This is a genomic window from Aeromicrobium sp. 9AM (assembly GCF_902506105.1).
Lineage (GTDB): Bacteria > Actinomycetota > Actinomycetes > Propionibacteriales > Nocardioidaceae > Aeromicrobium.
Map to the genome: position 1 here is coordinate 54,413 of NZ_LR733304.1, position 112,282 is coordinate 166,694.

General features: G+C 68.8%; 111 protein-coding genes and 1 tRNA gene (2 of these 112 cut by a window edge). 69 read left to right on the forward strand and 43 right to left on the reverse strand.

Annotated elements, in window-relative coordinates:
- Positions 1 to 395, forward strand: the final stretch of a protein-coding gene (gene bioB / locus BOSE46_RS06315; protein ID WP_159539434.1) for a biotin synthase BioB. The gene continues 601 nt to the left of window position 1, outside the view; 395 of the gene's 996 nt are visible here — the last part of the coding sequence; the start codon falls outside the window, past its left edge; its stop codon occupies positions 393 to 395.
- A gap of 1 nt (position 396) precedes the next feature.
- On the forward strand, positions 397 to 576 hold the full coding sequence (locus BOSE46_RS06320) for a hypothetical protein (RefSeq protein WP_159539435.1): 180 nt from the start codon (positions 397 to 399) through the stop codon (positions 574 to 576).
- Here the strand turns inward: BOSE46_RS06320 and BOSE46_RS06325 are convergent.
- From BOSE46_RS06325 to BOSE46_RS06335, 3 genes are all read right to left on the reverse strand, one after another.
- Entirely contained in the window at positions 573 to 1,181 is a 609-nt protein-coding gene (locus BOSE46_RS06325) for an energy-coupling factor transporter transmembrane protein EcfT (RefSeq protein ID WP_159539436.1), read from the reverse strand. The genes BOSE46_RS06320 and BOSE46_RS06325 overlap by 4 nt on opposite strands.
- A gap of 76 nt (positions 1,182 to 1,257) precedes the next feature.
- Entirely contained in the window at positions 1,258 to 1,947 is a 690-nt protein-coding gene (locus BOSE46_RS06330; protein WP_159539437.1) for an energy-coupling factor ABC transporter ATP-binding protein, read from the reverse strand.
- A 1-nt stretch (position 1,948) separates the two neighbouring features.
- Positions 1,949 to 2,539 (reverse strand): biotin transporter BioY, encoded by a 591-nt coding sequence (locus BOSE46_RS06335; protein ID WP_159539438.1) that lies wholly within the window; start codon positions 2,537 to 2,539, stop codon positions 1,949 to 1,951.
- 96 nt (positions 2,540 to 2,635) lie between these two features.
- On the opposite strand from BOSE46_RS06335, the gene BOSE46_RS06340 reads away from it, so the two are divergent.
- Both BOSE46_RS06340 and BOSE46_RS06345 read left to right on the forward strand, forming a co-directional pair.
- The gene (locus BOSE46_RS06340; protein WP_159539439.1) at positions 2,636 to 3,214 is read left to right on the forward strand and encodes a TetR/AcrR family transcriptional regulator C-terminal domain-containing protein; all 579 of its coding nucleotides are present in this window, start codon (positions 2,636 to 2,638) and stop codon (positions 3,212 to 3,214) included.
- 102 nt (positions 3,215 to 3,316) lie between these two features.
- On the forward strand, positions 3,317 to 4,141 hold the full coding sequence (locus BOSE46_RS06345) for an FkbM family methyltransferase (RefSeq protein ID WP_159539440.1): 825 nt from the start codon (positions 3,317 to 3,319) through the stop codon (positions 4,139 to 4,141).
- A gap of 119 nt (positions 4,142 to 4,260) precedes the next feature.
- Here BOSE46_RS06345 and BOSE46_RS06350 read toward each other — a convergent pair whose 3' ends face one another.
- Both BOSE46_RS06350 and BOSE46_RS06355 read right to left on the reverse strand, forming a co-directional pair.
- Positions 4,261 to 5,718: a GuaB1 family IMP dehydrogenase-related protein gene (locus BOSE46_RS06350; RefSeq protein ID WP_159539441.1), complete on the reverse strand. Its 1,458-nt coding sequence runs from the start codon at positions 5,716 to 5,718 to the stop codon at positions 4,261 to 4,263.
- Between the two features lie 34 nt (positions 5,719 to 5,752).
- Positions 5,753 to 5,926 carry a hypothetical protein gene (locus tag BOSE46_RS06355; protein ID WP_159539442.1) on the reverse strand — a complete coding sequence of 58 codons (174 nt, stop codon included), beginning with the start codon at positions 5,924 to 5,926 and terminating at the stop codon, positions 5,753 to 5,755.
- Between the two features lie 158 nt (positions 5,927 to 6,084).
- Here BOSE46_RS06355 and BOSE46_RS06360 point away from each other — a divergent pair, with 158 nt between their 5' ends.
- The 4 genes from BOSE46_RS06360 (at position 6,085) to BOSE46_RS06375 (ending at position 10,300) form a co-directional block, all read left to right on the forward strand.
- The gene (locus BOSE46_RS06360; protein WP_159539443.1) at positions 6,085 to 6,852 is read left to right on the forward strand and encodes a class I SAM-dependent methyltransferase; all 768 of its coding nucleotides are present in this window, start codon (positions 6,085 to 6,087) and stop codon (positions 6,850 to 6,852) included.
- Between the two features lie 4 nt (positions 6,853 to 6,856).
- Positions 6,857 to 7,951 carry a glycosyltransferase family 1 protein gene (locus BOSE46_RS06365; protein WP_159539444.1) on the forward strand — a complete coding sequence of 365 codons (1,095 nt, stop codon included), beginning with the start codon at positions 6,857 to 6,859 and terminating at the stop codon, positions 7,949 to 7,951.
- On the forward strand, positions 7,948 to 9,309 hold the full coding sequence (locus BOSE46_RS06370; RefSeq protein WP_159539445.1) for a lipopolysaccharide biosynthesis protein: 1,362 nt from the start codon (positions 7,948 to 7,950) through the stop codon (positions 9,307 to 9,309). Before BOSE46_RS06365 ends, BOSE46_RS06370 begins: the two co-directional genes overlap by 4 nt.
- A 211-nt stretch (positions 9,310 to 9,520) precedes the next feature.
- Entirely contained in the window at positions 9,521 to 10,300 is a 780-nt protein-coding gene (locus BOSE46_RS06375) for a bifunctional 2-polyprenyl-6-hydroxyphenol methylase/3-demethylubiquinol 3-O-methyltransferase UbiG (protein WP_159539446.1), read from the forward strand.
- 15 nt (positions 10,301 to 10,315) lie between these two features.
- Here the strand turns inward: BOSE46_RS06375 and BOSE46_RS06380 are convergent, their stop codons facing one another.
- Positions 10,316 to 11,284: a GDP-L-fucose synthase gene (locus BOSE46_RS06380; protein WP_159539447.1), complete on the reverse strand. Its 969-nt coding sequence runs from the start codon at positions 11,282 to 11,284 to the stop codon at positions 10,316 to 10,318.
- Positions 11,285 to 11,402: 118 nt separating this feature from the next.
- On the opposite strand from BOSE46_RS06380, the gene gmd reads away from it, so the two are divergent.
- Together gmd and BOSE46_RS06390 are read left to right on the forward strand one after the other, a co-directional pair.
- Positions 11,403 to 12,395, forward strand: a complete 993-nt coding sequence (gmd, locus tag BOSE46_RS06385; protein WP_159539448.1) for a GDP-mannose 4,6-dehydratase — start codon at positions 11,403 to 11,405, stop codon at positions 12,393 to 12,395.
- Positions 12,395 to 13,423, forward strand: a complete 1,029-nt coding sequence (locus tag BOSE46_RS06390) for a GDP-mannose 4,6-dehydratase (protein ID WP_159539449.1) — start codon at positions 12,395 to 12,397, stop codon at positions 13,421 to 13,423. Before gmd ends, BOSE46_RS06390 begins: the two co-directional genes overlap by 1 nt.
- On the opposite strand, the gene BOSE46_RS06395 is transcribed toward BOSE46_RS06390, so the two are convergent.
- The 3 genes from BOSE46_RS06395 to BOSE46_RS06405 form a co-directional block, all read right to left on the reverse strand.
- Positions 13,396 to 14,652 (reverse strand): glycosyltransferase family 4 protein, encoded by a 1,257-nt coding sequence (locus tag BOSE46_RS06395; RefSeq protein WP_159539450.1) that lies wholly within the window; start codon positions 14,650 to 14,652, stop codon positions 13,396 to 13,398. The genes BOSE46_RS06390 and BOSE46_RS06395 overlap by 28 nt on opposite strands.
- A gap of 119 nt (positions 14,653 to 14,771) precedes the next feature.
- Positions 14,772 to 15,404 (reverse strand): acyltransferase, encoded by a 633-nt coding sequence (locus tag BOSE46_RS06400; RefSeq protein WP_159539451.1) that lies wholly within the window; start codon positions 15,402 to 15,404, stop codon positions 14,772 to 14,774.
- A gap of 42 nt (positions 15,405 to 15,446) precedes the next feature.
- The gene (locus BOSE46_RS06405) at positions 15,447 to 16,127 is read right to left on the reverse strand and encodes a class I SAM-dependent methyltransferase (protein ID WP_159539452.1); all 681 of its coding nucleotides are present in this window, start codon (positions 16,125 to 16,127) and stop codon (positions 15,447 to 15,449) included.
- 50 nt (positions 16,128 to 16,177) lie between these two features.
- On the opposite strand from BOSE46_RS06405, the gene BOSE46_RS06410 reads away from it, so the two are divergent.
- Positions 16,178 to 16,894: an oxidoreductase gene (locus BOSE46_RS06410; protein ID WP_159539453.1), complete on the forward strand. Its 717-nt coding sequence runs from the start codon at positions 16,178 to 16,180 to the stop codon at positions 16,892 to 16,894.
- A gap of 6 nt (positions 16,895 to 16,900) precedes the next feature.
- Here the strand turns inward: BOSE46_RS06410 and BOSE46_RS06415 are convergent, their stop codons facing one another.
- Positions 16,901 to 17,866, reverse strand: a complete 966-nt coding sequence (locus tag BOSE46_RS06415) for an NAD-dependent epimerase/dehydratase family protein (RefSeq protein WP_159539454.1) — start codon at positions 17,864 to 17,866, stop codon at positions 16,901 to 16,903.
- Positions 17,867 to 18,059: 193 nt separating this feature from the next.
- On the opposite strand from BOSE46_RS06415, the gene BOSE46_RS06420 reads away from it, so the two are divergent.
- From BOSE46_RS06420 to BOSE46_RS06440, 5 genes are all read left to right on the forward strand, one after another.
- Positions 18,060 to 18,803, forward strand: a complete 744-nt coding sequence (locus BOSE46_RS06420; RefSeq protein WP_159539455.1) for an FkbM family methyltransferase — start codon at positions 18,060 to 18,062, stop codon at positions 18,801 to 18,803.
- Positions 18,800 to 19,573, forward strand: a complete 774-nt coding sequence (locus BOSE46_RS06425; protein ID WP_159539456.1) for a bifunctional 2-polyprenyl-6-hydroxyphenol methylase/3-demethylubiquinol 3-O-methyltransferase UbiG — start codon at positions 18,800 to 18,802, stop codon at positions 19,571 to 19,573. Before BOSE46_RS06420 ends, BOSE46_RS06425 begins: the two co-directional genes overlap by 4 nt.
- Positions 19,570 to 20,658, forward strand: coding sequence for a glycosyltransferase (locus BOSE46_RS06430; RefSeq protein ID WP_159539457.1), 1,089 nt, complete (start codon positions 19,570 to 19,572; stop codon positions 20,656 to 20,658). The genes BOSE46_RS06425 and BOSE46_RS06430 overlap by 4 nt, the downstream gene beginning before the upstream one ends.
- A 61-nt stretch (positions 20,659 to 20,719) precedes the next feature.
- Positions 20,720 to 21,559 carry a glycosyltransferase gene (locus BOSE46_RS06435; RefSeq protein ID WP_159539458.1) on the forward strand — a complete coding sequence of 280 codons (840 nt, stop codon included), beginning with the start codon at positions 20,720 to 20,722 and terminating at the stop codon, positions 21,557 to 21,559.
- Between the two features lies 1 nt (position 21,560).
- Positions 21,561 to 23,063, forward strand: a complete 1,503-nt coding sequence (locus tag BOSE46_RS06440; protein ID WP_159539459.1) for an O-antigen ligase family protein — start codon at positions 21,561 to 21,563, stop codon at positions 23,061 to 23,063.
- Here the strand turns inward: BOSE46_RS06440 and BOSE46_RS06445 are convergent.
- Positions 23,032 to 24,009 carry a hypothetical protein gene (locus BOSE46_RS06445; protein WP_159539460.1) on the reverse strand — a complete coding sequence of 326 codons (978 nt, stop codon included), beginning with the start codon at positions 24,007 to 24,009 and terminating at the stop codon, positions 23,032 to 23,034. The two genes, BOSE46_RS06440 and BOSE46_RS06445, sit on opposite strands and share 32 nt — an antisense overlap.
- A gap of 19 nt (positions 24,010 to 24,028) precedes the next feature.
- A complete protein-coding gene (locus BOSE46_RS06450) occupies positions 24,029 to 25,009 on the reverse strand; it encodes a hypothetical protein (protein WP_159539461.1) in 981 nt (326 codons plus the stop codon).
- A gap of 174 nt (positions 25,010 to 25,183) precedes the next feature.
- On the opposite strand from BOSE46_RS06450, the gene BOSE46_RS06455 reads away from it, so the two are divergent.
- The 7 genes from BOSE46_RS06455 to BOSE46_RS06485 all read left to right on the forward strand — a co-directional run bounded on the left by BOSE46_RS06455 (position 25,184) and on the right by BOSE46_RS06485 (position 31,878).
- On the forward strand, positions 25,184 to 26,629 hold the full coding sequence (locus BOSE46_RS06455; RefSeq protein WP_159539462.1) for a polysaccharide biosynthesis tyrosine autokinase: 1,446 nt from the start codon (positions 25,184 to 25,186) through the stop codon (positions 26,627 to 26,629).
- Entirely contained in the window at positions 26,626 to 27,516 is an 891-nt protein-coding gene (locus BOSE46_RS06460) for an FkbM family methyltransferase (RefSeq protein WP_159539463.1), read from the forward strand. Before BOSE46_RS06455 ends, BOSE46_RS06460 begins: the two co-directional genes overlap by 4 nt.
- 35 nt (positions 27,517 to 27,551) lie before the next feature.
- Positions 27,552 to 28,463: an SGNH/GDSL hydrolase family protein gene (locus tag BOSE46_RS06465; RefSeq protein ID WP_159539464.1), complete on the forward strand. Its 912-nt coding sequence runs from the start codon at positions 27,552 to 27,554 to the stop codon at positions 28,461 to 28,463.
- A gap of 201 nt (positions 28,464 to 28,664) precedes the next feature.
- Positions 28,665 to 29,492, forward strand: a complete 828-nt coding sequence (locus BOSE46_RS06470; RefSeq protein ID WP_159539465.1) for a cyclopropane-fatty-acyl-phospholipid synthase family protein — start codon at positions 28,665 to 28,667, stop codon at positions 29,490 to 29,492.
- A gap of 55 nt (positions 29,493 to 29,547) precedes the next feature.
- Complete coding sequence (locus BOSE46_RS06475; protein WP_159539466.1) at positions 29,548 to 29,787, forward strand: phosphopantetheine-binding protein; 240 nt, start codon at positions 29,548 to 29,550, stop codon at positions 29,785 to 29,787.
- Positions 29,784 to 31,151, forward strand: a complete 1,368-nt coding sequence (locus tag BOSE46_RS06480) for a class I adenylate-forming enzyme family protein (RefSeq protein ID WP_159539467.1) — start codon at positions 29,784 to 29,786, stop codon at positions 31,149 to 31,151. Before BOSE46_RS06475 ends, BOSE46_RS06480 begins: the two co-directional genes overlap by 4 nt.
- Positions 31,144 to 31,878, forward strand: coding sequence for an SDR family NAD(P)-dependent oxidoreductase (locus BOSE46_RS06485; RefSeq protein WP_159539468.1), 735 nt, complete (start codon positions 31,144 to 31,146; stop codon positions 31,876 to 31,878). Before BOSE46_RS06480 ends, BOSE46_RS06485 begins: the two co-directional genes overlap by 8 nt.
- A 304-nt stretch (positions 31,879 to 32,182) precedes the next feature.
- Here BOSE46_RS06485 and BOSE46_RS06490 read toward each other — a convergent pair whose 3' ends face one another.
- Positions 32,183 to 32,986: an HAD family phosphatase gene (locus BOSE46_RS06490; protein WP_236551642.1), complete on the reverse strand. Its 804-nt coding sequence runs from the start codon at positions 32,984 to 32,986 to the stop codon at positions 32,183 to 32,185.
- 104 nt (positions 32,987 to 33,090) lie between these two features.
- Here BOSE46_RS06490 and ssd point away from each other — a divergent pair, with 104 nt between their 5' ends.
- The 8 genes from ssd to BOSE46_RS06530 all read left to right on the forward strand — a co-directional run bounded on the left by ssd (position 33,091) and on the right by BOSE46_RS06530 (position 38,033).
- Positions 33,091 to 34,131: a septum site-determining protein Ssd gene (ssd, locus tag BOSE46_RS06495; protein ID WP_159539470.1), complete on the forward strand. Its 1,041-nt coding sequence runs from the start codon at positions 33,091 to 33,093 to the stop codon at positions 34,129 to 34,131.
- Positions 34,128 to 35,270, forward strand: coding sequence for a TadA family conjugal transfer-associated ATPase (locus BOSE46_RS06500; protein WP_159539471.1), 1,143 nt, complete (start codon positions 34,128 to 34,130; stop codon positions 35,268 to 35,270). Before ssd ends, BOSE46_RS06500 begins: the two co-directional genes overlap by 4 nt.
- On the forward strand, positions 35,267 to 36,067 hold the full coding sequence (locus BOSE46_RS06505; protein WP_159539472.1) for a type II secretion system F family protein: 801 nt from the start codon (positions 35,267 to 35,269) through the stop codon (positions 36,065 to 36,067). Before BOSE46_RS06500 ends, BOSE46_RS06505 begins: the two co-directional genes overlap by 4 nt.
- A complete protein-coding gene (locus BOSE46_RS06510; RefSeq protein WP_159539473.1) occupies positions 36,064 to 36,762 on the forward strand; it encodes a type II secretion system F family protein in 699 nt (232 codons plus the stop codon). Before BOSE46_RS06505 ends, BOSE46_RS06510 begins: the two co-directional genes overlap by 4 nt.
- Positions 36,763 to 36,876: 114 nt before the next feature.
- Positions 36,877 to 37,050: a DUF4244 domain-containing protein gene (locus tag BOSE46_RS06515; protein WP_159539474.1), complete on the forward strand. Its 174-nt coding sequence runs from the start codon at positions 36,877 to 36,879 to the stop codon at positions 37,048 to 37,050.
- A 61-nt stretch (positions 37,051 to 37,111) separates the two neighbouring features.
- On the forward strand, positions 37,112 to 37,330 hold the full coding sequence (locus BOSE46_RS06520) for a DUF4244 domain-containing protein (RefSeq protein WP_159539475.1): 219 nt from the start codon (positions 37,112 to 37,114) through the stop codon (positions 37,328 to 37,330).
- A gap of 14 nt (positions 37,331 to 37,344) precedes the next feature.
- Positions 37,345 to 37,677, forward strand: a complete 333-nt coding sequence (locus tag BOSE46_RS06525) for a TadE family type IV pilus minor pilin (RefSeq protein WP_159539476.1) — start codon at positions 37,345 to 37,347, stop codon at positions 37,675 to 37,677.
- Positions 37,674 to 38,033, forward strand: a complete 360-nt coding sequence (locus BOSE46_RS06530) for an Rv3654c family TadE-like protein (RefSeq protein ID WP_159539477.1) — start codon at positions 37,674 to 37,676, stop codon at positions 38,031 to 38,033. The genes BOSE46_RS06525 and BOSE46_RS06530 overlap by 4 nt, the downstream gene beginning before the upstream one ends.
- Here the strand turns inward: BOSE46_RS06530 and BOSE46_RS06535 are convergent.
- From BOSE46_RS06535 to BOSE46_RS06545, 3 genes are read right to left on the reverse strand one after another with little or no spacing between them, the layout of a single operon-like run.
- Entirely contained in the window at positions 38,030 to 39,337 is a 1,308-nt protein-coding gene (locus BOSE46_RS06535; RefSeq protein WP_159539478.1) for an MFS transporter, read from the reverse strand. The two genes, BOSE46_RS06530 and BOSE46_RS06535, sit on opposite strands and share 4 nt — an antisense overlap.
- The gene (locus BOSE46_RS06540; RefSeq protein WP_159539479.1) at positions 39,334 to 39,918 is read right to left on the reverse strand and encodes a helix-turn-helix transcriptional regulator; all 585 of its coding nucleotides are present in this window, start codon (positions 39,916 to 39,918) and stop codon (positions 39,334 to 39,336) included. Before BOSE46_RS06540 ends, BOSE46_RS06535 begins: the two co-directional genes overlap by 4 nt.
- Before the next feature lie 50 nt (positions 39,919 to 39,968).
- A complete protein-coding gene (locus BOSE46_RS06545) occupies positions 39,969 to 42,281 on the reverse strand; it encodes a DEAD/DEAH box helicase (RefSeq protein ID WP_236551643.1) in 2,313 nt (770 codons plus the stop codon).
- A gap of 91 nt (positions 42,282 to 42,372) precedes the next feature.
- On the opposite strand from BOSE46_RS06545, the gene BOSE46_RS06550 reads away from it, so the two are divergent.
- From BOSE46_RS06550 to BOSE46_RS06560, 3 genes are all read left to right on the forward strand, one after another.
- Entirely contained in the window at positions 42,373 to 42,717 is a 345-nt protein-coding gene (locus BOSE46_RS06550) for an STAS domain-containing protein (RefSeq protein WP_159539481.1), read from the forward strand.
- Between the two features lie 101 nt (positions 42,718 to 42,818).
- A complete protein-coding gene (locus tag BOSE46_RS06555; RefSeq protein ID WP_159539482.1) occupies positions 42,819 to 45,224 on the forward strand; it encodes a sodium-translocating pyrophosphatase in 2,406 nt (801 codons plus the stop codon).
- Positions 45,225 to 45,327: 103 nt separating this feature from the next.
- A complete protein-coding gene (locus BOSE46_RS06560; protein WP_159539483.1) occupies positions 45,328 to 46,794 on the forward strand; it encodes a class I SAM-dependent methyltransferase in 1,467 nt (488 codons plus the stop codon).
- Between the two features lie 6 nt (positions 46,795 to 46,800).
- On the opposite strand, the gene BOSE46_RS06565 is transcribed toward BOSE46_RS06560, so the two are convergent.
- Positions 46,801 to 47,289, reverse strand: a complete 489-nt coding sequence (locus BOSE46_RS06565; protein ID WP_159539484.1) for a GNAT family N-acetyltransferase — start codon at positions 47,287 to 47,289, stop codon at positions 46,801 to 46,803.
- 23 nt (positions 47,290 to 47,312) lie between these two features.
- Between BOSE46_RS06565 and BOSE46_RS06570 the strand changes: the two genes are divergently transcribed.
- The gene (locus BOSE46_RS06570) at positions 47,313 to 47,885 is read left to right on the forward strand and encodes a helix-turn-helix domain-containing protein (protein WP_159539485.1); all 573 of its coding nucleotides are present in this window, start codon (positions 47,313 to 47,315) and stop codon (positions 47,883 to 47,885) included.
- Here BOSE46_RS06570 and BOSE46_RS06575 read toward each other — a convergent pair.
- Positions 47,846 to 49,060, reverse strand: a complete 1,215-nt coding sequence (locus BOSE46_RS06575; protein ID WP_159539486.1) for an MFS transporter — start codon at positions 49,058 to 49,060, stop codon at positions 47,846 to 47,848. The genes BOSE46_RS06570 and BOSE46_RS06575 overlap by 40 nt on opposite strands.
- 142 nt (positions 49,061 to 49,202) lie before the next feature.
- On the opposite strand from BOSE46_RS06575, the gene topA reads away from it, so the two are divergent.
- The 7 genes from topA (at position 49,203) to BOSE46_RS06610 (ending at position 57,806) form a co-directional block, all read left to right on the forward strand.
- Positions 49,203 to 51,890 (forward strand): type I DNA topoisomerase, encoded by a 2,688-nt coding sequence (topA, locus tag BOSE46_RS06580; protein WP_159539487.1) that lies wholly within the window; start codon positions 49,203 to 49,205, stop codon positions 51,888 to 51,890.
- Positions 51,891 to 51,908: 18 nt separating this feature from the next.
- Complete coding sequence (locus BOSE46_RS06585; protein ID WP_159539488.1) at positions 51,909 to 53,078, forward strand: low temperature requirement protein A; 1,170 nt, start codon at positions 51,909 to 51,911, stop codon at positions 53,076 to 53,078.
- Positions 53,079 to 53,087: 9 nt separating this feature from the next.
- On the forward strand, positions 53,088 to 53,489 hold the full coding sequence (locus BOSE46_RS06590; RefSeq protein ID WP_159539489.1) for an MmcQ/YjbR family DNA-binding protein: 402 nt from the start codon (positions 53,088 to 53,090) through the stop codon (positions 53,487 to 53,489).
- A 39-nt stretch (positions 53,490 to 53,528) separates the two neighbouring features.
- The gene (locus BOSE46_RS06595) at positions 53,529 to 54,386 is read left to right on the forward strand and encodes a methyltransferase domain-containing protein (RefSeq protein ID WP_159539490.1); all 858 of its coding nucleotides are present in this window, start codon (positions 53,529 to 53,531) and stop codon (positions 54,384 to 54,386) included.
- A gap of 9 nt (positions 54,387 to 54,395) precedes the next feature.
- On the forward strand, positions 54,396 to 55,037 hold the full coding sequence (gene tmk / locus BOSE46_RS06600) for a dTMP kinase (protein WP_159539491.1): 642 nt from the start codon (positions 54,396 to 54,398) through the stop codon (positions 55,035 to 55,037).
- Positions 55,038 to 55,116: 79 nt separating this feature from the next.
- Positions 55,117 to 56,259 (forward strand): DNA polymerase III subunit delta', encoded by a 1,143-nt coding sequence (locus BOSE46_RS06605; protein ID WP_159539492.1) that lies wholly within the window; start codon positions 55,117 to 55,119, stop codon positions 56,257 to 56,259.
- Positions 56,256 to 57,806 (forward strand): alpha/beta hydrolase, encoded by a 1,551-nt coding sequence (locus tag BOSE46_RS06610; RefSeq protein WP_159539493.1) that lies wholly within the window; start codon positions 56,256 to 56,258, stop codon positions 57,804 to 57,806. The genes BOSE46_RS06605 and BOSE46_RS06610 overlap by 4 nt, the downstream gene beginning before the upstream one ends.
- Positions 57,807 to 57,813: 7 nt before the next feature.
- Here BOSE46_RS06610 and BOSE46_RS06615 read toward each other — a convergent pair whose 3' ends face one another.
- Positions 57,814 to 58,332, reverse strand: a complete 519-nt coding sequence (locus BOSE46_RS06615) for a DUF937 domain-containing protein (RefSeq protein WP_159539494.1) — start codon at positions 58,330 to 58,332, stop codon at positions 57,814 to 57,816.
- 33 nt (positions 58,333 to 58,365) lie between these two features.
- Positions 58,366 to 58,656 (reverse strand): chorismate mutase, encoded by a 291-nt coding sequence (locus BOSE46_RS06620; RefSeq protein WP_082582276.1) that lies wholly within the window; start codon positions 58,654 to 58,656, stop codon positions 58,366 to 58,368.
- 96 nt (positions 58,657 to 58,752) lie between these two features.
- On the opposite strand from BOSE46_RS06620, the gene BOSE46_RS06625 reads away from it, so the two are divergent.
- A tRNA-Thr gene (locus tag BOSE46_RS06625) sits at positions 58,753 to 58,825 on the forward strand.
- A 78-nt stretch (positions 58,826 to 58,903) separates the two neighbouring features.
- Here the strand turns inward: BOSE46_RS06625 and BOSE46_RS06630 are convergent.
- From BOSE46_RS06630 to BOSE46_RS06640, 3 genes are all read right to left on the reverse strand, one after another.
- A complete protein-coding gene (locus BOSE46_RS06630) occupies positions 58,904 to 59,893 on the reverse strand; it encodes a helix-turn-helix transcriptional regulator (protein ID WP_159539495.1) in 990 nt (329 codons plus the stop codon).
- Between the two features lie 74 nt (positions 59,894 to 59,967).
- On the reverse strand, positions 59,968 to 62,268 hold the full coding sequence (locus tag BOSE46_RS06635) for a N,N-dimethylformamidase beta subunit family domain-containing protein (RefSeq protein WP_159539496.1): 2,301 nt from the start codon (positions 62,266 to 62,268) through the stop codon (positions 59,968 to 59,970).
- Positions 62,258 to 62,641 (reverse strand): hypothetical protein, encoded by a 384-nt coding sequence (locus tag BOSE46_RS06640; protein WP_159539497.1) that lies wholly within the window; start codon positions 62,639 to 62,641, stop codon positions 62,258 to 62,260. Before BOSE46_RS06640 ends, BOSE46_RS06635 begins: the two co-directional genes overlap by 11 nt.
- Before the next feature lie 196 nt (positions 62,642 to 62,837).
- Between BOSE46_RS06640 and BOSE46_RS06645 the strand changes: the two genes are divergently transcribed.
- Both BOSE46_RS06645 and BOSE46_RS06650 read left to right on the forward strand, forming a co-directional pair.
- A complete protein-coding gene (locus BOSE46_RS06645) occupies positions 62,838 to 64,229 on the forward strand; it encodes an APC family permease (RefSeq protein WP_201299561.1) in 1,392 nt (463 codons plus the stop codon).
- A 282-nt stretch (positions 64,230 to 64,511) separates the two neighbouring features.
- On the forward strand, positions 64,512 to 65,057 hold the full coding sequence (locus BOSE46_RS06650; protein ID WP_159539498.1) for an LPXTG cell wall anchor domain-containing protein: 546 nt from the start codon (positions 64,512 to 64,514) through the stop codon (positions 65,055 to 65,057).
- A gap of 428 nt (positions 65,058 to 65,485) precedes the next feature.
- Here BOSE46_RS06650 and hppD read toward each other — a convergent pair whose 3' ends face one another.
- Entirely contained in the window at positions 65,486 to 66,685 is a 1,200-nt protein-coding gene (hppD, locus tag BOSE46_RS06655; RefSeq protein WP_159539499.1) for a 4-hydroxyphenylpyruvate dioxygenase, read from the reverse strand.
- A gap of 120 nt (positions 66,686 to 66,805) precedes the next feature.
- Here hppD and BOSE46_RS06660 point away from each other — a divergent pair, with 120 nt between their 5' ends.
- Positions 66,806 to 67,294, forward strand: a complete 489-nt coding sequence (locus BOSE46_RS06660; RefSeq protein ID WP_159539500.1) for an Lrp/AsnC family transcriptional regulator — start codon at positions 66,806 to 66,808, stop codon at positions 67,292 to 67,294.
- A 107-nt stretch (positions 67,295 to 67,401) separates the two neighbouring features.
- Here the strand turns inward: BOSE46_RS06660 and BOSE46_RS06665 are convergent, their stop codons facing one another.
- The 6 genes from BOSE46_RS06665 to BOSE46_RS06690 all read right to left on the reverse strand — a co-directional run bounded on the left by BOSE46_RS06665 (position 67,402) and on the right by BOSE46_RS06690 (position 75,545).
- Positions 67,402 to 68,589 carry a pyridoxal phosphate-dependent aminotransferase gene (locus BOSE46_RS06665; RefSeq protein WP_159539501.1) on the reverse strand — a complete coding sequence of 396 codons (1,188 nt, stop codon included), beginning with the start codon at positions 68,587 to 68,589 and terminating at the stop codon, positions 67,402 to 67,404.
- Between the two features lie 19 nt (positions 68,590 to 68,608).
- Entirely contained in the window at positions 68,609 to 69,892 is a 1,284-nt protein-coding gene (gene mmsB, locus BOSE46_RS06670) for a multiple monosaccharide ABC transporter permease (RefSeq protein WP_159539502.1), read from the reverse strand.
- Positions 69,889 to 71,430, reverse strand: coding sequence for a multiple monosaccharide ABC transporter ATP-binding protein (mmsA, locus tag BOSE46_RS06675; RefSeq protein WP_159539503.1), 1,542 nt, complete (start codon positions 71,428 to 71,430; stop codon positions 69,889 to 69,891). The genes mmsB and mmsA overlap by 4 nt, the downstream gene beginning before the upstream one ends.
- Positions 71,431 to 71,506: 76 nt before the next feature.
- The gene (gene chvE / locus BOSE46_RS06680; protein WP_305782101.1) at positions 71,507 to 72,589 is read right to left on the reverse strand and encodes a multiple monosaccharide ABC transporter substrate-binding protein; all 1,083 of its coding nucleotides are present in this window, start codon (positions 72,587 to 72,589) and stop codon (positions 71,507 to 71,509) included.
- 104 nt (positions 72,590 to 72,693) lie between these two features.
- Positions 72,694 to 74,373 carry a ribulokinase gene (gene araB / locus BOSE46_RS06685; RefSeq protein WP_236551644.1) on the reverse strand — a complete coding sequence of 560 codons (1,680 nt, stop codon included), beginning with the start codon at positions 74,371 to 74,373 and terminating at the stop codon, positions 72,694 to 72,696.
- 146 nt (positions 74,374 to 74,519) lie between these two features.
- A complete protein-coding gene (locus BOSE46_RS06690) occupies positions 74,520 to 75,545 on the reverse strand; it encodes a LacI family DNA-binding transcriptional regulator (RefSeq protein WP_236551645.1) in 1,026 nt (341 codons plus the stop codon).
- A 210-nt stretch (positions 75,546 to 75,755) separates the two neighbouring features.
- On the opposite strand from BOSE46_RS06690, the gene BOSE46_RS06695 reads away from it, so the two are divergent.
- Positions 75,756 to 77,207 (forward strand): DUF1800 domain-containing protein, encoded by a 1,452-nt coding sequence (locus tag BOSE46_RS06695; protein ID WP_159539505.1) that lies wholly within the window; start codon positions 75,756 to 75,758, stop codon positions 77,205 to 77,207.
- Positions 77,204 to 78,460, forward strand: a complete 1,257-nt coding sequence (locus tag BOSE46_RS06700) for a DUF1501 domain-containing protein (protein WP_159539506.1) — start codon at positions 77,204 to 77,206, stop codon at positions 78,458 to 78,460. Before BOSE46_RS06695 ends, BOSE46_RS06700 begins: the two co-directional genes overlap by 4 nt.
- Before the next feature lies 1 nt (position 78,461).
- Here BOSE46_RS06700 and BOSE46_RS06705 read toward each other — a convergent pair whose 3' ends face one another.
- Positions 78,462 to 79,154: a DUF4328 domain-containing protein gene (locus BOSE46_RS06705; RefSeq protein WP_159539507.1), complete on the reverse strand. Its 693-nt coding sequence runs from the start codon at positions 79,152 to 79,154 to the stop codon at positions 78,462 to 78,464.
- A gap of 109 nt (positions 79,155 to 79,263) precedes the next feature.
- Here BOSE46_RS06705 and BOSE46_RS06710 point away from each other — a divergent pair, with 109 nt between their 5' ends.
- Positions 79,264 to 80,430 carry an MFS transporter gene (locus BOSE46_RS06710; RefSeq protein WP_159539508.1) on the forward strand — a complete coding sequence of 389 codons (1,167 nt, stop codon included), beginning with the start codon at positions 79,264 to 79,266 and terminating at the stop codon, positions 80,428 to 80,430.
- Positions 80,431 to 80,747: 317 nt separating this feature from the next.
- On the opposite strand, the gene BOSE46_RS06715 is transcribed toward BOSE46_RS06710, so the two are convergent.
- From BOSE46_RS06715 to BOSE46_RS06740, 6 genes are all read right to left on the reverse strand, one after another.
- Positions 80,748 to 81,809 carry an SIS domain-containing protein gene (locus BOSE46_RS06715; protein ID WP_159539509.1) on the reverse strand — a complete coding sequence of 354 codons (1,062 nt, stop codon included), beginning with the start codon at positions 81,807 to 81,809 and terminating at the stop codon, positions 80,748 to 80,750.
- A 62-nt stretch (positions 81,810 to 81,871) separates the two neighbouring features.
- Positions 81,872 to 84,598, reverse strand: coding sequence for a sugar-binding protein (locus tag BOSE46_RS06720; protein WP_159539510.1), 2,727 nt, complete (start codon positions 84,596 to 84,598; stop codon positions 81,872 to 81,874).
- 68 nt (positions 84,599 to 84,666) lie between these two features.
- A complete protein-coding gene (locus BOSE46_RS06725; protein WP_159539511.1) occupies positions 84,667 to 85,476 on the reverse strand; it encodes a carbohydrate ABC transporter permease in 810 nt (269 codons plus the stop codon).
- Positions 85,473 to 86,393, reverse strand: a complete 921-nt coding sequence (locus tag BOSE46_RS06730) for a carbohydrate ABC transporter permease (RefSeq protein WP_159539512.1) — start codon at positions 86,391 to 86,393, stop codon at positions 85,473 to 85,475. The genes BOSE46_RS06725 and BOSE46_RS06730 overlap by 4 nt, the downstream gene beginning before the upstream one ends.
- The gene (locus BOSE46_RS06735; RefSeq protein WP_159539513.1) at positions 86,386 to 87,741 is read right to left on the reverse strand and encodes an ABC transporter substrate-binding protein; all 1,356 of its coding nucleotides are present in this window, start codon (positions 87,739 to 87,741) and stop codon (positions 86,386 to 86,388) included. The genes BOSE46_RS06730 and BOSE46_RS06735 overlap by 8 nt, the downstream gene beginning before the upstream one ends.
- Positions 87,738 to 88,793, reverse strand: a complete 1,056-nt coding sequence (locus BOSE46_RS06740) for a PfkB family carbohydrate kinase (protein ID WP_201299562.1) — start codon at positions 88,791 to 88,793, stop codon at positions 87,738 to 87,740. The genes BOSE46_RS06735 and BOSE46_RS06740 overlap by 4 nt, the downstream gene beginning before the upstream one ends.
- A 116-nt stretch (positions 88,794 to 88,909) precedes the next feature.
- Between BOSE46_RS06740 and BOSE46_RS06745 the strand changes: the two genes are divergently transcribed.
- From BOSE46_RS06745 to BOSE46_RS06785, 9 genes are all read left to right on the forward strand, one after another.
- Positions 88,910 to 89,680 (forward strand): DeoR/GlpR family DNA-binding transcription regulator, encoded by a 771-nt coding sequence (locus BOSE46_RS06745; protein WP_159539514.1) that lies wholly within the window; start codon positions 88,910 to 88,912, stop codon positions 89,678 to 89,680.
- A gap of 12 nt (positions 89,681 to 89,692) precedes the next feature.
- Positions 89,693 to 91,036 carry a 6-phospho-beta-glucosidase gene (locus tag BOSE46_RS06750; RefSeq protein WP_159539515.1) on the forward strand — a complete coding sequence of 448 codons (1,344 nt, stop codon included), beginning with the start codon at positions 89,693 to 89,695 and terminating at the stop codon, positions 91,034 to 91,036.
- 61 nt (positions 91,037 to 91,097) lie between these two features.
- The gene (locus tag BOSE46_RS06755; protein WP_159539516.1) at positions 91,098 to 91,775 is read left to right on the forward strand and encodes a class E sortase; all 678 of its coding nucleotides are present in this window, start codon (positions 91,098 to 91,100) and stop codon (positions 91,773 to 91,775) included.
- Between the two features lie 24 nt (positions 91,776 to 91,799).
- Positions 91,800 to 92,444, forward strand: coding sequence for an orotate phosphoribosyltransferase (pyrE, locus tag BOSE46_RS06760; protein WP_159539517.1), 645 nt, complete (start codon positions 91,800 to 91,802; stop codon positions 92,442 to 92,444).
- A complete protein-coding gene (locus tag BOSE46_RS06765; protein ID WP_159539518.1) occupies positions 92,441 to 93,088 on the forward strand; it encodes an RNA methyltransferase in 648 nt (215 codons plus the stop codon). Before pyrE ends, BOSE46_RS06765 begins: the two co-directional genes overlap by 4 nt.
- A gap of 9 nt (positions 93,089 to 93,097) precedes the next feature.
- On the forward strand, positions 93,098 to 93,976 hold the full coding sequence (locus tag BOSE46_RS06770; RefSeq protein WP_159539519.1) for a bifunctional helix-turn-helix transcriptional regulator/GNAT family N-acetyltransferase: 879 nt from the start codon (positions 93,098 to 93,100) through the stop codon (positions 93,974 to 93,976).
- Positions 93,977 to 93,986: 10 nt separating this feature from the next.
- Positions 93,987 to 95,348, forward strand: coding sequence for an FAD-dependent oxidoreductase (locus tag BOSE46_RS06775; RefSeq protein ID WP_159539520.1), 1,362 nt, complete (start codon positions 93,987 to 93,989; stop codon positions 95,346 to 95,348).
- A 53-nt stretch (positions 95,349 to 95,401) separates the two neighbouring features.
- Positions 95,402 to 96,436: a class II fructose-bisphosphate aldolase gene (gene fbaA, locus BOSE46_RS06780; protein WP_256366735.1), complete on the forward strand. Its 1,035-nt coding sequence runs from the start codon at positions 95,402 to 95,404 to the stop codon at positions 96,434 to 96,436.
- 186 nt (positions 96,437 to 96,622) lie between these two features.
- On the forward strand, positions 96,623 to 97,615 hold the full coding sequence (locus BOSE46_RS06785; protein ID WP_159539522.1) for a type IV toxin-antitoxin system AbiEi family antitoxin domain-containing protein: 993 nt from the start codon (positions 96,623 to 96,625) through the stop codon (positions 97,613 to 97,615).
- A gap of 92 nt (positions 97,616 to 97,707) precedes the next feature.
- Here BOSE46_RS06785 and BOSE46_RS06790 read toward each other — a convergent pair whose 3' ends face one another.
- Complete coding sequence (locus BOSE46_RS06790) at positions 97,708 to 98,127, reverse strand: MarR family winged helix-turn-helix transcriptional regulator (protein WP_201299563.1); 420 nt, start codon at positions 98,125 to 98,127, stop codon at positions 97,708 to 97,710.
- Positions 98,128 to 98,212: 85 nt separating this feature from the next.
- Here BOSE46_RS06790 and BOSE46_RS06795 point away from each other — a divergent pair, with 85 nt between their 5' ends.
- Positions 98,213 to 99,709, forward strand: coding sequence for an MFS transporter (locus BOSE46_RS06795; protein WP_159539523.1), 1,497 nt, complete (start codon positions 98,213 to 98,215; stop codon positions 99,707 to 99,709).
- A gap of 22 nt (positions 99,710 to 99,731) precedes the next feature.
- Positions 99,732 to 100,145: a DUF3151 domain-containing protein gene (locus tag BOSE46_RS06800; RefSeq protein WP_159539524.1), complete on the forward strand. Its 414-nt coding sequence runs from the start codon at positions 99,732 to 99,734 to the stop codon at positions 100,143 to 100,145.
- Between the two features lie 28 nt (positions 100,146 to 100,173).
- Here BOSE46_RS06800 and BOSE46_RS06805 read toward each other — a convergent pair whose 3' ends face one another.
- Together BOSE46_RS06805 and BOSE46_RS06810 are read right to left on the reverse strand one after the other, a co-directional pair.
- Positions 100,174 to 101,061: a diacylglycerol kinase family protein gene (locus BOSE46_RS06805; protein WP_159539525.1), complete on the reverse strand. Its 888-nt coding sequence runs from the start codon at positions 101,059 to 101,061 to the stop codon at positions 100,174 to 100,176.
- A 12-nt stretch (positions 101,062 to 101,073) separates the two neighbouring features.
- Entirely contained in the window at positions 101,074 to 102,051 is a 978-nt protein-coding gene (locus BOSE46_RS06810) for a DMT family transporter (RefSeq protein ID WP_159539526.1), read from the reverse strand.
- Positions 102,052 to 102,089: 38 nt separating this feature from the next.
- On the opposite strand from BOSE46_RS06810, the gene BOSE46_RS06815 reads away from it, so the two are divergent.
- The 5 genes from BOSE46_RS06815 (at position 102,090) to yidC (ending at position 107,497) form a co-directional block, all read left to right on the forward strand.
- Entirely contained in the window at positions 102,090 to 102,623 is a 534-nt protein-coding gene (locus BOSE46_RS06815; protein WP_159539527.1) for a CGNR zinc finger domain-containing protein, read from the forward strand.
- Between the two features lie 91 nt (positions 102,624 to 102,714).
- A complete protein-coding gene (locus BOSE46_RS06820) occupies positions 102,715 to 103,998 on the forward strand; it encodes an adenylosuccinate synthase (RefSeq protein WP_159539528.1) in 1,284 nt (427 codons plus the stop codon).
- 26 nt (positions 103,999 to 104,024) lie between these two features.
- Complete coding sequence (purD, locus tag BOSE46_RS06825; protein ID WP_159539529.1) at positions 104,025 to 105,281, forward strand: phosphoribosylamine--glycine ligase; 1,257 nt, start codon at positions 104,025 to 104,027, stop codon at positions 105,279 to 105,281.
- Positions 105,278 to 106,699: an adenylosuccinate lyase gene (purB, locus tag BOSE46_RS06830; protein ID WP_159539530.1), complete on the forward strand. Its 1,422-nt coding sequence runs from the start codon at positions 105,278 to 105,280 to the stop codon at positions 106,697 to 106,699. The genes purD and purB overlap by 4 nt, the downstream gene beginning before the upstream one ends.
- An 18-nt stretch (positions 106,700 to 106,717) precedes the next feature.
- A complete protein-coding gene (yidC, locus tag BOSE46_RS06835) occupies positions 106,718 to 107,497 on the forward strand; it encodes a membrane protein insertase YidC (protein ID WP_159539531.1) in 780 nt (259 codons plus the stop codon).
- On the opposite strand, the gene BOSE46_RS06840 is transcribed toward yidC, so the two are convergent.
- Entirely contained in the window at positions 107,489 to 107,956 is a 468-nt protein-coding gene (locus BOSE46_RS06840) for an SRPBCC family protein (protein ID WP_159539532.1), read from the reverse strand. The genes yidC and BOSE46_RS06840 overlap by 9 nt on opposite strands.
- Positions 107,957 to 108,013: 57 nt before the next feature.
- On the opposite strand from BOSE46_RS06840, the gene BOSE46_RS06845 reads away from it, so the two are divergent.
- Entirely contained in the window at positions 108,014 to 108,877 is an 864-nt protein-coding gene (locus tag BOSE46_RS06845) for a phosphoribosylaminoimidazolesuccinocarboxamide synthase (protein ID WP_159539533.1), read from the forward strand.
- 1 nt (position 108,878) lies between these two features.
- On the opposite strand, the gene BOSE46_RS06850 is transcribed toward BOSE46_RS06845, so the two are convergent.
- The gene (locus BOSE46_RS06850) at positions 108,879 to 109,787 is read right to left on the reverse strand and encodes a serine/threonine-protein kinase (protein ID WP_159539534.1); all 909 of its coding nucleotides are present in this window, start codon (positions 109,785 to 109,787) and stop codon (positions 108,879 to 108,881) included.
- 43 nt (positions 109,788 to 109,830) lie between these two features.
- Here BOSE46_RS06850 and BOSE46_RS06855 point away from each other — a divergent pair, with 43 nt between their 5' ends.
- Positions 109,831 to 110,379, forward strand: a complete 549-nt coding sequence (locus BOSE46_RS06855; RefSeq protein WP_159539535.1) for an RNA polymerase sigma factor — start codon at positions 109,831 to 109,833, stop codon at positions 110,377 to 110,379.
- A 66-nt stretch (positions 110,380 to 110,445) separates the two neighbouring features.
- A complete protein-coding gene (locus tag BOSE46_RS06860; RefSeq protein ID WP_159539536.1) occupies positions 110,446 to 111,144 on the forward strand; it encodes a hypothetical protein in 699 nt (232 codons plus the stop codon).
- Positions 111,145 to 111,203: 59 nt separating this feature from the next.
- On the opposite strand, the gene BOSE46_RS06865 is transcribed toward BOSE46_RS06860, so the two are convergent.
- Complete coding sequence (locus BOSE46_RS06865; protein ID WP_159539537.1) at positions 111,204 to 111,803, reverse strand: carboxypeptidase-like regulatory domain-containing protein; 600 nt, start codon at positions 111,801 to 111,803, stop codon at positions 111,204 to 111,206.
- A gap of 116 nt (positions 111,804 to 111,919) precedes the next feature.
- Between BOSE46_RS06865 and BOSE46_RS06870 the strand changes: the two genes are divergently transcribed.
- Positions 111,920 to 112,282, forward strand: the start of a protein-coding gene (locus BOSE46_RS06870; RefSeq protein WP_159539538.1) for a long-chain fatty acid--CoA ligase. The gene runs 1,194 nt beyond the window's last position; the window shows 363 of its 1,557 coding nt (coding positions 1-363); its start codon is at positions 111,920 to 111,922; its stop codon lies beyond the right edge, outside the window.

Consider the following 112,282-nt stretch of genomic DNA (forward strand, 5'->3'; position numbering starts at 1 on the left):
TGTGCTGCGGAGGGCTCGTCGGCATGGGTGAGTCGATCGAGCAGCGTGCCGAGCTGGCCGTCCAGCTCGCCGAGCTCCAGCCCCACGAGGTGCCGCTCAACTTCCTCAACCCGCGCCCCGGCACGCCGTTCGGCGACCAGGAGCTCATGAGCTCGCAGGATGCCCTGCGGACGATCGCCGCGTTCCGCCTCGCGATGCCGCACACGATCCTGCGCTATGCCGGCGGTCGCGAGCTGACGCTCGGTGACCTCGGCACCCGCGAAGGGCTGCTCGGCGGGGTCAACGCCGTGATCGTCGGCAACTACCTGACGACACTGGGCCGCGACGCCAACGAGGACATCGACCTGCTGGCCGAGCTCGGCATGCCGATCAAGGAACTCCAGAAGACGCTCTGACATGACGTACTGCGGTCACTGCGGCGAGGGTGTCGACGCGCGCGACCACTCGCGGTGCGCAGAGCTGCTGCAGATGGAACCGCCGAGATTCTGCGCCGAGTGCCGCCGGCGCATGGTCGTGCAGGTCGTGCCGCGCGGCTGGTCGGCCCGTTGCGTCGAGCACGGCGAGGTCAGGGGTTAGTCGGCGATCCCTCGGGCCTGCAGGGCCGCGCCGGTCTCGTACGCGTGCGCGACCGTGCGGATCACCATCGGGGTCAGCAATGCGCGTGGGTTGCGTTCGAGCCCGCGTGCCTTCGCGGCGGCCCGCGTCTCGTGCGCGATCTCGAGGACTCCGGGGATCGCACGAATCATCAGCGAGAACGCCAGCGCGACGCGCTCGGGATTCACGCCGATCCGGCGGAACGGCCCGAGACCACGCGTGATGGCATCGAGCATCGAGTCGATCGAGGTGCTCGCGGTGAAGACGAGGGCGGCGATCACGACGGCCAGCAGGCCGGCAACGACATGGATCGCGGTCGGCCAGCCGCGTTGCCAGACCTGGAACGCCGTGGCCAGCACGATGACGAGCAGCAGCGGCCGCAGCGCTCGGACGGTGCTGCGCAGTGGCATGCGTACCCAGGCCGCCAGGCCGATGGCAGCGGCGAGGAATCCCAGGGCCGGCCACATGCCGGGGACCAGGACGGTGGCGAGGCTGAACAACGCGAGCAGACCCAGCTTCGGGCCGGCCGGTATGCGATGCAGCAACGTCGTCCCCGGCCGGTAGTTGCCGACGAGGAACTGGCTCATGACGCCACCTGCGAGAAAGACCCACGATGCGCAGATGGCGTCATGAGGTGCCGGATCGTTCGCTCGCTGCGCTCGCTCATCGGGTGACCTGCTGGCGGTAGAACGCGACCGCGTCCGCGGGGGCGCCGTCGAACGCCACCCGCGCCTCGTCGATCACCAGCGCGCGGTCACAGCGCAGGGCCAGGTCGAGGTCGTGGGTGACCAAGATCAGTTGTTGGGACAGGGCGAACAGTCGGTCGGCGATCACGCGCGTGTTGCGCAGGTCGAGCAGGGTCGTCGGCTCGTCGGCGACGAGGATCGCCGGGTTAGTCGAGAGCACACCAGCGAGGGCCAGCAGCTGCTTCTGGCCACCCGACAGGGCGTGAACGCTGGTGTCAGCCTTGTCGGCGAGATCGAACTCGGCCAGGATCTCGCGCGCCTTCGCGAGGCGCTCCTTCTTGTCCTTGATGCTGCGGCGGAGTGACAGCGCGATGTCCTCGAGGCAGGTGGGCATGACGAGCTGCGCGCCCGGGTCGGTGAAGACGAAGCCGACCTGACGACGTACGGCCGCACCGTCGCGGGTCGTGTCGAGGTCGTTGACCGTGACCCGGCCATCGCTGGGCTCGACGAGTCCGTTGAGCAGCCGGGCGAGCGTCGACTTGCCCGAGCCGTTGCTGCCGATCAGGGCAACGCGCTGCTCGGTCAGGCTCAGCGTCGTCGGATGGAGCAGCACGAGGTCGCCGCCGGGAGTGGCTACCCGGACGGTGACCTCGTCGAGCCGGATCACGTCAGCGCTTGGCGACCAGCTGGGGGAATGCGCGATGCACCGCGGCCGCGACGATCGCCGCGAACACGCCCTTGATGATGTCGGCCACGAAGAACGGCGTGGCGTAGCCCCAGGCCGCCTTGAGGCTGACGTCGAGCTTGAGCGCCATGCCGATCGTGCCGAGGGTCCCGACGACGGCGACGGTGACGATCGCCGCGGCGATCGACACGACGATCGTGAACGCAGCGGGGTTGGTGCGGGCCACACGGCTCGCGACCAGCCCGACGATGAAGGCCGCGATCGGGAACGCGAGCAGGTAACCGCCCGTGACGCCGACCCACACCGACGGTCCGCCGCGGTGGTCGGCGAAGATCGGCACGCCCGCGGTGCCGACCGCGAGGTAGAGGAGCACGGCGAGGAAGCCGCGCCTCGCACCGAGCGCCGCACCGGCGAGGAAGATGCCGAACATCTGGAGCGTGAACGGCACGCCGATGCCGGTGACGCTGAAGTCGCCGATGATCGTGCAGACCGCGATCAAGGCCGCGAACGTGGCGATCAGGGCGAGGTCGGTGGTCGACACGGCGTTCTTGCGTGAAGAGGTGAGGCTTGGCATGGGACTCCTGAGGACGTACCTGAACGATGCTCAGGTGAACGGCGTTCAGGCTAACCTATAGGCTGGCTGGACCGTCAATTCGAGCCGGAGGCCCGCGTGCGCTACCACCGTTCCGACATCGTCGAACGAGCCGTGGGGATCCTCGACATGTACGGGCTGCCCGACATGTCGATGCGTCGCATCGCGTCCGAGCTGGGGCTCCAGCCAAGCGCGCTCTATCACCACTTCGCCAACAAGCAGGTCCTGCTCGCGGCGGTGGCTGACGAGCTGCTCGTACGCGGTGCACGGCCGTTGCCGACGCATGAGCCCTGGGACGTGCAGGTCCTGGCGGCGAGCCGCGAGCTGCGCGACGCGATGCTCGCCTATCGCGACGGCGCCGAGCTGATCGCCACGGTCCACGCCTTCGGCCTGGGTGCGGTGTCGCTCAACAGCCGGCTCGCGGGAGCGATCGCCGCCGGTGGGTTCGACAACGCGTTCGCGCGGTCGGCCGCGACGACGATCCTCTACTTCGTGTTCGGCCACGTCTCCGACGAGCAGACGCACCTCCAGGCGGGCAGCGCAGGCGCGATCGACGATGAGCCGCTCGAGCGGGCGGACTCCGACTCCTTCGAGCTGGGCCTCACCCTGATCCTCGACGGCATCCGATTGCGCAAGGTGGCAACGGCCCCTGCCTGACACCGCTAGCCTGTGGCGGTGAACCATCGTCTCCGGCAAGTTGCGTGGGTCCTCGCCCGCCGGGCGCGGTGGGCCGTTCGAGATCGGCTCGGAAGCCGCCCGGTGATCCGGAAGGTGCAGGGCGTCAACCTCTCCATGCCCCGGTCGCACCGACTGCCCGACTACGCGGCGATCGACGGGCAGTACGGGCAGAATCTCGTACATCTCGCGGCACTGCTCGCCGAGGACGATGAGCTGACCGTCCTCGACGTCGGCGCCAACATCGGCGACTCGGCCGTCCAGATCCTGCACGCAGCCGAGGGCCGTGTTCTCTGCGTCGAGGCTGATCCGTTCTATCTCCGCTACCTCCACCTCAACGCCGACCCCGACCCACGGATCACGGTCGTCGAGGCGTTGTTGGCTCCCGGCGCCTCGCAGAAGGCCGCTTCCGCCGTACGCGTCGGAGGTACGACACGGTTTGCCGAGGGGGTTGCCGCTGACGCCATGCCGGTCGTTGCCGTGACGGCGTTGAGCAAGCTTCACCCTGAGTTCGACCGGCTGAGGCTCGTGAAGTCCGACACCGACGGCTACGACACGACGCTGATCCAGGTCATCGCCCAGACGTGGAGCGATGCGTCACCCGTCCTGTTCTTCGAGTACGACCACGTTCTCACCCGACTTGCCGGCCATGACCCCGTGATGGTGTGGGACTGCCTGGCCGACCTCGGCTACACGGTCGTGGCGGTCTGGGACAACGACGGCCACCCGCTCGGTCGGACCACCGTCGATCGGGTGGCGGAGCAGGCGTCGATCCTGGACGAGCCGTTCAAGCAGCGCGGATACCACTACTGGGACGTGGCGGTCGTGCACGGCGCAGACGCTTCAGGGTTGCGCGCCGTGGAGTCGCTCGTGCCCGGATTCCTGGCCGACGAGCCCCTGCCCACCTAGCCACAACGAGCGAAGCGAGCAGGCGGCCCGATGCGAGCGCCAGCGAGCAGCGGAATGAGCGGCTGGGGGTCCCCCCACGAGCTTGCGAGTAGGGGGCCGAAGGAGCCGCGTGCCGCCTACTACCAACTGGCGTGCAGCGGGCGGCCCTCGTCGTAGCCGGCCGAGCTCTGCAGGCCGACGATCGCGCGCTCGTGGAACTGCGCGAGCGAGCGGGCCCCTGCATACGTGGCGCTCGACCGTACGCCGGCGATGATCGCGTCGACAAGGTCCTCCACTCCGGGACGATCAGGGTCGAGGAACATGCGTGAGGACGAGATGCCCTCCTCGAACAGCGCCATGCGGGCACGCTCGAAGCCGGCCGCGTCACGCGTGCGGTTGGAGACTGCACGAGCCGAGGCCATGCCGAACGACTCCTTGTAGGGCCGGCCGTCGGGGCCGAACTTGAGGTCGCCGGGGCTCTCGAGCGTGCCGGCAAACCACGAGCCGATCATGACGCTCGCCGCACCGGCCGCCAGGGCGAGGGCGACGTCACGCGGGTAGCGGACACCGCCGTCGGCCCACACGTGCGCGCCGAGCTCACGTGCAGCTGCCGCGCACTCGAGCACCGCGGAGAACTGCGGGCGGCCGACACCGGTCATCATGCGCGTCGTGCACATCGCGCCCGGTCCCACGCCGACCTTGACGATGTCGGCACCGGCGGTGACCAGGTCGCGTACGCCATCAGCCGACACGACGTTGCCGGCGGCGATCGGGACCCGGTGGCCGGACGTGGCCTCGTACGCCTCACGGGCCGCGACGACGACGGGCAGCGCCTCGAGCATCTTCTCCTGGTGGCCGTGCGCCGTGTCGACGACGAGCACGTCGATGCCCATGCCCAGCAGGTCGGCGGCCTTGCCGGAGACATCGCCGTTGATACCCACGGCGGCGCCGATCACGAGCGCACCGGAGCCGTCGACGGCCGGCTGGTAGATCGTCGAGCGCAGGGCGCCCTTGCGGGTCAGCGCCCCGACGAGCTGTCCACCGTCGAGCACCGGCGCGAAGTCGATGTGGCGGGCCGACATCTCGTTGAAGCAGGTCTTGGGGTCGGTGCCGGCGTCGAACGTCAGGATGTCGGTCGTCATGACCTCGCGAACCTGCGCGAAGCGGTCGATCTCGGCGCCGTCGCGCTCGGTGACGATGCCCAGGACCTTGCCGTCCTCGACCACGACGACCGCGCCGTGGGCACGCTTGGGGATCAGGCTCATGGCCTCGCCGACCGTCGTGGACGAGGTGACGGTGACCGGGGTGTCGTAGACCGTGTGCGCGGCCTTCACGCGCTGCACCGTCGCGGCGACGATGTCGAGCGGGATGTCCTGCGGGATGATCGCGATGCCGCCGCGACGGGCGATCGTCTCCGCCATGCGCTTCCCGGAGATCGCGGTCATGTTGGCCACGACGAGCGGCAGGGTCGTGCCGATGCCGTCAGCCGTCGACAGGTCGACGTCGAACCGGCTCGTGACGTCTGAGCGCTCCGGAACCATGAACACGTCGTTGTAGGTCAGGTCGTACGAGGGCTGCAGGTCGTTGAGGAACTTCACCGCACAATTCTAGTTGCCGGGTGGGTGGATGTGCTCAGGCGCTGCGGCGTGACGCCCGGTCCGCCTCGTAGGGCGCGTCGACCAGGAACGCGATGCCGCACTGGCGGCACATGCCCGTGCCGGACCCGAGGTCTTCGGGCAGGTCGATCTCGCCCTCGCAGGCCTCGCAGACCATCGTGAGCCCGATGAGCTCGAGTGAATGCCTCATGTCGGCCTCCTTCCCTTCAGCCCCCACGATAAGAACTGCGGCGGACACAATCGGGGACCGAGGGTGAGTCGGCGATTTCGATCTCACGTATGCGCTGGCGGCGAGTGCGCCCGGGATAGTATGTGGGCCGGTCCACAGCTCACCAGATGAGGGAGAACATGCCACAGGTAGTTGCGTGTCCGATCTGTGCAGAAGCGACCGTCGACTACGGCACCCAGACCGTGCTGGGCAAGTACCCAGCCGACTACCGCCGGTGCACTTCGTGTGGCGTGGTCTTCGTGAACGGTCCCACCTGGCTCGAGGAGGCATACGCCGAGCCGATCAACGAGGAGGACTCGGGCCTCCTGCAGCGCTGCGCGGTGATGAGCAAGAAGGCGTCCCTGATCCTGGCCGGCGAACGGATCACCAAGGGCCGGTTCCTCGACTGGGGCGGGGGCTACGGGACGTTCAGCCGCATGATGCGCGACCGTGGCTACGACTTCTTCCACTCAGATCCCTTCACGAACAATCTCTTCGCGCGCGGCTTCGAGGACCAGCCGGGGACGCGCTACGACCTCATCACGGCATTCGAGGTGTTCGAGCACCTCGGGGATCCCTACGCCGAGCTCGCGCCGACCGCGGCGCGCACCGATCGTCTGTTGTTCACCACCGGGATCCTGCCGGAACCGGCACCGGCCGTCGACGACTGGTTCTACTTCGGTCCGGAGCACGGTCAGCACATCACCCTTCACACCACCGAGTCGCTGCGGGTGCTGGGCGAGCGGCTGGGCTTCCAGCTGGCGACCAATGGCTACAACCTGCACCTCTATCACCGCGAGCCGCTCAAGGCGCCGACCCGCCTGATCTTCTCCGACGCCGTGCGCACAGCGCGACGGAACGTCAAGCGACTGGTGAGCATCCCGGCGGCCAAGCTCGCCGACAGGTGAGCTGATGCGCGTCTTGATCGACCCCCAGGCCTTCCTGGTGCAACGAGTCGGCGGGGTCTCCAGGCTCTTCGCCGAGCTGGCCAAAGGGCTCGACAGGTCCGATGACGTGGACCTCGTGCTGCCGCTCGGGCTGACCCGCACGGAGTACCTGCACCGCTACTTCCCAGACCGCATGAGGCTGGTGGAGAGCGACAGCCGATTCCTCCGGGGCCGAGCACTCGGTGCCGTCAACGCCGTGACGCGGCTGCCACCCAAGCCGGTCGACATCGTCCACAGCACCTACTACTGGCCGCAGTACAAGAACGCCTACCGTGCCCGCAAGCGGATCACCACGGTCTTCGACATGATCCCCGAGCTCATGCCGGAGCTGCACGAGCCGGGCCCCAATCCGCATCGCAGCAAGCGTGACTACGTCGACGCCGCCGATGCCATCGTCTGCATCTCCGAGACCACCAAGGCGGACCTGCTCAGCTGTTGGGGCGATCCCGGCAAACCGGTCCATGTCGCCTACCTGGGCGTCGACAGCACGTTCTTCTCTCCACGTCCGCCAGTGGTGGAGCTGCCCGAGACGTACGTCCTGTTCGTCGGCATGCGCAGCACCTACAAGAACTTCACGCTGCTCGCGGACGCCTTCGTCGAGATGGCCGGGGCGAGTCCCGACCTGCACCTGGTCGCAGTCGGCGGTGGGCCGTTCGATGCCGAGGAGACGGAGTTCTTCGACCGCCACGGCCTGAGCGACCGCGTGCACCAGATGCGGGTCTCTGACGCGGACCTGCCCGGGGTCTACGCCGGCGCCGCGTGCCTGGTGTTCGCCAGCAGGTACGAGGGCTTCGGTCTGCCCGTGCTCGAGGCATTCGCCGCACGCTGCCCCGTGATCGTCGCCGACACGCCGTGTCTCGTCGAGGTCGCCGGCGGGCTGGCCACGGTGGTGTCCCCGGACGACCCGACACAGCTCGCATCAGCACTGAAGGCCCTGGTCGGGGACGTGGCGCCCGACACCACGCGGCTCGACTCCGCCCAGTCGCGTGCCGCGGAGTTCACGTGGGAACGCATGGTCGCCGAGAACCTCGCGATCTACCGGCAGACCCTCGACGCATGACGGAGTCGGCACGGGGGGTGGCCCGCAACCGTGCGCTCGTACGCTCGGCCATCGCCGCGATCGCCACACGAGGCGGCACCACGCTGGGCACGCTGCTCCTGACACCTGTGCTCGTCCACTTCCTCGGCGTCGACGGATACGGCGTCCTCATGACGCTGACCCTGACGACGACGCTCCTCCTGCTGGGCGACTTCGGCATCGCGAACGGCCTGGTCAGCAAGCTCAGCCTCAACAAGGACGGCCCGGACCGTGCCCGCGCGATCCTCTCCTCCTCCTACGCGATCGTGGCCAGCGCATCCGTCGTGGGCCTGCTCGTGGCCGGTCTGCTCGCCTTCGCACTGCCCTGGAACTCGTGGACGGGGGCGGACGGAGTGCCCGCCATCGACATCCACGTGGCGGCATTCATCGCGCTGGCCGGCGCCGCGCTCCAGCTGACGACCAACCTCGGCCAGAAGATCGAGCTGGCCCACCAGCGGGCCCATGCCGCGTCGTTCTGGCTCGGCGTGGCCAACGTCGGTGCGCCGGCGGTCGCGACCGTCGCCGCAGCGCTCACGCATGACATCCGTTGGAGCGTCGCCGGCATGGCGCTGACCCCGCCCGTGGTGTTCTGGATCCAGTCCCGACGCGTGATCCGGGCGCTGCCTGAGGACATCCGTCCTCGTCGGGCGTACGTCTCGAGGGCCCTGGTCAAGGAGCTGCTGTCCTCCGGTGCGCAGTTCACCGGCATCGCACTGCTCGCCGCTGTTGCCTTCCAGCTGGACACCCTGATCGTCTCCTCCGTCCTGGGGTCGGAGGCCGCCGCGACCTACAGCGTGACGATCCGCGTGTTCGGGCTGGTGTCCACCACGATCAACGTCGCCGCGATCCAGCTCTGGAGCGCCTTCGCCGACGCCACGAAGCACGGCGACGTCCTGTGGGCCCGGCGCGCACTCGTGCGTACGACGGCAGCCTGTGCCGGGGGAGCGGCGCTGCTGTCCGCGATCTTGTTCCTGCTCGGCAAGCCGGTGGTCCGCCTGTGGCTGGGTGACGATCTCGTGCCGAGCACGGCCCTGCTGGCGGCCGCCGCGCTGTGGACCGTGGTCGTCTCGACCTCCGCACCGTTGGTGTTCTTCCTCAACGGCAACGAGAAGTTCCGCCAGCAGCTGATCTTCGGTGTCCCGATGGCGATCTGCAACATCGGTGGGTCGCTGTGGCTGGTCCACTCGATCGGCGTGAGCGGGGTGCTCTGGGCGAGCTCTTTCGCGTCAATTGTGTTCGTTTGGTTCCCTTTGGGACCCATCGCGTACCGGCTGCTGTGGCGTCAGTCGCACGCACCGCAGGTCGTCGAGCGGGACGTCGATCCCGACCCCGCGACCTAGGGCAGACAGGGCGTCGAAGTTCGTGCCGATCGGCCTGACATGGGGGTCGACGCCTCGCTAGGATTGGCGGCGGGTGGGAGCCCGAAAGGTACTCATGTCAGCCGGCACGACCACGTGCGAAGCGTGCGGTGCGTCCGACGTCCACGCCTACCCTCGCGCTCGTACGAGCGGGCGGGTCATCGTCCGTTGTCGCTCCTGTGGCCTCAGGTTCTTGTCCAACCCCGAGGACGCGGCCGCGATCCACGACTTCTACGACGAGTACGACCGCGAGCTGTTCGAGCTCTACGCGAATGCCAGGCGCTCGTCGATGCTGGACGTGGTCTGGCGGGAGACGATCGAGCGCATCTCGGAGCTGCTGGGCGGCAGCGCCGGCCGCACGCTCTTCGATGTGGGATCCGGCGGGGCCGACTTCCTCGCCCTGGCGCGCGACGCAGGCTACGAGGTCTCGGGCAGCGAGCTTGCTCCCGGCGCCGTCGAGGTGGCCAAGGAGACCCACGACATCGATCTCCATCTCGGTGACCTGCCGACGATCGAGGGCTCGAACCTGTACGACTCGGTCACGATGTGGTGCGTGCTCGCCCACGTGTCGGACCCGGACGAGCTGCTGACCGAGTGCCTGCGCCTCCTCAAGCCTGGTGGGGTCCTGTTCATGCAGACCCCACGGTGGTCCGCGATGGACGGGGCGGCACTGGCGGTGTCCAAGGCGACCGGGGGCAGGGCGTCCCGCGTCATCGACCGCAGGGTGTCCGACACCCACATGCGGCTGCACTCCAAGAGCAGCATGCGGCAGACGTTGGAGCGTCTGGGCTTCGAGGTGATCGCGACCGAGTCACGCGTGCGCTACTCGCTCGAGACCACGCACTACCTGGCCTCGCTCGGCGTGCCCGAGCGCATGCGGACACCGATCAGCTCGTCGGTCGACAGTCTCCTGAAGCGCGATGCGTTCTTCCGCAACGTGCTGGACGTGTTCGCCCGCAAGCCTCTCGGCTGAGCCGGCGGCGCCGGCCTAGCTGAGGTTGCGTGCGGTGCCGGCCATGCGGGAGTCCGTGAACTCCCGGTACGTACGCTCGACGCCGTCGCGCAGGCCGATCTCGGCCTTCCAGCCGAGCTCGTTGATCCGCGACACGTCGAGCTGCTTCTGGGGCGTGCCGTCGGGCTTGGACGTGTCCCAGCGGGTCTCGCCGGTGAAGCCGGTGATCTCCGCGACCATCTCGGCGAGCTCGGCGATGGTGAGGTCCGATCCGGTGCCGACGTTGATGGGCGCCGGGTCGTCGTAGTTCTCCAGCAGGAACAGGCAGGCGCGCGCGAGGTCGTCGACGTGGAGGAGCTCGCGGCGCGGGGTGCCGGAGCCCCAGTTGGTGACGGTGTCATCGCCGGCCGCAACCGCGTCGTGGTACCTGCGGAGCAGCGCCGGGAGGACGTGCGACTTGGTCGCCGAGTAGTTGTCGCCGGGACCGTAGAGGTTGGTCGGCATCGCGGAGATGAAGTGCCGGCCGTGCTGGCGTCGTACGGCCTGGAGCTGCAGGACCCCGGCGATCTTGGCTATCGCGTAGGCATCGTTGGTCGGCTCGAGGGTGCCGGTCAGCAGCGAGTCCTCGCGGATCGGCTGCGGGGCGAACTTCGGGTAGATGCAGCTCGAGCCCAGGAACAGCAGCTTCTCGGTGCCGTGCTCGACGGCCGCGTCGATGACGTTGAGCTGGATCCGCAGGTTGTCGCTCAGGAAGTCGGCGGGGTACGTGTCGTTGGCCGCGATCCCGCCGACCTTCGCCGCCGCCAGGACGACGACCTCGGGACGCTGCTCGGCGAAGAAGTCGAACGTCGCCGCGCGATCTCGCAGGTCGAGCTCGGACGACGTCCGGGTCACCAGATCGGTGAATCCCTGCCCCTCGAAGTGCCGCAGGACGGCCGAGCCGACGAGTCCGCGGTGCCCCGCGACGTAGGTCCGGGACGTGCGATCCAGGGGTGTCTTCGCCATGTTGTCTCGTCTCCATCGTGGGTGTGCGACGCCAGCGCTATGCTACGCGAGAGTTATTCGGCGGGGCATCGGTACGCCAACTCGACACGGCTGTCCATCACTAGTCACAAGGCAGGTCATGAAGCGCGCACTGATCACCGGGATCACCGGTCAGGATGGTTCCTATCTCGCTGAGCTCCTCCTCGAGAAGGGCTACGAGGTACACGGGCTCATCCGCCGGTCGTCGACGTTCAACACGAGCCGTATCGACCAGATCTACCAGGATCCGCACGAGTCGGGCAAGCGCCTGTTCCTGCACTACGGAGACCTGACCGACGGGGTCAACCTGGTCAACCTGATTCACCAGATCCAGCCCGACGAGGTCTACAACCTCGGCGCGATGAGCCACGTCAAGGTCTCGTTCGAGATGCCGGAGTACACCGCCTCGACGGACGCCGTGGGGACGATCCGCCTCCTCGAGGCGATCCGGGCTGCGCAGCTGGACTGCAAGTTCTACCAGGCCTCGACGTCCGAGATGTTCGGCGCGACGCCTCCGCCGCAGAATGAGCAGACGGTGTTCTATCCCCGGTCGCCCTATGGCGCGGCCAAGCTCTACTCGCACTGGGTCACGGTCAACTACCGCGAGGCCTACGACATGTTCGCGGTGTCCGGCATCTTGTTCAACCACGAGTCCCCCCGCCGCGGCGAGACGTTCGTGACCCGCAAGATCACCCGGGCCGTGGCGCGCATCAAGGCCGGTGTCCAGGACGAGCTGTTCCTCGGCAACATCGACGCGATCCGCGACTGGGGCTACGCCAAGGAGTACGTCGAGGGCATGTGGCGCATGCTGCAGCACGACGAGCCGATCGACTTCGTCCTGGCGACGGGCACCGGTACGACGGTCCGCGAGTTCATCGAGTACTCCTTCGCGCATGCCGGGCTCGACTGGGAGCAGCACGTCCGCTACGACGAGCGCTACGAGCGGCCCACCGAGGTCGACGCGCTGATCGGCGACCCGAGCAAGGCGCACGACCTGTTGGGCTGGAAGGCAGAGACCCAGACCCAGCAGCTCGCAGAGCTGATGGTCGACGCCGACATCGAGCTGTTGGCCGGCGGCGGCGAGCACGCCTGATGGCAGGCCCGGCGACGGCCCTCATCACGGGAGTGGGAGGGCAGGACGGGGTCTACCTGGCGAGGGAGCTCGTCAGCCACGGCTATCACGTCGTCGGGACCCTGCAGCCGGGGTCTGAGTCATCCAGACGGTCGGCCCTGCCCTATCTCGACGGGGTCGTGGTCCGCGAGCTCGACCTGCGCGATGCGGCGGGCTTCGAGGCACTCCTCGAGGAGTTCCGCCCCGACGAGATCTACAACCTCGCCGCGTTCAGCTCGGTGGGTGCGAGCTGGGACAACCGCGAGCACGTCGCCGAGGTCAACGGCATGGCCGTCCTGCGCATGCTCGACTCCCTGCTGCGGCATCGCGACCGTCACGGCAGCTGCGCGCGCTTCTACCAGGCCTCGACGTCGGAGATGTTCGGCCTGTCCAAGGAGCAGCCGCAGACCGAGGACACCCCGCACTACCCGCGCAGCCCCTACGCCGTGGCCAAGAGCTTCGCGCACTACCTCACGATCAACTACCGCGAGTCGTACGACCTCTACTGCTGCAGCGGCATCCTCTACAACCACGAGAGCCCTCTGCGCGGTCGCCAGTTCGTCACCCGCAAGATCACCCGGGCGGCCGCCGAGATCGCCTGCGGCGTACGTGATCGCGTCTCCTTGGGCAACCTGGCGGTCGAGCGCGACTGGGGAGCGGCCAGCGACTACGTCTCGGCCATGCGCCTGCTGCTGCAGCACGACGAGCCGGGCGACTACATCATCGCCACGGGGGAGTCGCACAGCCTCGAGCAGCTGCTCGAGGTCGCGTTCGAGTCGGCCGGGCTCGGCGACCCGTGGCGCTACGTCGACCAGGATCCGGCCCTCATCCGCCCGACGGACGTCGGTGGCTTGATCGGTGACGCCGGCAAGGCGCGCCGCCAGCTGGGATGGGAGCCGACGGTGCGGTTCGAGCAGGTCGTCGAGGAGATGGTGCAGGTCGACATCCGCCGCGTGCAGTCGGGTGTCGAGGAGTCGGCCGACTACCTGGTGGCGACGTCGTCCTTGTGAGGCGATGCGTCCAGCGCGTCGACGACCAGCTGGGTGATGGCACCCAGCGACACCTCGCGGTCGAGGTGCTGACGGCTGTACTCCCGGCCGTTGCGCGCCAGCCTCGCCACGAGGTCGGCGTCGCTGCGCAGCCGCTCGACCGCTGCCATGAACCCGGCTGAGTCGCCCGGCTCGACGACGAGACCGGCATCGGCCCGGCGCACCTCGGCGGCGGTGGTGCCATCGGCCCGGGTGACTGCGATGACCGGCCGGCCCATCGCGAAGTAGGTCGTCAACTTGCTCGGCAGCGACATGTCCTTGACCGTGCCGCGCTCGTGCACGAGGAGTGCGTCGGCGGACCTCAACGTCGTGGCCAGCTCGTCCTCGGGCACGTGGGACCGGAGCCGGGCATTGCGGCGATCCGCGATGGCGCTGCCCAGCGCACCGGCCTGGCTGCCGCCGCCGACGAACTCGAACTGCACGGCCGGCATGGAGGTCTCGAGGTCGCCCACGATCGGCGCCAGCTCGTCGAGCCCCTGCTTGAGCCCCATGTTGCCGGCGTGCATCACGACGAACTTCTCGTCCTGACGGGCCACCTCGGTCTCGTCGGTCATCGGGACGCGGCTCCAGTTGGCCACGACGTGGATGCGGGAGGCGTCGACACCGAGCGAGCGCAACGGCTCGACGAAGCCGTGCCCCGGCACGGTCACCGCGTGGGCGGCCCGCAGCGAGCGGGCCTCCATGCGCGCCAACGCTCCGGCGGCCCTGGAGGCCCCGGCCATGCCGGACTGCTTGGCGGCCTGGCCCACGAGGTCCTGGACGATCTGGATCAGCGGGCGCCGGCGGCCGGAGATGCTGCGAGCGAAGCCGGCGGCGAAGATGCCGGGGCAGACACCGATGACGACGTCCGCGTCGCGTACGACGCTGCGCCACCGCAAGGGCATGGCGGCCAGGGTCCAGGAGCCCTCGAAGGCGAGCCGGCGCAGGAGCGAGGGGTCACTCGGCACGTACGTCGGAAGTCGCCGCACCGTGACGCCGTTGCGCTCCTCGGTGGCGTAGCCGCGCCGCGAGTCCGACGGAACCTTCCAGTCGGGGTAGTGCGGCGGCATCGTCAGGACGTCGACCTGAGCACCTGCGCGTGCAAGCCACTCGGCCGTCTCGGTCGAGTAGGGCGCGATGCCCATGAGGTCCGGGGCGTAGTCGTGGGTGACCATGACGATCCGGCGACCGTGGAGGACTCCGTCGGGCATGCAATGTCCTTCCGAGGGAACAAGGCGCTCGGCGGGCCGAGACTGTGCAGGCAAAAGAGTAGTTCATCGGTCGCGCCCAGTTGGCCAGATTCGCCGCTCGGCACGCCACTCGCCGGGTCTTACGCGCCGGCCACCGATTCTGCGGCTGTCTCGCTGTCCTGGCCGACGTCGACGAGGCCCACGGCACGTGCCGGGTTGCCGACGACGATCGTCCCGGGGTTGCAGCTGCTGCGCACCACGGCGCCTGCGCCGACGACGCAGTTGTCACCGATCGTGACGCCTCGCAAGATCATCGCGCCTGTGCCGATCAACACGTTGTCGCCGATGGAGACCGCGTCCTCCGGCTGCGGCGGGGGGATCGGGTCGGTGGCGCGGGTCAGCGAGTTGACGGGGTGGGAGTCGGTGTCGATGATCGTGACGTTGGCGCCCAGCAGGGTGCCTGAGCCGATGCGCACCGAGATGGCTGCCGAGATGCTGCCGCCGCTCATGCCGGAGCCTTCACCGATCACCACCTCGGCACCTGGCAGCAGGGCCCGGATGATCACCGGGTGGTTGATCCCGAGCGGGTTGCGGTACGTGGTCGAGACGAGGCTGACGTTGTCGCCGATGACGATGCGCGCTCCACGAGCCGCGCGGAGGTGCGGCCGCCCGTACGCGAGCGCGCCGTCACCGATCTCGATGCGCGACGACCGCTGGGCCTTCGCGGTCGCCCTGGCCACCATCGTGAGGAGGGAGTGGAGGAGTCTTCGCATGGCGACACGCTACTGCGTGGCGGTCGGCGGCCTGTATGCCGCTCAGCGGAAGTCGAGCAGCAGCGTGTCGGGCGGCTCGATCTCGTGCTCCATGCCCGACTTGTCGACCCGCGCGCGTACGCAGAACGTCTCGTGGCGCAGGCGCAGGAAGCCGGTCTGCGCGCCATAGCTCATGAACAGGTCGCGCACCTGGGCGAGAGCGGCCTCGCCGACGGACGGGTGGCGGGTCGCCTCGGCGAAGCGCATCAGGCCCGGCAGGTCGAGCTTCTCCCACGTGCCGAACTCGTGCGTCTCGGGCTCGTGGAACAGGCCCGAGGCGGTGAACGTGTCGACCGGGGTCGCGGGTGCGCCGCGCTCGCCGGTGATCTCGCGCAGCTTGCGCATCCACGGGATCGAGTCGTCGTAGCGCTGCGAGACCGTCGACAGGAGCCCGTCGTGCCGCAGCACGCGGGCGTACTCGGCCAGCGCTGTGGGCGCCTCGCGCAGCTCCGGTGCGATCACGACGTCGAAGGCGCCGGCGAGGAACGGCAGCCGTTCACCACGGCTGCGGACGTACTGGATGTCCTCGTGGCGGCTCGCGGTGACGTCGTCCCCCGCGACGACGACCTCGTGTCCCTGCTCGGCCAGCTGGTAGGCGAGCGAGGTGTCACCGAGGTGCAGCACGCAGGCCAGACGGTCCCCGACCAGCCACTTGGCGGTGCGATCTTCGGGGGAGTCGTTCATCTTCGTCAGGCTACCGGTCGGCGCGAGGGGCGGCCGGTACGCTTCGGGGCGTGTCTGATCCGTTCGTCTCGGCCGCCCTCCTCGAGGGCATCCCCTCGACGTACGGCGGCACCCGCGACGGCATCGACTCGATGCTCCGCGACCGCGGCCTGCGCCGCAGCACCCCCGACGACACGGCCCGCTCTCTCCTGCAGGGTGCCGCCGCGACGGCGTCGCTCGAGGGCAGCGCGTACGACGTCGAGACGCTCGCCTCCGGCGGTGGCGACGACGTCGCTCGCGGTGCCGTGCGGTTGTCGACCGAGCTGCTGGGCCTGCTGGGCGTGTGGAGCCACTCGCCGGTGCAGGCGCTCGCCCGGATGCACAGTCTCGCCGCAGCGGGCTCCGTCGAGGACGCCGACCTCGGACGGCCGGTGAACCCGGCGGGCGTGGCCCGCCTGACCGCTCTGGGCACGATGCTGGGCGAGCCCACCGAGGCACCCGGCCTCGTCGTGGCGGCGCTCGTGCACGCCGAGATCGTCGCCGCCGGCGCGTTCGCGACCCACAACGGTGTCGTGGGTCGCGCGGCCGAGCGGCTCGTGCTCGTCGCGAAGGGCGTCGACCCGGCCTCGGTCACCGTGCCGGAGGCCGGCCACGCGGCCGAGCCCGACGGCTACCGCGCCGCCCTCGCGGCATACGCGGGCGGGGAGCCCACGGGCGTGCATCAGTGGCTGATGTACGCCTCGCAGGCCTTCACCCGAGGCGCCGAGGCGTCGCCCCTCGCGCGCTGAAGCCGATCAGGCCCGAGCGCTCAGCTGGTCGTAGATCCAGCCGTACGTCTTCTCCAGCCCGTCACGCAGCGAGATCGACGGCTCCCAGCCGTAGATGCTGTGGAACATCGTGTTGTCGGAGTTGCGACCGCGTACGCCCTGAGGTGCCGACAGGTCGTGGTTCTTCTTCACGGAGATGCCGGCGATGTCCTCGAGGATGCCGATCATCTGGTTGATCGTGACGAGCTCCGACGAGCCGAGGTTGACCGGCTCGACGTTGTCGCCGGCCAGGATCTCCTGCGAGCCACGCACGCAGTCGTCGATGTACATGAAGCTGCGGCTCTGCTCGCCGTCGCCCCACACGTCGATCGTGTGGTCACCGCTGAGCTTGGCCTGCGCGATCTTGCGCGACAGCGCGGCGGGCGCCTTCTCACGGCCACCCTCGAACGTGCCCTCGGGGCCGTAGACGTTGTGGTAGCGGGCGACGCGGGTCTCGATGCCGAAGTCCTCGCGGAAGTGCCGGGCCATGCGCTCGCTGAAGAGCTTCTCCCAGCCGTAGCCGTCCTCGGGGTCGGCGGGGTAGGCGTCGGACTCCTTGAGCGCCGTCACGTTGGGATCGGTCTGCTTGTCGCCGGCGTAGACGCAGGCGGAGCTGCTGTAGAAGTAGCGCTGCGTGCCGGCATCGCGGGCCGCCACCAGCACGTTGGTGCTCGTCAGGACCGACAGCATGCACTCGGCCTTGTTGTTCTCGATGAACCCCATGCCACCCATGTCAGCGGCGAGGTTGTAGATCTCCTCCGTGCCCTCAGCAATCTTGTGGGCATCGCCCATGTCGGCGCAGTCGGCGACGATGTTCTCCGCGTCGCCGTGCACCTGGTACCACTCGTTCTGGGGCTTGACGTCGACCGCGCGTACGGTCTTGCCGGACTTCAACAAATCTGCGACAAGGTGCCCGCCGATGAATCCGCCGGCTCCGGTGATCAGCACGGTCATGAAATCAAATACTCCGTATTCTCGGGGTGAAGTGAACGACGCTCGAGGGCGCTCGCCGTCAATGGTGCCAGACCGGTTCGCTCCTCAAGTCGAAACCCGTCAGACGACCTGCTCACACCTTGGCCAACCGGCAGATTTCTCGGCGATGCGGATTGTAGGGTTGCCCTGTGAACGCGAGCTCCGTGATGGCACCGTGACCGACCAGACGCTCCGGCAGCGGACCCGCGAGAGGGCCAAGCTCGTCGTCCGCCGCACTCTCGGGCGGGCCAACCTCGACATCGGACGAGATCCCTACGTCAACCGCCTGCGCCGGTCGCTCGACCACGCGGGCATCGACACGGTCATCGACATCGGTGCCAACGTGGGCCAGTTCGGCCAGATGGTGCGCCACGCCGGGTTCGCCGGCCGCATCGTGTCGGTGGAGCCCCTCGACTCGGCACACGCCGTGCTGGTCAAGCGCGCGTCGGGCGACCCGCAGTGGTCGACGGTGCACGCCGCGGTCGGCGCCGAGCCGGGCAGCACGACGATCAACGTCGCCGGCAACTCCTACTCCTCATCTCTGCTCACGATGACCCAGCGGCATGTGTCCGCGGATCCGAAGTCGGCGACGATCGGCACCCAGGACGTCCAGGTGACGACGGTGGCCGAGCTGGTCCGCGATCATGCCGTGGCACCGGAGCGCTGCCTGCTCAAGGTCGACACGCAGGGCTACGAACGGCAGGTCCTCGACGGGGCGGGGGACCTGCTCGACCGGTTCGCCGCCGTGCAGCTCGAGCTGAGCTTCGTCGAGCTCTACGAGGGGCAGCAGCTGTACGACGAGCTCGTGCAGGACCTCAGCATCCACGGACTCGAGCTCTGGGCGCTCGAGACCGGAATCTCCGACGACACCGGACGGCTGTTGCAGTGCGACGGACTGTTCATGAGGAAGGCGACATGACGGACGCAGGATTCACCCCCGACCCCACCCTCCAGCGCCTCTACCCCGAGGCAGCGGTCGGCGGCTACTCGCGGACCGACGGGCAGATCGAGTTCTACACGCGCATCAACGCCCTGGTGGACGAGAAGAGCCGCGTGCTCGACTTCGGCGCCGGCCGTGGTCAGTGGGCGGTCGACCCCATGCCGCAGATGTCCGTGCGTCTGCGGATGCTGCGCGGCCGGGTGGGCGAGGTCGTGGGCACGGACGTCGATCCGGCCGTCCTCGACAACCCGGCCCTCGACACCGCCAAGGTCGTGCCGCTGGGCGATCCGCTGCCGTTCGACGAGGCATCGTTCGACCTGGTGATTGCCGACCACGTCCTCGAGCACGTCGGTGCGGCCGAGCGCCGGGACGTGGCCGACGACGTCATGCGCGTGCTCAAGCCGGGCGGCTGGTTCGCCGCCCGCACCCCCAACAAGTGGGGCATGATCGGCGTCGCGGCCCGAGCGGTGCCCAACCGGATGCACGTGCGTACGCTCTCCAAGCTGCAGCCCGACCGCAAGGCCGAGGACGTGTTCCCGACCCGCTACCAGATGAACACCCGGCGCGACCTGCGCCGGCTGTTCGGCGCCCACAGCGTCTATGTCTACGGGCACACCAGCGAGCCGACCTACTTCGGCCGTTCTCCCCTTGCCTGGCGCATGGCCGCCCTGCTCGGCCGGCTCACGCCGCCCACATTCGCCCCCACGCTGATGATCTTCGTGCAGAAGGCCGACGGCCCGATCAGGTGAGGATCGTCGTCGACGCGATGTGCGCCGAGTTCGGCGGCATCCGCACGTACGCCGAGCACCTGCTCGACCAGTGGGGCGAGTTCTTCCCCGACGACGAGCTGCACGTCCTCGTCCCGGAGGACTCCACGCTCCCGATGCCGGGGCACACCCGCCATGCCGTACGCGTCGGACGGCCGTCCGCCGTCCGCCGTCCGTGGGCGCAGACCCGGCACGTACGACGACTGGTGCGGCAGGTGCGGCCCGACGTCGTGCTGGCGACGCTCCCGTCGACGACGCTGCTGCGCCCGGGACCGCCCATGGCGATGGTGCTCTACGACCTCCGGCACGAGATGCGACCCGAGCAGTTCACGCGAGCCAAGCGCCTGATGCGCCGGGTGTCATACGGCCGGGGCTACCGCACCGCCGACGGCATGCTGTCGATCTCGCAGCGCAGCCTCGACGACCTGTACGAGCGTCATCCGCACACACGGGCCATCCCCAGCGCCGTGGCGCACCTCGGCGCCGACCATGTGACGGCCTGGCCCGCGGCTCGTACGGACGGCCCGGCCATCACGTTCGCGCACCACACCAACAAGAACGTCGACCTGGTCCTCAACGCCTGGCAGAGCCTCGTGGCCGCGGGTGGCCGGACGCCGCGCCTGCTGATGCTCGGGGTGCCGGGCGCGCAGCGTGAGCGCCTGAAGCAGGCCATCGCGGACCGGGGGCTCACCGACGCTGTCGAGCTGGCACCCTTCCTGCCCGACGATGAGTTCGTGCGGGTCATGGCGGAGGCCGAGATGATCGTGTTCCCGTCCGACTTCGAGGGATTCGGCCTGCCGGTCGCCGAGGGCATGCGACTCGGCAAGGCCGTCGTGATCGGTCCGGAGCGGGCCACCATCGAGGTGGCCGGCGGTCACGCCTTCGTCATGAAGGACTGGACGGCCGATGCCCTGGCGGACGCCGTACGCGCCGCGGAGGCGATGACGGACGAGCAGCGCGCAGCGGCACGCGGCCGCGGCGAGGAGTTCACGTGGGAGTCGACGATCCGCCGGACTCGCGGGATCCTCGAGGCGCTGGTCGAACGCCAGAACACCGGGTCCAGATGAGTACACTGAGGCGCCACGCCTCGATGCCTTCCGTCAGTCACCAGTCAGGAGAATGCGGACGATGACCGCTACCGTCCCCCTCAGCTTCCTTGTCCCGTCCTACAACGCCGGCCCCTACCTCGCGCTGACGATCGAGTCGATCGAGGACCAGCTGGTCGACGGCGACGAGGTCATCATCCAGGACGGCGGCTCCAACGACGGATCCGTCGACGCCGTGGTGGCCCGCTGGGGCGACCAGCCGTGGTTCCAGTCGGTGAGCGAGCGCGACAAGGGCCAGGCCGACGCGCTGCAGAAGGCGCTCGACAAGGCCACCAACGACTACATCGTGTGGCTCAACGCCGACGACATCATCTACCCCGGCGCGCTCGACTCGGTGCGGACCGCGCTCGTCGACAAGCCCGATCTCGTCGCCGGCCGCAGCACGATCTTCAAGAACGACGGCCGGGTCGTGCGCACGTACACGCCGGGCGAGTTCTCGCGCAAGGCGTTCATCGGCCTGGGCTCCAACATGTTCACGGGCTCGTTCGCCTACCGCACCTCGCTGGTCCGCGAGGTCGGCGGCTTCAACGCTGACTACCAGTACTGCATGGACATGGACCTGTTCGCGCGGCTGGCGGAGACCGAGCCCTCCATCGTCTACATCCCCGAGGTGTTCGGCGGCCTGCGCTGGCACGACGACAGCAAGGGCGCCAACACGACGTGGCCGATCATTCGCGAGGCGACGGAGATCAGGCTCGCGCACTCCCGGTCGCTGCGCGAGCGCTTCATCGCGGTCAGGGCCTCGACGCTCTACCTGATCGGCATCCTGACGCAGCCGATCCGGCACGCCAAGCTCTACAGCACCGTGCGCAACAAGCTGCGCCGGTCGACCAGGTCGCAACCGCATGCAACGACGCCGTGACATGACCCCTCGCATCACCCCCGCCACGAAGGCGGCCACCGTCTCCTTCGTGATGGTGGTGCTCGGGATGTTGCTGATCCTCTGGTCGGTGCTGCAGACCGCGCAGATCTGGTTCGTCCTCTCGGCGCTCATCGCAGTCGGGTGCCTCGTCGTGATCTCCGGCGTACGCATGGCCGTCCTCGGCGTCGTGCTGATCGGGCTCTACTGCTTCACCGCCTCCTGGGACGACGTCGGCATCGGACCAGTCGGTGTGCGTCAACTCTTCCTGATCTTCGGTGGGATGCTGCTGGCTCCCACGCTGGATCCGCGCCGGCTCCCGCCGGTCCCGTGGTGGCTGCACGCGTACGGCGTGAGCGCCGTCGTCGCGTCCTGCTTCCTGCTGGTGTTCCCCATCTCCGAGGCCTACTACAACGAGCGATACGCCACCTCCGCAGTCGGGACCGCGCTGGGGGAGAGGCCGGGGCAGCTGTCGTCGTTGGCCTCCCTGCTGTTCAACAACTACGCCATACCCGGCGTCATCGTGCTGGCGTGCATGCTCATGCCCCGAGCCTTGCGGTGGCTCATCGCCGCCTACGTCGCGGGCGCCGCGCTGTGCTGCATGGCCGCGATCGCCGGCTACTACGGTCAGCCGATCCTGTTGAACCTCTTCGGTGCGGTGCCCTACCCGTCGGGCGTGCGCGCCTCAGGGTTCACGAGCCATCCCCTTCGTCTGGGGACGACGGGAGTCATGGGTATGGGGTTGGCCTGCTGGCTCGCTCTGCAGCCCCGCCTGATCTTCAAGCTGGTCGGCTGGGGCGGCGTGCCGCTCCTTCTCGGCGGCCTCTACGTCTCGGGGTCGCGCGGACCCATCGTCGCGGCGGTGATCGTGCTGGTGCTGTGCATGTTCCTGCTCCCCACCGTGCGCCGCCGCGTCCATGAAGTGGTCGCCGCCGTCGGTGTGGCCGTCCTCGCCGTGCTGCTGGCCGTCCCGTCCCTCGCCGAGGAGGTGCTGCAGCAGACTCGCCTCACGAGCAACAGCACCACGACCGTCAGCGACGACGGCCGTCGAGAGGTCCTGGCCCAAGGGCTGCACGACTTCCACAACTCGCCGTTCTTCGGGATCGGGGTCCAGTTCATCGCCGAGGCGCACACCCTCTATGTCGGTGTGCTCGCGGGCGGCGGCATCATCCTGGGTCTGGGCTTCGTGCTCTTCAACGTCGGCAGCATCAGGGCGGCCGTCCAGTCGCTGAAGCTCGACCGTGCCCTGGCCGGTGCGCTGATCGCGACGCTCATCGGGACGCTGTGGTACTGGACGGTGGCCGACCTGATCCAGACCAAGACCGTGGCGACCGTCTTCGGCTTCGTGCTCGCGCTGTGGTGGATGAGCAACGACGAGGACGCCTCCGTGGAGTGGCGCCGGGACCTGATCGAGGACGAGCCGGCTTTGGCCGAGGCCGATGGCGTCCTGCCGCCCGCCGATTGGCAGGCGCGCCCTAGGACCTCAGCGCTGTGGCGGCGGCCATGACAGCGTCGACGACGCTCGACCGGCCGACCTCGTTGAGGTGCTCGGTGCCGTCGCGCCAGTCGACGAAGTGCGAGGTCGGCGACTCGAGCCCGATGCGCACGACGGGCACCTCTCCGTAGCCGTCCACGAAGGCGGCTTCGAGCACCTCGAAGTTGCGCTCGGCCAGGTCGCGGAACGCCTCGCCGTGGAGCTCGACGCCCTTCTCGACCGGCAGCGGTGACTGGTAGACGATGACCTGGGCACCGAGACCGCGGAGCCGCTGACCGAGGCTGCGCAGCGCATCGACCGGAGCGCTGCCGGCGTCGAGCGTTCCGCCGTAGTGATAGGCGTACAGCAGCTTGGCGGCGTCGAGCTCGCTCAGGCCGCCACCCTTCAGCTGGCGGATGTAGTCGCCGATCCGCAGGTCGCCGGCCCACGTCGTGAAGCTCAGCCCATGGAACCGGTCGAAGTCGGCCTGCGTGGGCGCAGGAAAGCCGGTGCGGATCTTGCCGAGCGGCGTCGAGCCGTCGACCGTCGACAGGAACCGGGTCGCCCGGCGGTGGCCGTAGACCGGGTGCTCGACCCAGGGGAACGAGCTCAGGCGTGGCATCAGGGGGATGATGACCAGCGGCGGCGACGGATGGCCTTCGAGCTGGCGCGCATATGCGTCGAAGAGGAGTGGCTTGAAGCCGGCGCCGAAGACGGCGTGGCTGGGGACGTCCTCGCCGAACGCGTCACGCACCATCGTGTGCAGTGGCCGCGGGTCGGCGTCGTAGGGGGCGGTGAACGCGGCGACCGAGTCGCCGAACAGCAGGACGTCGAGCGGGCCGTTGCGGATCAGGCGCGCCAGGTTGCGGCCCTCCCGGACCTCGCGGTTGTCGACCCGCGCTCGCGCGCGGCGCAGTGCCGCGGCCGGCCGGCTGTAGGCGAACCGCACCCTGAGCGACTGTCTCTCCTCCGGTGGCATCGGCGCTCCTGGTCCCGGGCTAGGCCCGGAGGGCCTTGGCGGCGTCGACGACAGCGGTGGCGATCGTCGAGCGGCCGTGCTGGTTGAGGTGCTCCGACCCGTCCCGCCAGTCGATGAAGTGAGAGGTCGGCACGTCGAGGCCGGTCCGCAGGATCTCGATGTCGCCGTAGCCCGACACGAAGGCGTCCTCGAGGGTCGTGAAGTTGCGCTCGGCCAGCTCGCGGAATGCCGGACCGTGCAGCTCGACGCCCTTCTCGACCGGGACCGGCGTCTGGTAGACGATGACCGGTACGCCGAGGGCGCGCAGTCGAGCGCCGAGCTCACGCACCATGTCGAGGGGTTCGCCGGGCACGATCTCGCCGCCGTGGTGATAGGCGTACAGGAGCGTGGCGGCCTCCTCCTCGTCGAGACGATCCTGCTTGAGCGGATGCACGTAGTCGCCGATCGTGAGGTCGCCGGCCCACGTGGGGAACCGCAAGGCGTAGAACCGCGCGAACTCCTCGGCAGCGACCGGACCGAATCCCTTGCGGATCCGCCGCGGCGGGGTGCCGGCGTCGAGGCTCGAGAGGAAGCGGATGGCCTGCTGGTGTCCGTGCGCGGGGTGCTCGATCCACGGCAGGGTCCGCACGCGGGGAGTCAGCGGCAGGATCACCAGCGAGGGCGGCGGATGGCCCTCGAGCAGGCGGAGGTACTGGTTGTAGAGCGGCGGGTTGTAGCTGCCGCCGTGGACCACGTGCATCGGAGTGTCCGAGCCGAAAGACTCCCGCAGCATCTGGTGGAAGGGACGTCGATCGGTGTCGTACGGCGCGATCCAGCTCACCATCGAGTCACCGAGCGCCACGATCTCACCCGGTGATCGACGGGCCCGGCGCACCAACGTACGGGCCTTGCGGACCTCGGGATTGTCGACCCTGGCGACCTGGCGCCGGACCTTGGCGGCCGTACGGCTGATGGCGGGTCGCATGCGGACGCTCAGGGGCGCCCTGTCCTCTGCTGACATCGTCTCTCTTCTGTCACTGGCCCGTCCGTCTGCGAGCGTGATGACATCCTAGCGACGGACGGCAGGCGGGCTTCGGCGGTTCGAGACCCCAAGTTGCCCCGGAACGCCGACGATCGCATAAACTCGTCGCGGGTCGGGCCTGCCGATCCGGGATCGAGTGTCACCGGAGGGTGAATGGACCTGCAACAGTTCATGAGGGTGCTCCGGGTGCGATGGAAGTTCATCGTGGTGACCCTCCTCCTGGGCGGGATCCTCACCGCGGCGTTCGCGCTGACCCGCACCCCGACCTACGAGTCGACCGGCCGCATCTTCATCGTGACGCCCAACGGCTCGCCGAGCGACGCGTTCGCCACGCTCCTCGTCACGCAGCGCGCGTCTTCGTACGCCGATCTCGCCAAGGACCCGACCCTGCTCCAGAAGGTCGCCAACCGGCTCGAGAAGCCGATCTCGACCAGCGAGCTGGCTGAGCGCATCACCGCTTCCGTCGTGGTCAACACCCAGATCGTGCAGGTCACGGCCACCGGGCCGACACCGCAGGAGGCCAAGGACGTGGCCGATGCCGAGGTCGAGCAGCTGCTCGGCCTCGTCACCGACCTGGAGCGTCCCACCAAGAACGTGCCGGCGACAGTCGTCGGCCGGTCCGCCGGCGATCCGACGCTCAACTCGTCGCCCATCGGCCCTCCGACGTGGCTCTACTTCTTCATCGGACTGCTGCTCAGCGGACTGGTCGGCTTCATGGGCGCCGTGCTGCGCGACCGGCTCGACCTGACGATCAAGGCTCGCAGCGATGCCGAGACCGTCGCCGGGGCGCCCGTCATCTCGGCGCTGCCACTCGACTCGGCCGTGGCCAAGGACCGCCGGAGCAACGTCCGCTCCGACAGCCCGCTCGCCGAGGCGTTCAGGGTGCTGCGGGCCAACCTGCGCTTCGCCGACCTCGACGGCCGCGGCCAGATGATCCTGGTCACCAGTGCGCTGCCCAACGAGGGCAAGACGCTGACCGCCGTCAACCTCGCTCAGTCCCTCGCGGCGTCGGGCCAGGCCGTCCTGCTGATCGACTGCGACCTGCGCAGCCCCAGCGTCGCGACCGACCTCGGCCTCGAGAACGCCGTCGGCATGCTGTCGGTGCTGCTCGGCCACGTGACGCTGACCGGCGCGATCCAGGGTCACCCCAGCGGACTCGACGTCCTGCCGACTGGTCCCGTGCCGCCCAACCCGTCGGAGGTCCTCGAGACCGAGGCGGTGGGCAACCTGTTGAGCTCGGTACGTCAGACGTACGACGTCATCGTCATCGACGCGCCGCCGATCCTTCCGGTCGCCGACACCTCGACGCTGATCCGCCACGTCGACGGCGTGCTCCTGCTGGCCCGCTTCGGCCGCACGCGCAAGGAGGTCCTGCGCCTCGCTGCTGAGCGCATCGAGGGCCTCGGTGGCCGGCTCTACGGCGTCGTCCTCAACGGCATACCTCGCCGTGGCGGTGGTGACTACGGCTACGGCTACGGTTACGGCTACGGCTACGGAGAGACCTTCGAGCGCGCTGAGCTCACTCCCAAGAAGTCGTCGGGAGGCACCCGTCGCCGGGTCGGGGACGATCCGCAGGCCTCGCACGAAGCGCTCCGATGACGGGGTCGTCGCGGACGTCCGAACCGTTCCTCGCCCGGATCACGCGCCGCCTCGGGTGGGCGGTCCGGGATGCGTGGCCCGACCGCGCCGTGGTGCGCGAGGTGCAAGGCGTACGCATGACGCTGCCGTGGTCGCACCGGTTGCCCGACTACGCGCGCGTGATGCCCGCCTACGGACAGAACCTGGTACGCCTGGCCGAGCTGCTCGCTGCGGGTGACGAGCCCCTGACGGTGCTCGACGTCGGCGCCAACGTGGGTGACTCGACGCTCCAGATCCTCGCCGCCACCGACGCGACGGTGCTCTGCGTCGAGGCGGATGCCTACTTCCTGAACTATCTCCACCGCAACGTCGACGGCGACCCGCGTGTGACGGTGCAGGAGTCCCTGCTCACGGCCGGGGCGTCCGACGTGCCCATGGCTCCCGTACGCGTGGGCGGCACGACCCGGTTCGAGCCGGGGACGTCCGACCTCACGGCGAGCTCGGTGAGCACCGACCAGCTTCGGGTCGACCACCCGGCCTTCGAGTCCCTTCGACTCGCCAAGTCCGACACCGACGGCTACGACGTCGAGCTGATCCCGGCCATCGCCCGTACGTGGGCTGACTCCACGCCGGTCCTGTTCTTCGAGTACGACCACAAGCTGTCGAGGCTCGCCGGCAACGACCCGCTGGCGGTCTGGGCCGAGCTGGCCGAGCTGGGCTACGAGGCCGTGGCGGTGTGGGACAACTACGGCCGGCCGGTCGGCCACTTCGCGATCGCCGACGTCGGGACCGGGGCGGCAGTGCTCGACGAGCCAGTCGACGGCCGCGCGCAGGTCTACTGGGACGTCGCCGTCGTGCACGGCAAGGACGCCGCCGGTCTCGCGGCGATCCAGTCGCTGACCCGTTAGCCCTCACGTTCGAGCCCATTGGATAGCCTCGCGGCATGACTCGGCGACCTAGGCGCACGCAGCGCCTGCTTCTCCTGGCCGTGTCGGCCATGGTCCTGGCGCTCAGCGCGTGTCAACAGTCCGAACCGCCGCCGCCGGCGTCGGACAGCCAGCCGCTCGTGCCACCCAGCAAGATCACCCAGTACGTCGCGATGGGTGATTCTTTCGTCTCGGGGCCGGAGATCTCGCCGCAGCAGCCTGCGCCGAACGTCTGCCTCCAGTCCAAGCGCAACTACCCGCACCTGCTGGCCAAGGAGCTCGGCATACCGAAGGTCATCGACGTCAGCTGCGCAGGCGCCTCGACCTATCACCTGCTGCACGACGTGCCCGTCCCCGGCCAGAAGACCGTACGCGCGCAGGAGGACGCCCTCACCGACCAGACTCGTCTCGTGACCGTCGGCATCGGCTACAACAACGACCTGCTGTTCACGAACCTGCTCGCTTCCTGCATCCCGACCGCCAAGCCCAAGGCGGGCGCCTGCCAGGACTACGTCGGGGGCAGCATGCGCAAGCTCCTGAAGAAGGAGCGCGATGACGTGCTCGTCGCGCTCCAGGAGATCCGCGGCGATGCGCCCAAGGCGACCGTGGTGCTGGTCGGCTACCTGCCGGTCCTCCCCGAGCCCGACGCCTGCCCCGAGTCGGTCCTGCCGCGCGCCGACCAGCGCAGCATCTACGACGCCGAGCGGGGCGTGGAGGGCAACCTCCGGGCCGCGGCTGCCGAGGCCAAGATCGAGTTCGTCTCGATGCGCACGGTCGGCCGTGGCCACGGGATGTGCGCCGGCGACGACGCATGGGTCAACGGCATGACGGCGCGGCCGGGCGACGGAGTCGTCGTCCACCCGCGCGCCGTGGGCATGCAGGCCGTCGCGGACGCCGTGGCCAAGCGGCTGCGAACGTTCGAGCACTGAGCGGGTCGAAACCACTGTGACGAAGACGTGCGATGCGGTGCTCACCGGCGCTGCCGAGATCGAGTACGGTAATCGGGATTCTCCAGCTGAGTCGTCGTTCGACCGTCGACAGCGGAAGTCGATTCCGATGTTCCAACCACCGCGGTCGTCCGCCACACGTACCGCGTCCAGGCGAGAAATGCTTGAAAGGACCGGTGACGCGTGAACGCGGATCACACACCTGCTGCGCACTACGACCATGTCACGCGGGCATGGGGCCTGTTGCTGGGAGCGGAGCTCCACTACGGAGTGTTCCAGACCGGCGACGAGGACCTCCCGACCGCGACCGGTGCGCTGACGAACCTGATGGCCGACGCCGCGCAGCTGCGGCCCGGCCTGCGCGTGCTCGACGTCGGCTGCGGCACCGGAGCGCCGGCCTGCGACCTCGCGGAGCGGTTCGACGTACAGGTCGTCGGGATCACCACCAGTGAGGTCGGCGTCGAGGCGGCGACCCTTCGGGCCGCCGAGCGCGGGCTGTCCGACCAGGTGTCGTTCGAGCTCCGCGACGGCACTGACAACGGCTTCGACTCCGGCAGCTTCGACCGGGTCTGGGTGCTCGAGTCGTCCCACCTGATGCGGCAGCGCAAGGAGCTCGTGAGCGAGTGTGCGCGCGTCCTGACGGACGGCGGACGGATGACGCTGTGCGACATCGTGCGCCACCGCGAGATCCCGTTCCGCGAGCTGCGCGACCGCGCCGACGAGTTCGCCACGTTGCGCGCCGCGTTCGGGGAGGCCCGCATGGAGCCGCTCGCCACCTACGTCGAGTTCGCCCAGGCTGCCGGCCTGGTCGTCGACCAGGCCGACGACCTGACGCAGCAGACGCTGCCCACGTTCGACCGCTGGCGCGCGAACGCCGAGGCGCACGCTGACGAGGTCGCCGACGCACTCGGCCAGCAGGGCCTTGACGACTTCGTCCGGAGCACCGAGATCCTGGAGTCCCTGTGGCGGGACGGCACGCTGGGTTACGGTATGTTCGCCGCCGTACGGTAGTCCGTCACGGCGGCCCTGATTGTCGTCCGATCAACTCGATCAGTAGGAGAGCGAAGTGGAACAGTCCGACCGCATTCTGGGGACTATCAAGACGTTCTTGAAGCACCAGAAGAAGGAAGACAGTGTCGAGCTCGGCACCGCGCTCTTCGCCGACGGCATCGGGCTGGACTCGCTCCAGACGGCTGAGCTGTCGGTCATGCTCGAGGACGAGCTCGGCCGCGACCCGTTCAGCGCGGGTCAGTTCCCGCAGACCGTCGGCGAGATCGTGGAGTTCTACGGCGAGAAGCCGGCTTGATCGAGCTGCTCGCGGCTGCCGCGGCGCATGACGCCTCGGCTCCGGCGATCTCCTACGCGTCCAGGGAGTCGACATACGGCGACCTCCTGCTGGCCGCCCGTAGGACAGCGGCGAATCTCCGCCGGGCAGGCATCGAACGATTCGCGATCCGCGATCCGGACCCCCACACCCTGGTGGCCCTCCTGGGTGGCGCTTCGCTCGCCGGTGTCGAAGCCTGCATCTACCCCCCGACCGCGTCTCCTGAGATGGTGGCCGACCTCGCCGAGCGTTTCGACCATGACGTCGTCGTGTCGCCGGAGCCGTTCGCCGGTGACTACTCGGTGCTCGATCCCTCGAAGCTGGTCGCGGCCGGAGAGCCCCTCGAGGACGGAGCTGCCGCACCTGCGCGCCAGCCGCACCTCGTCCTCACGACCGGCACCACCGGGGCCCCGCGAGCCGTACGACACGACTGGTCGAGGCTCCTGGCCCGCCGCTCCGACATCCAGGCGACCCAGGAGCGTTGGCTCCTCGGCTACAGCCTCAACCAGTTCGGCGGCCTCCAGGTCCTGATCCACACCATGAGCTCGGCCGCGCTCCTCGTGGTGGCCCCCAGCTTCCAGCCGGCGGACGGCCTGGCCGCGATGCGTGACCAGGCGGTCACCCACGCCAGCGCGACTCCGACGTTCTGGCGATTCGTGCTGGCCGAGATGGCTGCCGACGGTCGAGGCGCGCCGTCACTGCGACAGATCACGTTGGGCGGCGAGGCCATCCCGAGCCGGCTGCTGGGTGATCTCGCGCAGGCCTTCCCGGACGCCAAGATCACCCAGATCTATGCCGCGAGCGAGTTCGGCGCGATCTCCTCGGTCAAGGACCGGGAGAACGGACTGCCGATCTCGGTGCTCGAGTCCAAGACCGGGGTCGAGCTCAAGGTCGTCGACGGCGAGCTCTGGGCGCGTACCGGCACGGGCATGCTCGGCTACTACGGAGAGCCGGACCTGGAAGACGGATCGTGGCGTGCGACGGGCGACCTCGTCGACGTCAACGAGGGCCGACTGCACTTCCGTGGACGCATCTCCGAGGTCATCAACGTGGGCGGCGTCAAGGTGCACCCGCTCCCGGTCGAGGAGCGCATCGACACCGTTCCGGGCGTCTCCGCCCTCCGGGTCTTCGGTCGCGCCAGCTCGGTCGCCGGCGCGATCGTCGCAGTGGAGGTCGTGGCGGCTCCGGGCGTCGACCTCGACGAGCTCAACGCGGCGATCCGCACCGCCTGCGAGGACCTCCCTCCCGCGTACCGCCCCCGCAGCATCCGATTCGTTCCTGAGATCAGCACGATCGGCAGCAAGACAGTCCGGCGCGACCTATCCCAGGAGAATCAACATGGCTGACCGAATCGTCATCATCACCGGCGGCAGCAAGGGGCTCGGAGCTGGCCTCGTCCGTTCCTACCTCGAGAGCGGCGACCGGGTGGCAACGTGCGCCAGGTCGACGACACCCGAGGTCGAGGCCTGGTCCTCCGATCCGGCCTCGGCCGACCGCTTCCTCTTCGTGGAGGCCGACCTGGCCGTTCGCGACGAGGCCGCGGCCTTCGTGCAGGCCGTCGTGACCAAGTGGGGCGGCGTGGACATCCTGGTCAACAACGCAGGTGTCGCGCGTGACGGCATCCTCGCGGTGTTCGCGGACGAGGACGTCGACACGGTCGTCGACCTCAACATGAAGGCGACGTTCCAGGTCACCAAGCTCGTCAGCCGGCGGATGCTCTCCAAGGGAGCCGGCAAGATCATCAACATCTCGTCGATCGTCGGGCTGTCCGGCTATCGGGGCCTCTCGGTCTACGCCGCGACCAAGGGAGCGCTCGACGCGTTCACCCGTTCGCTGGCGCGCGAGCTGGGGTCGAGGGGCATCACGGTCAACTCCGTCGCGCCCGGCTACCTGCGCACCGAGATGAGTCACGGGCTGGACGAGGGCCAGATGCAACAGATCATCCGGCGTACTCCCGCAGGGCGACTCGGCGAGCCGGGCGATGTCGCGCGCGCCGTGCAGTTCCTGACGAGTGATGACAATGACTTCATCACCGGCCAGGTGCTGGTCGTCGACGGCGGACTCACGAGCTGACGGTCTCTCGGCTGTCGCTGCTCACACAGAGCGGCGGCGCCGATCCCCGGGGGAATGGCGCCGCCTGGCAAGCTGGCCCGGCTACCAAGCGTGCTGGATCTGAGTCGTCGAGCCCCCGCCTGAATCCCTGAGTGGGACGGAGTCCTCGAGCAACGTTCCCATTGAGACGGGTGATCGCCGCGTGGGTACTGAGCTGCTTTGCCGTTCTGGGTGACTATGGAGTTCTTGGTTCCTTGTCTACGCCAACCGGCCGGACGACGCGAGGCCTACTGGGTCGTAACGTTGTGCGCTTTGCTTCACAAGGTCAGGCCGTGACGCGGTGCTTGCGGCGTGACACCAGCGCCATCGTGATCGCGCCGATCGCACTGGCGACGACGGTGACCGCGGCGGCCTTGCCGACCTTGGTGTGCAGGCCGAGCCTGCGGCGCAGCGCGACCGGACGGCCGAAGGCCAGGATCGGCCAGCCGTTGTCCTCGGCGATCCGGCGCAGCGCCTTGTCGGGGTTGACCGCGAACGGGTGCCCGACGGCCTGCAGCATGGGTGCGTCGGTCTCGGAGTCGGAGTAGGCATACGACTCGGCGAGGTCGTAGCCGCGCTCGGCCGCGAGGCGTTCCATCGCCACGGCCTTGTTGGGTCCGTACGCATAGAAGTCGACGTCGCCGGTGTAGCGGCCGTTCTCGACCAGCAGGGTCGTGGCGATGACGTGGTCGACGCCCAGCATCTCGCCGATCGGCTCGACGACCTCGCTGCCCGACGCCGAGACGATGACAACGTCGCGGCCGGCCGCCTGGTGCTCCTCGATCAGGTCGACGGCCTCTTCGTAGACAAGTGGGTCGATGATCGAGTGCAACGTCTCGGCGACGGACTGGCGGACGACCTCGACGTCCCAGCCGGTGACCATCTGGGTGAGATAGGCGCGCATGCGCTCGAGCTGGTCGTGGTCGGCGCCGTTGATGCCGAACATGAAGTTGGCGTACGCGCTGCGGAGCACCGCTCGACGGCTGAGCAGCCCGCCCTGGAAGAACGGCTTGCTGAAGGCAAGCGTGCTCGACTTGGCGATGATGGTCTTGTCCAGGTCGAAGAATGCGGCAGACCTCGTGGGGCTCACCCGTTCAGGATAGGCGGGTCCACATCCCAAGGGTCGGCTTCGGCCGTCCACAGGCCTGCCGCGGCGGGTTTCGCCGGCTCGCCGGGGCGGCGACGCTCGTACGTATGCCCGACCTCGCTGCTCCCTTGATCGCCACCGCCGACGAGCTGCTGCTGGACGATGCATTGCGCTGGTGCGCCGCGGTCGGAGCCGTGCCAGAGGTGGCGCCCGACCTCACCGCGACGCGGAGGTCGTGGCGGCAGGCATCGGTCGTGATCGTCGGCGAGGACCTTGCCGGCGACCTCGCTCGCGCTGCCCTGCCGCGGCGGGAGCACGTCGTCCTCCTGGCGCGAGAGCCGTCGAGGTGGTGGCCCGACGCGGTCGCGCTCGGCGCCGCTGCGGTGTGCGGGATGGACGAGGAGGAGCGCATCCTCGAGGTGCTGGCCGCGGCGTTGGACGGGCGCGGCGAGGCGTGCCTGGTCAGCATGATCGGCGGATCAGGTGGCGTCGGCGTGTCGACCCTCTCGGTCGCACTCGCCCTCGTGGCGCAGCGGCGCGGGCTGCGGTCGCTGCTGTTCGACGCCGACCCGCTCGGCGGTGGTCTGGAGCTGCTGATGGGAGCCGAGCGTGCCGAGGGACTGAGGTGGCACGACTTCGATGCGACCCGTGGCCGGCTCAGCGCGGGGTCGCTGGCCGACGTACTGCCGGTGCACCACGGCGTGTCGACCCTGTCGTGGGACCGCACGGGCACAGCCCTCCTGCCGCCTGCGGTCCCATCGGTCCTCACGGCGGCGGTGCGGGGCTTCGACCTGGTCGTGGCTGACGTGCCGCGACATCTCGATGACTTCGGCGTCGACATCGTCGGCCGGTCGGTGCTCACCGTGCTGGTCGTGGCCGAGGACGTCTGCGGCGTGGGTGCCGCGCGGCACGTTCTCGACCGGCTGCAGCAGGCCGCCTCGTCGATCGTGGTGATCAGCGTGGGCCGACCCGGTGGCATCGGTCCGGCGGCGGTGTCCGACGCGCTGGGTCTGCCGGTGCTGGTGCGACACCGGGTCGACCGTCGCATCCGCGCGGCCGTCGATCGCGGCCTGGGCCCCGGACGCTCCCGGCCGGCTCGGCGTACGACGTCCGCCCTCCTCGACACCCTCGGGTTGGAGAAGTCATGAATGAGCTGCCGATCCTCGAGCGCGTACGACGGCGGCTGGCTGCCGGCACCTCCGAGCCGACGCCGCACACCGTGGCGGCGGCTCTTCGCGCGGAGCACCACGTGGCGGGCAGCGGCACGGTCCTGGCCCTGGTCGACCAGCTCCGCAGCGAGACCCGCGGTGCCGGGCTCCTCGACCCGTTGCTGACGACTCCGGACGTCACCGATGTGCTCGTCAACGGGCCCGACGAGGTCTACCTCGACCGCGGCCGGGGCTTGGAGAAGACTGCCGTGCGGTTCGCCGACGAGGAGTCCGTACGTCGATTGGCCCAGCGACTCGCCGCCCAGGCCGGGCGCAGGCTCGATGACGCGAGCCCATGGGTCGACGCGCGTCTCGGCGACGGCACCCGGTTGCACGCGGTCCTGGCTCCGTTGGCCCGCCCGGGCACGCTGATCTCGCTGCGGGTGCCGGCGCGACGGAGCTTCTCGTTGGCCGAGCTGCGGGCCGCCGGTTCGCTCACCGATGAGACCGCCGAGGTGCTGCAGCGCGTCGTTGCCGCTCGGGCGGCGTTCGTGGTGACCGGCGGCACGGGGTCGGGCAAGACGACGCTGCTGGCTGCGCTGCTGGCCGAGGTCGACCCGGCCGAACGCCTCGTGATCGTCGAGGACGCTACCGAGCTGAGGCCCGATCATCCGCACGTCGTCGGTCTCGAGGCGCGGCCGGCCAACGTCGAGGGCGCCGGGCTGGTGACCGTCCGCGACCTCGTACGCCAAGCGCTCCGCATGCGCCCCGACCGGCTCGTCGTGGGCGAGGTGCGTGGTGCCGAGGTCGTGGATCTGTTGGCCGCTCTCAACACCGGTCACGAGGGCGGGTGCGGCACGTTGCACGCCAACTCGACGGTCGACGTGCCGGCCCGGTTCGAGGCGCTCGGGGTCGCAGCCGGGCTGCCGCGCGAGGCGGTGCACAGCCAGCTTGCGTCGAGCCTCGACCTGGTCATTCACCTCGCAAGGGGGCGTGAGGGCGTCCGGCAGGTCGAGCAGATCGCGGTCCTCCAGCGGGATCGCGATGGACTGGTCACCTGCCTCCCCGCCCTGTCGTCCGGGAGCGGCGGGGTCGAGAGGGGACCTGGTCATGAGCGGCTCGAGCTGGTGCTGGGGTGACGGTGCTGGCCGCGCTCCTCATCGCAGGTGCGGTCTGGTTGTGGCACCCGCCCGGCCAGTGGATCGTCCGGCACCGATTGGAGGTCGCGGTGGCCCGGCGTTCGCCCCCGCGACCGGCCATGCTCGTCGCAGCGCTGATCGCTGTGGCGTGGGGCTCCGGCCGGGTCGGCATCTCCGGGCCGCACGTCATCCTCGTGGCCACGATCGTCGCGATTAGCGTGTTCGGCGTCCGCCAGTGGCGTGCCTCGGCCCGTCGCACCCGTTTGCGTGAGCGGCGCCGTCTCGTGTCCGAGGCCATCGGCCTGATGTCGGCCGAGCTGCGCGCGGGGATCCTTCCGCAACGAGCGCTCAGTGGTCTGGCAGCGGAGTTCGACGTCCTCGCTCCCGCTGCGCACGCAGCCGAGCTCGGCGGCGACGTCCCGGCAGCCCTGCGCCTTGCTGCCGATGAGACGGGTGCCGAGCTGCTCGGCGAGCTCGCCGGCGCGTGGCTCGTGGCCGAACGGTCCGGCGCGCCACTGGCCCGTGTGCTGGACCGGCTCGAGGAGACCGCGCGAGGAGATCTCGAGCTCGAGCGAGAAGTCGAGTCGGGCCTGGCTCCCGCCCGGGCGACGGGCCGCCTGATGGCGGTGCTGCCGGTCTTCGGGCTGGCGCTCGGATCGGGGATGGGTGGAGACCCGGTCGCGATCCTCACCGGCACCTATCCGGGCGTCCTGTGCCTGGCGTCCGGATGTGCTCTTGCCTGCGCTGGGGTCGCCTGGGTCGAGCGCATCGCCATCGGTGCAGAGGCAGAGTCGTGATTCCCGCCGTGCTGTTCGGCCTCGCCGTCTGGTTCCTCGTGCCGGCGTCCACGACCGCCCGGCAGCGCGCCCTCTTCGGTGGACAGGAGTCGACCGGTCGTCTCAACCTGGCCGTGGTCGCTGCGGCGCTGACCCCCGTGGCAGCCTTCGTGATGCTCGGCCTGCCGCTGGGTCCGTTGATCGGCCTCGGCCTCGCGCCCGTCGTCCACCGATCAATGAGCCGGCTCGAGACGGCCGCTGCGCGCCGGCGGAGTGCGCAGATCGCGGCACAGCTGCCGACGGCGCTCGACCTCATGGTCGCCGCGCTCGAGGTCGGACGACCACCCGTGACGGCGTTCGCGCTGGCCGCTGAAGCGACGGCGGACCCGCTCGGCTCCGAGCTCGGACTGGTCGCGGGGCGCCTGGCCATCGCCGGCGACTCCGAGGCCGTGTGGCGCACGTTGGCCACCGACCGATCACTCGCCCCCGTGGGCCGGGCGTTCCGTCGGGCCGCGTCCTCTGGCATGCCGGTCGCGCACGTCGTGTCTGGTGTGGCGGACGACCTGCGACGTGAGCGCCGGGCCGCCCGTCGCGAGCGCAGTCGAAAGGTCGCCGTGCGTACGGCTGCGCCGCTCGGCGCCTGCTTCCTGCCGGCGTTCTTCCTGATCGGGATCGTCCCGACGATCATCGCGACGTTCCGCTCGTTCAGCTTCTGAGTCCACAGCGAGCGAGCCCACCTTGGGTTGTCCCCAGCCGCCAAGCAGCGCCGCAATTCATGGTGCACCTTTCGCATCTTCTTTCGACCGATTCATCCATTGAAAGGACTCCACATGAAGCAGCTCCTGCACCGCGGCGAGCGAGGCATGACGACCGCCGAGTACACGGTCGGCACGTTGGGCGCCTGCACGATCGGCGGCGTGCTCGTCAAGATCGGGCAGTCGCCCTGGTTCGGCGACCTCGTCAAGGACTTGATCGAAAAGATCCCCGACATCGTGCCGTTCTGACCGTCCCGGTCCGGGGCGGCGGTCTCGTCGCCCCGGACCCCCACCACCGAAGGGTTTCACCATGTTCCACCACGACGACCGCGGCATGGCGACCGCGGAATACACCGTCGGCACCTTGGGTGCCGTCATGATCGGCGCCGTGCTCTATCGACTGGGCCTCCTCGACAGCGACAACCCGTGGATGGAGTCCTTCAGGGCGATCCTCGAACGGGCGCTCGGCTGGGGGACCTTGCGCGACATGTTCGACCACCTTCCCCGTTTCGGCATCCGGGCCGGATGAGGCGAGAGCGCGGGATGGTCACTGCGGAGCTGGCGATGATCGCCCCGTTCGCGGTCGCCTTCGCGTTCCTGCTGCTCTGGATCATCTCCTTGGGGCTGACCCAGATCCGCATCACGGACGCGTCGCGTGAGGCGGCTCGCATGATCGCCCGAGGCGAGGCTGTGCAGGACGCCAAGGACGTCGCCCGGCGGCACGCACCGGCCGGCGCCAAGGTCTCGGTCGACACCGATTCCGGCACGGTCACGGTGACCGTGACAGCCAGGTCGCGCATGCCGCTGCCCTACTTCTCGTCGGTGGGCTCCCAGACGATGGAGGCCGACTCCGTGGCGACCGTGGAGTCACCGTGACGTCGCGACCGGAGCGCGGAGCGGTGACGATGGCTGCGGCTGCGATCGCCGTGATGCTGGTGGTGGCCGGCCTCGTCATCACCGAGATGGCGGGGCTGGTCAGGTTGCGTCACCGGGTCGCGGCGGCCGCGGACCTGGCGGCGCTGTCGGCTTCCCAGGCCAGTGTCGGTGGCGACGACGCCTGCGCGGCCGCCCGGCGGATCGCGGAGCGCAACGGCGCCACGGTCCTGACCTGTCGGATGGACTTCGACGTCGCCACGATCACGGCCCGCGCCACGAGCCGCACCTGGTGGGGTCACAGGTGGGCTTTCGAGCAGAAGGCGCGCGCCGCCCCGGACTTCTATCTGCCGAACTAGGCCTTGGACTCGCCAAGTCGTGGACTCGGCAGCTCGCTCGGGGATTGAGTGGGCGCCGGCAGGTGGTGCAGCCGGGCGAGGGGAGTGCGCAAGATCGCGAGGCACGCGACGAGGTGGATCGCCGCCATCAGGGCGATGGTCGGGCGGAGTCCGATCTGCTCGCCGAGCACGCCCGCCACCGCTGCGGCGACCGGCATCGTGCCGTAGTTGATCACCTGGCTCGCGGTGGTGGCCCGTCCCATCAGCGCGCCCGGCACGTACTGCTGACGCCAGGCGTTGCGAATGACGTTGCCGGACACCACGAACAGCCCGACGAGGAACAGCCCGGCGACCAGCCAGGCGATCTGCCAACCCGGGCGGGCGAGCGGCAGCAGGAGTGTGGTTGGTCCGGAGGCGACCAGCAACCAGGTCGAGGCGCGGCCCGAGCCGAGGCGTTGCGACACCCGGCGGGCGAAGGCCGCGCCGAGCAACCCGCCGACACTGCCGGTCATCATGACGAAGCCGACCGCCGAAGCCGGCAGGTCGAGCTCGTCCACCATGAACAGCACGAGCAACGTCGTGAATCCGGTCAGCCCGAAGTTGGACATCCCGCCGATGATGGTCAGGGGTCGTAGGTACGGATCGCGGGCGACGTAGGCAACGCCTGATCGGATGCGCATGCGCAACGACTCGGAGTCCTCGTCCGGGACCGTGGCCTCTGCTGACGGGTGGATGCGCGAGAGGCACAGAGCCGAGACCAGGTAGCTCACGGCGTCGACGGCGATGCCGCCTGCCGCGGTCAGGAACTGTGCCATCAGACCTCCGGCGCCGGGTCCTACCACCTGCATCGCCGACTCGGTGCCGAACATCCGCCCGTTGGCCCGCTCGAGGTGGCGGGCTTCCACGATGTCGGGGATGAGCTTGCCGTAGGCCGTGCGGAAGAACACGGCGCATGTCCCGTTGGCCAGCGCGACCCCGACGAGCTGGGCCAGGGTCAGGGTGTCGGTGGCCCACGCGACCGGGACGCTCGCCAGCGCCGCGGCGGCGACCAGGTCCGAGGTGATCATGACCCGGCGCGGCGGCAGTCGGTCGACCCAGGCGCCGGCCGGCAGGCCGATGACGAGCCACGGCAACCAGGTCGCCGCGGTCAACGCCCCCATCCAGCCGGGGCCGGCATTGAACCCGACGACGGCGAGCAGCGGCAGCAGGACGGCGGTCGTGGCGTTGCCGAGGAGGCTGACGCCCTCGCCGAGCCAGAGCAGGTTGAAGTTCCGGTTCTGCCTCAGCGACGTTGCTTCGGCGACCGGTGTCGGAGTCGGGGTCATGGCTGGCTCGGGAATCCCCGGCTGTAGACGAAGACCGGCTCTAGCTCGGCGTCATCGTCGACGGGTCGGTCCTGCCAGCGTTGGACCAGCTCGACGATCTCGGCGCTCATCTCGTGCAGCTCGGCGGGCGTCAGGTGCAACCAGTTCTGGGTCGCGAACGCTGCGTCAGCCCATGCGCCAGCCGGCTCGTGGCTGTCGAGCCACTCGTGCGTACGCGCGACTTGCCGGTTGAAGTGCGCGGACTCGGCGGCGGCCGCGGTCGTGGCGGCGACCGGATCGTCGGCGAAGTCGGACGACGTCCACGACCAACCGGTGTTGACCAGGCGCCACCAGCGCTCACGGCGGTCCCGGGCGAGCTCGGGCACCTCCTCGACGACCTTGACCTCGGACAGCACCTTGAGGTGGTGGCTGACGCTGCCGACGGCCTGGCCGGTGCGTTGCGACAGGGCCGAGGCGGTGGAGGGACCGTCGACCTTGAGCGCGTCGATCAGCCGCGCCCGAAAGGGATGGGCCATGGCGCTCAGCACTGCAGCTTCGGTGATCCGGCGGATGCCCGGTCGGAGCTCCTCTGATTCGCTCATTCGCCCACCATAAGTCCACAAGAGTAGTTGTACAAGAGTTCTTGTGGAACTTACCCGAGTGGCGCGTTGGTCAGCAGGGTCTCCAGCAGGCGCACGGCGCCGGCCTTGTCGAGCGGCTCGTTGCCGTTGCCGCACTTGGGGGAGTAGACGCACGAGGGACAGCCGGTGGCGCACTCGCAGGCCACAATCGCGTCACGGGTGACCCGCAGCCAGCGAGCCGCGAGCTCGTAGCCGCGCTCCGCGAACCCGGCGCCGCCGGGATAGCCGTCATAGACGAACACCGTCATGGTCCCGGTGTCGGCGTGCAGGGCGGTGGAGACGCCCCCGATGTCCCAGCGGTCGCACGTCGCGAGCAACGGCAACAGGCCGATCGCCGCATGCTCTGCGGCATGGGCCGCACCCGGTACGTCGCCGGTCTCGAACGCCGCAGCGACGGCGTCGGGCTCAAGCGTCCACCACACGGCCTTGGTCTGCAGGGTGCGGGCCGGCAGGTCGAGCAGCTCCTCGCCGAGGATGCCGCCACCGGTCGTGCTGCGCTTCATGTAGGACACGACCTGGTTGACTACGTCGACCGAGCCGAACGACATCGCGGCCTTGCCCCACTGGGTCGTGCGTTCGGTCTCAGTCACGGAGATCTCGGTGACCGACCGGGCCATCGTCGAGTAGTCGGGATCGTCACGATGGACGACCGCGGCGCCGTGCTCGACGTCGTAGTCGTCGACGATGTGGACGTCGCCCTGGTGGACGTAGACCGCGCCCTCGTGAACCGCCGAGTCAGCAGAGCCCGCATCGACCGTGCCGATCAGGCGGCCGGTCACGGCGTCGACGATCTGCACGGGCGCGCCGCCGCTCGACCGGATGTCGGCGAGATCGCTGGCCCGCTCGCGTTTTGTCCAGAACCAGCCGGCCGATCGCTTGCGCAGCCAGCCGGCAGCCTCGAGCGCCTGCACGCCCTCGGCCGTACGGGGGCCGAACATCTCGAAGTCGTCCTCGGTCAGGGGAAGCTCCTGCGCGGCCGCTGCCAGGTGCGGGCCGAGGACGTACGGGTTGTCGGGGTCGAAGACCGACGCCTCGACAGGTGCGCCGAGCAGCGCCTCAGGGTGGTGCACCAGGAAGGTGTCGAGCGGATCGTCGCGGGCCACGAGGATGCCGATCGAGTCGCGTCCCGAACGGCCGGCGCGACCGAACTGCTGCTGCAGCGCCGCCCGGGTGCCGGGGAAGCCGACGCTGATCACGGCGTCGAGGCCGGCGATGTCGATGCCGAGCTCCAGCGCGTTGGTGCTGGCCAGGCCGAGCAGATCGCCGCTGCGCAGACGCTGCTCGAGCTCGCGGCGCTCCTCGGGCAGGTAGCCCCCGCGATAGGTCGCGACCCTCGCCACGAGCTCGGGGTCGACCTCGCCGAGCCGGCGCTGAGCGGTCGCGGCGACGGACTCGGCGCCACGGCGGGAGCGTACGAAAGCCAGCGTGCGGACCTTGCCGATCACGAGATCCGTGAGCAGCTCGCCGGCCTCGGTCGTGGCCGCACGGCGTACGACGCCTTCGGTCGCGTCACCGCTGACCGGGTCACGACCCGGCAGGAGCGGCGGCTCCCACAGCGCGATCGTGCGGGCGGCGTGCGGCGAGGCGTCATCGGTCACCGGTACGACGTCGAGCCCCGTGAGCCGGCCGGCGAACACCTCGGGCTCCGCGACAGTCGCGGACGACAGCACGAATGTCGGCTCGGCCCCGTAGTAGGCACAGACGCGTCGCAGGCGTCGCAGGACATGGGCGACATGCGCGCCGAACACACCGCGATAGTGATGGCACTCGTCGACCACGACGTGGCTCAGGCCACCGAGCACCCGCGCCCACCGGGCGTGCGCCGGCAGGATCGAGTGGTGCAGCGTGTCGGGGTTGGTCAGCAGGTAGTTGGCATGGTCGCGCGCCCAGACGCGCTCCTCGCGAGAGTTGTCGCCGTCGACCGTGGCCGGCCGGGCGAACTCCTTGGCGCCGGACAGGCGGCGCAGCTGGTCGGCCGCGAGCGCCTTGGTCGGCGCGAGGTAGAGGACGGTCGGCAGCCGGTTGCCGCGCAGCGCGCTGCCACTGCGGCCCTCGGCGAGCCCCGTCAGTGCCGGCGCCTGGAAGGCCAGCGACTTGCCGGACGCCGTGCCGGTGGCGATCACGACGTGACGGCCCTCGTGGACGTGGTGCAGAGCCTCGGCCTGGTGCCCCCAAAGGGCAGAGATCCCCTCGGCCTCGTACATCGCGCGTACGGCCGGATCGACCCACGTGGGCCACGGCTCGACGACCGCCTCGCGTTCTGGGACCCGCTCGACGTGGGTCACCCGCTCGCCGTAGCGCAGCACGAGATCGGCGGGGTCCACCTCGTGATTCTCCCAGACCGTCCGCACTGTCTCACCGACCGGCGCTGGCCCAAGGATCGTGATTGAATGCAGGTCGAAGAGAGGGGTGGAGATGGAGCTGTCACTGACGTCGCGCGCTGAGGGTGATTTCGAGATCATCGAGGTCGGCGGCGAGATCGACGTCTACACCGCTCCCAAGCTCCGCGAGGCGATCGTCGCCGCGGTCGATGCCGGCCACACGCAGCTCATCATCGACGTCCAGAGGGTCGATTTCCTCGACTCCACGGGCCTCGGGGTCCTCGTCGGCGCACTCAAGCGCGTACGCGCTGACGGTGGATCGCTCGACATCGTGTGCACCCAGGAGCGCATCCTCAAGATCTTCGAGATCACGGGCCTCGACAAGGTCTTCGGTCTGCACGGGACGATCGAGGAAGCACAGACCAAGCACGCACTGTGATCCCGGTCGCACCGGTTCACAGGACGTCCATGTAACCTGCGTCACGCGGTCTGGTCTCACCAGACCTGTTTTACGTCCTGGCTTACATCTGGAGGAATTTCATGGCGAACGCGACACTCGTTGCGGCAGCCAGTGACCTCGATCTCTCCAACGACAACACGATCATCGTGTCTGTCGTTGCGGCTATCGGCGTCGTTGCGCTGATCATGGCGGCGGTATTCCGCGCCGAAGTACTCAAGGCCTCTGAAGGCACCGAGAAGATGCAGGAGATCGGGCTCGCGGTCCAGGAGGGCGCCTCGGCGTACCTCGGCCGCATGTTCAAGACCCTCGCGGTCTTCGCCGTGCTCGCGTTCGGCCTGCTCTTCCTGCTGCCCGGCGATGCGAACATCCGCATCGGCCGGTCGGTCTTCTTCCTGATCGGCGCCGGCTTCTCCGCGCTGATCGGCTACCTCGGCATGTGGCTCGCGACGCGCGCCAACATCCGCGTCGCCGCAGCCGCCCAGAACGAGGGTCGCGAGAAGGCCATGCGCATCGCGTTCCGCACCGGTGGCACCGTCGGCATGCTGACGGTCGGCCTCGGCCTCGTCGGCGCGTCGAGCGTCGTGCTGATCTACCAGGGCGATGCCCCGGACGTGCTCGAGGGCTTCGGCTTCGGCGCCGCACTCCTCGCCATGTTCATGCGAGTCGGTGGCGGCATCTTCACCAAGGCCGCTGACGTCGGCGCCGACCTCGTCGGCAAGGTCGAGCAGAACATCCCCGAGGACGACCCGCGCAACGCCGCGACGATCGCCGACAACGTCGGTGACAACGTCGGTGACTGCGCCGGCATGGCGGCTGACCTCTTCGAGTCGTACGCCGTCACGCTCGTCGCGGCCCTGATCCTGGGCTCAGTGGCATTCGGCCAGGAAGGCCTCGTCTTCCCGCTGATCATCCCGGCCATCGGTGCCGTGACCGCGATCCTCGGCGTCTACATCACCCGCGCCCGCGTCGGCGAGAACGGCCTCGCGGCGATCAACCGCTCGTTCTACATCTCCGCGGTCATCTCGGCCATCGCCTCCGTCGCGGTGGCGTACATCTACCTGCCGAAGACGTTCGGCGAGCTGCACATCCCCAAGACCACCGGCCTTGCGGCCCAGCTGTTCGGCAACCCGCTCGACGGTTATGACGGCTGGGGTCCCCGCACCATCGCGTGGGTCGCGGTCCTCATCGGTATCGTGCTCGCCGCGTTGATCCTCGCGCTCACGGGCTACTTCACCGGCACCGAGACGCGTCCGGTCAAGGATGTCGGCAAGACGTCGCTGACCGGCGCCGCCACCGTCATCCTGTCCGGCCTGTCGGTCGGCTTCGAGTCGGCGGTCTACACCGCCCTCGTCATCGGTGCTGCCGTCTTCGGTGCGTTCCTGCTCGGCAGCGGCTCGATCATCGTGTCGCTGTTCGCGGTCGCGCTCGCCGGTTGTGGTCTGCTCACGACCGTCGGCGTCATCGTCGCCATGGACACGTTCGGCCCGGTCAGCGACAACGCGCAGGGCATCGCCGAGATGTCGGGTGACGTCGACGAGGAAGGCGCCAAGATCCTCACGGAGCTCGACGCCGTCGGCAACACCACGAAGGCCATCACCAAGGGCATCGCGATCGCCACGGCGGTCCTGGCCGCGACCGCACTGTTCGGTGCCTTCACCGACAACATCAAGGATCAGCTCGTCGTGATCTTCAACGGCTTCGGCAACGACGCCGCCAAGGCCAAGTTCGCCGAGGGCCTCTCGCTCAGCGATCAGCAGGCACTCACCGGTGTGCTGAACGTCGCGAACCCGGCCAACCTCGTGGGCCTGCTCATCGGCTCCGCCGTGGTGTTCCTGTTCTCCGGCCTGGCGATCAACGCCGTCGGCCGGGCGGCCGGCGCCGTGGTCTACGAAGTGCGCCGCCAGTTCAAGGAGATCCCGGGCATCATGGAGGGCACCGGTCGTCCCGAGTACGGCAAGGTCGTCGACATCTGCACGCGCGACTCGCTGCGCGAGCTGGCGACGCCGGGCATCCTCGCGATCTTCGCCCCGATCGCCGTCGGCTTCGGCCTCGGCGTCGGACCGCTCGGCGCGTACCTCGCCGGCGCGATCGCGACCGGCACGCTGATGGCCGTGTTCCTCGCCAACTCCGGTGGTGCGTGGGACAACGCCAAGAAGCTCGTCGAGGACGGCAACCACGGTGGCAAGGGATCGCCCGCCCACGAGGCGACGATCATCGGCGACACCGTCGGCGACCCGTTCAAGGACACCGCCGGACCGGCGATCAACCCGCTGCTCAAGGTCATGAACCTCGTGGCCCTGCTGGTCGTGCCGCTGGTCATCAAGTTCAGCTATGGCAGCGACGAGAACGAGTGGGTCCGCTACTCGATCGCCGGCGCGGCTGCGCTGATCATCGCGGTGGCCGTCTACGTCTCGAAGCGTCGCCCGATCGCGCTCGAGGCCGGCATCGTCGACGAGCCCGAGCCGGAGAACGTTCCGGCCGCGTAGTCGCACAACCCCTGCGAGTGGCGCAGTGTGGTCAGATCTGGAGCGTCAGATCGAGCCACACTGCGCCACTCGCGGTTGTGGGCGAGTCTGACAGGCTGGGCGGATGATCGAGTCGGCGTACGTCCAGGACCTCCGCACCGCGTTGACCAGAGCGGACTTCACGGTCGACGCGGTGTTCGGGCTGCTCGGCGAGGAGGCGCACCGGGCTCTTGGTCGCAACCAGACGATCCCGGCCCGGCGGGCGACCAGCGGTGGGGGCGCGCTCGCGACGCTCGTACGGCTGTTCGCCTTGCAGGTGCCGGTCGACCGCGATCGCGCCGACGCCGCCCTGCCCGGATTGGTCGAGCCGCTTGTCGCCGCCGGGATGCTCGACGCCTCGGGAGGCGAGGTCCGCGCGCTGGTGGACGTCCGGCCGTACGGCGACGAGGACCACGACTGGTGGATCGTGTGCGATCCCACGCCCGGGCTCGACGTCCGGCAGTCGCCCATGAACGCCGAGTACGTCCTCGGGATCAGCGAGGCGTCGTCGTCGCTGGCGCAGCTGACGATCCGCGAGCCGGTCGGCCGGGCGCTCGACCTCGGCACGGGCTGCGGCGTGCAGGCGCTCCACCTCGCCCAGCACTCCCGCGAGGTCGTCGCCACCGACGTCAACCCGCGGGCGCTCGCGATGGCTCGCCTGACGGCCGAGCTCAACGGCGTCGACTTCGACGTACGCGACGGCAGTCTGTTCGGCCCGGTCGCGGGGGAGACGTTCGACCTCATCGCCACCAATCCGCCGTTCGTCATCTCGCCGCCCGGTAGCGAGGTGCTGGTCTATCGCGACTCGGGCATGCCGGGCGACAGCGTCGTGAGGCACCTCGTCGAGAACGCGGCAGCGCACCTCAACGACGGGGGCTGGTGCCAGATCCTCGCCAACTGGGCGCACCGGGCCGGCACGCCATGGCAGGAGGGGCTCGAGGAGTGGTTCGCCGGTCAGCCGCTCGACGCGTGGGTCGTGCAGCGCGAGCTCGTCGACCCGGCGGAGTACGTCGAGATGTGGCTCGCCGACGCTGGTCTCGCGGGCAGTGCGGACTACGTGCAGCGCTACGACGGGTGGCTGGACTGGTTCGCCGAGGTCGGCATCGAGGCGGTCGGCTTCGGCTGGCTGAGCATGCGCAAGACCTCCGCCGCGCCGGCGCACCGCTTCGAGGAGTGGGCCGGTGAGGTGGCACCGCCGGTGGGCCCGGCCGTCGCGGCCTGGGGCCGGCGCACCGACCTGCTGCGCGGGCTCGACGACGAGGCCCTGCTCGGTCACGCGTTCCGGCAGGCGCCCGACCTGGTCGAGGAGACCCGCGGTCCGGTCGGCGCCGAGCACCCGGAGGCGATCGTGCTGCGCCTCCAGCAGGGTGTACGCCGGGCGCGCCAGGTCGACACGATCGAGGCCGGGCTGGTCAGCGCGAGCGAGGGTGACCTGACGGCGGGGCAGATCCTCGACGCCCTCGCGTCGCTGCTGCACCGTGACGCCGCCGACCTCCGGCGTACGTATGCGAGCTCGGTGCGCGAGCTGGCCGCCGACGGCTTCCTGACGTAGATCCGGTCAGAGCGTCAGCTGGAGGTAGGCGAGGTCGAGCCAGCGACCGAACTTGAAGCCGACCTCAGGGAGCAACGCGACCCGCCGGAAGCCGAGCTTCTCGTGCAGCGCGATCGAGCCCGCGTTGGCGGCCTCGATGCCGGCGACGATCGAGTGCACCTCCCCGGCCCGGGCCCGGTCGATCAGCACCGGCATCAGGGCGTTCGCCGCGCCCTGACCTCGATGCTCGGGATGGACGTAGACCGAGTTCTCGACCGTGAACCGATAGCCGGTCTTGGGCCGCCACGGGCCGTACGACGCGAAGCCGATGACGCCGCCGTCGACCTCCGCGACCAGCACGGGGAGACCGGCGGCACGCCGCGCGTCGAACCACGCACGCCGCTCGTCGAGCTCGACCTCGTGCTCGTCCCAGATCGCGGTCGTGGTGCGGATCGCGTCGTTGTGGATCTCGAGGATCGCCGGCAGGTCGGCGTGCACGGCGTCGCGTATCTGCATCAAGGCTCCCCTATAGTGGCGATGTGTCCAACATAGTAGACGACATCAGTGTGCGGATCGGCAAGCGGGTCGGGCTGGAACGCGAGCGCCGGGGCTGGTCGCTGAGCGAGCTCGCCGAGCGCTCCGGGGTGTCGCGAGCCATGATCCACAAGGTCGAGCGCGGCGAGAGCAGTCCGACGGCGACTCTGCTGGGCAAGCTGTCCGGCGCGTTCGGGCTCACGGTCTCGACCTTGATCGCGCGGGGCGAGCCGCGCGGCACCCGTGTCCTGTCGCGGGCCGACCAGGAGCTGTGGATCGACCCGGACACCGGCTACGAGCGACGCCAGATCCTCACGGCACCGGCCGGCGACATCACCGAGGTCGTCATGCCGCCCGGCAAGGAGGTCGCCGTCCCCGCAGAGTCGTACGACTTCGGGATGCACGTCGTGTGGGTCGTCGAAGGCGTGCTGACGTTCGTCGTGGGGGACGAGAGCCACGAGCTCGCGGCCGGAGACCGGCTGCGGATGGGTGATCCCGCGCCGGTGGTCTACCGCAACGCCTCGGCGGCGGACGTGCGCTACGTGGTGACGGTGTTCGGGTCGTCGACCGACACGTAGTGCTCAGGCCGGAAGGCCGGGATGAGCTGTCCGCCCCAGCACACGAGCGCGATGACGGTGGCGATCACGCCCCCGGTGACGAAGCCACCCCACGCACCGACATCATCGATCGCCGCGCCGACGACGGGAGAGCTCGCCGCACCGCCGATCGTGAACGCCGTGCCCTGCCAGCCCATCGCCTCGCCGCGCCGCTCCTCGGGCACGAGCTTGGCGATCCACTCGGCCGCGGCGGTCATGGTCGGCGCGCACAGGAACCCGGTCGGGATGACCCACAGCGACAGCGACCACACCTGGCTGCCGAGCCCGACCGGGATCGTCGTCAGGCCGAGGGCGAGCAGGAGGTACGTGGGCCGGAGCGACCGGTTGAGCGCTCCGTAGATCAGTCCGCCGAGAAGCGAGGACAGGCCCCACAAGCCGTACGTGAACGCGATCGCGTTGCGTTGGTCGAGCTCGCGCAGCTCGGCGACGATGCCGAGGTCGGTGCCCATCAGCGTCGCCATCGTGCCGGCGGAGATGAGGAAGAGGAACACGACAGGGACGGACAGGATCGACGCCTTCTCGGTCCCCTTGGCGGAGGTCTCGCCCTCCTGCGCCTTCGACCGGGTCGGCGGGTTGAGGTAGAGGAAGATCAGCCCGGCGAGCACTTCGCACGCGCCGATCGCGTAGAGCGCGATGTCGGCGCCGGCCTGGGTGACGATCAGCACGCCTGCGGCGGGACCGATGATGAAGCTCGCCTCGGAGATGACCGAGTCGGCCGAGAACGCCGTGCGCCGCTGGTGCTCCTCGACCATGACGCTGAGCGACAGGCGCACGATCGAGAAGATCGGGATGAGGAACAGGCCCATCAGCAGCGAGACCGGGATCAGCCAGGCGTACGTCGACATCGTCGCCAGGGGATAGAGGACGCCGACGGCGATGATCGAGGGCAGGACCGCGCGCCGCATGCCGAGCCGGTCGATCAGGCGGCCGCGCCATGGGGACCCGATCGCTGCGCCGAGTGTCGTGGCGGCGGCGATCACTCCGGCCCGGGCGTACGAACCGTCGAGCTCGTCGACGACGAACAGTGTCAGCACCAGCGGTGCCGCCATCGCCGGGATTCGGGCGAAGAACGCCGCGATGAACAGCGTGCGGACGGACTTGTCCGCCCACAGCTGCGCATATCCGGAGAAGGCCACAAGGCATTCTTCCACCAGACTCGGACAGCCCAGGAATGTCTGTCACGGATCGACGCGCCGCGGCCGCTCACAGATGCGGATGCACGAAGTCTTGACGACACACGCTACGGTGTGCTGCGTCTGACCAATCAGGAGTTCACCAGTGACCAGCCTCGTCATCGTCGAGTCCCCCAACAAGGTCCGCAGCATCGCGGGCTACCTCGGGGACGGCTATGTCGTGGACTCGTCCGTCGGCCACATCCGCGATCTCCCGCGTGGCGCCGACGAGGTGCCGGCCGCGTTCAAGGGCGAGACGTGGGCCCGCCTGGGCGTCAACATCGACAGCGAGTTCGAGCCGATCTACGTCGTGTCGGCCGACAAGAAGTCGCAGATGACCAAGCTCAAGAAGCTCCTCAAGGACGCCGACGAGCTCGTCCTGGCGACAGATGAGGACCGCGAGGGCGAGGCCATCGCGTGGCACCTCTTCGACGAGCTCAAGCCCAAGGTCCCGGTCAAGCGCATCGTGTTCAACGAGATCACGAAGGACGCGATCCAGTACGCCATCGCGCATCCCCGTGACATCGACATGGACCTCGTCGACGCGCAGGAGGCGCGGCGCATCCTCGACCGCCTCTACGGCTACGAGGTCAGCCCCGTGCTGTGGAAGAAGGTCATGAGCGGCCTGTCGGCCGGCCGCGTGCAGTCCGTCGCAACCCGTCTCGTGGTCGAGCGTGAGCGCGAGCGCATGGCGTTCCGCATCGCTTCCTACTGGGACCTCGAGGCCACGTTCGACGCCGGCGAGGGCTACGACCCTCGCCAGTTCCCGGCCAAGCTGTTCAGCGTCGACGGCAAGCGCATCGCATCGGGCAACAACTTCGACAACACCGGCCAGCTGACGTCCGACAAGGTCGTCCACCTCGACGAGCAGCAGGCGGCTGCGCTGGCTGAAGCCCTCGCCGACCGCCCGTTCACGGTGCGCTCGGTCGAGTCCAAGCCCTACACGCGCCGCCCCTACGCGCCGTTCCGCACCACGACGATGCAGCAGGAGGCGTCCCGCAAGTTCGGCTTCGGCGCCGCCCGCACGATGCAGGTCGCCCAGCGGCTCTACGAGGGCGGCCACATCACCTATATGCGTACGGACTCGACGACGCTGTCGCAGACCGCGCTCAACGCCGCCCGCGCCCAGGTCACCGAGCTCTACGGCCCGGCCTACCTGCCGGAGTCGCCGCGCGTCTACGCCAGCAAGGTCAAGAACGCGCAGGAGGCCCACGAGGCGATCCGCCCCGCAGGCGAGAAGTTCAAGACCCCCGACCAGACCGGGCTCTCCGGCGACGAGAGACGCCTCTACGAGCTGATCTGGAAGCGCACGATCGCCTCCCAGATGCGCGACGCCAAGGGTGACTCGGTGTCGATCCGCATCGGCACGACCGCGGCGAGCGGCGAGGACGTCGTGTTCGGCAGCTCGGGCCGCACGATCACGTTCTACGGCTTCCTCAAGGCGTACGTCGAGTCGCACGACGACTCAGATGCCGAGGGCGACGACCAGCAGACCAAGCTGCCCAACCTCTCGGAGGGCCAGACCGTCACGGCCGCCGAGCTCGGCAAGGCCGGCCACGAGACCAAGCCGCCGTCGCGCTACACCGAGGCCTCGCTCATCAGCGAGCTCGAGACGCGCGAGATCGGCCGCCCCTCGACGTACGCGTCGATCGTCGGCACGATCCAGAACCGCGGCTACGTCTACAAGAAGGGCACCGCCCTCGTTCCCGCGTGGATCGCGTTCTCGGTCATCCGGCTGATGGAGCAGCACTTCCCGCGGCTCATCGACTACAACTTCACCGCCGAGCTCGAGGACGTCCTCGACGAGGTCGCCCAGGGGCGCGAGGAGCGGCTCAACGTCCTCACCGGCTTCTGGACCGGCACCGGCGAGGGCGACACGGGGCTCAAGCGCCTCGTCGAGAACCTGCCCGACATCGACGCCCGCGGGCTTGCGACGTTCCCGCTCGGCGAGGAGATCGACCTGCGCGTCGGCCGCTACGGCCCGTACGTCGAAGGTCCGCCGTTCACCGAGGACGCCGAGGGCAAGAAGGTGCCGACCCGCGCCAACGTCCCCGACGACCTGCCGCCCGACGAGCTCACGCTCGACCGCGCCAAGGAGCTGCTGGCCAGCCCGTCCGGCGTGGAGAAGGAGCTCGGCAAGCACCCCGAGACCGGCCTCGCGATCACGGCCAAGAGCGGTCGATTCGGGCCGTACGTCACCGAGGCGCTGCCCGAGGACGCCAAGAAGGCCGACAAGCCCCGGACGGCGAGCCTGTTCGCGAGCATGGACCTCGACACCATCACGCTCGAGCAGGCCGTCGAGCTGCTCAAGCTGCCCCGGGTCGTCTACGTCGAGGAGGACGGCACCGAGGTCACGGCGCAGAACGGCCGCTACGGCCCCTACCTCAAGAAGGGCACCGACTCCCGGTCGCTCGAGCGCGAGGACCAGCTCCTCACGATCACCGAGGACGAGGTGCGGGCGATCTACGCGCAGCCCAAGACGTACGGTCGCCGCGCCGCCGCCGCGCCGCTCAAGGAGCTCGGCAACGACCCCGTCAGCGGCTCGCCGGTCGTGGCCAAGGACGGTCGCTTCGGCATGTACGTGACCGACGGTGAGTACAACGCCACGCTGCGCAAGGACGACTCGCTCGAGACGCTGACGCCCGAGCGCGCGTTCGAGCTGCTCGCCGAGCGCCGCGCCAAGGGCCCGGCCAAGAAGGGCGGCAAGAAGACCGCCAAGAAGACGGCGAAGAAGACCGCCAAGAAGACGACCAAGAAGGCGCCGGCCAAGAAGTCTGCCGCCAAGAAGGCCTGACCTGCCACAATCGTGGCCATGTTGCGCCCCATCGTCAGGCCGTTGTCACCGCGGGACCCGCACGAGGCGCACCGCGTCGCGTCGCCGCTCGAACTGTTCACCGATCTTTGCTACGTCGTCGCGATCGCGCAGGCAGCGCTGTCGCTGCACCACGAGATCTCGGAAGGCCATGCGGGGCACGGCCTCGTGTGGTTCGGCGTCTCGTTCTTCGCGATCTTCTGGGCCTGGCTCAACTTCGTCTGGTTCAACTCGGCGTACGACCCTGACGACACGATCAATCGCGTCCTGACGCTGCTGCAGGTCTTCGGGTCGCTGGTCCTGGCCGCGGGGGTGCCGGACTTCTTCAAGGAGGACCTGACCCTCGGCGTCATCGGCTACGTCATCATGCGGGTGGGCCTCGTGCTGATGTGGCTCCGTGCGGCCGAAGGCCACGCGGAGCGGCGCACCACGGCCCTGCGCTATGCGTACGGGTTGATCCTGGTGCAGATCGGCTGGGTCGTGGCGCTCCTGGTGACGGGCGGCCACATCCCGATCTGGCTGTTCGTGGTCCTGGTGGCGTGCGACTTCGCCGTGCCGTTCATCGCCGAGCTGGCGGGGACCACGCCGTGGCACCCGCACCACGTCGCAGAGCGCTACAGCCTCTTCTTCATCATCGTGCTGGGCGAGACGATCCTGTCGGTGACAGTGGCCCTGCAACACGCCTTCGACGAGGAGAGCCCGCCGGCCGAGCTGTGGTTCGTGGTGGCGGCCGGCGTGCTGATCACGTTCACCGCGTGGTGGCTCTACTTCGCGCGCGACAACTCCGGCATCCTCACGGACAACTCAATCGGGTACGTATGGGGATTCGGTCACTACGTGATCTTCGGTGCAGCGGCCGCGGTCGGCGCCGGCCTTGCGGCCCGCATCGACCACTACACGCATCACTCCGAGGCGTCCGACCTGGTCAGCAGCGCCTTCGTCACCGGTCCGGGCGCGGCATTCCTCGCCGCGTTGTGGCTGATCAACGTACGGCTGCACGACTCGTCGATGCGCACGGCGGGCCCGTTCGCGATCGCGATCGTCGCCATGGTGGCGGTGACGTTCGTGCCCTACTCAGAGCTCTGGGCCGGCCTGATCGGCGTCGCGCTGCTGGTCACGGAGATCCGCCTGACCACCGGTGACGACGAGAGTGTCGGCGCCGAGTCCTAGGTTGGCCGTATGCCCGATGTGTCGCTCGACATCGTCGACCGCCTCCGCACGATCTGCCTCGCGCTCCCCGAGACGTACGAGGAGACCGCGTGGACCGGCCTGCGCTGGTGCGTGCGCAACAAGACGTTCGCGCATGCGCTCGTGATCGATGACGGCCGGCCGGAGGCCTACGCGCGGTTCATCGCCGACGAGGGCCCGGTCACCGTCGTGACGTTCCGGGCGCCGGGCGAGGAGCTCGAGGCGTTCCGCCAGGCCGGCGCGCCCTGGTTCGTCGCCCGCTGGGGTCGCGACGTCGTCGGGCTCGAGCTGCGTGACGACACCGACTGGGACGAGCTCGCCGAGCTGCTGACCGACAGCTTCTGCGTGCTGGCCCCCCAGAAGCTCGTCGCCCGCGTCGAACCTCCCGGCTAGCTCCCACTGCTGGAACAGCCGGACCGCTACGGTGGTCCGATGGTTGCCCTGCAGCGTGTGTCCCAGCTCGTGCGCCATCCCCGGCAAGGAGCCAGCGCGGTCGCGCGTATCGTACGCACGCCGCCGTGCCTCGTCTGCGGCTCCAAGCGCTCCCGTACCCAGGTCGTCGAGCGCAAGAAACGGTCCTACGAGATCCGGGTCTGCCGCCGCTGCCAGTACGTCTCCAACTTCACCAACACCGTCGACTACACGGCGTTCGAGTCGGTCGAGAGCTTCCGGCTGTCGCCGCGCGTGGGCACCGCGGAGCACCAGGGACGTGAGTTCCACATGGCCGAGATGGGTGCCGAGATCCTGCAACGCTCGGGGCTCAAGGTCATGGTGTTCGGTGCCGGCCGCAGCCTCGACTACCAGCACATCGGCAAGCTGCCGGCGGTCGACCGGGTCGTCATGAGCGATGTCGTCGACCTCGGCATCGACGCCGACTTCGTCAACATCACCGAGGGCACGTCGCAGCGCTTCGACCTGATCATCGCGTGCGAGGTCGTCGAGCACTTCACCGATCCGCGCGCCGAGTTCCCCCGGCTGTTCAAGCTGCTGACCAAGAACGGCCTGCTGGTCTGCTCCACCAACATCTACGACGGTCGCAACGTCAAGAACCACCGCTACCTCTACTCGCGTGGCCACACCTCCTACTACAGCCCGCAGGCCATCGAGGTGATCGCGCGCAGGAGCGGCATGCATCACGACTTCCGGGTCCCCGCGATCGCCACCGGCTCGGCCGGCCCCCGCAAGCGCTACGTGCTCTTCACCAGGTCGCGGGGCAACGTGCGACGCATCGTCGACTACTTCGGCCGTCACGCGTACGCGCCCTCGGAGGACGTCGGGCCCACTGAGTAGGCTCGCCCCATGGATCCGCTCTTCACCGAAACCGGGGTGTTCCTCGCCCTGGAGGGTGGGGAGGGTGCCGGCAAGTCGACGCAGGCCGTCAAGCTCGTCGAGTGGCTCGAGAGCCTCGGCCACGGCGTCCTGCTGACCCGCGAGCCCGGGGCGACCGAGGTCGGCAAGATCCTGCGGCACATCGTCCTCGACAACGACACCGGTGAGCTGTCGCCGCGCACCGAAGTGCTGCTCTACGCCGCCGACAAGGCCGAGCACGTCGACCAGATCGTCCTGCCGGCGCTCGCCGAAGGCACGATCGTGCTGACCGACCGCTATGTCGACTCGCTGCTGGCCTACCAGGGTGCCGGCCGACTGCTCGACCCCACAGAGGTCGAGCACATCGCCCGCTGGGCCACCTCGTCGCTGCGGCCGCACCTCACGATCGTCCTCGACATCGATCCGGCCATCGGCCACGCCCGGTTCGAGGGCGCCGACCGCATCGAGTCGGAGCCGCTGGAGTTCCACCAACGCGTACGCCAGCACTTCCTCGACCTCGCCGCTGCCGACCCGCAGCACTACCTCGTAGTCGGGGGCGGCGGCACGCCCGACGAGATCCATGCGACGATCCGCCAGGCCGTCGAGCCCTGGCTCGGGCAGGCGTCGGCATGAGTGAGGCTTGCCGAACGAATCATGTGGCAGGGCTCATGCCGTGGGCCCCGTATCGTGGGCTTTTCATGGGGGCCACAGCATGACCGTGTGGGCGGACCTGGTCGGCCAGGAACCGGTCGTCGAGACGCTGCGGTCCGCGGTCGCGTCGGCCGACGGCGACGGTCGCTCGATGACGCACGCGTGGCTCTTCACGGGCCCGCCAGGCTCCGGCCGCTCCAACGCGGCCCGCGCCTTCGCGGCCGCGCTGCAGTGCGAGCTCGGCGGGTGCGGTGAGTGCCACTCGTGCACGACCGCGCGCGCCGGCAGCCATCCCGACATCACGCTGATCTCCACCGACGGGCTCTCGATCGGCGTCAAGGACATCCGCCAGTACGTCCGCTCGGCCGCGCTGCGGCCCGCGCTCGGCCGTTGGCAGATCCTCATCATCGAGGACGCCGACCGGCTCACCGACGAGGCGGCCAACGCCCTGCTCAAGGCGATCGAGGAGCCCTCGCGCCATACCGTGTGGATGCTGTGTGCCCCGGCCGTCGACGACGTGTCGGTCACGATCCGCTCCCGCGCCCGCAGCGTGCTGCTGCGCACCCCGTCGACCGAGGCCATCACCGGGTTGCTGGTCGCGCGCGACGGGGTCGAGCCGGAGCTCGCACATGCCGTCGCCGCGGCCTCGCAGGGACACATCGGCCGGGCGCGCGGACTGGCGCGGGACCCGGGCGCACGCGAGCGTCGACGGGCGATCCTCTCGATCCCGGTGGCCCTGCACGATCTCGGCGACTGCCTCCGTGCCGCGCACCAGGTCAACGAGGAGGCCACCGCCCGGGCCAAGGACTTCTGCGATCCCGCCGACGAGCGCGAGCTCGAGGACATCCGCGCGACGTGGGGGGTCGAGGAGCGCGGCCGCCGCCCACCCGGATATGCCGGCGCGCTCTCGACGTTGCAGAAGGACCAGGACCGCCGCCGCAAGCGCATGGCCCGCGACTCGATCGACGGCGTGCTGCTCGACCTGCTGTCGTTCTGCCGTGACGTCCTGGCCGTCCAGTGCGCGACCGGCGTCGATCTCGTCAACGCCGACGTGGCCGACGACATCGCCGAGATGGCGCGCGTGTGGACGCCCGAATCGACGATCCACACGATCGATGCCATCGTCGAGTGTCGTACGGCCTTGACCGCCAACGCCGCACCACTGCTCGCCCTCGAACGCATGATGATCGGACTCCGCAGGTGACTCGCAACAGAACGCTGATCGTGATCTCGGTCGTGGCCGCCTTCGCCATGCTCGTGGGCGTGGCCATCGTGGCGGCGGTCCTCCTGACCGACGACAAGTCGGACAAGTGGACCGAGCCCAAACCGGCTGCGACGTCGGCGCCGTCCGGGCTCAAGCAGTTCTACGACCAGAAGGTCAAATGGTCCAGCTGCGACGACTCCGCGCGGTGCGCGTGGATCACGGTGCCGATCGACTACGCCAAGCCCGACGGCGCGACGACCAAGCTCCGCGCCATCGTCCACCCGGCCGACGGTGGCAAGGCGACCGGCAGCATCCTGGTCAACCCCGGGGGCCCCGGCGGTTCGGCGATCGACTTCGCCAAGACGATGGCCGGCGAGTTCGGCGACGACGTCCGCAAGAAGTACGACATCGTCGGCGTCGATCCGCGCGGTGTCGCCGAGAGCTCGCCGCTCGCGTGCCTGTCCGACAAGGGCTTCGATGCCTTCACCGAGACCGACCCCGACCCGGACAACGCCGACGAGATCACGGCCCTCCGCAAGAGCATCACCGACCTCGGCCAGGCGTGCGAGAAGAACTCCGGCGAGCTCGCGGCCCACGTCTCGACCGTCGAGGTCGCCAAGGACATGGACGTCGTCCGGGCACTGCTCGGCCGGTCCAAGCTCGACTGGTTCGGTGCGTCATACGGCACGGAGCTCGGCGCGGTCTATGCCCAGCTGTTCCCGGCCAACGTCGGCCGCATGGTGCTCGACGGTGCGGTCGACCCGTCGCTGGATGCCATCGGCTCGAGCCTCGGCCAGACCACGGGCTTCCAGCGGGCCCTCGACGCGTACGCCAAGGACTGCGTCAAGCAGTCGAGCTGCCCGCTCGGCAACGACGCCGATGCCGGCCTCGCCAAGATCGCCGACCTCATGAAGGAGCTCGACGCGACGCCGATGAAGGCACTCTCCGGGCGCGACCTGACCGAGGGTCAGGCGTTCTACGGCATCGCCGTCACGCTCTATGACAAGACCACCTGGACCTATCTCTCGCAGGGCCTCGACGCGGCGTTCAAGGGTGACGGCAGCGTCCTGCTGCGGCTCTCCGACATCTACTTCGACCGCAAGGAGGACGGCCACTACAGCGGCAACATCGGCCAGGTGATCTATGCCGTCAACTGCCTCGACGCCGTCGACCACGTGACGGTCGAGGAGACCGAGGCCGCGCTCCCGCGGTTCGAGAAGCTGTCGCCGGTGTTCGGCCGGGCCCTCGGCTGGGGTGCCCTCGGCTGCGCCGACTGGCCCATCAAGGTCACCAACCCGCTGCCCAAGATCGAGGCCAAGGGTGCGCCGCCGATCCTGGTGCTCGGCACGACCCGCGACCCGGCGACGCCTTACGAGTGGGCCAAGTCGCTCGCGTCGCAGCTGTCTTCAGGCGTGCTGATCACCCGTGAGGGCGACGGCCACACCGCCTACACGTCGGGCAACGGCTGCATCACCAAGGCGGTCGACAGCTTCTTCACCGAGGGCACCGTGCCCAAGGCGGGCCTGGTCTGCAAGGAAAGCGACTAGGTCGTCCCTAGCGGTTGCCGAGGATCGAGCCCAGGATCGACCCGAGGTCCGGCGACTGGGCCTTGGCCTCGGTGCTCGCGTTCTGGACTTCCTTCTGCACGACAGAGGGGTCTGCCTTGCCGCCACTCGTCAGTCGCTTGGCGAGGTACGCCATGACGATGGGTGCGACGATCTTGAGGATCTTCTCGACGTCGACGCCTGAGGCGCCGGCCTTGCTGCCGATCGCCTCCGAGACGTTCGGTGCAGCACCGCCGAGGACCTTCTCGATGATCCCGCTGCCCAGGGCGCCGTTGATCAGGGCGCCCATGTCACCGAGCGGGTTGGCGTCGGCATGCTGGCCGAGCGCGTTCGCCAGCGACGCCGCGCCCTCGCCGCTCTGGACGTTCTGCTCCATGCCGCCGAGCAGTGCCGGGAGGCTGTCCCGGATGATGCCCTGGAGCTTGTCGGGTTCGACGCCCACCTGCTGGGCGATGTCGTTCAGGGTGCCGGAGTCGATGCCGGCCAGGATGTCGTCTGCGAGAGCCATGCCCGCACCCTAGACCCGCTCGCGAGTGCGCGACTAGGGCTGGCGGACTGCTTCGTGGTGATGGATGACTTCGTCGATGATGAAGTTGAGGAACTTCTCGGCGAATGCCGGGTCGAGGTCAGCCTCGATTGCCAGGGCCCGGAGGCGGGTGATCTGCCGCGCCTCGCGTTCGGGATCCGCGGGCGGGAGGTCGTGCTCGGCCTTGAGCTTGCCGACACGTTTGGTGTACTTGAAGCGCTCTGCCAGGACATGGATGAGGGCGGCATCGATGTTGTCGATGCTCGCCCGGATCTCCTCGAGCTCGGCCTGCGTCGTGTCGGTCACGAGTGCGATTCTACGGGGGAGAGGCCGATGTGATGTCCGCGCGATCACCCGGTAGACTCAGTGATCGGTTCGGCGGGCGATCCCCGGCGAACCTCGGCCGCTTTAGCTCAGTCGGTAGAGCGTTTCACTCGTAATGAAAAGGTCGTCAGTTCGATTCTGACAAGCGGCTCAACGAAAAATCGACCTCAGGGTTTGGCTCCCGTCTCTCGGGCGCGCCCCTCGACTCGCACGAGGCATGATCACGACGTCACGAGGCGGTGCCGTCCAGTCGAAGGAGCCCGAGTCGCGAGGCTGCCGAAACGGCGCCAGCACGCGATCGCTGGTCCATCTTCTCGAGGATGTGCTCGACGTGCGTGGTGACAGTACGGGGTGAGATCCAACGGTCTTCGGCGATCTGCTGGTTGCTGTGGCCCATGGCCATCCCGTGCAGGATGTCCAGCTCACGCGGCGACAACCCCAGGAGCTGATCTGTCGGCCGTTCACGGACCATCGCCGCTGATCTGGTTCGGTCGAACGGGTGATGTGCGCGGGTCAGATCGACACTCACCCAGTCGTTGCCGACCGGCCAGACGCCCTGCGTGCTTGAAAGTCGGGAGCGAAGGAAGCCCTCCAGAACACTGGCAAAGCCGTCGGACTCCGCGACGCGTGACGGTTCACAGTCCTCGATCTCCCACACACGCCCGGCGTCGTCCATGAGGCTCGCGCGCATGGAGGAGGGGGCTGCGAGGATCACGTGCCGTGGTGCCACCGCGTTGCACAGATGCGACACGATCGGCCGAAGGTTGTTGATGAGCTCTGCCGACTCGTCGCCGAATGTGTTCGGCGCGGCAGCCGACATGTGCAGCATGCCCACGTATTCGTGGTGAGCCGAGAACAGGAACACCGACATGCCATCTCCGAATCCGGCAGATCCCGCGACGCGAAAGTAGATCTCTGAGTCCAGATAATCCTTGGGCATGTCGCTGATGCGGGTGGCCCGCCCGCTCCGACGCAACGAAGCGTGCGCCAGAGAACCGGCGTAGGCATCTCCGAGCGTCTTGAGGGTCTCGTCGTCGTAGCCGCTGGCGGCGATCGCAATGTGGGTGTGGGTCGACTCGTCCCACATCATCAAGCTGCTGGCTTCGTCGCCGATCGCGGGACGAAGGATCGAGAGCACGGACTCCGCCGCGTCAACCGGGTCAGCAGAGCCAGCGGCAAACGCTGCCTCCACCAGGACGCGACTGCTCGGAGTGTCCATGACAGCCACCTCTGGGTCGCGAAGAGAGAGTGCCAACTCTACTCCCGGCCCGCTGGTGCCAGGTAAAATCCAGGTCAAATAACGCTGTCGATCGGCTCCTTGCGGAGGAACCGGTGAAGGACGTTGCCGGTCATCCGAGCCACGTTGTTCTCATAGCTGTTGTGCGAGAGAGATCCTGTGAAGGCGATGGATCCCACCGAGAAGTACGCGCCTCCGCCCTCGATCGGGCACAACACGATGTCGGCGCGAACACGCGGGTTCTCGGTCCCGCCGAGTCCGGGCAACGTCTCGTAAACCTCTTCCGCAGCGAGCAGATAGCCATCGGAGAACGGTCCGGACGTTGCCAGGAGCAGGGCTCCGGGTGCTGTGCCCAGGGACGGGTCGTAGCAGTCGATCTCCGCGCCGGCTGCCCCGCCGCCCATGATCCCGAAGCCGCCGATGAGCTCGTCGGACTCGATCCCGTCGAACACGAAGGCCGCCATGGGGTCGTGACTGTCCTCGAGGCGCTCATAGTGGGTGGAGCGGTCGAATCCCTGCGCGGCAAACCCGACTCCGACGAGCTTCTGCGGGGGCAGGCCTTTGTTGCGCCACAGGCCAGCCTGCTCGCCGGACGTCGTGTGCCGCGCGTCGCCAAATGGTGACTGGTGGGGGCGGGTTCCGCCGTCTGCGCGCCTGAGCTCCATGACGTACGGCTGCTCAGGGTCGAAGGAGACGGTTGCGAAGAATCCATTGCCTCCGAGATACATCAGTCGCCCACCAGTCGCCAAATACTTGTCGATCGACTCGATCTCGGTTCTGGTGACGTACTCAGGGTGGGCGCCGGTGATGACGACGTCGTAGCCCTCGAGCAGCGCGTAACCCTCGCGGTCCAGGTCATGGTCCGTGATGGCATCGAAGGGGATCGATTCGTGTTCCAGCCAGTGCGAGATGCAGAGGTCGGCAGGCAGGCCCCACGCTCCGCCGTGCTGGAACCACGCACGGTGGGTCGGCTGCATCGTGAGGATCGGCCGGCGCGAGCTTCCGAACACGACACCGGAGCCGTCGTTGTGGATCTCGTAGCAGGACCGACCGAACTCGGGGTGGTCCTGAAGTGCCAGATCGAGACCATCGACGATCGGGGTGTGGCTGACGATGATCTCGGCCTGGTCGGCCTCGAAGGCGATGCGATCGTTCGAGTACGCCAAGTAGGTCGCGGTGCTGAAGAGAACGGCCACGCGGTTCTTGCGCTCGGACGGCAGGACGAAGAACGGCATGAACTGCTCCACGCCAGGCGCGCTGACCTTGGCCGCGTACACACCGCTGGGCAGGCCGTCAGGGATCTCGAAGGAGAAGGAGGCCGGCCAGTCTGCGTCGGTGATGTCGTCGTCGTGGAAGTGGATCGCGTCGTACTCGTCCGGCACCCGCCGAAAGTCGGTCACGAACCCTTCGAACAGGGGTCCTGTCACGCCTCGCGTGGGCGTGTTCACGCATGTCCCATGGAAAGCGTTGGAGGACTTGTCCACCACGACGTCGAGCAGGAGGCCGTCGGATCGCGGACTCAGACCGAAGTGCCAGTCGCCCAGTGCCCTCTGATCCGACGAGTCCCCGCCCAACCGATCGATCCGTACTCCGCCGACCTTGCCGTTGAACGTCTCGTGCGCGACGAGTCGGTCTTCCACCCGGCGCGCGGATGATCCGATCCTGAGGTCGCCGACTCGCGGTTCGAAATGGGTTGCGCTACTTCTCGCGAAGTCGATGTCGAGTCCGGCAGTCGCTTCCGCGTTGCGGTTCATGATGTTCGCGACAGGGGAGGCGGACAGCGTGACGGCGCCTTCAGTTGCGGAGGCCGTGACCTCGAGCACGTACCACTGGTGGTCCTGCAGGTGCTGCTGCAGCGTGAGGGTCTGGATGGCCCCGTCCGTGTACCAGGAGAACGTCGGAATCCCGTCGTCGAGGGCCAGCGAGTAACCACCGATCTCACCAGCGACCGTGGTGCTCAGAACCGTCTGGAGCTGGCTGTCCCTGACCATCGAGTTCTGAGAGACGTGGTAGGCGCCGAACTCCCCCGATCGTTCGCTGCGGGGCAGGGTGGGATAGACGTATGCCCGGATCGAGGTCTCTGTGCAGTCGGCGAGCTTGCCATCATGCTTGACCTCGACGTATGAACCGGGCTGGCAGGTCTGGACCTGCCCGACGTACTCCCCGTCGATCGAGCTGGGGACCGGATCCTCGAGGAATCCCGGGCCGGCGGAGCCGGTGAATCCGTGGCGCAGGCGCACGAGCTCGGCGCGATAGCGCTCGACGTTCTCGGCGCTCACGTGGAATGAGAGGGTCTCGCCGGCGCGGCCGGACAGCGTGTTGCTGTAGCCGAAGAGGCCAGCAGTGTCAGTTCTCATGGGAGGTTCCTTCCGTGCCGACCGGGCCGGCAAACTGTGCAGCGCGATGCGTGAAGATGACGCGCATGGCGTCCTCGTAGCTGTGGTGAGCGTCGGAGCCGACGACCAGGTTGCCCGGCGCGCCCACGGTGACAACTCCGATCGCCCACGGTCCGTCGGGGCCCAGGGACAAGATGAGCTGCTTGCCGGTGATCGCCATGCTGCCCAAGGCGCGCCTGACTCGCGACGCCTTGTCGGTGTGCGGGCCGAGGGGATTGCGGAGCAGCTCGTCGAGGACTTCGCTCGTCAGGTCAGCCCTGACCCGGGCGTTGAACCGGCGGCCGAACACCGTCTCCAGCTCGGCTACCCGCTCCGTGGTTGTTCGCTGCACCATCGCCTGACTCCTCGTCTTGACCGATTCCTGTCACAGTAGGAATACGAGGGGATGTTCACCATCGGTCGACATACGTACTTCTTCGACGCCGGAGACGCGATTACGCACATCTGCGTATGGGATTCGAGTGCGCCGATACCTACGTTGATCTGAACTTCGGCTCCTTCGTGGGCCGCTTCTCAGAATCGAGCACACTATGTCCACCGAGCTAGGACGCGCAGCTGATGGGCCAGGCCACGAGGCCGAGGACACCCTTCAAGCGCTTGGATACGAGCAAGAGCTCAAGCGGTCGATGTCGCTGGCCGACGTCGTCATCTACGGCCTCATCTACATGGTGCCCCTCGCACCCGTCGCTGTCTTCGGCATCGTCTACAACTTCTCGTCGGGCGCCGTCGTGCTGGTGTACGTGGTTGCCGCCATCGCGATGTTCTTCAGCGCGGTGAGCTACAAGGAGATGGCGACAGAGTTCCCCATCGCCGGCTCCGTCTACTCCTATGTCCGCAATGGCATCGGCGACTTCGTCGGTTTCATCAGCGGCTGGGCGATCCTCCTGGACTACCTGCTGTTGCCGGCCTTGCTCTGTGTGTTCGCGGCGAGCGCGATGACCTCGCTCGTGGACGGCATACCCGGTGAGGCGTGGGTCGTGTTCTTCGTCGTGGCAACCGTGATCATCAACGTGCGCGGTATCGACGTCACCGCCAAGATGAACCGGATCTTCCTCTACATCCAGATGGTGACGCTGGCTGCCTTCATCGGTTGGTCGATCGTCGCGATCGCACAGGGACAAGGCTCGTTCTCGTTCACGCCGATCTTCAACCCGGACGAGTTCTCCTGGAACGTGGTGTTCGGCGCGATTCCGATCGCCGCACTCAGCTACATCGGGTTCGACGCGATCTCCACGCTCAACGAGGAGGCGGTCGACGGTGGCAAGACGACATCGCGCGCCACGATGATCGTGCTCTGGGCCGTGACTGCCATGTTCATCGTGCAGGTCTACTTCGCCGCGGCCTTCGTGCCCAAGGGCACGGAGTTCGCCGATGGCGATGCAGTCAACAACGCCTTCTACAACATCACGGGCGATGTCATGACCCACTGGTTCAAGGTTGTCGTGACGTTGGTCGCGGCCATGATCGCGCTGTTCGCCAACACCATCGCCTCCAACGGCGTCTCGGCCCGACTGCTCTACAGCATGGCTCGTGACGGGCAGCTCCCGAAATTCCTGTCGAAGGTGACCTCGCGGCAGGTGCCTGCGAACGCCATGCTCTTCATCGCCGCCCTCTCGATCCTGGTGGGAATCTTCGGTGTCGAGCATGTCGCGCTGCTGACCAGCTTGGTGACCTTCGGCGCCCTGACGGCGTACATCCTGTTGCACTTGAGCGTGCTGAGGCACTTCATCGTCCGGACCAAGTCGCGCAAGTACTTCGTGCATCTGGTCTCGCCGGTGATCGGGTCTGCCGTACTGGTGTACGCCCTGTGGAACGCGAGCAGCAACGCGAAGACCGTCGGCCTCATCTGGCTCGCCTTCGGCTGTGTCTTTGCGCTCGGCCTCAAGATGAAGGGCCGAGCCTTGGCTCAGTCGGACCTCTGAGCACGGGTTGACCGCCCCGGCATCCAGACTCGGAGGAAGGATGCCGGGGCGACAGTGACGATCACGATAGTGTGAATTTCCTGCGGGCGCGGGGAGTTCTCGAAGTTCGACGATCGTGGTGCTTGGCGCTCCCTGGGTTCCACGAGGCCCGCACGCAGACGGTTGCGAGAGCGTAACCCCGCCCGGTTGTCGGTCGTTGTCACGTCTGTAGTCGTAGGACGTTTTCGGGGCGAATTGGTCGGTTCGACACCTCTCGGACTGGGCCGTGGTCAAGGAGAAGGCATGCGGCGAGCGTCGAGGGCACTTCTGAGTTGTGGACTCATCATCGGAGTGCTGACCTTCGGGGTCATCGGCGCGAACAGCGCGTCGGCATACCCGGACCAGGCCTGTCAGATCAGCGTCAACAAGCAAGTCGTTCACCCTGGGGACTCCCTGCGCGTGACCGGCGAGTTCGTCGCGTCGCCAGACGAGGGTCTGCCCGTGCACTGGCGCGTGTCCTTCAACAAGGCCGTCGTACGCAAGGATGGCTCGACGTTCAGTCATACCTTCGCCATCCCGACTGTCCAGAAGAGAACCGTCCTCAGGCTCCAGGCGTCGGCGACCAATGGCAAGGTGACCTGTGACCCGTCGGTCGATATCCAGGTCGTGCCTCGGGGATCGAACTCCGACTCGCCTGATGCGTCCCTGCCCGACACGGGAGCACCCAGTCCTCTCGTCGCGATTCTCGGGTTGCTGTGTCTCGCCGTGGGCGCAACCGCCCTCCGCCTCGGCAGGCGCCATCCTGCGGTGCCGGGTGCGAACGCGCCCGATCACGCTCAAGGTCACTGACTCGCGGTCCGGCCTGCTCCCGAGGGAGCACGCCGGCATTGCTCCCTCGGGGAGCTCAGCCTCGCTGCGACGTGCGCCCGAAGATGCGGGGATAGATGGCCCAGGCGATCAGCAGCCCTTGGACCTCGATCAGCCCCGAGACGATGATTCCTGTGGTCGACATCGCGTTCTCCCTCGTTCGCCTGTGACGTGCTCAACGAGGAGGCGCGGCGATTGGTTATGAGGGCAGTGCGGCGTCAGTCGCGGCGTGAGGGCTTGCGACCGACGACGAACGGATAGATCGCCCATGCGATCAAGAGCGCCAAGACCTCGATCAGGGCGCCGACGAGCATGTCCAGCTCTGACATCGTCTCCATGGCTCAGCCTTCCCCGGGTCCCCGCCACACCTGCCATTTCAGTGTGGCCCCGTAGGCCAAACGTACCCCTTGTCAGAAGTTGCCGCGTTTGGCCTGCTCGCGCTCGATGGCCTCGAACAGGGCCTGGAAGTTGCCCTTGCCGAAGCCGAGCGACCCGTGGCGCTCGATGAGCTCGAAGAACACCGTGGGCCGGTCGCCGATCGGCTTGGTGAAGATCTGCAGGAGGTAGCCGTCCTCGTCGCGGTCGACCAGGATGCCGCGCTGCTGCAGCTCCTCGATCGGGACGCGCACGTTGCCGATGCGGTCCCGCAGCTCGGGGTCGGTGTAGTACGACTCGGGGGTGTCGAGGAACTCGATGCCCGCGGCCCGGAGCCGGTCGACGGTGTCGAGGATGTCGTTCGTGGCGAGCGCGAGGTGCTGGGCGCCGGGACCACGGTAGAACTCGAGGTACTCGTCGATCTGCGACTTGCGCTTGCCGACGGCCGGCTCGTTGAGGGGAAACTTCACGCGGTGGTTGCCGCTGGCCACGACCTTGCTCATCAAGGCGCTGTACTCCGTGGCGATGTCGTCGCCGATGAACTCGGCCATGTTGGTGAAGCCCATGATCCGGTTGTAGAAGTCGACCCACTCGTCCATGTGGCCGAGCTCGACGTTGCCGACGACGTGGTCGAGCGCCTGGAAGATCCGCTTCGGCGCGTCCGCGCGCTTCACGATCGACGAGCGGCGCTCGACGTAGCCGGGCAGGTAGGGGCCGGTGTACGCGCTGCGGTCGACGAGCGTGTGGCGGGTCTCGCCGTATGCCGCGATGGCCGCGGTGCGGATCGTGCCGTGCTCGTCGGTGAGGTCGTGCGGCTCCTCGAGGATCGTGGCGCCCTGGGTGCGGGCGTGGTCGATGCACGCGTCGACGTCGGGCACCTCGAGGGCGATGTCGATGACGCCGTCGCCGTGAGCGCGGTGGTGGTCGAGGATCGGGCTGTCGGGGTCGACGCCGCCCTTGAGCACGAACCGCACGGCGCCGCTCTCCAGGACGTACGCGTGGTGGTCGCGGTTGCCGGTCTCCGGCCCCGAGTACGCGACGAGGTCCATGCCGAATGCCGACTGGTAGAAGTGCGCGGACTGGGTCGCGTTGCCGACGGCCCAGACGACGGCGTCCCACCCGGTCACCGGGAAGGGGTCGGCTGCGGTGTCGTACTCCACCAGGCCGACGAGCTGCTTGAGCTGGTCGAGGTCGAGGTGGGCGAGGCGCTCGGAGTCAGTCAGGTCGAGAGTCATGGGTCCACACCAACGCATCGGGAGTGGATGAGCAAGCGGCGTAGTGAACGATGTGCGCATGTGCTACATCAGTCGCGTAGTCTGGAGCCCAACTGCACAATCTGCCCACTTGGAGGGTGTATGGATCAGCTGGATGTCGCGCTCGTGGAGGCCATGCGCGAGCACCCGCGCGTCGGCGACCTCGAGCTGTCCCGCATGACCAAGGTCGCGCGCGCGACGGTGCAGTCACGACTCGCCAAGCTCGAACGCGCCGGAGTGATCACCGGGTATGGCCCTGACGTCGACCTGGTCGCCGCCGGACACCCGGTGCTGGCGTTCGTGACGCTCGAGATTGCCCAAGGCATGCTCGATGCGGTGACCGACGAGCTCGACTCGCTGCCCAACGTCCTCGAGGCCTATGTCACGAGCGGAACGGCCGACGTGGTGTGCAAGATCGCGGCGACGTCGCACGAGGACCTGCAGGCGACCCTGCTGCACATCAGCCAGTCCGGATCGGTGGTGCGGTCGACCAGCGTGATCGTCCTGTCGGAGCTCGTACGCCCAAGGGTCCTGCCGATGCTCCGCAAGGGCGCGACCGAGGGCACCTCAAGAGCCCCGGCGTACAGGTGAGAGCTTGAGGGCCGCCCCCTAAGGAGGCCGCCAGCGGCCGACTGTGAGCGAAGCGAAGGGGGCTTACGTAACGCCCCTTCGCTTCGCTCACGCCCTCGTTCCTCGGGCTAGGGGCCGGTCGTGACGAGCACCTTGAGGCGGTCGAGGGCTTCTTCGATGACGTGGGGTTGCTTGCAGAAGGCCCAGCGGACCAGGGGACGCCCCGGATTCTGGCGCCGCCCTGAGCTTGTCGAAGGGTCGTAGAACACCTGGTGGGGGATCGCGACGACGCCCGCGCGCTCCGGCAGCGCCCGGCAGAACTCGACGCCGTCGGTGAACCCGAGCGGGGTGATGTCGGTCGTGGCGAAGTAGGTGCCCTCTGGGACGTAGACGTCGAACCCGAGACCGGCCAGGCCTTCGCACAGCAGATCGCGCTGTGACTGGAGCCGGGCACGGAGGTCGTCGAAGTACGCATCGCCGGCGCCCAGCGCGTGCGCGATCGCCGGCTGCAGCGGCGAGCCGGAGGTGTAGGTGAGGAACTGCTTGGCGCCGATCATCGCGCGGACGAGCTCGGCCGGACCCGTCGCCCAGCCGATCTTCCAACCGGTGAAGGAGAAGCTCTTGCCGCCACTGGAGATCGTCAGCGTCCGCTCGGCCATGCCGGGCAGGGTCGTGATCGGGATGTGCGGGAGGCCGTCGAACGTGAGGTGCTCGTAGACCTCGTCGCTGATCACGACGAGGTCGTGCTCGATCGCGACCTCGGCGATCGCGTCGAGCTCCTCGCGCCGCAGCACGCTGCCGGTCGGGTTGTGGGGGGAGTTGAGCAGGATTGCCGTCGTGCGCGGCGACACTGCGGCCCGCAGCTCATCGATCGGCAGCCGAAAGTTCGGGGCCCGCAGCGTCACGGGCCGGCGCACGGCACCGGCCATCTGGATCACCGCGACGTACGAGTCGTAGTAGGGCTCCAGCACGATGACCTCGTCGCCGGGATCGACGAGCCCCAGCAGCGCCGAGGCGATGGCCTCGGTCGCGCCGGTCGTGACGCCGACCTCGGAGTCGGCGTCGACGTCGAGTCCGTAGAACCGCTTCTGGTGCGCCGCGATCGCCTCGCGGAGCTCCGGCACTCCGGTGCCCGGAGCGTACTGGTTGCGGCCGCCGCGCAGGGCGTCGACCGCGACCTCCACGACCTCGCCAGGGCCGTCCGTGTCCGGAAAGCCCTGGCCGAGGTTGACCGAGCCGGTCCGCAGCGCAAGCGCGCTCATCTCGGCGAAGATCGTGGTGCCGAGACCTGACAGTCGTGCGCTCGAGGTCTTCATGCGGTCGATCCTATGGCGGCTAGGTGCGCACTTCCTCCGTGCCGGGGACCGCCGCCTGGTTGATCTCGTCGACGAGGTCGTCAGGTGGTGGCGCGGAGGTGGAGGCGTCCTCGGACCCGGCACCACCGCCGACCGACGTGCGCTTCTTGTTCCACACGTCGAACGCGACTGCGGCCAGCAGCACGAGTCCCTTGACCGCCTGCTGCCAGTCGATCGAGGTGCCCATCAGCGACATGCCGTTGTTGAGGACACCCATGACGAAGCCACCGATGATGGCGCCGATGACCGTGCCGACACCGCCGGTGACGGCGGCACCACCGATGAACGCCGCCGCGATGGCGTCGAGCTCGAAGTTGGTGCCGGCCTTCGGGTTGGCGGCCGTCAGGCGCGCGGCGGTGACCATGCCGGCGAGGGCGGCGAGCAGTCCCATGTTGGTCATCACGAGGAAGTCGATGCGGCGGGTACGCACACCCGACATCGTTGCGGCGTCGACGTTGCCGCCGATCGCGTAGACGTGACGGCCGATGATCGTGCGCTCCATGACGAAGCTGTAGATGCCGATCAGGACGAACAGGATCAGGCCCACGATCGGCAGGCCGCGGTACTGGGCGAGGATGTAGGAGAACCAGAAGATGGCCCCGACGATCGCCACGAGCTTGGCGTAGAACACCGGCAGCGGAAGAACCTCGAAGTTGTAGCGGATCGCGGACGAGCGCTTGCGGAACTCCAGGAACACCAGGAACACCGCCAGCAGGGCCGCGATCACGAGCGTCAGGTTGGCGAGGTCCGTGTCAGGCCCGACCTCGGGCAGGAACCCGTTGCCCATCGACTGGAAGCCCTTGGGCAGGTTGCCGATCGTCGCTCCGTCGAGCACGACGAGGGTCAGGCCGCGGAACAGCAGCATGCTCGACAGCGTCACGATGAACGCGGGAATGCCGACGTACGCCACCCAGAAGCCGTGCCAGGCGCCGATCGCGGCACCGAGGGCGAGGCAGAGGATCACGGCGATGAGCCAGGGGATGTCCCACTTCGTCATCATCGTCGCCGCGATCGCGCCGATGAAGGCCGCCACCGAGCCGACCGACAGGTCGATGTGGCGCGCGATGATGACCATGACCATGCCGATCGCGAGGATCAGGATCGACGCGTTCTGGGTCAGCAGATTGGTGACGTTGAGCGGGCGCAGCAGCACGCCGTCGGTCTTGATCTGGAAGAACACGACGATCGCCACGAGGGCGATGACCATGCCGTACTGCCTGACGTTGCCTCGCAACAGGCCCTTCATCGTGCTTGCGGTGCTCATCGTCGTACCTCTTGTCCGTGTGTCGTGGTCATGTAGCGCATCAGGGTCTCCTGGTCGGCTTCGGCGCGATCGAGCTCGCCGGTGATGCGGCCCTCGGCGAGGGTGTAGATGCGGTCGCAGAGTCCGAGCAGCTCCGGCAGCTCCGAGGAGATGACGATGACGCCGCGGCCCTGCTTGGCGAGGCGCTGGATGACGCCGTAGATCTCATACTTGGCGCCGACGTCGATGCCTCGGGTCGGCTCGTCGAGGATCAGCACCTGGGGGTCGGTGTACATCCACTTGCTCAGCACGACCTTCTGCTGGTTGCCGCCCGAGAGCTTGGCGACGCCCTCGTTGACGGTCGGCGTCTTGATGTTCATGCTGCTGCGATAGCGCTCCGCCACCACGACCTCTTCGCGCTGGTCGACCGTCAGGCCCTTGCGGAGCTTGTCGATCCCGGCCGCGGTCACCGAGCGCTTGATGTCGTCGAGCAGGTTGAGCCCGAGCGCCTTGCGATCCTCGGTCAGGTAGGCGATGCCGGCCTCGATCGCGGCGTGGACCGACTTGAGGTGCAGCTCCTTGCCGTCGAGGATCAGCTGGCCCTCGATGTGGCTGCCGTACGAGCGCCCGAAGATGCTGCGGGCGAGCTCGGTGCGGCCGGCGCCCATGAGTCCGGCGATGCCGACGATCTCGCCGCGGTGGACCTCGAGGTTGGCGTTGTCGATGACGGTGCGGGAGCCGTCGACGGGGTGCATGACGGTCCAGTTGCGGACCTCCAGCAGGACGTCGCCGATCTCGGGCTCGTGGTCGGGGAAGCGGTGCTCGAGGTCGCGGCCGACCATGCCGCGGATGATGCGGTCCTCGTCGACCTTGTCCTCGGCGACTGCGAGCGTCTCGATCGTCTTGCCGTCGCGGAGGATCGTGATGGCGTCGGAGATCTGCTCGATCTCGTTGAGCTTGTGGGAGATCATGATCGACGTGATGCCCTTGTCCTGCAGGCCCTTGAGCAGGCCGAGGAGGTGCTGGGAGTCGTCGTCGTTGAGGGCTGCGGTGGGCTCGTCGAGGATCAGCAGCTTGACCTCCTTGGACAGCGCCTTGGCGATCTCGACGAGCTGCTGCTTGCCGACACCGAGGTGCTTGACCGGGGTCAGGGGGTTCTCGGCCAGGCCGACGCGAGCCAGCAGCTCGATCGCCTGACGGTTGGTGCGGTCCCAGCTGATGATGCCGCCGGAGGCGTTCTCGTTGCCGAGGAAGATGTTCTCGGCGATCGACAGCTCGGGGATCAGCGCGAGCTCCTGGTGGATGATGACGATGCCGGCCGCCTCGCTCTGGCGGATGTCCTTGAACTCGACGACCTCGCCCTCGAAGACGATGTCACCGGCATAGGAGCCGTGCGGGTAGACGCCGCTGAGGACCTTCATCAGCGTGGACTTGCCGGCGCCGTTCTCACCGCAGATCGCGTGGATGTCGCCGGTGTTGACCGTGAGGTTGACGTCGTCGAGCGCGAGGACGCCCGGGAACTCCTTGGTGATGGAGCGCATCTCCAGGATGGGTTTCATGGTGCGGATTTCCTGTCGGTCCAGTGGGGGTGTGAGAGGTGGGGCGCCCCTACGCAGAAGGGGCGCCCCACACGTATCACTTGAGGTCGGCGTCCGTGTAGTAGCCGGAGTCGACCAGGACCTTCTGAACGCTGTCCTTGGTGACGGGCACCGGGTCCAGCAGGTAGGACGGGACAACCTTCTTGCCGTTGTCGTACGTCTTGTCGTCGTTGATCTCGGGCTTCTTGTCAGCACCGATCGCCTTGATCATCGCGACCGTGACCTTGGCCAGCTCGCGCGTGTCCTTGAAGATCGTCGAGTACTGCTCACCCTGGAGGATCGACTTGACCGACTGGACCTCGGCGTCCTGGCCCGTGACGACGGGCAGGGGCTTGTCGCCGCCGCCGTAGCCGTTGGACTTGAGCGCCGCGATGATGCCCAGCGACAGTCCGTCGTACGGCGACAGGACGCCGTTGACGGTCTCGCTGCTGTAGCTCTTCGTCAGGATGTTGTCCATGCGCTGCTGCGCCGTGGCGGGGTCCCAACGCAGGATCGCGGCCTGCTTGAAGCCGGTCTGGCCGGAGACGACCTTGAGGTCGCCGGAGTCGATCTTGGGCTGCAGGACCTTCATCGCGCCGTTCCAGAAGAACGTCGCGTTGTTGTCGTCCGGCGAGCCGGCGAACAGCTCGACGTTGTAGGGGCCCTTGCCCTTGGCCGCGAGGCCATCGAGCAGCGACTGCGCCTGGAGCTCGCCGACCTTCTCGTTGTCGAACGTCGTGTAGTAGTCCACGGCGTCGGAGTCACGGATCAGGCGGTCGTACGCGATGATCGGGATGTCGGTGTCCTGGGCCTTCTGCAGCGTGTCGCCGAGCGCCGTGCCGTCGATGGCCGCGATGACGAGCATCTTCTCGCCCTTGGTGACCATGTTCTCGACCTGCGAGACCTGGGTCGGGATGTCGTCCTCGGCGTACTGCAGGTCGACCTTGTAGCCGGCTGCCTCGAGCTGCTTCTTGATGTTGTTGCCGTCGGCGATCCAGCGCTCCGACGACTTGGTCGGCATGGCGACGCCGATCGTGCCCTTGTCGCCACCACCGCCTCCGCCGTCGCTGGAGCCGCCGCACGCGGTCAGGCTGAGCGCCACCGCGGTGCTCACGACTGCTGTTGCGAGAATCTTGCGCACTGATTTTCTCCTCATCGTTGCTCGGACTGCAGGGGCTGTCCCTGTCCGTTCTTCTGTGTTGCCTTGCGCAGACGTCGAAGCCCCTGCGCGAGTCGGTGGGTGGTTCATCGGCTGGCCTCACGTCTGCGGGCCTTGAGCCGATGCATGACGTCGTCGCCGCCGCGGCCGAAGTGGTCGTGGAGCGTGCGGTAGTCGTCGTAGAGCGCGTCGTACGCCTGGGCGCGCCCGGCATCCGGGAGGTAGGTGTCGCGGTTGACCCGGCCCATCGCGTCGGAGGCCGCGTGCACGTCGGGATAGGCGCCGGCGGCGACGGCCGCGTGGATCGCCGAGCCGAGTGCAGGCCCTTGGTCGGAGCCGATCGTCGAGAGCGGCAGGTCGAGCACGTCGGCGTAGATCTGCATCAGCAGCGCGTTCTTCTGCAGGCCGCCCGCGACGACGATCCCATTGACCGGCACCCCGGCCTCGTGGAACGTCTCGACGATCAGACGGGTGCCGAACGCCGTGGCCTCCAGCAGCGCTCGGTAGACCTCTTCGGGCCGGGTGGCGAGCGTCAGGCCGACGATCAGACCGGACAGGTCGTGGTCGACCAGCACCGAGCGGTTGCCGCTGTGCCAGTCGAGGGCGAGCAGTCCGTGCTCACCGACCGCCTGTTCGGCGGCCAGCCGGCTGAGGTGCTCGTGCACCGTCACCCCGGCCTCGTCGGCAGCCTGCGTGACCGCGGCCGGCACCTGCTGCGTCGTGAACCACTCGAAGATGTCACCGACGCCGCTCTGCCCGGCCTCGTAGCCCCACAGGCCGGGGGTGATGCCGCCCTCGACGACGCCGCACATGCCAGGGACCTCGCGCAGCACATCGCTGTTCATGACGTGGCAGGTCGAGGTGCCCATGATCAGGACCATCTGGCCCGACGCGATCGACTGCGCAGCCGGCGGCGTGACGTGGGCATCGACGTTGCCGGTGGCCACGGCGATGCCGGCCGGCAGCCCCGTCAGCGCCGCGGCGCTCTCGGTCAGGGAGCCGACCCGCTGCCCGAGGGCCGCGAGCGGACCGTCGATCTTGTCGGTGACGAAGTCGGCGAAATCGGGGTGGAGCTCCGCGAGGAAGTCGCGGCTGGGGTAGGTGCCGTCCTGCAGGATCCCCTTGTAGCCGGCGCTGCAGGCGTTGCGGGTCAGCGTGCCGCAGAGCTGCCACACGATCCAGTCGGCTGCCTCGACGAAGTGGGCCATCCGCGCATACACGTCAGGAGCCTCTTCGAGGAGCTGCAGGCCCTTGGCGAACTCCCACTCCGACGAGATGAGGCCGCCGTAGCGAGCCAGCCACACCTCGGAGCGCTTGCGGGCGAGCTCGTTGAGCCGGTCCGCCTGTCCTTGCGCTGCATGGTGGCGCCACAGCTTGACGTACGCATGGGGCTCGCCGTCGAGCCCGGGCAGCTCCGAGAGCGGCGTGCCGTCCTCGGTCGTCGGCACCATGGTGCAGGCGGTGAAGTCGGTAGCGATGCCGATCACGGACGCGGGATCGACGCCGGCCTCGTGCAGGGCGCGCGGCACGGCGACCTGGAGCACCTCGAGATAGTCGGCGGCCACCTGCAGGGCCCAGTCCGGTCCGAGCGGGGTGCCGTCCGGCAGCGCGCGGTCGAGGACTCCGTGGGCGTACGGATGGACAGCGGAGCCGAGCTCCTCGCCGTCGGCGACCCGGACGACCAGGGCGCGCCCGGACTGGGTGCCGAAGTCGACGCCGACGACGACAGCGGTCGGGTCACAGGATTCGGGCGCGTGCAAGGTCAACAGGCCCTCCTCCGAAGGCTAGATGTGAGCGCTCACGTGATCGCTCACATCAGGGTAGTGTGGTGCGGATCACAGGCCACGTCAAGCCCGGAGCGGAACTATTCCCGGTCCGCCACGGGTGACACGCTGTGCCGTCTGGGCGCGGATCAGGCGGGCGGCGGGGCGGTCGACTCGCGGACGACGAGTGCGGTCGGCACGAGGTCGACCGTCGGCTCGCTCTCCCCGTCCAGCACTCGCGACAGCACCTCCATGACCCGTTGCCCGAGCATCGCGAAGTCCTGGCGCATCGTCGTCAGCGGCGGCTGGAAGTAGCCCGCCTCAGGGAGGTCGTCGAAGCCGATCACGCTGACGTCCTCGGGGACCTGGCGGCCCGCTTCACGAAGCGCGCGCAGCAGCCCCAGCGCCATCTGGTCGTTGCCGGCGAACACCGCCGTCACGTCGCGCTCACGGGCGAGGGACTTGCCGGTGCGGTAGCCGCTCGCCGCGCTCCAGTCCCCGCCCCAGCGCAGCGGGGGAACCCGTCGACCTTGGCTCTCGAGCTCCGTGCGCCACCCGTCCCGACGGGCGTGCGCCTCGGCCCAGCCGTTGGGACCCGACAGGTGGATCACGGTCTCGTGGCCGAGCGACAGCAGGTGCCGCGTCGCCAGCCGGCCGCCCTCGAAGTTGTCGAACCCGGCGGTCAGCGGCGTGCGCGACATGTCGCCCTCGACCACCACGGTGGGGATGTCGAGGTCGAGGGAGTGGGCTTCGCGCAGGATCGTCTCGTGGGGCACGATGACGACCATCGCCTCGACGATGCGCTCCTGAAGGTCGGTCACGGCAGCCCGGAACGCCTCGCGCGACAACGTCTCGACGTTGACCGTGGCGAGCCGGTACTCGGACTCGCGCGCTGCGGCCTCGAGCGCGAGCAGGGTGTTGGCCGGGCCGTACTGACCGGCGCCCCAGGTCACGACGCCGACCGTCCGCGAGCGACTGGACGCGAGCAGCCGGGCGGCCAGGTTGCGGCGGTAGTGCAGGTCCTCGATGGCCTGGAGGACGCGCTCGCGGGTCTCCGGACGTACGCCCGGCATGCCGTTGATGACTCGAGAGACGGTCTGGTGCGAGACCCCGGCACGCTCGGCGACGTCCGACATACGCGCAACCCGAGGGCCGTCGTGTGCCGTCGGAGTCATGCGCAGATGCTAGTCGGTTCCCGGTCCGTGATTTTTCGAACCCGGGGACAACCGTGCGATTTCGCCCCTATGGTGAGGTCAGGTCAGGACTGGACGATCTGCACGACGGTTTGGGAGATCCGTCGCGCAAGGCCGGTGGGTTGGGAGTCCCGCCGGGCGGTCGCCGGTCTTGGGAGAGACCGCACGAGGGAGCACGTCATCATGACGCGCATGTCTGCCAGCACGACCCCGAAAGTTCTGTCGACACCGAATCAGCACATCGCCAGCCGGTTCAGCTTCGGCGTCAACGAGTACCTCATCAGTGACATCGGCTCGTCGCGCAGCGCGACGAAGTGGCTCGAACGGCAGTTCGCGTGGAGCAAGCTGGGCGACACCAAGGGCGATGCCGTGATCAACTGGTTCCCGCACCTCAGGGACCAGCCCGCCAAGGCGTGGACCAACCACCAGAACGAGGACCACACCGCGTACGCGTACGGTCGCGACCTCTGCGCGTACACCCTCGCCATGAAGGTGGCCACGCGGCGCCAGGTGCGCGAGGTCATGGCCGACGTCTGGTCCAACCTGTTCTACATCCCGATGGGGGAGGGTCGCTCGTTCCCGTGGCGCTACTCGTTCGATGCCATGATCCGAAGCAGATCGCTCGGGAGCTTCCGGAGCCTCCTGCGCGGCGCGGTGCTGCACCCCGCGATGTCGGGCTGGCTCAACAACTCGTCGAACACCAAGTACGGGATCAACGAGAACCTCGGCCGTGAGCTGCTCGAGCTGTTCACCGTCGGCCGTCCGGCCGGATACGACGAGGACGACGTCAAGAACTCGGCCCGCATCCTGACTGGCTTCCGCGTGAAGATGTTCGACAGCTTTGCCGCGTCGTACGATCCCGAGCTGCACTACGTCGGGCGCATCAGGGTCCTCGGGTTCAGCCACGCCAACTCCTCGAAGGACGGCCGGACGGCGGTCAACGCCTACCTCGACTACCTGGCTCGCCACCCGGCGACCGCGACGCGTATCGCGCGACGCCTGTGCGTCCGGTTCGTCTCGGACACGCCGTCGTCCTCCATCGTCTCGGCGGTGGCCAAGGCGTACCGGGCGTCCGACACCGACATCAAGGCGACGTTGCGGGCGCTGGTGCGGCACCCCGACTTCCAGGCGTCGAAGCGCAAGAAGGTACGAACTCCGATCGAGGACGTCGTCAACGCAGCGCGGGTCCTGGGCCTGCGACCGACGGGCTGCAGCACGGAGCGGTCGTTCCCGCTGCATCTCCTCTGGATGGCCGAGGGGGTCGGGCAGAGCCAGTTCGGCTGGCCGCGGCCCGACGGATTCCCCGAGACGAGTGCGATCTGGGCGTCGCCGGCGCGGGTGCTCCGGAGCTGGAACAACCACTACGACCTCGCCGGCAACTGGTGGCGGTCGGCCGAGGTCTACCTTCCGGCGCGGAAGGACCAGCTGCCCTCGGCGTGGCCGCGAGCGCTCGGCCAGCTCGTGGAGCACCAGGCGCGGATGCTGCTGGGCCGGGGCGCGCCGTCGGACCTGCAGTCCGCCGTCGCCAGCGCGCTCAACCTGCCGCTGGCGTACGAGTTCAACTCGGCAGCCGAGGTCACTGAGTGGACCTGGGCGCTGATCAGAGGCGCCGTGCTCAACCTGCCCGAAGGGATGCTCCGATGACCGATCCTGACGACTGCGGCTGCGGCGACTACGAGGTCAGCCGCCGATCCGTGCTCAAGGCGGCCGGGCTCGCCTCGATGGCGGGCGTCGCCACCTCGATGTTCGGCGACGTCATGACCTCGACGGTCTATGGCGCCGGCGACGGCAACGTCCTGGTGGTGGTCTCGCTGCGGGGTGGCGCCGACGGCCTGTCGATGGTGGTGCCGCACGCCGAGTCGGCGTACTACGCCGCCCGCCCCAGCACCGCCGTCGCGGCCAACTCGTTGCTGTTCAGGGACGCGACCTTCGGGCTGCACCCGGCCTTCATCAAGCTCAGCCCTCTGTGGCTGCTCGGCCAGATGGCGGCGATCCATGCGGTCGGGTTGCCGGCGCCCAACCGCAGCCACTTCGAGGCCATGGAGCTCGTCGAGGACGCCGACCCGGGCAGTGCGGCACGCGTCGGCTGGGTCAACCGGATGGTCTCCGGTCTGGCTGCCTCGCCCGACGTGTTCGACGGGATCCAGGTGGGCTCGACGCTGACCCCGACCGCGCTGCTCGGTCCGGCCCCGGTGCTGGCCACCGGCCAGTTCTCCGACCTCGCCGGGCCATTCCCGAAGGACGCTGCCCTCCGGTCCCGGGTCACCGGCAGCCTGCGCGCGCAGTACGCCCGCTACGGCGGCACGATCGGGTCCGCGGGCGTGAACGCGCTGACGATGTCCGAGCGCGCCGCGGCGATCGACGACACCGTCAACGAAGGGCCACTCGCCGGGGTCACGTATCCGCAGTACTCCCAGCTCGGCGAGGCGCTCAAGACCACGGCCGGCCTGATCCGCGCCAACGTCGGGGTCAAGGCGGTGGCGGTCGACGCCGGAGGTTGGGACCACCACGTCGACCTGCAGTGGCGCATCAATGAGTCGATTGACGAGCTCGCGCAGTGCCTGGCGGCGTTCTACCTCGACCTCGGGCTCTCAGCAGGCCGGGTGACCGTCGTGACGCTCAGCGAATTCGGCCGGCGCCTGCAGGAGAACGGGGCCAGCGGTGTCGACCACGGGTACGGCAACGCGGTGTTCGTGCTGGGTGGCGGCGTCAAGGGTGGCCGCTACTACTCGCGCTGGCCCACGCTGTCCTCCGGCCGGCAGATCGACGGCGACCTGGCAGTGACGACGGACTATCGCAGCGTCCTCACGGAGATCCTGCGGTCCCGGTTCCCGTCGCTCGACACCTCGAAGGTCTTCCCCGGGATCTCGTACTCACCGCTGGGCTTCATGACCTGACTCAGCTGGTGATGCCCATCAGCCGATCCTGATGCGCCGTGATGCCACGGATGATCCTGATCCAGAAGAACAAGGCGACGAGAACGAGGACGGCGTTCAGGGTCTCGACGATTCCCAAGCCTTCGTACGCGTTGGGGTCGACCTCTGACTGGACATTGACGATCCGCAGACCGATCCGCTCCACGAAGAGGGAGAGCAACCACAAGGTCCACCAGGTCCCGATCCGCGAGACCACTGGGAAGCCACGTTCGTCCCTCGAGACGTCCCGCACGATCTGGTAGGGAAACCACAGGCTGACAATCGGTACGACCCACCCGCCCCAGACCCATCCCGGCGAACGCGCGTGCCGCAGCGTCGACATGATGTCGGTGTTGGTTCGTACCCGGTAGAGCCAGAGGCACGTCACGACGTATGCCGCGATCATGACTGCGAACCAACCGAAGAACGTGAAGTCGTACGGAGTCCACGGGAGAACCTCGCCGCGGTCGACGGCATCCAGGAACTTGCCTTGGGCCTGCCACGCCAGCCCCGCCTCGACGATCTCGAAGAGCGCGAACAGCACGGCGATCCAGGCGGCGGCTGTCGCCAGACCTCGGGTGGGCGCGGGCGTCGGCCAGGGTGCGGGGTAGTAGGCCGGCGGCGGACCATAGGTGCCGGTGGGTTCGGATGCGCCCGGGTACGGCGGATAGGACATGGTTCCCCCAGATCGTCGGACGGTCGACGAAACCTAACACCCTGTCGCGCCCGTCGCAGGGGTTTGCGATTTCGCATGGGCGACCCTCCCGCGGCCCTACGATGGCGCAGTGACGAGCGACCTCAGACGTACCCGGATCGCGGTGGCCGCCGGATTCTTCCTGCAGGGCCTCGTGTTCGCCGCGATCGTCACGCAGGCACCGCGGATCAAGGACAAGTTCGACATCGGCGACGCCGGCCTCACCGGGATCCTGGTGCTCGTCGCGGTGGTCTCGGGCGTGGGCAGCGTCATCGCCGGGACGGTGGCCGAGCGCCGCACGAGTGCGGTCGCCTTCCGGCTCGCGCTCCTGACGATCGGGTTGGGTGCGCTGCTCGTCGGCGTGGCACCGACCCTGCCGCTCGTCGTCGCCGCCTTCGTCGTCTACGGCCTCGGAGTCGGCGCAGTCGATGCGGGGATGAACATGCAGGGCGTACGTGTGCAGCACGCCTACGGCCGCAGCATCATGGCCAACTTCCACGGCATGTGGTCGATCGCCGGCATCGCCGGTGCGCTGTTCGCCGCGGGAGCTGCCGAGATCGACCTGCCACTGGCCATCTCGCTGCTCATCATCGCGGTGGCCACGTGGGTCACGGTCGCCCTGGCCGCGCCTCACTTCATCGAGGCGAAGGAGCACGACCCGGGCCTGTCGGCCAAGGGCCTCGACTTGCCGTGGCGGCCGATCCTCGTGTTCGGCCTCGTCGTCCTGCTGTTCTACGCCGCGGACACCGGCATCCTGACGTGGAGCAGCGTCTACCTCGAGGATGCGCTCGACTCGACCAAGAGCGTCGCGCCTCTGGCCTACGGGGCGTACGAGGCCGGCGCCTTGATCTCGCGATTCGGTGGTGACTTCCTGGTGCGGCGCGTCGGAGCCGCGAAGGTCGTCGTGGTCGGTACGAGCGTGGGCATCGCGGGCCTCGGACTCGTGGTGTCGGCGGCCGCTCCGGCCATGGCGATCGCCGGCTTCTTCGTCGCGGGCCTGGGCCTGGCGATCCTGGCCCCCTTGTCGTTCGCCGCATTGGCTGGCGTCGTGCCGGCGAAGTCGCTCGACGTGGCGATCGCCCGGATGAACATCGCCAACTACCTCGGCGCGATCCTGGGCGGAGGGCTGATCGGCGCCGCGGCCTCGGCGGACCACCTGCGCTGGGCGTTCGTCATCCCGCTGGTGCTCATCCCGGTGGTGCTGCTGTTCGCCCGGTCGTTCCGGGGTGCAGATGCGTCGGTGATCGACGCGGTGTGAGGGTCTTGCCGGTCGAGTAGCACGCTTGCTCTGCAAGCGGCGTATCGAGACTTGGTGATGTGTCTTCCCCACTCGAGCCTTACGGCTTGCGAGGTTTCGTCATCGGGCCGCTTCGCGGCGATCGCTCAACCTGCGCCATACGCTCGGCCGCGGCCGGCCTCGGCACGGCGCAAAGTCGCCCCACCGTTCTCGGGGGGTGAAACGGTGGGGCGACAACAGGCTCCAACAGCTTGCGCACATTGACCCTGCAGAGATCATGTTACGCCAGCAATTCAAACGTGTAGAGGTTTTTGCAGAACTATCAGCATTCTTTCGGGTCACCGCGTCCTGGTGACCTTCGCGAGACCCGGCGGCCGGTCCGGGTCCCGGCCGCGATGCAGTGCCAGCTCCAGCGCAAGCTGCTGCAGCGGGATGACCTCGATGAGCGGCACCAGTGCAGGATCGAGGTCCGCGAACCGCGACAGCGGAAGTGGCAGGTGCACGGCAGCGTTGGCGACGGGTACGCCGACGGTGAGCACCAGGCCACCGACTCGGGCGGCGGCCTTGGCGAACTCGGTCACCGACTCGCGACCGTCAGGGCTCGCCGTGAGGGCAATGACAGGTGTGCCGGGCACGACCTGGCCGAGGGGCCCGTGCGTGGCGTCCGCGGCGCTCCAGCCGGAGGCGGCGATCGCGTTGGTCTCCATGAGCTTGAGGGCGCCCTCCTTGGCGGTCGACATCGAGTAGCCGCGTCCGACGACCAGCACGCGATCAGCACCGACCAGCGCCGAGACGAGGTCCGCCACCGAGGAGGTGACGGTCGACGCCGCGACCTCGGCGGCGAGCGTGACCTGGTGCTCGAGGGCATGCCATGCTGCACCGCCTGCCAGCCGGATCACGAGGTGCAGAGCCAGCAGCTCTGCGGTGTAGGTCTTGGTCGCGGCGACCGACAGCTCCGGCCCGGCCGACAGGCTCACGTGGGCCTCCGCCGGGCCGGCCAGGCTGCTCGAGCTGCTGTTGGTGAAGGCGATGACCGGTACGCCGGCGCGCTGCGCGGACCGGACGGTCTCCAGCAGGTCGGGCGACTCGCCCGACTGCGACACCGCGAGCATCACGGAGCGCGGGTAGCGCAGCTCGCTGCCGAACGCGGTGACGGTGCTCGGCGTCGCGAGCACCGCGGGGACGTGGAGGACGTTGTGGGTGAGGTACTGCGCGTACATGGCAGCGTGATCGCTCGACCCGCGCGCGGCGAACACCACCAGTTCCGGGTCGGTGTCGCGGATCAGCTGCGCTGCCGCCGCCAGCTCGCCGCGACCGGTCCGCAGCAGCTCACGCCAGCGGTCGGGCTGCTCGAGGATCTCCGCGGCCATGTGCGCCCCGGCTGCGGCGTGGTCGTTCACGAGGTGCTCCTGAGGTGATGACCCGCTGTGGGCCCGGGTTCGCCGGGCCCACAGCAGGTGGTTCAGCGGATGGTTGCCGCCGAGCTGGTCGTGCCGCCGGCGTCCGCTTCGTACGCCATCACGACGCGGACAGCCGACCCGGTCACCGGAATGCGTACGCTCCGGTTGCCGCGGGTCAGGTCGACCTTGACCTTCCCGACGCTGTTGCCGTCAGCATCGACGGCGAACAGTGTCGCGGTGCCGCTGCCCTTGACGTCGACGCGAGCCGTCACGGTCGAGCCCGAACGCGTGGCGTTCCGGACGGCCGCGGACCGTCGCGGGTCTGCCGCCGGGCCACCCGCGAGGGCGACGCCGGTGCGGACCGCCTGCGCGATCGACAACGGCGAGTCGACGCTGGACAGCGCCTCGTCCGGGATCGTCGGCTCCTTCGTCGCGACCGCCGGCGGGGTCCAGCCCGGTGCCGTGACGACACCCCAGCGATAGGGGTCGCCCTGCACGCCGCCCCAGGTCGACCAGCCGATGCGGGTCTGGCCGGTCTTGTCCTGGGTGTCGGAGTCGTAGACGAACACGTTGACCCCGAGGTGCTCGGGATCGATCGTCTCGGGCAGCTCGGCGGCCGGGATCTTGGTCTCGACGACGTATCCGTCGCCGCTGACCTTGGCCGCGTACGTCACCGAGGGTGCGGTCTCCGCGATCGGCCCCTGGATGTTGTCGGCGTCGCGGCCGGCGCACGCTCCGCCGTCCGAGGTGTCGGGCAGCACGAACATCTTGAACGTCGTCGAGGTGTTCTCCGACGTGCCCTTGGGATCGATCGCGATCTCGACCGAGTCCGTGCGCCAGTGCCGCTTGCAGTCGTTCGTCGCCAGCAGTGTGCCCATCTGCTCGTCCGTGACCTCGGCGGCGACGTAGAGGTCGTCGCCGTGGCGGGCGAGGTGCCCGACGGCGGAGCAGTCCGCGGCGTCGGTGCACGCCGACCCCTCCCACACCCGGCTCAGGTTGATCGACGAAGAGCCGTACTCGCCGCTGTCGATCACGCCGTCGACCTTGGGCGTCGCCTCCTCGATGGTGGTGGTCGGCACGAGCTCGAGCGCCGCTGCCGAGCTCGCGGTGCCGGTGCCGGACGTCGTCTCGATCGTGTAGTCGTAGTCGCCTCCCGTGCCACCCTCGTTCGAGGTCGGCAACGAGTCGTCATCGTTCGTCACGGTGAACGTGACGCTCGACTTCTGGCCCGCTGCCAGGCCGTCGTACGCCTTGGTGGCGGCATCGGCGCTGAACCCTTGCGGCAGCTTCAGCGCGACCGAGCCGCTCTGTGTCGCGTCGCTGTTGTTGACCAGGTCGACCCGCACCTCGCGCGACCCGCCGCTCGGGAGTGTGAGGACCGGCTTGACCGTGCCACGCAGCTGCGGGACGCCGTTGTCGGCCGCCCACTTCGAGAAGCTCGCGACCTGCGGCAGCAGCTGCTGGGTGCCCGACACCGCCGGAGCCACCTCGAGCTGCTGGTTGCCATAGCCCGTACGACCGCCCGATCGGACCTCCACGTCAGCCAGGACCCGCTTGTTGGTCGCCGCATCAGCAGGAGCGGTGACCTCGAACGTCTTCGTGCGCGTGGCACCCGGGTGCACGTTGCCGAGGCGGACCTTGCCGGCGCCCGACCAGCCGTCCGGAAGGCCGACCGAGAGGGTCGCGCCGGAGAGCCGTGTGGTCCTGGGCGCGGTGAGCTTGACCGTGATCGTGCTCGACCCGCCCGGCACGACGGTGAACGTGGAGGCCGACACGTCGAGCTTCGTCCCGAGCGGCAGGCCATGGGGCGTCGGCAGCACCGCACCCTGCAACATCGTGGCCGAGGACGACGCCGCGGCAGTGAGGTCACCGCGGGTGAATGGCACCCGTGAGTCGATCTGGGTCATGTAGTCGCAGCCGAGCTTCGTCGGATCGGCCGGTACGTCCGGGAACCCGGCCCAGCCCTGGCTCTTGTAGAACCGCTGCGCCTCCCGCTCGACCTGGGCCCAGGTCTTGCCGTACTGCTTCGACGCGCGGCCGCTCCACACGCCATAGATGTCGTCGGTGGGGTCGGTCGGCTTGAACGTCGTGGTGCACGCCTCGCCGTTCGACGCGCCGGAGCCTCGAGCGGTGGCCGTGAGCAGCTTGCTCGCGGTCCACGGCTTAAGGCCATCCTTGCGGATCTGGTCGGGGTACGCCGACGGGTCGCCGGCGAGGTTGTAGGCCTCGACCGCGAGCAGTGCCGCCTCCTGGTGCGCCCCGTGGTTGCCGGGACTCGGCGCGGTGTTCATCGTCGCGATGATCTCGGGCTTCGTCTGCCGGACGACGCGGACGAGCCGCCCGAGGGTGTCCTCGTGGCCCCAGATCTCGCGATAGAGGGGCTCGCTGACCGAGTAGTAGGAGTCGACCTTGTCGAGGTTGTAGACATCGGTGATGTTCGCCCTGGCGACGGCGTCGCGCTCCTCGTGCTCGCGCAGCAGCCCGAGCGCCGGACCCTCCTCGGGGCCGACCGCGTTGCCGCCGCCCTCGCCGCGGGTCACGGTGACGACGCCGGTACGCGTGCCGTAGCGCTCGCGCCACTCGCCGAACATCGAGAGTCGTCCCGCCTCGTCATCGGGGTGCGCGCCGACGTACAGCACATCGAGGTCGGCGGGGCTGCGGTGCTTGCCGGTGGTGTGGACCGTGCCGGCGTCCGCCCCCGAGGCGGACGCGACCGGTGCTGCCAGGGCGAGTACCGCGGCCCCCACGAGGGCGGTACGACGCCATGGGCGTACGTGTCGTCTGTGCATGAGCTCTTCCCTTCTGTCGTGGCAGGCGGTCTGGGTCCCGTTGACCCAGGGGTCGGTGGCGGCTCGGGCTATCCCTTCACCGAGCCTTCGAGCATCCCGCGGATGAAATGCCGCTGGGCGAAGATGTAGAACACGACGATCGGCAGCGCGACCAGCACGGCACCGGCCGCGAGCAGCGACGTGCCCTCGGTGTACTGGCCCTTGAAGAACGACAGGCCGAGCGGTGCCGTGCGCAGGCCCTCGTTGGTCGGCAGCATGACGAGCGGCAGCAGGAACTCGTTCCAGGTCCACATGAGGACCAGCAGCACCATCGTGATGATCGCGGGCCGTCCCATCGGGAGCAGGATCGACCACAGCACGCGGCCGTGCCCGGCGCCGTCCATGCGGGCGGCCTCGACGATCTCGGGCGGGACGCTGCGGAAGTACTGCCGCATCCAGAACACGCCGAAGGCCAGCGACTGCGCTATCTGCGGCAGGATCAGCGCGGCGTACGTGTCGGTGAGCCCCAGGCCGCGCAGGTCGTAGTAGAGCGGGATCACGATCGCCTCGCTCGGCACCATGAGGCCGAGCAGCAGGAGGTAGAACAACGCGCTCGAGCCGCGGAACTTCATGGTGCCGAACGCGTAGCCGGCGAGCGAGGACAGCGTCGCGCTGACCACGACGACGACGACGGCCACGAGGATGCTGTTGGCCATGTAGCGGCCGAAGTGCCCGACCCGCCACGCGGTCTCGAAGTTGTCGAAGTGGAACGCGCCGGTGCCGCCGACCGAGTCGGGTTGCAGGGCGCTGAACAGGATCAGCCCCATCGGGTAGAGCGCGAAGGCCGATGCGGCGATCAGCAGTGCGTACGTCGTGATGCGCTCGAGGCGTGAGGTCATGAGTCCGCACTCTCCGAGAGCCGGTTGATCAGGACCGTGCAGAGCAGGATGAACGCCGTGAGGATCAGCGCGACGGTCACGCCGACGCCGACCTGGCCCTTGTTGATCGCGCGGTCCCACACCTCGTACGCGGGCACGCGGCTGGACGTGCCGGGGCCGCCGCTGGTCATGACGTAGACGAGGTCGAACGTACGCATCGCGGCGACGAGGGTCAGGGTCAGCGCGACGGCGAGCTCGCCGCGCACGGCCGGGACGCTGATCGTGATGAACTCACGGATCGGGCCGGCGCCGTCGAGCCGCGCCGCCTCGTAGAGCTCGCGGGGCACTTTGGACAGGCCGGCGAGGAACAGCACGACGCACAGGCCCGTGCACACCCAGATGCCGACGATGCCGATGCAGATCAGCGCGTACCGCTCGTCGCCGAGCCAGCCGCGCGCCACGTCGCCGAGGCCGACCGTGCGGAGGAAGTCGTTGAGCGGACCGTCGGGGGCGAAGATCTGGCGCCACGCGACCGCGACGACGACCAGCGCGACGACCTGCGGCAGGAACAGGACCGTGCGGAAGAAGTTGACGCCCCGCACCGCGCTGCGGGTGATCATGCTGGCCAGGGCGAGCCCCAGCGCGCACGGGATGATGCTGAAGAACACGATCAGGGTCAGGGCGTGGACGAAGGGCTCCCGCAGCGCCTCGTCAGTCAGGACGAGCCGGTAGTTGTCGAGCCCGACCCAGGTGCCGACGCTGAGCCCGTCCCACTCGTACAGCGAGAGCCACACGGCGTGCAGCAACGGCGTGAGGAAGAACAGTCCGAAGACCAGGAGGGCCGGCGCGATGTAGAGGTACGCGATGCGCCGGGGCTCCCCGGGAGGGCCCGCCTGCCGACGGCCCGCCCGGGGAGGCTGGGGAACGGTGTCAGCCACCGTTGCTCGCCGTGAAGCTCGTGTACTCCTTCTCGAGGTTGTCCAGGAAGCTCTTGGGCTCCTCCGAGCCGGATCCGAGCTTCTGGACCTGCGCGGTCAGCAGGTCGTAGAAGTTCGGCGTCGCGTAGTCCAGGTAGGGCACCAGGGCGTCGTCCTCGGTGGCCTTGGTCCACGCGTCGAACACCTCCTTCTGGGCTCCGGTCGTGCCGGCGGAGTCGACGTCGGTGACCGGGAGGTTGCCGGCCTTGGCGATGAGCTTCATCGCCTCGGGGCTCGTGATGAAGTTGATGTACGCGCCGGCCGCGTCGGCGTGCTTGCTTGCCTCGGTGATGGCGAACGGGAGACCCGTGCCACCGGTGACGGCCTGCTTGCCGGTCTCGCCGACCGGCGGGAGGGCGAAGCCGAGGTCGTTGCCGAGCGCCTTCTGGAGGTCGGCAAGCAGCCAGGTGCCGGCGGGCAGGAACACGCCCTTGCCCTTCGCGAAGTCCTGCCACGCGGGGTCGTACCCGAGGCCGTTGAAGTCCTTGGTGAAGTAGCCCTTCTTGACCCAGTCGGCGAACGTCGTGGCGGCCTTCTCGTTCTCCGCCGACGTCCACGAGGCGCCCTTGCGGCCGAAGCCGAGGTTGCGGATGTCGTCACGGGCGACGAACTGGTTCTGCACGAAGCCGTACGTGTGGATGCCCGGCCAGGCGTCGAGGTTGCCGAACTGGATCGGCGTCTCGCCGGCCTGCTTGGCCTTGGCCAGCGCGGCCTCGAAGTCCGTCAGCGTCGTCGGCACCTCGATGCCGTGCTTGGACAGCTTGGCCTTGTTGTACCAGAGCCCGACGAGCTCGCCGGCCTGCGGAAGACCGTAGAGGTTGCCGGCGCCGAACGTCTTGCCGTCCTCGGTGTACGACGCCAGCGCGCGTACGGACTCGGGGTAGCGGTCGGACCAGCCGTACGCCTTGTTGTAGGGCTCGAGCGAGCGGAGCAGCCCGGCCTTGACGAACTGGCCCATGTCGGACCGGCCGTTGTTGGCCTGCACGACGTCGGGAGCCTTGTCGTCGGTGATCGCGAGGCGCAAGGTCTTGCGCAGGTCGTCGAACGAGCGGGAGACCCGCTTGATCGTGACGTTGGGGTACTTGTCCTCGAACTGCTTGTTGAGCGCCGCGATCTGCTCGGCCTGGCCGCCGCGCACCTCCTGGTCCCAGACGGTCAGCGTCAGCTTGCCCATCTTGGCGACGTCGGTCTTGACGCTCGACGGCTCGTCGGAGTCCTTCTTGTTGTCCGATCCGGGCGCACACGCGCTCGCGAACAGAAGGGCGGCGACCGTTGCGGCGCCGGCCCACCCGGTGCGTCTGCTCGTCATGATTTCTCCTTCGGGGGTGTGAGAAGTGGCGTGGCGAAGCCGATGGTCGCGACGGCCCGGCTCACCGGGCGCTGGTCCTTTGCCGGGAGGACGTCGTCGAGGAACTCGTAGTCGCGGGCGAAGCGCCTCTCGGACCTGGCCAGGGCCCACCACTGGGCGATGTCGATCCAGCCCGGTGAGGCAAGTGCGCCGCCGAATCCGCGTACGGACAAGGCGGCGCAGAGGTTCGCGAAGCGAAGTCGATGGAGCAGCGACCAGCCGGCGAGCTCGCCGGCCATGAGCCCGGCGAGGAACACGTCGCCGGCGCCAGTGGGATCGAGGGCCTCGACGGGTACGCCCGGCACCCACGCGGTCTCACCGGTCGCGGCGTCGGCGGCGAACGCTCCGCCGCTGCCTGCCGTGACGACGGCGAGCGGCACCCACTCGCGCAGCTCCTCGACGGCAGCGCCCGGGCTGGTGGTCCGCGTGTAGGCCATGGCCTCGGCCGAGTTGGGCACGAAGGCGTGGCAGCCGGCCAGGCGTTCGCGCAGCTCAGCACAGTCCCAACGCTCGGTGGAGTCCCAGCCGACGTCGGCGAAGATCTTGGTCCCGTTGGCCACCATCGTGTCGACCCAGGAGGCGCGCTCGACGCCCATGTCGGCGAACGCCGCCCGCGTGAACGGCACCTCGCCGAGGAGCTCCTCCGACGGGATCGGCGGCGGGTGCTCGTGGGTCACCATCGCGCGGTCGTCGTCGAACGCGAGGGAGACCGTGACGGGGGAGTGCCAGTCGGGGAACCGCCGGGAGTGGCTGAGGTCGATGTTCTCGGACTCCGAGAGCTCCTTCCAGCAGTACTCGCCGTACGCGTCACCGCCGAAGGCGGCCGAGAGCGTCGTGGAGAGGCCGAGCCGGGAGCACGCGACGGCGAGGTTGGCCACGCCACCGGGGCTCGAGCCCATGCCGTCGGTCCAGACCTCGTGCCCGCCTGACGGTGCCGCGAGCATGCCGGTGAAGATGATGTCGAGGAAGACTCTTCCTGCGACGAAAACATCCCGGGGCTCCGCGGTGTCCACCGACCCGTTCCCTTCTCTACGCGGCGGGGTCCGGCCACCCCGCCGTGACTCGTAGTCTCACCCACGTGCGCGCTTTTGGCAAGATTTGCGCGAAGTTGACTGCTATTGTGCATTCCATGCTGTCGAGCGTCCGCCATGAGCGCATCCTGGATCGCCTGCGCACCGCCGGGCCCACGGAGGTCGCTGTGCTCTCGGGCCTGCTGCGGGTCAGCGAGGCGACGGTTCGCCGCGACCTGGCGCACCTGGAGTCGCAGGGCACGTTGACGCGCCTGCATGGTGGCGCCGCGCTGACGTCGGCCCCGGAGCCGCCGTTCGCGCAGGTCTCGACGAGCCACCTCGACGAGAAGACCGCGGTCGCCCGGAGCGCGGCAGCGCTGGTCGAGGACGGCGACGTCGTGCTCCTCGACATCGGCACGACGACGCACCAGCTGGCGGTCGAGCTGCGCGGCCGGTCGATCACGGTCGTCACGTCGAGCCTCGCGGTGCTCGAGGTCTTCGAGCACGACACCGCGACGGAGCTGATCGTGCTGGGTGGGGTCCTGCGGCGCAACTACCGCAGCCTGGTCGGCTTCATCACCGAGCAGGCGCTCAAGCAGATCCACGTCGACAAGCTCTTCCTCGGCACGAGTGGGATCCGCGCCGACGGATCGGTGCTCGACACGACCGTCGTCGAGGTGCCGGTCAAGCAGGGCATGATCGCCGCCGCCGACCACGTCACGCTGGTCGCCGACAGCGACAAGTTCCCCGGCAGCGGCGTCGCCCGCGTGTGCGGGCCCGAGGCGATCAACGCCTTGGTGACGACGACCGGGGCCGACACCACCACGCTCGACGCATTTCGCGATGCCGGGTGCGACGTACTGACGGCTGAAGCCGTACCGAACGACTAGGGGGCTGGAAGCATGCAACTGACCGTGCTGGGTGGTGGCGGATTCCGCGTGCCACTCGTCTATCGCGCGCTTTTGAGCGACGACTCGGACTCGCGGGTCAACGAGCTCGTGCTCTACGACGTGGATCCCGCACGGCTGCGGCGGGTGGGCGAGGTGCTGGCGAGGCTCGAGGCCGAGGCGGGCGTCGCGGGCCCGGCGATCCGGCTCGAGACCGACCTGACGCAGGCCGTGCGCGGCACCGACTTCGTGTTCTCGGCTATCCGGGTGGGCGGGCTGGAGGGGCGGGTCTGCGACGAGCGGGCCGCGCTCGACGAGGGCGTCCTCGGCCAGGAGACCACCGGCGCCGGCGGCATCTGTTACGGCCTGCGGACCGTCCCGGTCGCGATGCAGATCGCCCGCACGGTCGAGGAGCACGCCCCCGACGCGTACGTCATCAACTTCACGAACCCGGCCGGCATGGTGACCGAGGCGATGTCTGCGGTCCTCGGCGACCGCGTCGTCGGGATCTGCGACTCGCCCGTCGGCATGTTCAAGCGGGTCGCCCGGGCGCTCGACCTCGACCGGTCACAGGCGGTGTTCGACTACGCCGGGCTCAACCACCTCGGCTGGCTGCGCCGCGTGCTGGTCGACGGTGTCGATGTGCTGCCCAACCTGCTGTCGGACCCTGACGCGCTGCTCACGATCGAGGAGGGCCGGCTGTTCGGGCCGTCGTGGCTGCAGACGATCGGCGCCGTGCCCAACGAGTACCTCTGGTACTGGTACTACACGAAGGACGCCATCGCCGGGATCGAGGCGGCGAAGGAGACACGCGGCGAGTTCCTGCTGCGCCAGCAGGGCGGGTTCTATGCGGGCGGCGGTGGTGCCGGCGACGCGTACGCGGCATGGGACCGGACGCGACGCGATCGTGAGGAGTCCTACATGGCCGACAGTCGCGACGTGACCGGCGCCGGCGAGCGGGACGAGGACGACCTCGACGGCGGCGGCTACGACCGGGTGGCCCTCGAGCTGATGCACGCGATCGCCCGCAACCAGACGGCGACGCTGGTCCTCAACGTGCGCAACGGTCACACGCTCCCGGGACTGCCGCCCGACGCCGTGATCGAGGTGCCCTGCCTCGTCGACGCCAACGGACCGCGGGCGCTGCCGCTGGACCCGCTGGCCCCGCACGCGGCGGCCCTGGTGGCGACGGTCAAGGACGTCGAACGTACGGCCATTGAGGCGTCGACGACCGGTTCGCGCGAGCTGGCGGTGCGGGCGCTGGCGCTCCATCCTCTGGTCGACTCGGTCAACACCGCGCGCCGGATCTTCGAGCGGCAGCTGCGCGAGGTGCCGGACCTGTCGCGGGCCTTCGGCTGACGCAACCACGGGTTTCCGGCTTCGTGCCGGCTGGCGGGGCGTCACCTGACACAATCTCCTCATGACCGCCACGATCGCGCCGGAACGCCCGCCCGGAAGGGCCCGGCGTCGCGTCGTGCGAGGAATCGGCGTCCTCATGCTCGTCGCCGGCCTCGCGGTGCTGGCGTGGTTCGCGTGGCAGTACTTCGGCACCAACATCGTGGCCAAGCACAAGCAGGAGCAGATCAAGGCCCAGACGCTGCGGCAGTGGGACAAGGGCGTCGAGGGGGACGCCATCGCGATGCTGCGGGTCAAGCGCTTCGGCTCCGACTACGAGGTGCCGATCGTCAAGGGCTTCGACAAGGGCGCCCTGGCGCGCGGTGTCGGCTGGTACACCAAGGGTGCGAAGCCGGGCGAGATCGGCAACTTCGCGATCGCCGGCCACCGGGTCACCCACGGTGAGCCGTTCAGCAAGTTCCCCAAGCTCAAGAAGGGCGATCTCGTCGTCGTCGAGACGCGCCGCGACATCTTCACCTACAAGCTGCGCAACTCCGGCACCTCGATCACAGTGCCGTTCACGACGTCGTGGCCGCTGTGGCCGGTGCCGGACCCGGACGCCCGTCGCCAGAAGCCGACCGAGCGGCTCATCACGTTGCTCACGTGCTCCGAGCTGTTCCACACCAACAACCGCAGCGTCGTGATCGGCGAGCTCGTCAAGACGTACGACAAGAAGCAGGGCACGACCGCGACCAACGGCTGATTGCCACGGCCCTAGGCTGCTGCCATGCATGACTACCAGCGTGACTTCATCGAGTTCTCCCTCGAGCACGAGGTGCTCCGGTTCGGCGAGTTCACGCTGAAGTCGGGGCGCACCTCGCCCTACTTCTTCAACGCCGGGCTGTTCAACACCGGAGCCCGGCTCGCCGCCCTCGGCCGCTTCTACGCCGCGGCGATCGAGCGGAGCGGCATCGAGCTCGACGTGCTGCTCGGCCCCGCGTACAAGGGCATCCCCATCGCCTCGGCGACCGCGGTGCAGCTCGCCGAGCAGCACGGCCGCGACGTGCCCTGGTGCTTCAACCGCAAGGAGCCGAAGGACCATGGCGAGGGCGGTCTGATCGTGGGCTCGCCCCTGGCGGGCCGGGTGCTGATCATCGACGACGTGATCACGGCCGGCACCGCGATCCGTGAGGTCATGGACATCGTCAACGAGGCCGGTGCGCAGGTCGCCGGCGTCATGGTCGCCGTCGACCGCCAGGAGCGCGGTGCCGGAGACCTGTCGGCCATCCAGGAGGTCGAGCGTGACTTCGGGGTGCCAGTCATCTCGATCATCGACTTCGGCCAGATCGTGCAGTACGTCGAGGAGTCCGGCCGGCACGCCGAGCACCTCGCCGCGATCCGCGCGTATCGCGACGAGTTCGGGATCGCGTGACCGAGCCTGAGCTGGAGGTCGGGGTCGGCGTCGGGCCGTGGGAGGGCGACTGGCCTGTCGGTGACCACTACGACGCCGAGCTGCTGCGCGAGGGCGACCGTCGCAATGTCGTCGACCGCTATCGCTACTGGACGCTCGAGGCGATCGTGGCCGATCTCGACCGGCACCGTCACCCGCTGCACGTCGCGATCGAGAACTGGCAGCACGACTTCAACATCGGCTCGATCGTCCGGACCGCGAACGCGTTCGCCGTCGCGGAGGTCCACATCGTCGGCAGAAAGCGATGGAACCGGCGCGGTGCGATGGTGACCGACCGCTACCAGCACGTACGCCATCACGCGTCGGTCGCCGAGTTCGCCGACTGGGCCACCGCGAGCGGTCTGGTCGTCATCGGGATCGACAACGTCGAGGACTCAGTGCCCATCGAGACCGCGGAGCTGCCGAGGGACTGCGTCCTGGTCTTCGGTCAGGAGGGTCCCGGGCTCTCCGACGAGGCCCGCGCGGCCTGTGAACGTACGCTCTCAATCGCCCAGTTCGGCTCGACCCGGTCGATCAACGCCGGTGCAGCCGCTGCGATCGCGATGCACGCCTGGATCCGCCAGCACGCCGACCTGGAGGTTGACCACCACATAACCTCTGACTAAGGTCAGAGAATGTCAGACGATGCCGTGGCGACGCTCCGCCGCTTCAACCGCTCGTGGTCGCAGCGCGTGGGTGTGCTCGACGAGTCCTTCCTGGGTTCGGGCCGTCCGCTCGGACCATCTCGCCTGCTGTTCGAGCTGCGCGGTGGCGGCACGACTGTTCGGGAGCTTCGTGAGCGCATGGATCTCGACTCCGGCTACCTGAGCCGCCTGCTGCGACAGCTCGAGTCCGAAGGCCTCATCGCGGTCACTCCCGATCCCGCCGATGCACGCCGCCGTATCGCATCGCTGACCAAGCGAGGCGTCGCCGCGCAGCAGGACCTCGACGACCGGTCCGACTCCCTCGCCCACGGCCTGGTCGACGCGTTGTCCGACCGGCAGCGCGTACGCCTGGCGGAGAGCCTCGACCAGGCCGACCGCCTGATCCGCGCCGCGACCGTCTCGCTCGACCTCGTCCATCCGGCCTCCGAGCACGCCCGGGCTGCTGTCGCCGCGTACTTCCAGGAGCTGGACGAGACGTTCGAGGGTGGCTTCGACGTCACGGCCGGTGCGGCCGATGAGCACACCCTGGGTGGTGCGACCGGCCGGTTCATCGTGGCGGCCAGTGGCGGTGTCGCCGTCGGGTGCGGTGGCCTGCAGTCGCTGTCCGACGAGGTCGGCGAGATCAAGCGGATGTGGGTGCACCGGGAGTGGCGCGGTCTCGGCCTCGCCGGCCGGCTCCTGCGGCGGCTCGAGGAGGAGTCCGTCGCCCTGGGTCACCGGGTCGTCCGGCTCGACACCAACAGCTCGCTCAACGAGGCGTTGGCGATGTATCGCGCCGCGGGCTACGTCGAGATCCCTCGCTACAACGACAACCCCTACCCCGACCACTGGTTCGAGAAGTCGCTCTAGGCTCAACCACATGAGCCAACGGGTGGTCGTCATCGGAGGAGATGCGGCCGGCATGACCGCCGCGTCCGCGCTGCGTCGCAAGCTGCCGAAGGATCACGAGGTCGTCGTGCTCGAACGGGGTAGCTGGACGTCGTACTCCGCCTGCGGCATCCCCTACTGGATCTCCGGCGAGGTCGGGTCTGCTGAGGCGCTCGTCGCGCGCAGTGTCGAGGCGCACCTCGCCAACGGCATCGACGTACGGATGGGGGTTGAGGCGACGGCGATCGATCCCGAGGCGCGCACGGTCTCGACCAGGGGAGGGGCCGACCTCTCGTACGACCGGCTGGTCATCGCAACGGGTGCCGAGCCGGTAAGGCCCGCCCTCCCCGGCATCGACGGCGAGGGCACCTACGGCGTGCAGACCCTCGATGACGGGCAGGCACTGATCGACGGGCTCGCCGAGAAGCCGGAGCACGTCGTGGTCGTCGGCTCCGGCTACGTCGGTCTCGAGATCGCTGAGGCTTGCGTAGCGCGCGGCTTCGACACGACCGTCATCGACCGGTCGAAGGCGCCGTTGTCGATCATCGAGCCCGAGCTCGGCGAGCAGGTCGCAGCCGCGATGCGGGCGCACGGCATCCGGCTGCTGTCCGACGCGTCGGTCACGGGATTCACGCTCGACCACTCCGGCCGCGTCAGCGTCGTGACGACCAAGGACGACTCGGTCCACGCGGATTTGGTCGTCCTCGGTTTGGGGGTCACCGCGCGGTCGAAGCTGGCAGCCGATGCCGGTCTGCTGCTCGGTGCCAAGGGCGGCATCGTCGTCGACGAGCACCAGCGGGTCATCGGGCACGACGACATCTGGGCGGCCGGTGACTGTGTGGTGACCAAGGATCGTCTGACCGGCGAACTGATCCACGTGCCCCTCGGCACGCACGCCAACAAGCAGGGCATGGTCGCCGCCGACAGCATCGTCGCCGACGTTTTCGGGTCGGACCCGCGGATCCGCTTCCCGGGCATCGTACGTACGGCGATCACCAAGTTCTGCGCGTTGGAGATCGCGCGCACGGGGCTGGGGGAGCGGCAGGCGGCCGATGCCGGGTTCGACCCCGTCACGGTGAGCATCGAGACGACGAACTTCGCCGGCTACATGCCCGGCGCCGAGAAGATGACGGTCATGATGCTCGCTGACCGGTCGACCCGCCGGTTGATCGGTGCGCAGATCGTCGGTGGAGAGGACTCGGCGCTGCGGATCGATGTCGCTGCGACGGCCATCGCTGCGGGGCTGACGATCGACGACGTCGTGATGCTCGACCTGGCGTACGCACCGCCGTACTCGTCGGTGTGGAGCCCGATCCAGGTCGCCGCGAGGGCCGCGGTCAAGGCGCTGGGGTGACTCGCCAGTAGTAGTGCTGACTGGGATACTGGTCTTCGCACCCCTCGCCAGCCATTCAGGAGATTCGCATGCCCGTCGCCACACCCGAGGTCTACGCCGAGATGCTCGACAAGGCCAAGCGCGAGTCCTTCGCGTTCCCGGCCATCAACGTCTCCTCGTCGCAGACGCTCAACGCGGCCCTCGCCGGCTTCGCCGAGGCCGAGAGCGACGGCATCGTCCAGGTGTCGACCGGCGGCGCCGAGTACTGGTCCGGCCCGACCGTCAAGAGCATGGTCACCGGCTCGCTGGCGTTCGCGGCTTACGCGGCAGAGGTCGCCAAGGACTACCCCGTCAACATCGCCCTGCACACCGACCACTGCCCCAAGGACAAGCTCGACGGCTTCGTGCGTCCGCTGCTGGCGGCGTCGGAGGAGCGCGTCAAGTCCGGCGGACTGCCCTACTTCCAGTCGCACATGTGGGACGGCTCGGCCGTGCCGCTCGACGAGAACCTCGAGATCGCCCAGGAGCTGCTCGCGCGTTGCAAGGCCGCCGGCATCATCCTCGAGGTCGAGATCGGTGTGGTCGGTGGCGAGGAGGACGGTGTCGTCGGCGCGATCGACGACAAGCTCTACTCCACCCCCGAGGATGCGCTCGCCACGGCTGAGGCGCTTGGCCTCGGCGAGAACGGTCGCTACCTGACCGCGCTGACGTTCGGCAACGTGCACGGCGTCTACAAGCCCGGTGGCGTCAAGCTCCGCCCCGAGGTGCTCGAGACCGCTCAGAAGGTCGTCGGCGAGAAGTACGGCAAGGACCACCCGTTCGACCTGGTCTTCCACGGCGGGTCCGGCTCGTTGCCCGAGGAGATCTCGGCGGCGGTCGACTACGGCGTCGTCAAGATGAACGTCGACACCGACACGCAGTACGCCTTCACTCGCCCCGTCGTGGGCCACATGTTCGCCAACTACGACGGTGTCCTCAAGGTCGACGGCGAGGTCGGCAACAAGAAGGCGTACGACCCGCGTGCGTGGGGCAAGGCCGCCGAGGCCGGCATGGCGTCGCGCGTTGCCGAGGCGTGCGCCAACCTCCGCAGCGCCGGCACCAAGCTCTGACCCTGCGGCGACGGTTTACCAGGAGAACCTGGTAAACCGTCACTTCTCCGTGCAAATTTGCCCGGAGGAGTGACGCTGAACCCGGAGAAGTGGCGCGCCATCCCCAACGATGACGGGCGCGAGCGTTCGTCCACAGCGCTGCCCGGCGGATCGTCGCGATCCTGTCGCGCGTACGAGGCTCGCACCATGGACGACGTCTTCATGGCCATGGCTGCGCATCGCGGTGGGTATGTGTTCCGCCACGACCTTCTCGAATACGGTCTGAGGGACCGCGACATCCGTGCGGCGGTTCGGGCCGGGCTCCTCACACGACTGCGCCACGGGACGTACGCGCCGACCTCGCTGGTGGCGCCGCTCAGTCCCGAGGCCAGACACGTCCTTGTCGCCTACTCGGTCATCGACAAGCTGGGACGTGGTTTCGCTCTCAGCCACCAATCGGCGGCGTTGGTGCACACTCCGCAGTCCTTCGGCGTCGACCTGGACGTGGTCCATGTGACCAATCTCAGTGGTCGACACGGCCGCAACGAAGCGGGCGTCGCGTTTCACGTCGGTGACACCAGCGAGGACGATCTCGTCGAGGTCAACGGCCGGCTGGTGGTGGCGCCGGCGCGCGCTGCCTTCGAATCGGCGTGCACATCATCGACCGAGTCCGGGATGGTGACGATGAGCGCGATGATGCACGAGCAGCTGGTCGCACGCGACGAGCTGGTCGAGCTCGGAGAGACATACGAGCGGTGGCCCGGCGGCCGTAACGCGCGCATCGCGATCAGACTCGCGGATGGGCGTTGCGAGTCTGTCGGCGAGTCGAGGTCGCTCTTCATGTTCTGGCGCGAAGGTGTTCCGCGACCGGAGACGCAAGTGCTCATCCGTACCCAAGACGGGCGGGAGGTCGCTCGGTCCGACTTCGCCTGGCTTCTCTACCGACACATCGGCGAGTTCGACGGGCTGTTCAAGTACGGCCGACTCAATTCGTACGTCAGCGACCCAGGGCGAGCCATCACAGATGAGAAGAAACGCGAGGACCTCGTCCGATCATTGATGCTCGGCATGTCGCGTTGGACTTGGGCGGGATTGGACGAGAAGCGGCGCGGGGCCACGGCACGCAGCATCCTGCAAGGCCTCGAGCAGTCCAAACGGCTCTACACCCGCAACGCCACGTACATCCCGCTGTTCGTCTGAGCTTCTCGGGGAAAGCCACCACTTCCTCGGGCAAATTTGCCTGGTGAAGTGGCGGTTTACCAGGTTCTCCTGGTAAACCGCGGCACCCTGGCTCAGCGGCTGGCGGGCATGAGCACGCCGGCCGCGAGCTGGGCGCAGTCGCCGGCTTCCTCGCGGAGGATCTTGCGATGGGTCGGCCGAGCCGCCTTGTAGCGCTCGCGGCCCGCCGGGGTGATGCCGGTCCACTGTGCGCGCCGATCGTCGGTGCACGTGTTGCGGCACACCAGGCCGTCGTTCTCCAGCCGGGTCACGAGCCGGGACAGCGCGCTCTGGCTGAGGTGCACCTCCTCGGCGAGGTACGCCATGCGTACCTGCTCCTTGGCGTTGTGCAGGAGCTGCAGGACCTCGAACTCGCTCGAGCTGAGGTCGTGCTGCGCGCCGAGCTCGCGGTCGAGACGGCAGGTCAGCTGGTTGTAGCGACCCATGAGCTCATGCCAGGACTCGGCGAGCTTCTCATCTGACACCTTCGACACGTGTGAAGCATATCACCGCGTGTGCATAAGATGTTCTTGCATTAGTTGCTTGCGCATTAGATGCAAGTGCATAAGACTTGCCGACATGACCTCAGTCCTCACAGGCACCAAGCCTGACTCCCCTCAACTCCACGTCACCGAGGGCTCCGGGTGGTCGAGCCGCACCTGGGTGCTGCTCGTCGTCCTCGCCGGCGCCCTCTTCCTCGACGGCCTCGACATCTCGATGGTGGGCGTGGCCCTCCCGTCGATCGGCGAGGACCTCGGCATGTCGCCGTCCGCCCTGCAATGGATCGTCTCCGGGTACGTCCTCGGCTACGGCGGGCTCCTCCTGCTCGGCGGCCGCTCCGCCGACCTGCTCGGTCGCCGGTCGGTGTTCCTCTTCGCCGTCGGCGCATTCGGCATCGCCTCGGTCGTCAGCGCGTTCCTCAGCAACGACCTGGCACTGATCGCGTTGCGATTCGTCAAGGGCGTCGCGGCAGCCTTCACGGTGCCGGCCGGCCTGTCGATCATTACGACGACGTTCGCCGAGGGCCCGGCGCGCAACCGTGCGCTCAGCATCTACACCGTCTGCGGTGCGAGCGGCTTCTCGATGGGTCTCGTGTTCGGCGGGGTGCTCACCGAGCTCGGCTGGCGCATGACGTTCCTGCTCCCCGGCCCGGCCGCCCTGCTGCTGCTGTTCGCCGGCCTCAAGGTCGTCCCGCGCTCGGAGCGCCGGGCCTCGTCGCTCAAGCACTTCGACCTGGCGGGTGCGTTCACCAGCACCGCGGCCCTGCTGATCCTCGTCTACGCCGTCGTCGAGGCACCTGCGCGTGGCTGGACCAGCGTCGCGACGCTCGGTCTGCTGGCAGTGAGCATCCTGCTGGCTGCGCTGTTCGTGGCGGTCGAGCTCCGGCACGACCACCCGCTCGTACGCCTGGGGATCCTGCGCTCGGCCAGCGTGGTGCACGCCAACCTGGCCGGCGCCGTGATGTTCGGTGCGTATGTGTCGTTCCAGTTCGTCGTCACGCTCTATCTGCAGAACGCCCTCGGCTGGTCGCCGCTGGCGATGGCGTTCGGGTTCCTGCCCGCCGGCATCCTCGTCGTCGCGAGCGTCGTCAAGATGGGCTCGGTGCTGCAGCGCTTCGACACGCGTCTGGTGATCGCCGCTGGGCTCACGTCGTTCGCGCTCGGGTACGCCCTGTTCCTCCGGGTCAGCCCCGGCATGGCGTACGCCAACTTCCTGCTGCCGACGATGCTGCTGCTGGGACTCGGCTTCGCGCTGTGCTTCCCGTCGATCAACGCGCAGGCCACCGCCGGCGTCGCGGATCACGAGCAGGGCCTGGCGTCGGGGCTGGTCAACACCAGCCTGCAGATCGGTGGCGCGGTGATGCTCGCGGTGATCTCGGCCGTGATCGGCGCCGGCGACGGACCGACACAGCCCGACGCGCTGCTGCCCGGCATGACGACCGCGATCCAGGTCATCGTCGGACTGACGGTGGTCGGGGTCCTGAGCACCCTCGCTGTGGTCGGCTTCCGCCGGCCGGCCCCCGAGCTCGTGCCGGTCGCCGCCGACCGCGAGCTGGAGGACTGCGTCGCGTGTTGAGCACAGGCCGTAGGGTGCGGGCATGACCAACTTGTTCGGTGAACCGCCCGCAACCCTGCTGCCTGAGGACCCGGGCGCAGCGTCCCTGGCCGAGGGTGACGACCCCAAGAACGTCGCCGCCACCCACCCGGACTCGGCGCTCGCCTGGGTCACGCTCGCCGAGCTGGCCCTGGCCGACGGCCTCGACCTCGAGGGCTACGCCTTCGCGCGCACGGGCTACCACCGCTCGCTCGACCTGCTGCGCCGCAACGGGTGGAAGGGCCATGGCCCGCTGCCGTGGAACCACGAGCCCAACCGGCCGTTCCTCCGTTCGCTCGTCGCCCTCGCGGACGCGTCCGAGCGGTTCGGCGACGACGGCGAGGCGCACCGCTGCCGTGAGTTCCTGCACGAGTCGAGCCCCGAGGCGTACGCGGAGCTCGTCAGCCCGAAGGGCTGAGCGACGGGACGAGTGCTCCCAAGAAGGCCTAAGGCACGTACATCGTCAGCGCGGCGGGCTCGATGCGCCAGGAGTGCTCACTCCTCGGCCCACTGAGCTCGCCGTCGCTGGTGCAGGCGAGCTCGTCGCCGTGCACCGAGACCTCGGCGCCGCGGAGGTAGACGACGTCGTCGCGCCGATGGTGATCGCCGCGCCGTACGTGCCACGCGTACGCGATGCGGCGCCGCGGTGACTCGGTGTAGGACACCGCGACGTCGAGCTCGCCGTCCGACGGATCGGCTTGGGGCAGGAGCGGGGTGCCGCCGCCGACGAAGCTGCCGTTGCCGACCGCGACCTGGATGACCGGCTCCTTGCGCGTCAGGTCGGTGCCGTCCACCGTGATGGTGAGGTGGGCGCCCGGCTGGGTCAGGCCTCGCGCGCCGGTGAGCACGGCGCCGATGACGTAGCCGACGGGGCCGAGGGCCTTCTTCCACGGCCGCGCCGCCTTGGCCGCCTCAGCGCCGATGCCGATGTGGGCGGCGTTGATGACGATCTCGTCCTGGCCGTCGATGATCAGGTCGATCTGCCGGGTGCGACCCGCCACGATGACCTTGGCCGCCTCGACCGGGTCCGCCGGCAGCTCGAGCGTCGCCGCGAAGTCGTTGCCGGTGCCCAGCGGTACGAGCCCGATGACGACGTGCGCGAGTCGGCCGGCGGTGCGCAGTGCACCGATGACGGCGTGGAGGCTGCCGTCGCCGCCGAGCACGACGACACCGTCGACGTCGCGGTGCCGGTCGAGCGCCTCGGCGAGATCCTCGGGCGAGGAGGTCGTGACGACCTCGACGTCGAAGTCATTCAGGGCAGCGGCCACATCGCTGATCGCCTGCTCGTCTGCCGTGCCCGCATCGGCGTTGGCGATCGCGAGGAGGGAGGTCATGAGACCGCCAGCCTAGGGCTCCTGGGTCTCGGCTGCCTCAGAAGCGTGCTCGGTCGCGGGCTCGCCGAGGCGTACGGCGATGACTCCGACCAGGATCAGTGCGCCGCCGGCGAACTGCACCGGTGCCGGCGTCTGGTCGAGCAGCAGCCAGGCGAACAGCACGCTGGCGACCGCTTCGCTCAGTCCGACGAACGAGCCGAGGCGCGATCCCAGCCGCCGGCTCGCGGCGATCCCCAGGACGTACGCCAGGCCCGCCGTGACGACGCCGAGAGTGAGGACGGGGATCCACCACGGCAGGTCGGAGCCGGCGAGCACGACGTCGGCGCGCGAGGCCTCGAGCGGGACGATGCCGACCAGTCCGGCCACGAGCAGCACAGCGCCGCCGAGCAGGAGCCCGAACGCGGCCAGCACGATGCCCGGCAGGCCGTTGTCCTCGTCGGCCGAGATGATCCAGTAGACCGCGGCGCTGGCCATCGCTGCGAGCGCCCACAGGACGCCGATCGTGTCGAGGTCTGCGCCCGAGATCAGGTCGAGCACGAGCATCAGGCCCGCGATCGCGAGCACGGCGCCGCCCACCGTCAGCCGGCTGGGGCGCTGTCCGTGGCGCAGCCACATCCACCCGATGACCAGGACGGGGCACGCGAACTCGATCAGGATCGCGACGCCGACGTCCATGTGGTCGACCGCGTTGAAGTAGGCCAGCTGGCACCCCGCGATGGCGATGAGGGAGTACGCGACGATCAGCCCGGCGTTGCGGCGCAGGAGTGACCAGCGGCCACGCAGCACGACCAGGGCCGGGACGATCAGCACGGCACCGGCGATCAGGATGCGGGCCGTGACCGCGGCGCCGGCCGTCCAGCCCGAGTCGATCATGCCCTTGGCGATCGGCCCTGAGAGCGCGAACGACGACGCCGCCAGCAGCGCGAGCGCGACCCCGGACGTGCGCCGGGAGATCTGCTTCTTCTCGCTGTCATGAGTCAACGTGGTCATGACACATGACACTATGACTGCCGATGTAAGGTGTCAACATGGTCTTTGCCCATGACACCGAGGGAGCGATGGTGGCCGCCGTCGCTCTCGTGAACTCGGCCGAGCCACCGGTCACGATGACGACGACCGAAGAGCTGGCGGCGTTCTTCGTCAAGCACGGCTACACCGGGCGGCTCGCCGGCGACCAGGCCGAGCTCGATGCGGTGCACCGCATCCTGCCGCGCCTCCGCGCGCTGCTCACGAGCTCTCGCGACGACGCCGTGGACCTGGTCAACCGGATCCTCGCCGAGGCCAAGGCACTCCCGCAGCTCGTGCGTCACGGTGACACGGACTGGCACCTGCACGCCGTCGAGGACGACAGGCCGCTGCACGTGCGCATCCTGGTCGAGACCGCGATGGCGATGATCGACGTGATCCGCGCAGACGAGCTGTCACGCCTCGACATCTGTGACGACCCCGACTGCGACGCCGTCGTGCTGGATCTGTCGCGCAACCGGTCCCGCCGGTTCTGCAGCACGACGTGCGGCAACCGCGCGGCCGTCGCGGCCTACCGCGCCCGTCAGGCCAATTGACCCACGCCGAGGGCGGCGGATTCCGCTAGACTGCCGTAGTAAGAGCCCCGCGGAAACCGGGGCTTGTCGCATGTGTGAGGGGTGCATACCCATGCCCGCAGTCGTGATCGTCGGAGCCCAGTGGGGCGATGAAGGCAAAGGCAAGGCCACGGACATCCTGGGCAGCCGGGTCGACTACGTCGTCAAGTTCAACGGCGGCAACAACGCCGGACACACGGTCGTCATCGGTGACCAGAAGTACGCCCTGCACCTCCTGCCCAGCGGCATCCTCAGCCCCGGCTGCGTGCCGGTCATCGGCAACGGCGTCGTCGTCGACCTCAAGGTGCTGTTCGAGGAGATCGACGGTCTCAACGAGCGCGGCATCGACACGTCGAAGCTCGTCATCAGTGCCAACGCGCACGTCATCGCGGACTACAACCGCACGATGGACAAGGTCGCCGAGCGCTTCCTCGGCAGCCGCAAGATCGGCACGACCGGCCGCGGGATCGGCCCCACGTACGCCGACAAGATGAACCGGCTCGGCATCCGCGTCCAGGACCTGTTCGACGAGAAGATCCTGCGCCAGAAGGTCGAGGGCGCGCTCGAGCTCAAGAACCAGATCCTCACCAAGATCTACAACCGTCGCGCCGTCGAGGTCGACGAGATCGTCGAGGAGCTGCTGTCGTACGTCGACCGGCTCCGCCCGATGGTCGCCGACACCCCGCTGCTGCTGCACGAGGCGCTGGCCGCCGACAAGACCGTGCTGCTCGAGGCCGGCCAGGCGACCCTGCTCGACGTCGACCACGGCACCTACCCGTTCGTGACCTCGTCGTCGGCGACCACGGGCGGCGCGTGCACCGGATCGGGCATCGCACCGACCGAGATCACCCGCGTCATCGGCATCGTCAAGGCGTACGCGACACGCGTCGGCGAGGGTCCGTTCCCCACCGAGCTGTTCGACGACGACGGCGAGCGGTTGCGCAAGAACGGCGCCGAGTTCGGCACCACGACCGGCCGGCCGAGGCGCTGCGGCTGGTACGACGCGCCGATCGCGCGCTACGCCGCCCGCATCAACGGTGTCACCGACTTCGTCCTGACCAAGCTCGACGTGCTGACCGGCTGGGATCGCATCCCGGTGTGCGTCGCGTACGACGTCGATGGTGAGCGCGTCGACGAGATGCCGATGACGCAGACCGGGTTCCACCACGCCAAGCCGGTCTACGAGTACTTCGAGGGCTGGCACGAGGACATCTCGGCCGCCCGTACGTTCGAGGACCTGCCGCAGGCCGCGCAGACGTACGTGCTGGAGCTCGAGAAGATCTCGGGTGCACGGATCTCGACGATCGGTGTCGGCCCGGACCGCGAGCAGTCGATCGAACGCTTCGACCTGCTCTGAGCACCCCGAACAGTGAGGCATCACCCGTGAAGACGCTTGTCATCGGCACCGGCGGCCGCGAGCACGCCTTGGCCCTCGCACTGTCCCGCGACCCGCAGGTCACCGAGGTGCACGCCGCCCCGGGCAACCCCGGGATCGCTGAGGTCGCGACGTTGCACGACGTCGACCAGATGGACGGCGCGGCCGTCGCCGCTCTCGCCACGGAGATCGGTGCGGACCTCGTCGTGATCGGCCCCGAGGCGCCTCTCGTCGCCGGGGTCGCGGACGCCGTACGCGACGTCGGCATCGCGTGCTTCGGTCCGTCGAAGGAAGCCGCGCAGCTCGAGGGCTCCAAGGCATTCGCCAAGCAGGTCATGGCCGGTGCCGAGGTGCCGACCGCCCTCGCGCACGTGTGCGAGACCGCGGAGCAGGTCGAGTCCGCGCTCGACTCGTTCGGCCCCCCGTACGTCGTCAAGGACGATGCCCTGGCCGCGGGCAAGGGCGTCGTGGTGACGAACGACCGGCAGGCTGCGATCGATCACGCCGCGGCGTGCGACCGAGTCGTCATCGAGGAGTTCCTCGACGGGCCAGAGGTGTCGCTGTTCGCGATCACCGACGGCGAGACGGTGCTGCCCCTGCAGCCCGCACAGGACTTCAAGCGGGCGCTCGACGGCGACGAGGGCCCCAACACCGGAGGCATGGGTGCCTACACTCCGCTGCCGTGGGCGCCGGACGACCTGGTCGCCGAGGTGTCCCGCCGGGTGCTGGTGCCGACGGTGCAGGAGATGGCTCGCCGGGGCACACCTTTCCAGGGTCTCCTCTACGCCGGGCTCGCGCTGACCAGCCGCGGCGTGCGGGTCATCGAGTTCAACGCCCGGTTCGGTGACCCCGAGACGCAGTCGATCCTGGCGCTCCTGCGAACGCCGCTGTCGGCGCTCCTGCACGGTGCGGCGACCGGTGGCCTCGCCGAGGTCGGCCTGCCGCAGTGGTCGAGCGACGCGTCGGTGACCGTCGTCGTGGCCTCGGAGGGCTACCCCGAGGCACCCACCACCGGTGACCCGATCGAAGGGCTCGATCAGGTTGCCGAGCTCGACGGCGTCGACGTCATCCACGCCGGCACGGCACGCCGCGACGGCACGATCGTCACCGCCGGCGGCCGCGTCCTGTCGGTCACCGCAGTCGGCGCCGATCTCGCCGAGGCGCGCCGCAAGGCGTACGAAGGCGTCGACCTCATCAGCATCCGCGGCGCTCACCACCGGACCGACATCGCCCTCGCGGCCGAGCAAGGGACAATAGAGCTGTGACCACACCGAACGTCCTCGCCAGCCGCTACGCCTCGCCCGAGGTGGCGCGCATCTGGTCGCCGGAGCACAAGATCGTGCTCGAACGCCGGCTCTGGATCGCGGTGCTCAAGGCGCAGAAGGACCTCGGCGTCGAGACTCCTGACGGGGTCATCGAGGCGTACGAGTCGGTCATCGACCGCGTCGACCTCGGCTCGATCGCCGCGCGCGAGAAGGTCACCCGCCACGACGTCAAGGCCCGCATCGAGGAGTTCGCGGCGCTCGCCGGCACCGAGCACATCCACAAGGGCATGACGTCGCGCGACCTGACCGAGAACGTCGAGCAGCTGCAGATCAAGGCGTCGCTCGAGCTGATGCGCGACCGTACGATCGCCACCCTCGGCCGGCTCGGCCGGCTCGCCACCGAGCACGCCGAGCTCGTCATGGCCGGTCGAAGCCACAACGTCGCGGCCCAGGCCACGACTCTCGGCAAGCGGTTCGCCACGGTCGCCGACGAGCTGATCGTCGCGCTCGAGCGGCTCGACGACCTGATCGCCCGCTACCCGCTGCGCGGCATCAAGGGCCCGGTCGGCACGAGCCAGGACCAGCTCGACCTGCTCGGCGGCGACGAGGCCAAGCTCGCCGAGCTCGAGGTGCGGGTCGCCCGCCACCTCGGCTTCGACAAGGTGCTGACGAGCGTCGGCCAGGTCTACCCCCGCTCGCTCGACTACGACGTCGTCACGGCACTGGTCCAGCTCGTCGCGGCCCCGTCCAACCTCGCCACCACGATCCGCCTGATGGCCGGCAACGAGACCGTGACCGAGGGCTTCCGACCCGGCCAGGTCGGCTCCAGCGCGATGCCGCACAAGATGAACACCCGGTCGTGCGAGCGGGTCAACGGCCTCGCGGTCGTCCTCCGCGGGTATGCGTCGATGGTCGGCGAGCTCGCCGGCGACCAGTGGAACGAGGGCGACGTGTCGTGCTCGGTGGTCCGCCGGGTCGCCCTGCCGGACGCGTTCTACGCCGCTGACGGACTGTTCGAGACCTTCCTGACGGTGCTCGACGAGTTCGGGGTCTTCCCCGCCGTCATCCAGCGGGAGCTCGACCGTTACCTCCCGTTCCTCGCGACGACGAAGGTGCTCATGGCGTCGGTGCGCAACGGGCGTGGACGCGAGACGGCATACGACGCGGTCAAGCAGAACGCCGTCGCGGTCGCCCTCGAGATGCGTGAGAAGGGTGCTGCCGAGAACGACCTGTTCGCCCGGCTCGCCGCCGACGAGCGCCTGGGTCTGTCCGAGGCTGACCTCGCCACGCTGGTCGCCTCACCGATCGAGTTCACGGGCGCCGCCGTCAGCCAGGTGCGCGCCGTGGTGGGCCGCATCGAGGACTTGGTGACCGCCAACCCCGAGGCTGCGGCCTACACTCCTGGTTCGATCCTGTAGTTCTCGCGAAGGGGCATCGTGTCCGACTTGGTGACTGCTGTCCTGACGCCGTTCGACTACGTCGTCTCGGCCCCGTTGGTGGCGTGGCACGAGATCTTCGACGGCGTGCTCGGGCTCGGTGCCGGCTGGGCGTGGGCGCTGGCGATCGTCGGGACGGCGGTGACGTTCCGCATCGTGCTGCTGCCGTTCTACCTCACGCAGCTCCGCATGCGGCGTGAGCTGCGGAAGCTCGAGCCGCAGATCAAGGCGCTGGAGCAGACGTACGGCGACGATCGCGAGAAGCTCGCACAGGAGCAGATGAAGCTCGTGAGGGCGGCCGGGCTCAAACCGCTGATCTCCCTGATCCCGCTCTTCCTGTTGGGCCTGGTCCTGGTCGTGCTGGCCCGGATGATCGACGCCGCGGACAAGCATGCGTCGGCGGGTGGCTCGTTCCGGCGAGGCTTCCTGACCGACGGCGACGCGTGGAGCCTCTCGCAGGCCAAGATCGCCGGAGGCAGGCTCACGGACACGCTGGTCGGCTCACAGAGCGAGACCACGGTCGTGGCCGCGGTGTTGATCGCGGTGATGTGTGTCGCGCACGTCGTCGCCCAGCGTCAGGAAGCGACCCTGCTGCCGCCGACGGTCTCGCCGATCGGCGTGGTCGAGCAGAAGCGACCGGTGATGCTCTACGTGCTGCTCGTCGTCATCGCCGCGGTCAGCCTCTTCCTGTCGATCGGCGTCCTGATCTTCTGGGCGACCTCGAAGGTGTGGACCGTGGTCCAGCAGCGGATCCTGCGCGACCGCCTGGCCTCAGGCTGACTCGACGTAGGCCGCGAGGTTGGCCAGCGAGGACTGCATGCCGGTGGCGTGGTCGATGGGGGAGATCCCCGTCGGTACGCCCGAGGCCGCGATGCTGACCTCCGTGCCGGAGACCAACGGCGTGAGCTGCCAGGTCATCGTCATGGTCCCCGCGAAGGCCGGGTCGGCGGACTCGAACTCGGTCGCCTCGACCACGCGCTCACCGTCGACCAGCTCCACGAACGTGGCCTCGACGACGTCGGAGTCGGCGGTGCTCTTGCCGGTGTCGGCGGCGGGCTCGTCGTACGTCAGCACCATCCGGTAGCCGCCGCCGACCCGCAGGTCGTACCGTTCCATCCGGGCGCTCATGCCCGCCGGCGGCAGCCACCGCAAGCGCACCTCGGGGTCGGTCAGGGCACGGTAGAGCACCTCGGCCGATGCCTGGATCGTCCGCTTCGCGGTGTCGGTGCGTCCGGTCATTTGCCCATCATGCGGTGGCCCGGGAGGGCACGCCGGCGGTGCCACTAGTCTGACCCTGTGCCACTTGAGATCCCGGGAGCCCGCCACCTGCACTCGGGCAAGGTGCGTGACCTGTACGAGGTGCAGGACGGTCACCTGCTCATGGTCGCCTCCGACCGGATCTCGGCGTACGACTTCCTGCTGACGCCGGGCATCCCCGACAAGGGCGAGATCCTCACCCGGATGTCGCTGTGGTGGTTCGACCAGCTCAGCGACCTCGTGCCCAACCACGTCGTGTCGACCTCGGTGCCCGAACGCGTACGAGGCCGGGCCCTGATCGTGGAGAAGCTCGAGATGTTCCCCGTCGAGTGCGTCGCGCGCGGCTACCTGACCGGCTCGGGCCTGAGCGACTACAACGCCACCGGCGAGGTCTGCGGCGTGCCGCTGCCGGCCGGACTCGTCGACGCCTCACGGCTGCCGGAGCCGATCTTCACGCCGGCCACGAAGGCCGACCTGGGCGAGCACGACGAGAACGTGTCGTTCGAGCAGATCACCGAGACGATCGGCGCCGAGAGCGCGGCGGCCCTGCGCGACCTCACGCTGCGGGTCTATGCACGTGCCGAGCAGATCGCCCGCGAGCGCGGCATCATCCTGGCCGACACCAAGCTCGAGTTCGGTGCGCGACCTGACGGCACGATCGTCCTCGCGGACGAGGTCCTCACCCCCGATTCGTCCCGCTTCTGGCCGGCAGACTCGTGGCAGCCCGGCCGGACCCAGCCGTCGTACGACAAGCAGTTCGTCCGCGACTGGATGACCTCGCCCGAGAGCGGCTGGGACCGCGCGAGCAACCGGCAGCCCCCTGCGTTGCCCGCCGAGATCGTCGAGAAGACGCGGGACCGCTACGTGCAGGCGTACGAGCAGCTGACCGGCGAGACGTTCTGATTCAGCGGATCGCGTACCACGTCGCCGCTGCCGAGGCGGCGAACACCAGCACCGCCAGGGTGACCGCGAGCGCGGGGGAGACCTCACGCCGTACGCGACGCACGTGGCGGACCTTGGCGCCGCCGACGATCTGTTCCAAGGCGTCGGCGAACGCCTCCGCCGAGTCGGGCCGGTCGGCCGGCCGGGTGGCGAGGGACGAGGCCAGGACGTGATCGAGGTTGCGCGGCACGTCGTGCGACCCGGCAAGCGGTTCGGGCCGGCTGTCATTGGGTCGCTTGATGAGCGTGCCGGGATCGCTGACGTCGTACGGCTGGCGGCCGGAGATCAGCTCGTACGTCACCGCACCCAGGGAGTAGACGTCCGAGCGCGCGTCGACCGGCGCACCGCGGGCCTGCTCCGGCGCCATGTAGGCCGGCGTGCCGGTGGTGACCGTGACACCACTGGCTTCTGCGAGCCGCTTGGCACTCCCGAGGTCGGCGACCAGCACGCGACCGTCCTCGGCGACCAGCAGGTTGCTGGGCTTGACGTCGCGGTGCAGCAGCCCCGCTTCGTGCAGCACCTGGACCGCACGCGCCGACTCGATGGCCAGGCGCAGGGCGTCCTCGGTGGAGCCCGGCTCGCTCACCCGGTCGGCGACGGTTCCACCGGACACGTGGTCCATGACGAAGTAGGGCCGGTCCTCGTGCGTGCCGATGTCGTGCACGCGTACGACCCGGGGGTCCTCGATGCGGCGCAGCAGGCGAGCCTCCGCGAGGAACCGTTCGCGCACGTCAGCGTGATGGGCCCAGTTCTCCGCGAGCAGCTTGATGGCGACCGGGATCTCCAGGTCGGTGTCGAAACCACGCCACACCGTCGCGAACGCCCCGAACCCCTCGACCGCGTCGAGGCGGTAGCGTCCGATCTGTTTCATCACGCATCAGTATGCGCGACAACCCGTATGTATCGTCATCGGCATGGACATCGACGAGGAGCTGATCGCCCGGGCGCGCGCGGGTGACGCGTCCGCCATGGAGGAGCTGCTCACCGCCATCCGTCCGCGGGTCGTGAGCCGGTGCGCCCGGCTCCTGCCGCACACGCTCGACGCCGAGGAGGCGGCGCAGGACGCCCTGCTGTCGATCGCGACGCATCTGCGCGACTTCTCCGGCACGGGTTCGTTCATGGGCTGGGTCACCGTGATCGCGTCGAACTCGGCACGTCAGACGTACCGCACGCTGAAGCGGCGGTTCGCCGAGCGATCCGTCGACGAGATGCCGGTCAGCCCCGATCCCCGCACGACGAGCGTCATCGCGGGCAGCCGCATCGACCTGCTCGACGCGATCGAGGCGCTGGAGCAGGCGCATCCCTCGACGGCCGAGGCGTTCGTGCTGCGCGACATCGGCTCGCTGCCGTACGACGAGATCGCCGCGCTGACGCAGACGCCGCTCGGCACCGTCAAGGCTCGCATCCACACCGCTCGAGGCTTCGTACGAGAGAGGTTGGGCGTGCATGAAGGCAACTTCTGAGTCGCCCTCGGCATCTCTGTCCTCGAGGTGCGCCCTGCGGTGGGCGCCAGCACGCGGGAGGCAGTCATGAAGCAGCAGATAGCAGCCGGGATCCTGGCGCTCAGCATGGTCGGGGGAGTCGGCACCGGCGTCGTGGCGCACCAGCTCAAGCCGGAGTCCAACGACGAGCCGAAGGCCAAGCCCTCGGCGACCGTGACGACCAAGAAGGCCGACAAGCCCAAGTCCACCAAGACCGCCAACGCGCCGGCGGGCACCGGGGGCGGCGGCACCAAGACCTCCGAGCCGCCGCGCATGCCGCTGGCCCCAGTGGGTTCGTTGCGAGTCATTCCCGGAGCCGTGGGGCCGGTGCAGGTCGGCATGAGCAAGGCCGCCGCCTATGCGACCGGCTACTTCGACTCCGACATCTCCGTGCCTGCGTGCAACCGGGTCGACGACCTGGTCTGGCGGCAGGGCTACAACGACCAGCTCGACGTCCAGACCCGGGACGACGGCTCGGTGTCGTCGATCGGCATCCGGGGCGGTGGCCCGCGTACGCGCTCGGGCCTCGGCGTCGGCAGCACGTACGAGAGCGTCCAGGGAGTCCTCGGCGACGTGGCGCCTGAGGACGCGGGCTACGGCCAGACCGGGCTGTTCGTCAGCGAGGGCGCGGGCTGGATCGGGTTCTTGTTCAACGCCAAGCCCGATGCGGTCGCCCCGACGGACACCGTCACCTTCGTCGAGGTGACGAGTGGCGCGAAGCCCGGCCTGATGCGCGACGGCTGCTGAGCCGCGGAAAGGGCGTGTCCCCCTGGTTCGGACACGCCCTGCCGCAACTGGTCTTTGGGTCAGTTCTGTGAAGCGCTGGGACGCACCTGGTCCTCGATCGTCGTCGTACGGGCCGCGGCGACGGTGACGCTCATCCAATGGGCACTGACGCCGTCGTCGAGGTGGACGTCGTCGTGGAACAGCAGCGTGTACTTCCCGGCCGGCAGGCCGCCGATGCGGAACGTGCCCCTGGCCGAGACGTTGACCGCCTGCACGACGTTCTCGCCGGCAGCCGTCACGCACACGTGGGTGGCGGGGCGGGTCGTCGAGCCGTCCTGGATGACGACTCGGCCCTGGACGTGCCCGGCGACGGGCATCGTCGTGTGGTGCGTCGTGGCGCCGGCCCCGACCGTGAGGGTCGAGCAGGTGGACACGTGGGCGCCCGACTCGTCGGTCGCCTCGACCCGGCAGTCGTCGCCTGCCGTGGCGCGGACGCGGGTGAACCGGTAGCCGCCGATGTCGTCGGTGGTCGTGGTGTCGAGGCGCATACCTGCCTCACCGCGTCCGCCCTCGAACAGGACGATCGTGATGCCGACGAGCGGGTAGCCGCTCGGATCCGAGACCGTGCCCGTGATGGTGGCCGACGCGACTGGTGTGGGTCGTGCGAGCTCTGCGGTCATGCTTCCCCCTCATGTTGACGTTGTGGAGGGAGATGCGCGTCCGGTCGAAAAGGTTGCCCGGGGATCCGGATACCCCGGGTATGGTGAGAGCCCCGTCACCCCCTGGAGGAGCCCACGTGACCAATCTCGCCGCCTTGCTGGAGCAGTCGACCGAGAAGTATGCCGATCGTACGGCGATCGTCTTCGGGGATTCGCGGTTCACGTATGCGCAGGTCAACGGTGCTGCGAACCAGGTGGCGAACCTGCTCGTGTCCCGCGGGATCCGGCCGGGCGACAAGGTCGCGTTGTCGTGCCCCAACCTGCCGTACTTCACGATCATCTACTTCGGCATCCTCAAGGCCGGCGCGACGGTCGTGCCGCTGAACGTGCTGCTGAAGGGGCGCGAGGTGGCCTATCACCTGGCTGACTCCGACGCGAAGGCGTACTTCGCGTTCGAGGGCACGCCGGACCTGCCGATCGGGGATGCGGCCTGGGAGGGG

Bases quoted from the DNA above. Each gene is read 5' to 3' on its own strand.
- BOSE46_RS06460 (WP_159539463.1), top strand. From the start codon at position 26,626: ATGACGGGGTCGTCGCGGACGTCCGAACCGTTCCTCGCCCGGATCACG.
- BOSE46_RS06635 (WP_159539496.1), bottom strand. From the start codon at position 62,268: ATGAGAACTGACACTGCTGGCCTCTTCGGCTACAGCAACACGCTGTCC.
- BOSE46_RS06515 (WP_159539474.1), top strand. From the start codon at position 36,877: ATGAAGCAGCTCCTGCACCGCGGCGAGCGAGGCATGACGACCGCCGAG.
- BOSE46_RS06770 (WP_159539519.1), top strand. From the start codon at position 93,098: ATGTCAGACGATGCCGTGGCGACGCTCCGCCGCTTCAACCGCTCGTGG.
- BOSE46_RS06810 (WP_159539526.1), bottom strand. From the start codon at position 102,051: ATGACCACGTTGACTCATGACAGCGAGAAGAAGCAGATCTCCCGGCGC.
- BOSE46_RS06805 (WP_159539525.1), bottom strand. From the start codon at position 101,061: ATGACCTCCCTCCTCGCGATCGCCAACGCCGATGCGGGCACGGCAGAC.
- BOSE46_RS06850 (WP_159539534.1), bottom strand. From the start codon at position 109,787: ATGAAACAGATCGGACGCTACCGCCTCGACGCGGTCGAGGGGTTCGGG.
- BOSE46_RS06400 (WP_159539451.1), bottom strand. From the start codon at position 15,404: ATGCGAAGACTCCTCCACTCCCTCCTCACGATGGTGGCCAGGGCGACC.
- BOSE46_RS06325 (WP_159539436.1), bottom strand. From the start codon at position 1,181: ATGAGCCAGTTCCTCGTCGGCAACTACCGGCCGGGGACGACGTTGCTG.
- BOSE46_RS06725 (WP_159539511.1), bottom strand. From the start codon at position 85,476: ATGACCTCACGCCTCGAGCGCATCACGACGTACGCACTGCTGATCGCC.
- BOSE46_RS06360 (WP_159539443.1), top strand. From the start codon at position 6,085: ATGCCACAGGTAGTTGCGTGTCCGATCTGTGCAGAAGCGACCGTCGAC.
- BOSE46_RS06565 (WP_159539484.1), bottom strand. From the start codon at position 47,289: ATGCAGATACGCGACGCCGTGCACGCCGACCTGCCGGCGATCCTCGAG.
- BOSE46_RS06750 (WP_159539515.1), top strand. From the start codon at position 89,693: ATGCAACTGACCGTGCTGGGTGGTGGCGGATTCCGCGTGCCACTCGTC.
- ssd (WP_159539470.1), top strand. From the start codon at position 33,091: ATGCCCGACCTCGCTGCTCCCTTGATCGCCACCGCCGACGAGCTGCTG.
- BOSE46_RS06640 (WP_159539497.1), bottom strand. From the start codon at position 62,641: ATGGTGCAGCGAACAACCACGGAGCGGGTAGCCGAGCTGGAGACGGTG.
- BOSE46_RS06665 (WP_159539501.1), bottom strand. From the start codon at position 68,589: ATGAAGACCTCGAGCGCACGACTGTCAGGTCTCGGCACCACGATCTTC.
- mmsA (WP_159539503.1), bottom strand. From the start codon at position 71,430: ATGAAACCCATCCTGGAGATGCGCTCCATCACCAAGGAGTTCCCGGGC.
- BOSE46_RS06440 (WP_159539459.1), top strand. From the start codon at position 21,561: ATGACCCCTCGCATCACCCCCGCCACGAAGGCGGCCACCGTCTCCTTC.
- BOSE46_RS06650 (WP_159539498.1), top strand. From the start codon at position 64,512: ATGCGGCGAGCGTCGAGGGCACTTCTGAGTTGTGGACTCATCATCGGA.
- BOSE46_RS06735 (WP_159539513.1), bottom strand. From the start codon at position 87,741: ATGACGAGCAGACGCACCGGGTGGGCCGGCGCCGCAACGGTCGCCGCC.
- BOSE46_RS06560 (WP_159539483.1), top strand. From the start codon at position 45,328: ATGATCGAGTCGGCGTACGTCCAGGACCTCCGCACCGCGTTGACCAGA.
- BOSE46_RS06500 (WP_159539471.1), top strand. From the start codon at position 34,128: ATGAATGAGCTGCCGATCCTCGAGCGCGTACGACGGCGGCTGGCTGCC.
- BOSE46_RS06865 (WP_159539537.1), bottom strand. From the start codon at position 111,803: ATGACCGCAGAGCTCGCACGACCCACACCAGTCGCGTCGGCCACCATC.
- tmk (WP_159539491.1), top strand. From the start codon at position 54,396: ATGGATCCGCTCTTCACCGAAACCGGGGTGTTCCTCGCCCTGGAGGGT.
- BOSE46_RS06335 (WP_159539438.1), bottom strand. From the start codon at position 2,539: ATGCCAAGCCTCACCTCTTCACGCAAGAACGCCGTGTCGACCACCGAC.
- BOSE46_RS06705 (WP_159539507.1), bottom strand. From the start codon at position 79,154: ATGTCCTATCCGCCGTACCCGGGCGCATCCGAACCCACCGGCACCTAT.
- BOSE46_RS06525 (WP_159539476.1), top strand. From the start codon at position 37,345: ATGGTCACTGCGGAGCTGGCGATGATCGCCCCGTTCGCGGTCGCCTTC.
- BOSE46_RS06590 (WP_159539489.1), top strand. From the start codon at position 53,088: ATGCCCGATGTGTCGCTCGACATCGTCGACCGCCTCCGCACGATCTGC.
- BOSE46_RS06585 (WP_159539488.1), top strand. From the start codon at position 51,909: ATGTTGCGCCCCATCGTCAGGCCGTTGTCACCGCGGGACCCGCACGAG.
- BOSE46_RS06485 (WP_159539468.1), top strand. From the start codon at position 31,144: ATGGCTGACCGAATCGTCATCATCACCGGCGGCAGCAAGGGGCTCGGA.
- BOSE46_RS06755 (WP_159539516.1), top strand. From the start codon at position 91,098: ATGACCGCCACGATCGCGCCGGAACGCCCGCCCGGAAGGGCCCGGCGT.
- BOSE46_RS06390 (WP_159539449.1), top strand. From the start codon at position 12,395: ATGGCAGGCCCGGCGACGGCCCTCATCACGGGAGTGGGAGGGCAGGAC.
- BOSE46_RS06370 (WP_159539445.1), top strand. From the start codon at position 7,948: ATGACGGAGTCGGCACGGGGGGTGGCCCGCAACCGTGCGCTCGTACGC.
- BOSE46_RS06455 (WP_159539462.1), top strand. From the start codon at position 25,184: ATGGACCTGCAACAGTTCATGAGGGTGCTCCGGGTGCGATGGAAGTTC.
- BOSE46_RS06745 (WP_159539514.1), top strand. From the start codon at position 88,910: ATGCTGTCGAGCGTCCGCCATGAGCGCATCCTGGATCGCCTGCGCACC.
- hppD (WP_159539499.1), bottom strand. From the start codon at position 66,685: ATGACTCTCGACCTGACTGACTCCGAGCGCCTCGCCCACCTCGACCTC.
- gmd (WP_159539448.1), top strand. From the start codon at position 11,403: ATGAAGCGCGCACTGATCACCGGGATCACCGGTCAGGATGGTTCCTAT.
- BOSE46_RS06365 (WP_159539444.1), top strand. From the start codon at position 6,857: ATGCGCGTCTTGATCGACCCCCAGGCCTTCCTGGTGCAACGAGTCGGC.
- BOSE46_RS06820 (WP_159539528.1), top strand. From the start codon at position 102,715: ATGCCCGCAGTCGTGATCGTCGGAGCCCAGTGGGGCGATGAAGGCAAA.
- BOSE46_RS06520 (WP_159539475.1), top strand. From the start codon at position 37,112: ATGTTCCACCACGACGACCGCGGCATGGCGACCGCGGAATACACCGTC.
- BOSE46_RS06355 (WP_159539442.1), bottom strand. From the start codon at position 5,926: ATGAGGCATTCACTCGAGCTCATCGGGCTCACGATGGTCTGCGAGGCC.
- pyrE (WP_159539517.1), top strand. From the start codon at position 91,800: ATGCATGACTACCAGCGTGACTTCATCGAGTTCTCCCTCGAGCACGAG.
- BOSE46_RS06795 (WP_159539523.1), top strand. From the start codon at position 98,213: ATGACCTCAGTCCTCACAGGCACCAAGCCTGACTCCCCTCAACTCCAC.
- BOSE46_RS06555 (WP_159539482.1), top strand. From the start codon at position 42,819: ATGGCGAACGCGACACTCGTTGCGGCAGCCAGTGACCTCGATCTCTCC.
- BOSE46_RS06605 (WP_159539492.1), top strand. From the start codon at position 55,117: ATGACCGTGTGGGCGGACCTGGTCGGCCAGGAACCGGTCGTCGAGACG.
- BOSE46_RS06660 (WP_159539500.1), top strand. From the start codon at position 66,806: ATGGATCAGCTGGATGTCGCGCTCGTGGAGGCCATGCGCGAGCACCCG.
- BOSE46_RS06630 (WP_159539495.1), bottom strand. From the start codon at position 59,893: ATGGACACTCCGAGCAGTCGCGTCCTGGTGGAGGCAGCGTTTGCCGCT.
- BOSE46_RS06320 (WP_159539435.1), top strand. From the start codon at position 397: ATGACGTACTGCGGTCACTGCGGCGAGGGTGTCGACGCGCGCGACCAC.
- mmsB (WP_159539502.1), bottom strand. From the start codon at position 69,892: ATGAGCACCGCAAGCACGATGAAGGGCCTGTTGCGAGGCAACGTCAGG.
- BOSE46_RS06720 (WP_159539510.1), bottom strand. From the start codon at position 84,598: ATGCACAGACGACACGTACGCCCATGGCGTCGTACCGCCCTCGTGGGG.
- BOSE46_RS06860 (WP_159539536.1), top strand. From the start codon at position 110,446: ATGAAGCAGCAGATAGCAGCCGGGATCCTGGCGCTCAGCATGGTCGGG.
- BOSE46_RS06465 (WP_159539464.1), top strand. From the start codon at position 27,552: ATGACTCGGCGACCTAGGCGCACGCAGCGCCTGCTTCTCCTGGCCGTG.
- BOSE46_RS06695 (WP_159539505.1), top strand. From the start codon at position 75,756: ATGTCTGCCAGCACGACCCCGAAAGTTCTGTCGACACCGAATCAGCAC.
- BOSE46_RS06435 (WP_159539458.1), top strand. From the start codon at position 20,720: ATGACCGCTACCGTCCCCCTCAGCTTCCTTGTCCCGTCCTACAACGCC.
- BOSE46_RS06775 (WP_159539520.1), top strand. From the start codon at position 93,987: ATGAGCCAACGGGTGGTCGTCATCGGAGGAGATGCGGCCGGCATGACC.
- BOSE46_RS06415 (WP_159539454.1), bottom strand. From the start codon at position 17,866: ATGACCGTGCTGATCACCGGAGCCGGCGGATTCATCGGCGGGCACCTT.
- BOSE46_RS06380 (WP_159539447.1), bottom strand. From the start codon at position 11,284: ATGGCGAAGACACCCCTGGATCGCACGTCCCGGACCTACGTCGCGGGG.
- BOSE46_RS06800 (WP_159539524.1), top strand. From the start codon at position 99,732: ATGACCAACTTGTTCGGTGAACCGCCCGCAACCCTGCTGCCTGAGGAC.
- BOSE46_RS06840 (WP_159539532.1), bottom strand. From the start codon at position 107,956: ATGACCGGACGCACCGACACCGCGAAGCGGACGATCCAGGCATCGGCC.
- BOSE46_RS06450 (WP_159539461.1), bottom strand. From the start codon at position 25,009: ATGTCAGCAGAGGACAGGGCGCCCCTGAGCGTCCGCATGCGACCCGCC.
- BOSE46_RS06595 (WP_159539490.1), top strand. From the start codon at position 53,529: ATGGTTGCCCTGCAGCGTGTGTCCCAGCTCGTGCGCCATCCCCGGCAA.
- BOSE46_RS06785 (WP_159539522.1), top strand. From the start codon at position 96,623: ATGGACGACGTCTTCATGGCCATGGCTGCGCATCGCGGTGGGTATGTG.
- BOSE46_RS06445 (WP_159539460.1), bottom strand. From the start codon at position 24,009: ATGCCACCGGAGGAGAGACAGTCGCTCAGGGTGCGGTTCGCCTACAGC.
- BOSE46_RS06815 (WP_159539527.1), top strand. From the start codon at position 102,090: ATGGTCTTTGCCCATGACACCGAGGGAGCGATGGTGGCCGCCGTCGCT.
- BOSE46_RS06550 (WP_159539481.1), top strand. From the start codon at position 42,373: ATGGAGCTGTCACTGACGTCGCGCGCTGAGGGTGATTTCGAGATCATC.
- BOSE46_RS06405 (WP_159539452.1), bottom strand. From the start codon at position 16,127: ATGAACGACTCCCCCGAAGATCGCACCGCCAAGTGGCTGGTCGGGGAC.
- BOSE46_RS06700 (WP_159539506.1), top strand. From the start codon at position 77,204: ATGACCGATCCTGACGACTGCGGCTGCGGCGACTACGAGGTCAGCCGC.
- BOSE46_RS06425 (WP_159539456.1), top strand. From the start codon at position 18,800: ATGACGGACGCAGGATTCACCCCCGACCCCACCCTCCAGCGCCTCTAC.
- BOSE46_RS06645 (WP_201299561.1), top strand. From the start codon at position 62,838: ATGTCCACCGAGCTAGGACGCGCAGCTGATGGGCCAGGCCACGAGGCC.
- BOSE46_RS06395 (WP_159539450.1), bottom strand. From the start codon at position 14,652: ATGCCCGACGGAGTCCTCCACGGTCGCCGGATCGTCATGGTCACCCAC.
- BOSE46_RS06615 (WP_159539494.1), bottom strand. From the start codon at position 58,332: ATGGCTCTCGCAGACGACATCCTGGCCGGCATCGACTCCGGCACCCTG.
- BOSE46_RS06535 (WP_159539478.1), bottom strand. From the start codon at position 39,337: ATGACCCCGACTCCGACACCGGTCGCCGAAGCAACGTCGCTGAGGCAG.
- BOSE46_RS06855 (WP_159539535.1), top strand. From the start codon at position 109,831: ATGGACATCGACGAGGAGCTGATCGCCCGGGCGCGCGCGGGTGACGCG.
- BOSE46_RS06690 (WP_236551645.1), bottom strand. From the start codon at position 75,545: ATGACTCCGACGGCACACGACGGCCCTCGGGTTGCGCGTATGTCGGAC.
- BOSE46_RS06540 (WP_159539479.1), bottom strand. From the start codon at position 39,918: ATGAGCGAATCAGAGGAGCTCCGACCGGGCATCCGCCGGATCACCGAA.